Raw genomic sequence first — 97,500 nt, forward strand, 5'->3', positions numbered from 1 at the left:
AGGTAGAGCGTCTGACGAATACCCCCGGGGGTAGAGCACTGGATGGGCTATGGGGACTCACCGTCTTACTGATCCTAACCAAACTCCGAATACCGGGGAGTACTATCAGGCAGACACACGGCGGGTGCTAACGTCCGTCGTGAAAAGGGCAACAACCCTAACCTCCAGCTAAGGTCCCCAAGTCATGGCTAAGTGGGAAAGGATGTGAGGATCCCAAAACAACCAGGATGTTGGCTTAGAAGCAGCCATCATTTAAAGAAAGCGTAACAGCTCACTGGTCTAGTCAAGGGTCTTTGCGCCGAAAATGTAACGGGGCTGAAGCCATGCACCGAAGCTGAGGATTCCTCTTTGAGGAGTGGTAGCGGAGCGTTCCGTAAGCTGATGAAGGGGTACCCGTGAGGGGCCCTGGAGGTATCGGAAGTGCGAATGTTGACATGAGTAACGATAAAGAGGGTGAGAGACCCTCTCGCCGAAAGACCAAGGGTTCCTGCTTAAAGTTAATCTGAGCAGGGTTAGCCGGCCCCTAAGACGAGGCGGACACGCGTAGTCGATGGGAACCACGTTAATATTCGTGGGCCTGGTGGTAGTGACGGATTGCTTAACTTGTTCACACTTATTGGATTGTGTGGGCGGGGACGCGGTTCCAGGAAATAGCTCCACCGTATAGACCGTACCCGAAACCGACACAGGTGGTCAGGTAGAGTATACCAAGGCGCTTGAGAGAACTATGTTGAAGGAACTCGGCAAATTGCACGCGTAACTTCGGAAGAAGCGTGACCCTTATATGCGCAAGCATGTGAGGGTGGCACAGACCAGGGGGTAGCGACTGTTTACCAAAAACACAGGGCTCTGCGAAGTCGCAAGACGACGTATAGGGTCTGACGCCTGCCCGGTGCTGGAAGGTTAAGAGGAGGGGTGCAAGCTCTGAATCGAAGCCCCAGTAAACGGCGGCCGTAACTATAACGGTCCTAAGGTAGCGAAATTCCTTGTCGGGTAAGTTCCGACCTGCACGAATGGCGTAACGACTTCCCCGCTGTCTCCAACATAGACTCAGTGAAATTGAATTCCCCGTGAAGATGCGGGGTTCCTGCGGTCAGACGGAAAGACCCCGTGCACCTTTACTATAGCTTTACACTGGCATTCGTGTCGGCATGTGTAGGATAGGTGGTAGGCTTTGAAGCAGGGACGCCAGTTCTTGTGGAGCCATCCTTGAAATACCACCCTTATCGTCATGGATGTCTAACCGCGGTCCGTTATCCGGATCCGGGACAGTGTATGGTGGGTAGTTTGACTGGGGCGGTCGCCTCCGAAAGAGTAACGGAGGCGCGCGATGGTGGGCTCAGACCGGTCGGAAATCGGTCGTCGAGTGCAATGGCATAAGCCCGCCTGACTGCGAGACTGACAAGTCGAGCAGAGACGAAAGTCGGTCATAGTGATCCGGTGGTCCCGTGTGGAAGGGCCATCGCTCAACGGATAAAAGGTACGCCGGGGATAACAGGCTGATGACCCCCAAGAGTCCATATCGACGGGGTTGTTTGGCACCTCGATGTCGGCTCATCGCATCCTGGGGCTGGAGCAGGTCCCAAGGGTTTGGCTGTTCGCCAATTAAAGCGGTACGTGAGCTGGGTTCAGAACGTCGTGAGACAGTTCGGTCCCTATCTGCCGTGGGTGTAGGAATATTGACAGGATCTGTCCCTAGTACGAGAGGACCGGGATGGACATATCTCTGGTGGACCTGTTGTCCTGCCAAGGGCATAGCAGGGTAGCTATATATGGAATGGATAACCGCTGAAGGCATCTAAGCGGGAAACCAACCTGGAAACGAGTGTTCCCTATCAGAGCCGTGGAAGACGACCACGTTGATAGGCCGGGTGTGGAAGTGCGGCAACGCATGAAGCTTACCGGTACTAATAGCTCGATTGGCTTGATCGTTCCCATTGCCAGTGCTCATCAAACAAGTTTGATGAGGCAATAGGATGTAGGCAGTAGGCAATAGTCGCCTCTGCGTAGCATCCAAGACGTGTTCAAATAAAAAAATCCAGCTTCTCAAAATGTCCATGCATAAGCATGAACAACAGGCCTCCGTATGGGCGGCTGATGTCCCCTTCGAGCGACGAGCGAGAAGGAAAGGCATATCAGCCCAGAAAGAGCAACTTGTTAGTCCATGCGTTCCGCATGGACTAACAAGTTGCGCTTTGCCGACCTGGTGGTTATGGCGGGGTGGCTGCACCCGTTCCCTTTCCGAACACGGCCGTGAAACGCCCCTGCGCCCATGGTACTTCGTCTTAAGACGCGGGAGAGTAGGTCGCTGCCAGGTCTGCCAAACGCAACTCAGGCTAAATCGATGAAATCGATTTATGCCTCCGGGCTAAATTGCCAAGCAATTTATGCCTCCAGGCTAAATCGCTTCAGCGGTTTATACGTCACAAAATCTTCTCGTCACACTCTGAAATACGGCCAAGCCGTGTTACAATAGGCCGCTTAACGCGGCCTTTGTCGCTTCTGAAAACAGATGTTCAAGGTGGGTTAACCCCGAAAAGGTGCCCGCCTAACACGAGACAAATCCTGCGGATTTGCTCGGATGACGCAAGTTGGTAAACCAACTTGCTGTGGTGAGACAAACTCTGCGAGTTTGCTCACGCGCGATAAACCGCTCTGCGGTTTACGCTGGTGACGCGGGGTGGAGCAGCCCGGTAGCTCGTCAGGCTCATAACCTGAAGGCCGCAGGTTCAAATCCTGCCCCCGCAACCAATCCTTTCCAATCACAAAGATTAGATATCCAGCGCGCGAAGCCTCCAGCGTCAATCGCGATGCTAGACCAGCGGGTGCCAGACAAAAGCGGCTGACGCCGGAAAGCGCAATGCTGCCGTAATCCATGAGACGTACCTCTGCCGGCAATCTCTCTCCAGTTGCAAAGGACGTTCTGATGCCTGCCATTCGCATGAAGCAGCTCCCCCATGGAATTGCTGCGCTCATAGTCCCGCTGATTCTGTCGGCATGTGCCTCGCAGATCATGAAGAGCTATATTGGCGCGCCGATCAACAGCGTGATGCTAGACTATGGTCCGCCGGATAATGTCTATGATCTAGGCCCGGGCGCGCGTGCCTATCAATGGCGCAAGCAGAAGACGCAGGTGGTGTCAGGCCAATCCAGCGGCGAAATCCGGGATACGCGTCGCGGCGAACGTTACGAAGTCACCGAAACGCCCGGCTATGTCGAGCATACGGAATGTTTCTACACCTTCTATACTCGAGGCTCCGGTCCCGATTGGTATGTAACCAGTTTTCGCCAACCTTCGCTTGAATGCGAATAAATCCCCTAGCTGTCCAGCGGAAGCCGGATGATTCCGCTGGACAGCTAGGGACCAACTCAATCCCGACCTGGTTCGTCAATTTTGCCCCAGCGCCAACGCCATGGGGCATCGCTTTTCCACCAGGCAACGAAAAGCAGCGATGCCGTCGGGACGATGATCGCTGTGGCGTAGCCGATCGGATGACTATCCGCATTAGGCCCGCCGACGAAGATAAAGGCCATCAGCACCAGCGCATAGATAACAAGCGCCATCCAGCCCTGCCAGCAGCAAGGCCGGCCGACTCCGTAACCATAGGCTTTGACATGGAACCACGGGGCTTGGTTTCTCATGTGGTCGGATCCTCCGGCGGATCAGTCATTGTTCCGCTGCCACCAGGACTGTCCGGCAACTTTAGGGCAACTGCGAGACCGCCGATCGTGCGAAGCGCGATGGCAGCGAATGGTTCGATTGCGTACGGATAACGCGGCTGACTTTCATGATCGAAAGCGGCGAAAGCGCTGATTTGGGGTTCGATCAGCCACCTCCGTCGCTCTCCGTCAGGCCCGCTCTGGCTTGAAAAAAAGCGTGCCGACCTCGGCAGACCGGGCATCAGAAGCGATAGTTCAGGCCGGCCTTGATGACGTGATCGCGCAGATCGGTCTTCGACTTGCCGCTCGATGTCATCGTGGAGACGTCGTTGGTCATGACATAGTTATATTCGATTTTGGCCGACAGACCGCCGCCGAAGCCCTGTTCGACGCCGCCGCCGACAAGATAGCCCTGCTTGCAGCCGCTCGAGGTGGAAACGCCCTTGCCGCCTTCGAATTTCGTCATCGTCAGACCCGCGGTGCCATAGACCAGCGTGCGGTCGAAGGTCAGGCCGGCCTTGGCCTTGGCGGCGCCGCGGAAACGCTCTTCCACCTTGCCGTTCGGTACGTGCAGTTCGTTGTTTCCGAGATAGGAGCCTTCCAGTTCGGCGCCGACGATGCCTGGCCCCACCTGGAAATTGTAGCCGGCTTGCAAGCCACCGGTCAGCCCCTTGCCGCTGGCAAAGGGGTTGAACTTCGGTGAGGCGACGCCGCCATGGGCGCCGAAATAGGCGCCGCTCCACTGAAAGGCCGACTGCCTGTCATAGGCGGAGGCATCAGGGGCCTGATAGGTGGCGAGATCGGCGGCTGATGCATTGTTTGCGGCCGCTATGGCCAGAGCCGCGAACAGGAAAGATTTTACGCTGAGTGACATTGCTAACTCCATACGAAACCCATGCGTCATTATCGACGCTCGCAAGGTCTCTGTTGCGTTGGAGAACCGGACATTGGTTCCTACTGCTCTCCGGGACCGACCGCCTTGGGAACCCGGTCGTATTCAGGAGATGGAGGTCATTTTGCCGGTGAGAATTGCGAGTACATTGCAGGATTGAAAATATTTAGAAATTATCCAGTATTTTTAGATAGTTGCTACTGTTTCCTTAACTATTTGTTAAGGTCTGGCAGTCGGAGCGTCGTTATGGGTATGCAGAACCTTCGTCCGTTGCCTTGACGATGGCGTCTCTACCAATCTCGATCGTGAAGTTCGCTTCCTGACCGATTAGCATCCTTGCGCGCAGTCTACCTGCCCATCCTTCGTTTTAGTCGACTGCTTGCGGCTCCTCATCATGAACGAATTCCAACCACGCCGCGCCGACGGCCGCACCCAGCGACAGCAAGAATGCCAGAAAGACGCAGGCCGTGCGAAACGAGGTCAGACCCATCGCAGCGCCCGTCAGCATGTATTCGACCGGCAGGAATAGCAGAGCGATCGAATAGGAAAGACCCATCACATGGGGTCGGTAGTCGCGTGGCGGCTTTAATTGCAGGATCGCGGCGAAGGCGGGCGAAAGCCAGCCGTTCGCCAATCCGGCGACAAGACCGGCCACCATCATCGTCATCGGCGAAATCTCGATCCATAGAATGCCCATCGAAAGCGCCAGGCCGAGCAGAGCCTTGGAAACGATAGCCGTAGGCGCCGGTAAAGCATGGCGCGATGCGAGATGCAGGTTCATCATGATCGTGCCCGTCGCCGATGCTGCAATGAAGAGCCCGAGCCACGCCACCGATTCGCCCTGCAGGCGCAGGGCGGCCGGCACGATGAAAATCTGCAGCACCATGAAGAAGCCGAGCGCCGCACTTGCGCAAAGAGCGAATGGCAAAGACACGGCTGCAGTGCGGAACCGCCTGCCGGCGCGGAGGATATCGCCAAGCTTCGGCGCCGGCCCCAGCCGGAACCGCGGCAGGCTGAAAGACAGCAGCATCATGGCGATAAAATTGCCGATTGCGATCCACCATGCCGCATCCTTCGGGCCGATGACGGCAATGATGAAAGCGCTGGCGGCAGAAGCCGTCAACAGCAAGAGGCCATCGATCGTATCGTCGATGGAAACTGCGGCGGCTGATGACAGCCTCGAAAGTCGCGCGATTTCCGGCGTCTTCGCCTCGGTGGCGACAGTCGCCGGACCGTCGAGGATCGACCCCGCAAAGCTGAGAAGTAGGAAGGTGCCCGGATGCAGGAAATCCGCCATATAGAGGATCGCGATCATCAGCGACGCCAGCATGCCGATCTTCGCGGAGATGAGCGCGGTGTGGCGCGTGCCCAGCATCTCCGCCACATAGCCGCCAAAGACCATGCCGATCAGAAGAACCATGCCGTTCACGAAAGCGATCAGCGCCATACACACGACGCTGCGGGTGAGATCGTACATGATCCAGGGATAGAGGACGGCTGCAAAGGCGTGGCTGGAATTCAGAGCGACATTGCTCAATTGAAGCCCGACGAAAGGCCATCGCACGCGGCGTTGAAGTTGAAACACGGCTCTTTCCTGACGATCGTTTGCATTGTCAGGTTCGGCGCTCCGCCTTGCGGCAACATTACGGAAATAAAATTAATACGGCTGGCACCGGAGATTGCTGTGGTTGCCGGTACCACCCTCAGCGATCCTGTTTCCGGGGTGCGAAGATCTATTCACAGCGCTGGCCCGTCGCGCGATCGAAGAGATGCAGCGCACTAGCGTCGAAGCCGAGCTTGAACGTCTGTCCTTCGGCAATGGCGGTGCGAGGCGGCAGGCAGGCCATCAGCCGCTGCGAACCCGCCTTCGCGGTCACGATCAGTTCAGGCCCGGTCAATTCCGCCACTTCGCAGACGGCTTCGAGCTTGCCGCCCTCATCGAGATGCAGGGTTTCCGGCCGGATGCCGATGACCACCTCCTGGCCTTGGTTGATCGCCGGTTTCGTCGACGGCATCGGCAGGGTGATCGAGGTGCCGTCGATGCGGAGCGAACCCTGGTCGGCGGTCGCGTTCAAAAGGTTCATCGGCGGCGCACCGACGAAGGTCGCGACGTAAAGTGTTGCCGGATGATTGTAGATTTCGTCCGGCGTGCCGAGCTGCTCGATCCGGCCGTCGCGCATCACGGCGATGCGGGTTGCGAGCGTCATTGCCTCGATCTGGTCGTGCGTCACATAGACCACGGTTGTCTTCAGCATCTGGTGCAGCCGCTTCAGCTCGGTGCGCATCTCCATGCGCAATTTGGCGTCGAGATTGGAGAGGGGTTCATCGAAGAGGAAGATCTCCGGCTTGCGCACCAGCGCCCGGCCGATCGCCACGCGCTGGCGCTGGCCGCCGGAAAGCTGGCTCGGCTTGCGCTCCAAAAGCGGCTCGATCTGCAATAGCTTCGCCGCTTCGCGCACCGCCTTATCACGCTCGGCGGCAGGCACCTTGCGCATTTCCAGGCCAAAGCCGATGTTGCGGTGAACCGAGAGGTTTGGATAGAGCGCGTAGGACTGGAATACCATGGCGATATCCCGATCCTTCGGGTGTACGCCGAGCACGGAGCGATCGCCGATGCGGATATCCCCGCTCGTCGCCTCGGCAAGCCCGGCGATGATGTTCAGAAGCGTGGACTTGCCGCAGCCGGACGAGCCGAGCAGCACCAGGAACTCGCCGCTTTCAAGCGAAATATCGATGCCCTTCAGGGTCTCCACTTCGCCGTAGCTCTTGCGGATGTTCTGGATTTCGAGCGCGCTCATTGAACGGCCTCCTCGGATGCTTGGGCCGGGCCGTAGCTGCGCGGCAGAGTGGAAATGGCGCGGGACGCGACCGCGGTTCCCGCAGAAAGGCAGGCAGCAGTCGGCTCGCCGCGGGCAAGGGCGGCCAGGAAGCTGGCATTGAAGACATCGCCGGCGCCGATCGTATCGACCACCGTGACTTTTGGCGCCGTAGCCGAAACGAGCCTGCCGTCAGCATTGATGGCGATCGCGCCGTCCGGGCCGCGCTTGACGACGAAGATGGCGCCTTGTGGCATCAGCGCGTGGAGCGCGCGAGCGGCTTCGGCCGGATCGTCCATGCCGGCTAAGGTTGTCGTCTCGACCTCGTTCATGAGTGCCACGCCGCAGCGGGAAAGCCAGCGCCGCGTGGCGTCGCAATTCTCTTTAGTCCAGCCGTCCAGCGGCCAGCCTGTGTCGAGCGCGACGGTGATCCGGTGCTTGTCAGCCCAGTCGAACAGGACATCGTAATCCCGCGTGAGATCTTCTGTGAGGAAGGCGCCGCAGAGCAGCGCATAGCCGCCGGCAAGTTTCTCGCCATCGAGAACCGCAAGTACGTCATTGAGATTGAACCTTGGCAGGTGGCCACGCGTCGTGAAGAAGGTGCGCTCCCCATCGGGATGGGTGATGCCGACCGAGAGTGTCGTGCCCTCCGGCCTGACGGGCCACTTGCTGCTGCGTGCGCCGAAGGCTTCGCTGAGCCAGCGTCCGAACTGGTCGCTGCCGACATTGGCCGCGATCTCGTAATCGACGCCGAGGCCCTCCCAGGCGAGCGCGCTGTTGCCCGCCTGGCCGCCGACGCGCAGCTCGTCGTGATCGACGATGATCTCCGTGCCGGCCTTCGGCCATGGTGCCGCCGGCCCGAGGATCAGGTCGATATTGACGTTGCCGATGACTGCAAGCGGCTTCATTCATTCGCTCCGAGTGATCTTGGTGGAGCGCACCGGCGTGCCGGCATTCTCCACTCGCTCGTCGGCAAAGGCGATCATCAGCGACTGAGCGACGGGCAGCATCTGGAAGATGGCGGCAAGGCCACTTTCAGGTTTGAAGCGCAGGGTGATGCAGCCGGGCACCGGCCCATTTTCCGAGCCGTCGAAGACGATGACCGGCGCGCCGGTTTCGAGCGCGGAAACGGCCATGGCCGTCACGAGGCCGGCCGTCGCATCATTGCCACGGAAGAGGATGACGCCGACCAAGGACCCGAGCATTTCCATCGGACCATGGCGCAGCTGGCCACCTTCAAGCGAGAAGCAGGGACGACGGGAAAGTTCGGTGAGACCGAGTGCCAAGGCCTCGGCAACGCCTTGCAGGCGGCGGCCTGAGGTGACGATCGTCGCGACGTTGGCGAGGGCCGCAAGCGCCGGCTTGATATCGAGCGTTTCAGGCGTACGAAGCACGGCGAGCGCAGGCGCTGGATCCTGCCCGAGTGCGGCGAAGATCGCCAGATGCAGCGCGAAGGTGACGGTGAGGCTGCGGGTTGCCGCAAAGGCAAGCTCGGTGCCGCCCGCGCCGACGAGAGAAGGCGCGGTTTTGGCAAGGAAGGAGCTGCCCTCCAACGTCAGGCCGAAAGTCTCCGCGGTGCCGCCCGTCTCATTGAACCAGCGCACGACCTCGGCGCTTTCGCCGGATTGCGAGGTCATGAAGATCGTGCGGCCCTCCAGCGACAGCGGCTGGCCGAGCTGTTCGGAGAGCGGCAGGGCGATCGCATCGATGCCCGCTGCACGATAGAGCGGCTCGACGGCGCGGTTGACGGCATGCGAGCCGCCCATGCCGAGCAGCAGCAGCTTACCGGTACGCTTCAGCGAGACGGCGGCCTTGGCGGCCATATCAGCTGAAGCCTCGAAGGAGGCAAGCGCATCCGCATGCTGGCGAGCCATTTCGCGGTCGATGGCGGCAAGGCCGGCGGGGCGTGTTTTCTCTGCGGTCATGTTCATCCCTTGACGCCGCCATTGGTCAGCCCCGAGATCAGGGCACGTTGCATGACAAGGCCGATCAGCACCGGGGGCAGGGCGGCCAGCACACCGGCAGTCGCGATCAGTCCGTAATCCGAGACACGACCGCCGGCGAGATCCGCTATGGCGACGGTGAGGGTCTTGGCGCGCTGGTCGGAGGTAAAGAGCAGCGCATAGAAGAATTCATCCCAGGCAAGCAGGAAGGCGAAGAGCGCCGAAGTCGCCATCACGGGCATGGCAAGCGGCAGCGTGATGATCTTCAGCGTCTGGAACAGCCCGGCGCCGTCGATCATCGCCGCGGCCTCGATTTCCTTCGGGATGGAATCGAAGCCGGATTTCATCAGCCAGGTCGTGAACGGCGCAAGAATCGTCAGATAGACGAGCGCCAGGCCGAAGACGTTGTTGAGCAGGCCGAGATAGGCAAGCCCCATATAGAGCGGCACGGCGAGCGCCACCGGCGGCAGCATATAGGTGGCGATGACCATGGAGAGCGACCACCCGACGGACGGCGTGCGCGACACGGCCCAGCCGGCGGGAATGGCGAGCGCGATTGCCGCGATGGTCGCCATGCCTGCTACTTCGATGCTGTTGCGCAGCGACGAGGTGAAGGCGGCGCCCTCGCTGTTTTCCAGCGTCGAGAGCAGCACCTTGTAGCGTGAGAAATCTGCCGTCTGCGGCCACCAGCGTAAAGGCTTGGCGGCAAGATCGGCAGCCGGCGAAATGCTCATGATGAAGAGCCAGGCGATCGGCGCCAGGATGACGACGGCGAGCAGGATGGCGCAGATGTAGATGAAGCAGGTGAAAAGCGGGCTCTGGCGTTCCATCAGGTGGCACTCCCTGCGGTCTTACGGACAAGGGCGGCATAGGCCGCGGCAAGCACCGTGACCAGCAGTGTGACGATGAGAGCAAGCGACGCGCCAGACCCCGCCCGCTGGAAGGAGAAGGCTTCCTGGTAGACAAGGATCGACAGCGTGCGCGTGCTGTTTGCCGGGCCGCCGCGGGTCATCACCCAGATGATATCGAAGACCTTGAAGGCCTCGATTGTGCGCAGCACCAGTGCCACCATCAGCGGCCCGACCAAATAGGGGAGGATCACGAAACGGAAACGCTTGAAGGGGCCGGCGCCATCGACCAGCGAGGCGGCGGTGATATCGCGCGGTACCGCCTGCAGGGCGGCGAGAGCAATCAGCGCCACCAGCGGGAAATTCTTCCAGCAGTCGGCAACGATGAGCGCCGTCAGCGCCGTGCCCGGTTCGCCGAGCCAGGAGCGATAGGCGTCGATGAGGCCAAGCTGGGTGAGGGCTGCGTTCAACGCGCCATATTCGGGATTGTAGATCAGCCGCCAGAGCGTCGCGTTGACGACGGTCGGCAGCGCCCAGGGCAGGATCATCAGCGCGCGCAGCACGCCGCGACCCCTAAAATCCTGGTTCAGCAGCAGTGCGGCGAGTACACCGAGCACCATTTCGGCGGCAACGGAGATGATCGCGAACCAGGCCGTGGTGATCAGGGTCCGCTGGAAATTGGAGTTCGCCAGCATCTTCGCATAGTTGTCGATGCCGACGAAATTGCCGCCGGTGCCGACAAGCTTTGCATCGGTGAAAGAAAGGCCGACCGTGTCGACGAGAGGCCAGCCGATGACTGCGATCATCACCACAAGCAGCGGCAGCATCAAAAGCCAGGCGCGAGTTGTCATAGAGGTGCCGGACATGGCAGGCCCCTTCTTTCATTCTTCATGGAGGATCAAGCGAGGCGGGCGGTGACTGGCACCGCCCGGCAAGAGTATCAGAGACCGCTATTGTCGGCAGCAGACTTCAACGCATCTTCCGGAGAAGACTGGCCGAGCAGCGATTCCTGAATCGCCTGCTGCAGTGCGGTCGACAGTTCCTGGTACTTCGGCGTCGTCGGACGCGGATACATGGCGGCGAGGCCGACCTTTGCGGCCGCGATCAGTTCTTCCTGGCCCTTGGTGACGGCCGGATCGCTATAGGACGACGCCCAGATCGGCAGGCTGAGCTTGGCATACTGGTTCTGCGTCGCCTGCGAGGTCATGAAAGTGATGTACTTCCAGGCTTCGTCCGGATGCTTGCTGGCGGACGTGATGCCAAGGCCCATGGAGCCATTGACTGCGGAAGCCTCGCTCTTGCCGGCAACGCCCGGAGCCGGAACGACGCCGACCTTGCCCGCGACTTTGCTGTCCTTCGGGTCGTTGGCCATGTTGTACATGTAGGTCCAGTTCAGCGCAAAGGCGGCGTCGCCGTTTTCGAAGACCTTGCGGACGTCCTCTTCGAGGAATTCCTTCGAGTTCGGGTTGGTGAGGCCGGACTTGTAGCTGGTGACCATGTATTTCAGGGCATCGAGGCCGCCGCCGGTCTGGAAGTCCGGCTTGCCGTCCTTGATGAAGTCGCCCTTATAGGCGCTGACGAGCGTGGCATAGTCGCAGATCGCCGCTTCCGCCTGTGACCAGCTCCAGGCGATAGGTGTCGCGAGAAGACCCTTGTCCTTGATGATCTTCGCCTGTTCGTTCAGCTCGTCCCAAGTCTTCGGCGGCGTCTTGATGCCGGCCTTTTCCAGGATTTCCTTGTTGTAGAACAGGTACTTGGTATCGAGGATCCAGGGCATGCCATAAGACTTGCCCTCATACTGGACCGTCGTCCAGGCGCCCGGCAGCACGCTCTTCTTCGTGTCGTCGGAGATGCGCAAGGAAACGTCGACCAGAACCTTGTTGGTCGCGTATTCGGCAGGCCAGATCACGTCGAAGAGCACGACGTCGTAGCCGCCGCCAGAGCCTTGAGCGAGCACGGTCTTGTCGTGCAGGCCTTCGTAAGGAACGAATTCGAGGTTGACCTTGACGTCCGGATTGGCCTTGGAGAAGGCATCCGTCATGGCGCGCACATCGGCTTCGCTATAGGCAGCCTGCGCCATGAAGAGGGCATTGATCGTGGTTTCGGCAAAGGCGTGCGAGGCGAAGGATACGCCGATCAGCGCTGCGCCGAGCAATGTCTTGTTCAATGATTTCAACATTCCATCCTCCGGTTTTTTTGACAGTCACGCGATTTTTCCAATGGCGGCTGAAGCGTCGCCATCGGTTGTCGAGCAGGCAATTGGCCGGGCTGGCCGCCGAGCATCGATCGGCGCGTCTTGGAACCATAAGGTTCCGGTCTGTTCCCTGATGAAACTCTGTGGTTTCTTTTAAGTCAATTGTCTTGACTAATTTGTTCTTCAATATTCTATTGCTGTCAAGAGGCAAAAACAGATGAATGATATTCGCCCGATCAGGGCTACGAGCGGAACGAACCACGAGGGCACCAGCGCCCATAACCGGCGGGTGATCATCGACGCCCTTAGGCTGAACGGCGCGCTCTCCCGCGCCGACCTGGCACGCGCCACGCGCCTGACGAAACAGACGGTCTCCAACATCATGGAGGAGCTGGAAAACGACGGTCTCGTCACCTCGCGGGAAACGGTGCGCCGCGGCCGCGGCCAGCCCTCGACGCCCTATGGCCTCGTGCCGGAAGGTGCTTTCGCCATCGGCCTGCAAATCGACCGGCACACCACCCGCGCCATCGCCGTCGATCTCGTCGGCAATGTGCTGATCCGCAAGGAAGCGAACCTGCCGGCGGGTGGACCTGTCACCGGGGCGCCTGTCGTCCTGCAGCTCGTGGAGAATGTGCGCAGCGAACTGAAACAACGCGTGGCGCAGGCGGAGAAACGTCTCGTCGGTCTCGGCGTGGCGATGCCAGGTCCCTTCGGCATCGAGCAGGACGATGCCGACAATCCTTGGATGATGGGTGCCTGGCAGCGCTTTCCGCTGCTGGAAACGCTGTCGGCCGGAACCGGCCTCAACGTCACCCTGCAGAACGACGCCGCGGCCTGTGCGACCGCCGAGCGCATGGTCGGGGCCGCGCATGGGCTCGATCACGCCGTCTGCCTCTATGTCGGCTATGGTATCGGTGCCGGGCTGATCCTCGGCGGCGAGCTCTATAGCGGCGCCCATGGCAATGCCGGTGAAATCGGCATGGCGCTGCTGACGGCTGGCGGAAAACAGACCCAGCTTGAGCATCGCGCGTCGCTGGCTTCTCTGTATGATCACCTCGGCGTCGATCCGATGGCGCCGGACCTCTATTCGCTGATAGACAAGCGCGCTGCGGCAGAAGATCCGGATATTCTCGCCTGGATCGAAAGGGCAGCGATCGACCTGCGCTGGAGCGTGCAGCTTATCGAAACCATCTTCGATCCGCAGACGGTGATCCTCTGCGGCGGTGCGCCCATTGCGCTCGCAACGCGGCTGATTGCCGCCATGCAGCCGCTGCTGCCCTCCAATGCCGATCGTCCCGACCGATTGCTGCCGCGCCTGCAGCTCGGCATGACCGACCCTTGGGCTGTAGCGCGCGGTGCGGCGGCGGAGCCGATCGGCCACGCCTTCGATCCGCGTTTCCAGGCGATCTTGAAATCCTGATATTCAGGGGTGTCTCGGGCTGGCGCCGAGGCGCGCAAGCACCTTGTTCGGAATGCCATAGCGCTGAATGACGTCGCGGCCGTTGCGCAGGCCGCAGATCTCGCGATGGATGAACATTCCCCAGACGGCTTGCGCCGCGGTATCCACCAGCCGCTCGTGCTCGACACCCGCCTTGCCCTTGGCTTCGCCCTCCTGCAAGGCGGCAAGCGCCGCTTCCACCTTCATGCCATGATGGCCGAGTGTGCTGGCGCGCTCCGATAGCATCTCATACTCAAGGATGCCGAGCCCGGTGTCTTTGGTTTGCGAAGAATTGAAATTGCGTGGCGGGCGAACCGTCATATCGAGCTCCGCATGCTTGACGATCTGGCTTTCTGCGATTCTACACAATTCCAGCCCATTCCCCAAGCGTGCGCATGGAGGCTGCGTCATCTTGCAGCTGAGGACAGGAACCGGGAAATGCCGGGATTTTCTTGCCCACCGTCCGTTTTCGGGTGGTTGCGAGCGCTCATTTAAGGTCCAATACGGACATAAGCGCTCCATCTGAGGCAATCTCGTCCGATGCCATGAGCGCAATTCAAAGAAAGGATATCGGCATGACCAAAACTCCGAAAAATGCGCAGAAGCAATATATCTATCGGATCGTGAACTCGCCAGTTGGGGCTCTGAAGCTCGTCGGCAGCGATGATGGGCTTGCCGCGATCCTCTGGGACAATGATCGGCCGGGCCGCGTGCCGCTGCTGGTCGTCGCGGAAGACGAGAGCCATCCCGTGCTGTTGGAGACCGAGCGGCAGCTGCGCGAATATTTCGCCGGCGAACGACAGGTTTTCGATCTGCCGCTCGATTTTGCCGGAACGGAGTTCCAGCAGAAGGTATGGCAGGCTCTGCTCGCCATCCCCTTCGGCGAGACGCGCTGCTACAGCCAGATCGCAAGCGAGGTCGGTTCGGCAAAGGCGATCCGCGCCGTCGGCGCCGCCAATGGCCGCAACCCGATCTCGATCATCGCGCCCTGCCATCGCGTGGTGGGATTATCAGGCGATCTCCGGGGATTTGCCGGCGGTCTCGAGCGCAAGGCCTATCTGCTGCGCCTCGAAGGGGCTGATACGAAGACATTCGATTTCGCTGCCTGATCATTTGGCAATTATCAACGACGCATACGCAAAAGGCCCATCCGGTTTCCGGATGGGCCTTTTGCGTCAATAATGCCTTTGAACGTTAGGCCTGCCTCAGCCTTCGAGCCACTTCACCTGCTCCGGCGTCAGCTTGATGTCGAGCGCCGAAAGGCTGTCTTCCAGCTCGGCGATCGTGCGCGGGCCGATCAGCGGTATCACAGGGAAGGGTTGGGCGACGACATAGGCAAGCGCGATGTGGATCGGGTTGCGGCCGAGCTTCTGTGCCAGTTCGATCGCCCTGTCGCGGCGGCCGAAATTGCGGTCGGAATACCAGACGCGCACCAATTCCTCCTCGTCGCGCTTGTCGCGGCCGGCGCGGTCGGTGAAGAAACCGCGGCCCTGGCTCGACCAGGCGAAGTTGGGGATCTGCTTGGCATTGAGCCACGTTTTCCACTCATCGTCGGAGGCAGCGACGCATCCGGCCCAGATCGGATCGAGCATTTCCGCCAGCGAGAAGTTGTTGGAAAGTGCAGCCGGTGCCGTCTTGCCGTTCTTCTGAGCGTAGGCGATTGCCTCATCGAAGCGAGCGCGCGTCCAGTTCGAGCCGCCGAGGATGCCGCGGATGCGGCCGGCCTTCACCTCGGCATCCATCGCATCCACGAACTCGCCGACCGGAACGTCGGTATTGTCGCGGTGCATGAAGTAGATGTCGACATAGTCGGTCTTCAGGCGGTTAAGGGACTGGTCGAGCTGCTTGGCGATCACGTCCGGATAGCAAAGCGGCGAATGCGCGCCCTTGCCGATCAGCACGATCTCCTCGCGCGGCACGTTGCGGCTGGTGTGCCAGTCGCCGAAGATGCTCTCCGTCTTGCCGCCGCCATAGACATAGGCCGTGTCGAAGGCATTGCCGCCGGCTTCATAGAAGGCGTCGAGCGTCAGCGAAGCGGCTGCGAAATTCGGGAAGAACTCGAAGCCGAGCGTGACGAGCGATGCCGGCTTGGAGATGCCGGGAATGCTACGCTTCGGAACGCTGTTGCCCTTGGTGACGGTCGCGCCGGCGATGTTCTTCGTCCGCTTTGCCGCCTTCTCAACACCGTACTCGAGGCCGATCGAAGCGCGCCACTGGTCGAGCACCTTGAGATTGCCGATCGAATCGGCCCAGCTGATGCCGGGATAGGCGAATTCCTTTTGTCCGGCGCGGATGGCATCGCCGGCCGCATCGACTTCGAAGGAATAGAGCCAGCGATCCTCCTTGACCTCGCTCGTCTGGGTTTCGCCGCCCTTGATCACGTTGATCTTGCCGACGCCGCCCTTATGGCCGGAGGCGAACCAGAAGTCGGCAACCTCGATGCGGCCTTCGGAGCCGATGATGCGCAGCGTGTTGTCCTGGTTCGCCATGATCGAGCAGGATACTTCGGCGATGATGTCGTTCGGGAACTTCAGGACGGCGGAAGCCCATTCGTCGACGCCGGTCTGGCCGAGATGGCCGACGCCCGATACCTTTTCGGGATCGAGGAACGGCTTGCCGTCGACCGCGCCGGCGATCAGGCGGGCCATCGACACCGGATAGCCGCCGACATCGAGAATGCCGCCGCCGGCCATGTCATTGGCAAACAGCCGGTGTTCCGGATTGACCTTGCCCATATTGAAGCCGAACGAGGTGCGGATGATGCGCAGATTGCCGATCACGCCGCTCTGGACGAGCTCGATCAGCTTCGCCGTCTGCGGATGGACGCGATACATGAAGGCTTCGCCGGCGAAGACACCGGCTTTCTTGGCCTCGTAGTAGATGGCTTCCGCATCGAAGGCCGAGAGCGCGATCGGCTTTTCGACGAGCACATGCTTGCCGGCGCGGATCGCCTTGATCGCCCATTCGGCATGGCCGGTGTGCGGCGTGGCAATATAGATGGCGTCGATTTCCTTGTCGGCGAGCAGGGCTTCATAGCCATTGACGATGCGCGCGCCCGGGAAACCGTCGCCGAGACCCGGCTTGTCCGGATTGCGGCTGGCGATGGCCACCAGCTTGCCGCTGCGGGAATGGGCGATACCGTCGGCAAAAGTCTGTGCGATCCTGCCGGGGCCGATGATGCCCCAGCGGATTGGTGTCTCAGTGGTCATGGAACGATCCTTTCCTAAATCTGCATGCTGTCTTGGGAGTAAGGGCAGCGCCTACCGCAATCGGTTGCCGGCGCTGTCGAACAGGAATGTCTTGGCGGCCGATAGCGCCACGGTGAGCTTGTCGCGATTGCCCGTGTTGCGGGACTCCTCGCGCTCGATGACGATCTGCTCGCCGCCTTCGACGTTGGCGTAGATGTAGCTGGTATTGCCGAGATGCTCCGCGACGTCGACATCGACAGTCATGTCCACATCGCCGCGTCCGGCATCGAGGAAATGCTCGGGGCGGATGCCGAGCGTCACCGGCTGGCCGACTTCCAATTTTGCCGAGGAAACGGGCAATGTCAGGCGAACGTTGCGCTGACCCTTGAGCACGACGGCGATGCGGCCCTGCTGACTATCCGCGACCTCGGCCTGCAGGAAGTTCATTTTCGGCGAGCCGACGAAGCCGGCGACGAACTGGTTGGCCGGATCATCATAGAGATCGAGCGGCGCGCCCACCTGCTCGATGTTGCCGCCGCGCAGCACGACGATCTTGTCGGCGAGCGTCATGGCTTCCGTCTGGTCGTGCGTGACGTAGATCATCGTCGTGCCGAGCTTCTTGTGAAGGCGGGAGATTTCCACGCGCATCTGCACGCGCAGTTCGGCGTCGAGGTTAGAGAGCGGCTCGTCGAACAGGAATATCTGCGGTTCGCGCACGATGGCGCGGCCGATGGCGACGCGCTGGCGCTGGCCGCCGGAAAGCTGCTTCGGGCGGCGCTGCATGAGCTCTGATATCTGCAGGATCTCGGCCGCCTGCTTGACGCGGCGGTCGGTGTCGGCCTTCGGATTGCCGTTCATACGCAGGCCGAAATTGAGGTTCTGCTCGACGGTCAGGTGCGGATAGAGGGCATAGGACTGGAAGACCATGGCGATACCGCGATCGGCCGGCTCCACATCGTTGACGACGCGGCCGCCGATTTTCAGTTCGCCGCCGGAAATGTCTTCCAGCCCCGCGATCATGCGCAGCAGCGTGGACTTGCCACATCCGGACGGTCCGACGAAGACGACGAATTCGCCATCCTTCACCTCGAGATTGGCGCCGTGGATGATTTCCAGCGAACCGTAGCGTTTGACGATATTGGTAAGAGACAGTTCAGCCATACGGGTCTCCCGGAATTATTTGATTGCGCCGGCGGCAATGCCGGCGATGAAGTGGCGTTGCAGGAGAACGAAGATGATGAGGATCGGCGCCGTCAGCATCACGGCACCGGCCATGATGCCGCCCCAGGAGACCCTGGTGAGGCCGATCAGCGTTCCGAGCGCCACGGGCGCGGTCATCATTCCCGGCCGGGAGTTGATGAGCAGCGGCCAGAGATAATTGTTCCAGGAAGCCAGGAACAGGATGATGGCGAGCGCCGCCATGGTCGGCCTTGCGAGCGGCAAGGCGATGCGCAGGAAGATCTGCCACTCTTTGACGCCCTCGACGCGGGCTGCGTCAAAGAGTTCGCCCGGCATCATCGAGAAGGCCTGGCGCATGAAGAGCACGCCGAGCGAGTTGAAGAGCGGCGGTACGATCAGCGCAACCCACGTGTTCGCCAGCCCGAAATCGCGCGCCACCATGATGAATTGCGGAATGATGACGACGGAGTAGGGCAGCGTGATCGTGCCGAGGATGATGCCGATGACACCCGAACGGCCGGCGAACTGGTAGCGCGCCAGCGCCCATCCGGCCATCGACGTCAGCAACACCGACAGGCAAGTATAGACGACGGCAACGACGATGGAGATCGTCATCGCGCCGACGAAGTTGGTGTCGGCCTGCAGGTTCCGGAAGTTGTCCATGAAGCCGGTCGACGGCGTCAGGACGATGCCGGGGCTGAAAATGCCGTAATCGGGCATGGTCGAGAAGACGAACATCATCCAGATCGGAAACAGCCAGATGATGGCGAGCGGCGCCAGCAGGCCGTGCAAGGCGATCGAGCGGATCAGAGTGGATTTCGACTTTGATTTCATTTCGGTTCGCGCCCCACCCAGAGATTGAGAAGAGAGATGGCCACCGCAAGCGCCGCCATCGTATAGGCGATCGCAGAGGCGTAGCCGAAGTTGGTGGACTGGAAAGCCTGGCGATAGAGCAGCAGGCCGAGCGTTTCCGTGCCGCCGCCTGGGCCTCCTCTATTAGTGATCAGATATGGTTCGGTGAAGAGCTGCATTGTGCCGATGACGGACAGGACCACGCAGAAGAGGATGATCGGCTTCAGGAGCGGCAGGGTAATGTGAATGAACTGCTTGAAGCGGCTGACGCGGTCGAGGGTCGCGGCCTCGTAAACATCCTCGGGGATCGACTGCAGCCCCGAAAGGATGATGATGGCGTTGTAACCCGCCCAGCGCCAGGTGACGGCGATGACGATGAGTACCATTGCGGCATGCGAGTCGGCAAACCACGACACCGGCGCTATGCCCGCGCCGCCGAGCAACTTGTTGATGATGCCGAAGTCGACATTGAACATCAGGCGGAAGACGGCGGCATAGGCCACTTCTCCGACAACCACGGGCGCGAAGAAAGCAAAGCGAAAAATGCCACGCGCCTTCAGCAGCGGCGAATTCAGCAGCACCGCCATGACGGTGGCGAGCGTGATCATGACCGGCACCTGAACGATCAGGATGATCAGCGTATTTTCAAGCGCATTGTAGAATGCCGGATCGCCGAACAGCCGCCCCCAATTGAGCGACAGATTGAAGGTCCAGGGATTAACCCGGGTATTCTGGAACGAAATCAGGAACGAATCGACGATCGGCCAGACCCAGAAAGCGGCGAATACCAGAAGATAGGGTGCAAGGAACGCATAGGCGCTCCGGTTTCGCAACCGCATGAAAGCCTTCTCCTTTAGCGCAGGAAAATGATGCGTGACATCGCATCCCCGCCGCCCCCAAGAGCGTGACGCCGAAAAGTGTAGGCGGTTTTCGGACGACGTCAGGCTCTACTTCTTTGATTCTAGAGCGGCGGGGATGCCGGGCGCGGCTTGGGAGGCACGCCCGGCGGTGTCACTCATTTGGCGATCGGCAGACCCGTCGCCGAAGCGATCTGCTGAGCCGCATCGTCGAGCGCAGCCTTGCCGTTTGGATAGCCGCCGGCGAGATATTTCGTCTGGACAGCCTTGATGACTTCATCGGCGTCGCTGAAATACTGGGTGCCCGGGCTCGGGTGGATTTTCGGCAGAGTGGCGAGAATATCGGCCCAGACCTTTTGCCCGCCCCAATAGGGCTGCGGCTGATTGACGAAGGGATCCTGGACCGCCGTCAGCAGCGACGGCACGAGGCCGAAGGATTTCAGCATCGTCACCTGGCCCTCATTGGTGCCAAGTGTGTATTCGAGGAATTTCCAGGCGGCTTCCTTATGCTTTGATCCGCTGGCGATTGCGAGCGAAGAGCCGCCGAGATTGGCTGCATGCGGGCCGTCGGCCGTCATGCTCGGCATCGGATAGACGCCCCATTTGCCGGCAAGATCCGGCGAGGTGGAGCGGACCGTGCCTTCATACCAGCCGCCATAGAGCTGCGACGCCACCTTGCTTGCCGTGTTCGCCTGGATTTTCTCGTTCCAGTTCGCGGCGCTCATCAGGCCGGCGTCCTTGATCTCCTTCACCTTGTCCAGCGCCTTGACGCAAGCCGGTTGGTTGACGGTGATGCTTTGGCTGTCACCTGAAAAATAACCGCAGCCCTGTTCGTTGGCGAGCATGCGGAACCATTCGGTGTCGCCGTTGAGATCGGCCTGCGTCATGATCACGCCCGGATTGGCGGCGGAGATCTTCTTGCCGGCGGCAATGAAATCATCCCAGGTCTTGATCGTTGCTGGATCGACGCCTGCCTTTTCATACATGTCACGGCGGTAGAACATGGTAACCGGACCGGAATCCCATGGCATCGCATAGGCGGCATCGCCGACTTCAAGCTCGGCGCGCTTGAAATCCGGGAACTGCTTCTTCAGCTCGTCCTTGTAGCCGAGCTTCGTCAGGTCGGTCAGGCAGTCCGGAAAGCGGTTCCAGAAGATCGAAGCCTTGTGGTTTTCGATCGACATGACGTCGGGCAGCCCATCGCCGCCGGCAGCGCAAGCGGCCAGCATCTTGTCGAAAACCCCTGGGTTGCCGATGTCTTGAACCTCGACCTTGATGTCAGGATTTTTCTTGTTGAATCCCTCGACCGTCGACTTCAGCGCCGACGCGGCGATGTTCCAGCTCCATACGGTAATGGTGGTTTGCTCAGCAAAGGCAGATCCGGAAGCAAGCAGGGCAGCAAGTGCCGTTGCTCCAGCAAGTTTTAAACGCATTGAAAATCCTCCCTTTTCAATTGCCGTCCTCAGTAGAACACGCTTAAACTAGCCGCCGGTACGCTTCTGTCTCCTAAAAAGGGAACATCGACTTGGCGAAAAGTAAGGTGGGTCAAAGGGCGGTTTATCAGCCGGGTGCAAGCAGTGTCGAAGGGCTCCCAAACGTCCTGCAGATGTTTCATAACCAGCCGTTGCCGATGGCAAGCCCGCATTGGCACGCACAGGTGGAAGTCAATTACATTGTCCGCGGGACCGTGCACTACCGCATAGGCGATCACGAGCTTACTTTGCGAGCCGGCGAGATCTGTCTCTTCTGGGGTGGTCAACCGCATCAGCTGGACGAACTGTCCGACGATTCGATCTATGCCGGCGCGCATCTGCCGCTCGTCCATTTTTTCCGCCTGCGGCTGCCGCTTGATATCTCCGGCCGCCTCATTCGTGGGCAGGCATTGATAAGCTCGGCGACCGATGCCGCCGATGACGAGAACTTCGCGCGATGGCACCGCTATGTCATGTCCGAAGACGGTGCCAAGGCCGAACATGCCGTCGCGGAACTCCTCCTGCGTCTGGAGCGCATCGCTTTCGAGCCTTATCGCATGGTCCCGGAAAAGCCGGCGAATCCGGTGAATGAACAGGCTCATCCGCAATCCTCGCGCAGTTTGGCGCGCATGTGCGATTTCATCGCCGAAAATTTCCTGCATGACATCGATACGGTCGATATTGCCAAGGCAGCGAATCTCCATCCCAAATACGCCATGAACCTCTTCAAGAAATCGACAGGCATGACGCTGGCGAAATATGTGAGCCTGCTGCGCCTTTCGCGCGCTCAGGCGATGCTGATGCGCGATGGCGCCAATGTGCTGCAGGTGGCCATGGATAGTGGCTTCGGCTCGATCAGCGCCTTCAACAAATCCTTCCGTCACATTGCCGGCATGACGCCTTCCGATTTCCGCCGTGATATGCGCGTGCTCTCGGCGATGAATGTCGAAGCCATCAAGCCTTCGATGCCGCGGCTGCCACAGCAATATCATCGCTAGAGAGACTTGCCGTTGCGCATGATCTCGCGCATTGCTCCTGACCAAATCGAGGGAGGAGGATCTCATGCGACAGTTTTCGGCCTGTATCGAGTGGTTGTTTGCGCGCGATGGCGATGCTTTTGCGGATCGTATCCGTCTGGCACATGCGACAGGACTCGATGCGGTCGAGTTCTGGCACTGGACGAACAAGGATCTGGACGCAATTGCAGCTGCCGTCGCCGAAACCGGCATCGGGGTGTCCGGCATGGTGGCGGAGCCGATGATCGCGCTGACGAATCCGGCAAACAAAGAAATTTGGCTGAAGGGACTGCGGGAGTCCGTTGCTGTCGCCCAACGTCTCGGCGCGCCAGTTCTGATCGCGCAGGCCGGCGATGAACTGGCGGAATTTTCCCGCGCCGAGCAGCGCGCGGCCATCGTCGCTGCCCTTGGCGCCGGTGCTGACCTTCTAGAAGGCTCCGGCGTCCGGCTCGGCCTTGAGCCGCTGAATACGAAGATAGACCATGTCGGTTACTATCTGTCCTCGACGGCGGAGGGCCTTGATATTGTCGACGAGGTCGGCCGTCCGGAAGTGGGTATCGTCTACGATCTCTATCATTCTGCCGTCATGGGCGAGGACACGCAGCGGGTGATCGGCGATCGCATCGACCGCATCGTCCATCTCCATGTTGCCGATCATCCCGGCCGGAACGATCCCGGCACAGGCCATATCGATCTGGCGGAACGGCTGGATTGGCTGTACGCCCAAGGCTATCGCGGCAGGGTGGGCCTGGAATACAAGCCGACGGCACAAGATCCGGCGGCCGTTCGCGCCGTCGTGAAATCGCTCGGCGGTTAGAGCAATTCCAGGAAAAGCGCGTAACGGTTTTCCGTCAGGAATTGCGTAAAAACAAGGAGATAGAGCATTTTCGCGATTCGAAGAAAAGCGAAACGGCTCTAGACCGGCTCCATCATGCCAAAGACGGCGACCAGCGCGATAACGATAATGCCGATCACGATCTCGGAGATACTTCCGAGCCGGAGGGCCAGCAACGCCCCGTCCGGCTTGCGGCCGATCCAGGGAACGAAGACGTAGCGGTTGATGATCGCCAGTACGGTCATGACGGCAACCAGGGCGATCTTGATGGCAAGCAGCGTCTGATAGGGCGAAGACCAGTCCGTCGGCAGGCGTTTCAGGATCAGCAGCGTGCTGACGATGCCGGAGAGAATGACCAGTGCGACTGCAACGTGACCGGCATTGGAGAACCGGCGCAACGCCACTTGCGCTTCCGCCCTGCATTCCGGCCGGCCGAGAAGTTTGAGGATAGGGATCAGCGGCACCAGCGCCCCCAGCCAGCCGCCGCCGGCAAGCACGTGCAGGATATCATTGGCCCGGTGCACCTGCTGCATCCACCCTTCCAGCATCGAAGCGTGCCCGGTCAATGACAGCGAGGCAAGGCCGAGGCCGGCGCCCAGGGCAAGCCCATGGCGGCGCCGGCTCTGTGGCAGCAGCAAGGCGCAAATCATTGCGATGGCCGCCAGCATCTGCGCCTGCCAGGCGACCCCGACCGTGGTCTCGAAAGCCACTTCATGGATCATGCCGGCATCGAGCGCATCGCTCCAGCCATTGCCGATATTCGCCGTCGTCACCGGCAGCGCGGCCAGTGCCGTTAAAACCGCAACCACAACAATCAGCACAAACGGTTTTGCAATCATGCGCCAAACGGTGTCGGCAAGTGCTCTTGGTACGAGGAGAGAAAGATAGGCGCATGCGCCCCATAGAAGCATCAGGGATGCATCATGCAGAAAGCGGCAGAGTTGGAGCGCTGTCGTCGTATCCATCAGGGCTTCACGATAGGTTTACAGTCGCCATGAAGGGGACGTTCCAATTTGAGGCGGCAGACCTCGTGCCGAGGCCCCAACATCTGGGTTTCCAGGGTTGACGGCGGAAGGTCTCGCGCCAGCGTCGGTAGCGCGATAAGATTGCGGATACGCACTGTCAACTTTCTCCATGCATAAAGGTGCCGTTCGGGACGCTTTGCCGCAAGGCGGGTTGGTCCTGCAGGTTCGGTCCTGCTGCCAGAACCGTCACCAGCGATAATTTCCGCCTTACTGGCAAAGAATCGTCGCTTTTGAGTTCTTTTTGCAGACACAGTTGAGGCGTTCCGGGGTGTGCGCTCGAAAGGCAGTTTCATGGCGGCGTCCAGGATACGCGAAAAAGTGACCAATGGCTTCGGCCATCGTCGACGCCGGGAATGGCTCGAACACCTCGACATGCCCACCTACGTCATCGGCGATGTCCATGGGCGTTACGATCTCCTCAGCGCACTCGAGCGCAAGATCTTTGCCGACGCGGCTGGGCTTCCCGGCCGAAAGCTCATCATCATGCTGGGGGATTTCATCGATCGCGGTCCTGCCTCAGCGCAGGTCGTCAGTCGCCTGATGGCGCCGCCGCCGAACGGTTTTGACCGCATCTGCCTGACCGGCAATCACGAGATGGCGATGCTGTCCTACGTTGACGGCGAGATATCGCTTGAGGATTGGGTGGCGCTTGGTGGTGATGCGACACTCGCCTCCTATGGCGTGGATATCCCTCGTCTGCAGCAATTATATCCCAAGCGGAAGAAGCTCGATACGTTTATCCGAAGCTGGCTGCCGGAGGATCACGTCAATTTCCTGCGCCGACTGCCGATCCTGCTGGATACGCCAGAGGTGCTATTCGTCCATGCCGGCATCGATCCGGATCGGTCGATTGCCGATCAGCAGGACGACGACCTCGTCTTCATCCGTTCCCGTTTCTACGACAGCGCACAGCCGCTGCCGAAGCTGATTATCCACGGCCACACGCCGGTCCAGCGGGCCGAAGTCAACGGTCTCAGGCTCGATCTCGATACCGGCGCCTTTTTCAGCGACCGGCTGAGCGCGGCCCGCCTGTGGCAGGGCCGCATTCACATCACCTCGACCTGATAGCTGGCTACAGATTGCCGATGCAGAGATATTTCATTTCCAGATAGTCGTCGGCGCCATGGCGCGAGCCTTCGCGGCCGAGGCCGGATTGCTTGATACCGCCGAAGGGTGCCGTTTCCGACGACATCAGGCCGGTATTGATGCCGACCATGCCATATTCCAGCGCTTCCGCGACGCGCCAGACTTTCTTCAGGTCGCCGGCGAAGAAATAGGCGGCAAGGCCGAATTCCGTATCGTTCGCCTGGGCGATGACATCCTCGACGGTGTCGAAGCGGAAGAGCGGTGCCACCGGGCCGAATGTCTCCTCGCGGGCGACCTTCATGCTACGGTCGACGCCAGTCAGGATCGTCGGCGCGAAGAAGGTGCCGGTGCCCTCGATGCGCTTACCGCCGAGGACGACGCGCGCACCCTTCGAAACAGCATCCCGAACATGGTCTTCGGCCTTTGCGACACCCTGTTCGTCGATGAGCGGCCCAACCGTTACACCCGGCTTGAAGCCGTCACCAACGGAAAGTTCGCCCACCTTGGCGGCGAGCTTGGCGGCAAAGGCGTCATAGACATTGGATTGCACATAGATGCGGTTGGCGCAGACGCAGGTCTGCCCGGCATTGCGATATTTCGAAGCCATGGCGCCTTCGACGGCGGCATCGAGATCGGCGTCGTCGAAAACGATGAAGGGCGCATTGCCGCCGAGCTCGAGGCTGACCTTCTTGATCTGGTCGGCGCACTGGCGCATGAGGATGCGGCCGACTTCCGTCGAGCCCGTGAAGCTGATCTTGCGCACCTTCGCATTACCGCAAAGCTCGCGGCCGATCGCCGGGCCATCGATGCCGACAATGATGTTGAGCACGCCTGGGGGAATGCCTGCCTCCTCGGCAAGCACGGCAAGCGCGATCGCCGTCAGCGGCGTCTGTTCGGCCGGCTTCGAGACCACGGTGCAGCCGACGGCCAGCGCCGGCGCGATCTTGCGGGCGATCATGGCCGCCGGGAAGTTCCAGGGCGTGATCGTGCCGACGACGCCGACCGGCTGCTTGATGACGACCATGCGCTTGTCGTTGGAGGGGGCGGGGATGGTTTCGCCATAGATGCGTTTAGCCTCTTCCGCATACCATTCGACATAGGAAGCGGCGTAGAGAATCTCGCCTCTGGCTTCAGGAAGCGGCTTGCCCATTTCGGCGGTCAGGATTGCCGCCAGCTCATCGGCATTGGCGATCATGAGATCGAACCATTTTCGTAAGATTGCTGCCCGCTCTTTAGCCGGACGGGCGGCCCAGGCGGCCTGGGCGATATAGGCGGCATCGATGGCTGCGGTCGTCTCGGCGGCGCCCATATCGGGCAGCGTCGCGAGCACTTCGCCGGTGGCGGGATTGACGACATCGAATGTTTTCGTTGCCCCGCCAGCCGTCCAGGCGCCGTTGATATAACCGGCGGCGCGCAGGAAGCGCGAGGAGAAAGGCACATGCTTGGTCATTGCCGTTGTAAAGGACATGCTATGCACTCCGACAGGTTTCACCCGGCTGGCCGCGCGGGCGGATGATTAAGAAAATGCTGATGGCGGCGATTAGCGGGCGGCGCTTGCCTCCAGCAGCGATGCCTCGAGAATGTCGAGCGCTTCGCTGAAGACGCCGTCCTGAATGGTGATCGGCGATAGGAAGCGGATGACATTGCCGTAAACACCGCAGGTCAAAAGGATCAGGCCCTTGTCGAGCGCGATCAGCCGCACCTTGTTGGCGAAATCCGCGCTCGGCAGCTTCGTCGTCGCGTCGTTGAATTCAACCGCATTCATGAAGCCGGGGCCGCGGATATCGACGATTTCGGGTACCTTGTCGCGCAGCGATTCCAGTCGCTGTTTCAGGCGCGAGCCGAGCTGATTGGCGCGGTCGCACAGACCCTCGTCGGCGATGACGTCGAGCACGGCATGGGCAGCCGCGATGCCGAGCGGATTGCCGCCATAGGTGCCACCGAGGCCGCCTGGAGCGGGTGCATCCATGATTTCGGCTCGGCCGGTGACGGCGGCGAGCGGAAAGCCGCCGGCAAGGCTCTTTGCCATGGTGACGAGATCGGCCGCCACCTCATGGTGGTCCATCGCAAACATCTTGCCGGTGCGCGCAAAGCCGGTCTGCACCTCGTCGGCGATCAGGAGAATGCCATGCTGGTCGCAAATCTCGCGCAGTGCCTTCATGAAGGCCGCCGGCGCCGGATAGAAGCCGCCTTCGCCCTGCACGGGCTCGAGGATGATCGCGGCCACACGCTGTGGATCGACATCGGCGGCAAACAGCTTCTTCAGTGTCGCCAGCGACTGCTCGACACTGATGCCGTGCAGCGGCACCGGGAAGGGTGCATGGAAAACATCGCCCGGCATCGGGCCGAAGCCTATCTTATAGGGTGCGACCTTGCCGGTCAGCGCCATGCCCATGAAAGTACGGCCGTGGAAGCCGCCACCAAAGGCGATGATGGCGGAGCGGCCGGTGGCGGCGCGGGCGATCTTGACGGCATTTTCGACCGCTTCGGCACCCGTCGTCACGAAGATCGTCTTCTTGGCGAAATCGCCGGGAACGATCGCGTTCAGCCGCTCGGCCAGATGCACATAGCTCTCATAGGGTACGACCTGATGGCAGGTATGCGTAAAGCGGTCGAGCTGTTCCTTGACGGCGGCAATCACGCGGGGATGGCGATGGCCTGTATTCACCACCGCAATGCCGGAGGCAAAATCGATATAGCGATGCCCTTCCTTATCCCAGATTTCCGCATTTTCGGCACGGTCGGCATAGATCTGCGTCGTCATGCCGACGCCGCGGGAAATGGCGGCGTTCTTCCGCTCGGTCAAGGTCATTGCAGTGGCTCCCACAAGGTGTTTTCGAATTATCTTGCAGAAGTTCTGCAAGTTATTTACAAAACTCCTACATTTTTCCTGTAGGATTTCAAGCGGGATTTTGTGAGGGAGACAAGAATGAGCCGAAGGCTGGCAGGAGGTTGCCGCTTTCCTTTAAGGCGCGCTAAGTCGCACAATCCGTGCTAAACGGATCGAAAAACGATAATCAGGGATCTTGGCGAATGAGCAGCATCGAGCCGGAGCGATATCCAGTGCGCTATAAGGTGGCGGAAGCGGCGCGTCTTGCCGGCGTGTCGGCCTCCACGCTGCGGCTATGGGAAAGCCAGGGGCTTGTGGTTCCCCCCCGCTCCGAGACCGGGCACCGGCAGTACAGCGCCGAGGATGTGGCGCGACTGAAGCGTATTGCATGGTTCCGCGCCGAACGTGGCCTCAATCCTGCGGCGATTCGCGAAGCGCTCGAGACGGAGGAAGGTGGTGCCGCCGGATTGGAAAATGGCGAGCAACCGGCCTCCTCCGATATCGGCCGCCGGCTCCGGTCGCTGCGCCATGCCGCCGGCAAGACGCTGGAGCAGGTCGCCGCCGACATGGGCATAACCTCCTCGACGCTCTCGACCCTGGAACGCACCTCGCAAGGCGTCAGTTTCAAGACCCTGCATGATCTGGCTGATTATTATGGCACGACGGTATCGCGCCTGTCCGGCGAGGAGCGGGAGGATGCTTCCGCACTCGTTCGATCCGGCGAATGGCGTGCCTGGCCGGCAACGACGCCGGGCGTCACTGTCCAGCTTCTCGCCGAAGGACGGACGATGATGGACTGCCATCGCTTCGTGCTCGCACCTGGTGCGACCAGCGAGGGTGCCTATCGCCACGAGGGCGAGGAGTTCATCCATGTGCTCGCCGGTCACCTGGAGCTGGTGCTCGACAGCGATCAGTTCTTCGATCTCCTGCCGGGCGATTCCCTTTATTTTGAAAGCCGCCGCTATCATTCCTGGCGCAACCGTCATGACGGTGAGACCATACTGCTCTGGATCAACACGCCGCCGACATTTTGAGCGGTGCCGGTATGGTTCTCATCCTCTCCGTTCTATAGAACGGATGAAAAGCGAATTCAGAACGACAGAGCCGGGAGAATCTCATGGCTGCCACCATCCGTTATCACGAAGGCGATATTTCCACTGAGGATACCGCCCGCTACACCGGCGCGATAGCCATCGATACCGAAACTCTCGGCCTCGTTCCACGCCGTGACCGACTTTGCCTCGTGCAGCTTTCGCCCGGCGACGGCACGGCTGACATTATCCGCATTGCGGCTGGCCAGACGCAGGCCCCCAATCTCGTCGCCATGTTGGCCGACCCGACGCATCAGAAGATTTTTCACTATGGTCGCTTCGACATCGCCGTGCTGTTTCACACCTTCGGCGTCACCACGACACCCGTCTTCTGCACCAAGATCGCCTCGCGCCTCTGCCGCACCTATACCGACCGTCACGGCCTGAAGGACAATCTCAAGGAGATGCTCGAGGTAGATATCTCCAAGGCGCAGCAATCGTCCGACTGGGCGGCGGAAACGCTGTCCCCGGCGCAGCTCGAATATGCCGCCTCCGACGTGCTTTATCTGCATGCGCTGCGCGAGAAGCTGACGCAACGCCTGCTGCGCGATGGCCGTATGGACTATGCGGACGACTGTTTCGCCTTTCTGCCGACGCGCGCCAAGCTCGACCTCCTTGGCTGGGAAGAGGCGGATATCTTCGCGCATAGCTGATTGCTTCGCTTTCAGCGCGAAATCCAGGAGGCCGGTGTCGCGGAAGTGGCATTGGCCCTTTTATTTAGGGATCTGTTAAGGACTCGACTGCTATTCTGCGGATGATTTCCAGTTCTGCGCGTTCGCGCCTCGCCAATTCGGTCATCCGGCGCTAGGAAATCCACAGGCCGCATGAGCGGACCTCGATTGAACCTGCTTCCCGCTTCCATCGTCGTCTTGCCAGACAAAGGAGCATGTCATGTTGCTTCCCGTTGGTGCCGTGTCCGCTGTGGGTGTGTCCGTTGAGAAGCCGATTGTCGCGACGGCCGAGACCTCCGGGCTTCAGACGACGGCAACGCCGCTCGCCGTGCTGTCGAGCACCGTCAACGCCAGCGTCGAGGGCAAGTTGAACATGCTGCTGGTCGCGGCCCGCGAACGCATGCTCGACAGTCTGCTTTCCGCGATCGATGCCGCCAGCAAGGTGGTCAATGTTTCCCGTGAGCCGGGTGAGAGCAATACCGCCTATGCGCAACGGGTTGCCGCCGCAATCCGCAGTCTGACGCCGCCGCAACTCGCTGCCGCGCAGCAGCGAATGGATGCGCAGATGAGGACGCCGGTATCCTTGCCGCTTCTGGCAGCGGCATTGCAGGATCCGGAAAGCCCGCAGGCGGTGCAGCTGGCTCTCAGCCTGGAGCAGGCGTCGGTCACCGAGCCGGACGCGGTCCTGAAGGCGGTCGTCAATTCCTATGGGCAGAATGCCGGCAAAGTGGAAACGCCAACTGCGCAGGGACCGACATCGGCTCCGTTGCAGAAAGCGGCTGATTTGGCTGCTCTCGCGACGGCGCTTGCAGCTGCCGCAGAAGAACCGGCCTCCGCTATGCCCGCATCTGCGCCTGCGGCCGCCACGCCACCGCCGGCTCAGCCTGCTGCACAGCCGGCACCTGCGGCGCAGCCGAGGCTACAATCTGGCATGTCCGTACAATCTCAAGCCGCGCCGGCTGTTGCTCAGACGGCCCAGGCGCAGACGGTTGCGCAAAACGCTACCGTCGCCGCCCCGCAATCCGCGCCTGCCAGTAGCGGTGCCGCTGCCCCTGCGGCCGTCACTGTCCAGCCTTCCGCGCTCGCTTCTCTTGTCGATGATCTGACCGCGAGCGTGCTGCTGACGGCGATCGCCGCCGAAGCCGAACTCCCGACTGAAGTCGCGCTGATCCGGTCGCCGCTCGCGCCGCCGCCGGTGCCGCGCGATATCCAGCAGATAGAAGCCGACATCAAACAGGGCCTGCAGGTCGTCATTAGCGCGCCCGCGATGGCGACCGGTTCCGATCTTCTTCAGATCATCAACAATCCCTCTTCTTCCGCAGAAAAGATCATCGCCCAAGCGCTGACCGGCAATGCTGCTGCGCAAGGCTCATCCGCGCAGCCGCCGACCGTCAATGAAGGCCTCAAGAGCTCGGTCGCGGCGGCGGCCATGCCGGTATCATCGACGGAAGGACCCGAGGCATCCGACGCTCTTGCTCTCGCTTCCGGCAAGCCGACGTTGCAGACGTCGCCTGTAACGCTGATGGCGGGGTATGAGGCTGCGGAACAGACGGCAATGTCGGCGCCCCTGCCGCTCGGCGTTCCCTTCGTCGTGGCGAATTATCTGCCGGCAGACGCCCCCGCCAAGAACGGCGAATCGAAATTGCTCAATCGCGTCGATCCCGTCGGCGATGAGGAGGGTGGACAAGCTCAGGACGAGGAGAGCCGGCAAGGTCAGGATGAAGAGCACGCCGATGCGGAGGAAGCATCGGCAAAGTCAGAGGGCGAGGCATCTGACGAAGCGGAAGCTGGCCCGGCCTCCGCGAGGGATGATAGCGTCAGGCCGGAGCTCGTTGCCTTGCCGCAGCCTCTGCGCGACCCTCTGCACGACCACGCCTTCGATTTCTACCGGCGCATGGTGGCCTGGGAATAGATAGCTCGCAACCGACAGGCGGCAGGTACCACTGCATGACGGACAAAGAAAAACCCGCCGGGTCGCTCCGGCGGGTCTTTTGTTTCCAGGCGTCTACCGAAGATTATTCGGCGTTGCGGTTCTTCAGAGCCGCACCCAGGATGTCGCCGAGCGAAGCGCCCGAGTCGGACGAACCGAACTGAGCAACGGCTTCCTTCTCTTCTGCGATTTCCAGAGCCTTGATGGACAGCATGATCTTGCGGTCCTTCTTGGAGAAGTTGGTGACGCGAGCGTCGACAACCTGACCAACCGAGAAACGCTCAGGGCGCTGCTCGTCACGGTCACGCGACAGATCGGCGCGGCGGATGAACGAGGTGATGTCTTCGTGGTTGACGAGCTTCACTTCGATGCCGCCGTCGTTGACTGCGATGACTTCGCAGGAAACGACTGCATTCTTGCGCAGGTCGCCGGAAGCGGCTGCGTCGCCGACTGCGTCCTTGCCGAGCTGCTTGATGCCGAGTGAGATGCGTTCCTTCTCGACGTCAACGTCGAGAACGACAGCCTTGACGACGTCACCCTTGTTGTACTCTTCGATAACCTGCTCGCCCGGACGGTTCCAGTCGAGGTCGGAGAGGTGAACCATGCCGTCCACATCGCCGTCGAGGCCGATGAACAGGCCGAATTCGGTCTTGTTCTTGACTTCGCCTTCGACTTCGGTGCCAGCCGGATGGTTGCGGGCGAATGCTGCCCACGGGTTTTCCAGCGTCTGCTTCAGGCCGAGAGAGATACGACGCTTGGTCGGATCGACTTCGAGAACGACGACTTCGACTTCCTGGCTCGTGGACAGGATCTTGCCGGGGTGAACGTTCTTCTTGGTCCAGGACATTTCCGAGATGTGGATGAGGCCTTCGATGCCCGGCTCCAGCTCGACGAACGCACCGTAGTCGGTGATGTTCGTGACGGTACCGGAGATCTTCTTGCCTTCCGGATACTTGGCCTGGATGCCATCCCACGGATCGCTCTCGAGCTGCTTCATGCCGAGCGAGATGCGGTGGGTTTCCTGGTTGATGCGGATGATCTGTACCTTGACCTGCTGGCCGATGGACAGGATTTCCGACGGATGGTTCACACGGCGCCATGCCATGTCGGTGACGTGCAGCAGGCCGTCGATGCCGCCGAGGTCAACGAACGCACCGTAATCGGTGATGTTCTTGACGACGCCGTCAACAACCTGGCCTTCTTCGAGGTTCTGAACGATTTCAGAACGCTGCTCGGCACGGGACTCTTCCAGAACCGTACGACGCGAAACGACGATGTTGCCGCGGCGCTTGTCCATCTTGAGGATTTCGAAGGGCTGCGGGTTGTGCATCAGCGGGGTAACGTCGCGGATCGGACGGATGTCGACCTGCGAACGCGGCAGGAAGGCGATGGCGCCATCCAGATCGACGGTGAAGCCGCCCTTGACCTGGTTGAAGATGACGCCTTCGACGCGCTCGCCAGCTTCGAACTTGACTTCGAGCTTGATCCAGCTTTCTTCGCGGCGAGCCTTTTCGCGCGACAGAACGGCTTCGCCAAGCGCGTTTTCGATACGCTCGACGTAGACTTCGACTTCATCGCCAACCTTGAGCGTGCCGTCCTTGGCGCGTGCACCGAATTCCTTCAGCGCGATGCGGCCTTCGACCTTGAGGCCGACGTCTACAACGGCGACATCCTTTTCGATGGCGGTGATGATGCCCTTGGTGACGTAGCCTTCAGCCAGATCGTTCTTGGCAAAGGATTCTTCGAGAAGGGCCGCGAAATCTTCGCGAGAGGGGGAAGTTACAGACATAAAATCTCCTGGCGTGTCCCGATCATGCAATCTGGACACTGATGCGCCGGTGGTTCGCGTTGAACAGGCCTGACCCCAGTCCGCCTCCCTTCGGGAAGCTATCCGGCGCTTGGACGGAATGTCAGGCTATCTTGAAATCGGCGGTTTCCGGCGCGAGGCGCGCGAAAGCCGCTCATATTTTCAGGCATTTCGGCTTAGAGCGGCGTCGATGATCGATTTCGCCGTCTGAAACGCCGCTTCTATACTCATTTCTGAGGTATCTAGCAAGTGCGCGTCTTCAGCTGGTTTCAAAGGGCTGTCGGTGCGTCCCATATCGCGCTCGTCGCGCCGTTTCACATCCTCGAAAATGGCGTCGTAATCGGCGCTGCCGCCGGCTTCGACGATTTCTTCGTAGCGCCGCTTCGCCCGCACTTCGGCCGAGGCCGTCACATAGAGTTTTACCGGTGCGCCCGGGCAGACGACGGTGCCGATATCGCGGCCGTCGAGCACGGCGCCGGGCGTCTTTTCGGCAAAACGGCGCTGCGCCTCGACCAGCGCCCGGCGCACGGCCGGCATGACGGCGATCTTTGAGGCGGCCTCGCCGATCTCATGTCGGGACAAAACGGCCCGGTCGAGCCCGGCGAGATCGACCTTGCGCGCCATGCCTTCGGCAATCGCTTCGTCGTCGAGCGGAAGTCCGGCATCGAGCAGCGCTTTGGCCGTGGCGCGATAGGTGAGGCCGGTGTCGAGATGATGATAGCCATAGGCTTCGGCGATCCGGCGTGCCAGAGTTCCCTTGCCGGCGGCCGCTGGTCCGTCGATGGCGATGATCATGTCTTTTCCGTCCCTAGCCGGTCTCTCATTGTTTGCTGTAGCGACGCACCAGTTCGGCCATTTCCGCCGCCGCCGTGCGATCGATCGCCGAAAGGCCTTCGGCAAGGCCCTGTCGGTCTGCCAGCGGCCGGTTCTGGCTCACCTTCCATTTGCCGTCAATCGTCTCGATCTCGATTTCGATGCCGACGATGCCTTTCATCTGGGCTGCGATGAATTCCGGCAGCGCTCCTTCCACGGTCTACGGCTCAGTGCGCCTGGGCCTCGGCGTGCCTGGGCCATTGCATTTTCCAGGTGAGCATCTCCTCGACGGCCTCCCGCTTCGTAGAGCCCTTTGGTAAAGGCCCGCCGACCACTATACTAAAACCCTACGCAAAGCGGCGTGAACTTTAGCTTTGACAGAAACGGCCGCAACGATTAAGGGGACCGGCTGATATTTCCCTTAAAACGCCGGCTTCCCCGGCATTGCCGAATTTTCATTCGGCCATTCATGAGGCTTTGACAGTGGCGAAAGCGGAACTTGGAACAAAACGTACCGACCCCGATACCGGCAAGAAGTTCTATGACCTGAACCGGGATCCGGTGGTCTCGCCCTATACCGGCAAGTCCTGGCCCTTGTCCTTCTTCGAAGAAACCTCCGCTTCCAAGGAAGTTCCGGAAGAGGACGAAGTGGCCGAAGTCGATACCGAAAACACGGAAGTCGAACTGGTATCGCTCGAAGATGCCGACGAGGCTGCAAGCGGCGACGACATTCCGGATATCGGCGATGACGATGTCGAAATCGGCGACGATGACGACGATACCTTCCTCGAAGCCGACGAAGATGAAGACGATGACGACATGAGCGACATCATCGGCGTCACCGGCGACGAAGACGACGTCTGATCTGAAAGACGATCGGCCCGGTGAAAGAAAAAATTTCCCGGGCCGAATTTTTCGGCTTGCTATCTGTGAAAACCACAAGTAATAAGCCGCCACCCCGACGGGCGAAGCGCTCGGAAGGGACCCAGGGCCGGTAAAACGGCACCATCTTGATGGGGCTATAGCTCAGCTGGGAGAGCGCTTGCATGGCATGCAAGAGGTCAGCGGTTCGATCCCGCTTAGCTCCACCAGCCTTCGCTCTCCGAGCTTCGGCTCGGCAAGCCAGTAGACGAAGGCTGTCGCGCTGAAGTTACGCAGTAACGAAAGCGGACTTTCTCCAAGCGGACTCAATGAACTAAACTGGAAGATAGTTTTGTACAACTGGTCGATAATGTATCGGTTGTGTCAACGTTGCTATTAGCTATCATGCGGTGCATGAAGTACGTCTATATCCTTCAAAGCCATGATTTTCCTGATCGTTACTATATCGGCGTGACTGGAGACTTGAAAGCTCGCCTGGCGAAGCACAATGCCAGAGAAGTGCCTCATACATCGAAGTATGCGCCGTGGTCGGTCAAAACCTACATCGGCTTTTCCGATGAGGCGCAGGCGTTCGCATTTGAAAAATATCTCAAATCCGGATCGGGTCGCGCCTTTGCCAGGAAGAGATTGTAACTGCGCTTTGGAGAGACGCCCTCCGTTGCAAACCGGCGCTATAATCCTCCGCATCCCCCCAACTTCATGCTAACCTCCAATCCTCGTAACCCACCCCGAATCGCCCATGACCAGACAGCGCCGCCGTCGTCTTATCAAGACCCGCCGTACCGTGACGGGGTTTCTGCTCGTTGCCTCGATCGCCTTTCTGGCTGGGATGACCGATGCCGTCGGCTTGATGCTGACGGGGAATTTCGTGTCCTTCATGACCGGCAATACGACACGGGCGGCGATTGCCCTCGGAATGGGCGAGTTCGGCCATGCGGCTGTGCTGTTCTCGGCCATCCTGACATTCATCATCGGCAACGCGCTCGGGATCGTCGTCGCCCATGCGGCGGATCGGCGGGCTTTCGTGGTGCTTGCCTGCGTCAGCGTCCTTCTGGCCGCTGCCGCGGGCTTTGCGGAGCCGTCGCTGGTTCTGGTGCAGTTCTATCTGGTGGTTCTTGCCATGGGCATGGTCAATGCCACGGTCGAGCATATCGAAGGCCTGCCGATCGGCCTCACCTATGTTACCGGGGCGCTGTCGCGCTTCGGGCGTGGTCTTGGCCGTTTCCTGCTGGGGGATCGGGATTTTCTCTGGACGGTGCAGATCGTGCCCTGGAGCGGCATGATCTCAGGCGCCATTATCGGAGCTCTCCTCGCCCGCGCCTTTGGCGCACACGCGCTCTGGCTGGTGTCGATGGTCGCGCTTGTCCTGGCGCTGTCGACGCTTTTCATCCCCCGTCCGCTGCAGCGTCGCTTCAATCAGCGCTTCGCGGCGTCGCCGCCGCTGGCACGGAGGGCGAAATAGCCACATTGCAGTGCACAAAAATCTGCTAGGGAGTAAAGCGAATCGTTTTGCCGACAAGCGTAAGGATGTGCCGTGTTCGTTTTTTCGAAACTTGTCTGGATCTTCGGTCAGCCGCTGTCGCTGGCCTTCTTGTTTGTCCTGTTGGCATTCATCGCCGCACTGCTGCGCTGGCGAGCAACCGTCATCACCTCGGCGTTTCTGTCGGCGCTGATCCTGTTTGTCTCGCTTTATACGACGGCCGGCGCTTATGTCGTTCAAACGCTCGAAGAGCGCTTTCCGCATCCTGCCGCCGATCCCGCCGATCTCAAATGCATGATCGTTCTCGGCGGCGCCACGCAGAACGAGGTGACGACGGTCCGAGGCGGCTACGAACTCGATTCGGCCGGCGATCGCCTGATTGAAGCGCTGCGTCTCGCGCAGAAATACCCGCAGGCGCGCATCGTGATCTCGGGCGGCGACGGCTCGATCGGTGGCACCTATGAGGGCGATGCCGTGATTTCCGAGCGCTTCTTCACCGCGCTCGGCATTCCGACAAGCCGTATGGTCGAGGACAAGACCTCGCGCACCACCTTCGAGAATGCCGTCAATACGAAGGAGCTGCTGGTGCAGAACGGTCTTTCGGATTGCCTGCTCATCACTTCGGGCTTCCACATGCCGCGCTCGATGGGCCTTTTCCGCAAGCAGGGCATCAATGTCGCGCCCTGGCCGGTCGACTATCGCAGCACCGGCAAGGAAAGCCTCGGCTTCGATTTCACACAGCCCTCGCGCAATGCGCAACTGCTGGCGACCGGATTGCGTGAATGGGTCGGTCTGGTCGGCTACTACGCCGCCGGCCGCACCTCAGCACTCTACCCCGGACCGTACGACGTGTCCGGACCGTAACCACCTGTCTGGGCCGTAACAAACGGTCCGTCCTTTGTTGAAATTGCTTATTTCTTCGAGATCGTGACGAATTTGGTGCCGCGCACCCTGACGGTGATTTCGCAGACCACCTCGCCGTCCTTGCGGTCGCAGAAGCGCGGATGCATCTTCATCACCAGAACCATATTGCCGAAGCGCTGGATGAAATCATAGCCGTAGATCTTCGCCGTGGCGATCATCAGGTAACCGCCTTCGGCCACCTGGACATAGAAATTGTAAGGGCAGCCTTCGTCCGTGCAGTAGGGTCCCTTTTCGCCCTTGCAGGTGATCTCGCCTTCATTGATGACGATATCCATCAGCTTGTCGTTGTTGATGTCCTGCTGGGTGGCGAATTTGTCGCCGAAGCCCACCTGGCCGTCGCAGCTCTTGGTGAAGTGGTCCTTTTCGAAGGCCACGGGGTCCTGCAGGATCGATTGCTGCGCCTCCGCCACGGCGGGCATGACCACGAGAGCGAAGAGGTTGAGGATTACGATCAGCAGGGATTTCACGGGGGATTCCTTTTCGAAGCGCCGTTACGGTCGCGATAACAGCCGCAGCCGCTGCGACATCTTTGCACGCGCCTGCTTGCGCGGCCCTTGCCGTCGTGATTCATTTCGGAAAAATCGCGGGCGTTCCGCTGGAGTTTTCGATGTCGCTTCTCTCATTTCTTGATTATGCCGGCGTCGCCCTTTTTGCCGCAACCGGCGCGCTCGCGGCCTCGCGCAAGCAGCTCGATCTGATCGGCTTCCTGTTCCTGGCGGCCGTCACCGGCATCGGCGGCGGCACGCTGCGCGATATCGTCCTCGGCCGCGTGCCGGTCTTCTGGGTGCTGAACCCGACCTATATCATCATCTGCGCCGTGGTCGGCGTCCTGGTCTTCTTCACCGCGCATCTCTTCGAATCGCGCTATCGGCTGCTCATCTGGCTCGATGCGGTGGGGCTGTCGGCCTATTGCGTGATGGGGGCAGCCAAGGGCATGGCGGCGACGGGTTCGCCCACCGTCGCCATCGTCACCGGTGCGCTGACGGCGACCTTCGGCGGCATTTTACGTGATCTATTGGCAAACGAACCTTCGGTGCTGCTGCGTCCGGAAATCTATGTGACCGCTTCGCTCGTCGGCGCCGGCGTCTTCACCGCCGCCAATGCGACGATGCTGCCGCTTTATGCCTCCGCGGGGCTGGGCGTGATTGCGGCCTTTGCGGTGCGCGGCGGCGCGCTCTGGTTCGGCTGGACCTTTCCGACCTATCACCATAAGCCAGGCCGGCATCCGGACGATGTGATGTAGTGGGGAGTGGGAGGCAATAGGAATTAGGCAGTAGGCAATAGTGGAAGTCTGGAAGACAATTCTACTGCCTACTGCCTACTGCCTACTGCCTACTGCCTACTGCCTACTGCCTACTGCCTACTGCCTACTGTTATCGCTTGCGGCGCAGGCGGATCACCACGTCGACATGGGCGATTTCCATGCCCTGCGGCGGCTCGGGCAGATTGTCGATCGTCAGGTTACTGATCGGAATATCCAGCACCTCGTTGTGGCCTTCCACGAAAAAGTGATGGTGATCGGAGACATTGGTGTCGAAATAGGTCTTGGTGCTTTCGACGGCGAGCACGCGGATCATGCCGGCTTCGGTAAATTGATGCAGCGTGTTGTAGACGGTGGCAAGCGAAACCGGAACGCCGGCGGCAACGGCTTCCTCGTGAAGCTCTTCCACGGTCAGATGGCGGTCACCCTTGGCGAAAAGGAGGTCTCCCAGTGCGATCCGCTGCCTAGTCGGCCTTAGGCCCACATTACGCAGCCTGGTTTCGATCGCGATTTCGGCATGTTCTGCCATCCAGGGACTCCAGATTCCTGATCTCTATAATTCTTTACTAAGCCATATAACTTTTGCCTTGATTGCTTTCAATAGTTTCCGTGGGGTGGGAAGGTGCTCAAAAGCCGCAAAAAACGGGCTTTTGCCGCATTTGGCTCTGGTAGCGGCTCTGGCGTTCCTGTATGCGACCACCACATAATGGCTAGTGCCTTCGATCGAACGGATGAATGAGCGTCCAATGCTTTCGCTTCATTTTCTGTCCATCTTGCACTAAAGCTTCACATCCATCGGCATTCATGCGGGGGAAACGGAATTTTTATGACGACGAGACAATCCAGCTTCAATTATGAGGAAATCCTGTCCTGTGGCCGCGGCGAGCTGTTCGGCCCGGGCAATGCACAGCTTCCCCTGCCGCCGATGCTGATGGTCCATCGCATTACAGATATTTCCGAAACGGGCGGGGCCTTCGACAAAGGCTATATCCGCGCCGAATACGACGTGCGCCCCGATGATTGGTACTTTCCCTGCCATTTTGCCGGTAACCCGATCATGCCGGGCTGCCTCGGCCTCGACGGCATGTGGCAGCTGACCGGCTTCTTCCTCGGCTGGCTAGGCGAGCCCGGTCGCGGCATGGCGCTTTCGACAGGCGAAGTGAAGTTCAAGGGCATGGTTCGTCCGGACACGAAGCTTCTCGAATACGGCATCGACTTCAAGCGCGTCATGCGCGGCCGCCTCGTCCTTGGCACCGCCGACGGCTGGCTGAAGGCCGATGGCGAGACCATCTATCAGGCGACGGACCTGCGCGTGGGCCTGTCCAAGGACAAGGTTGCCTGAACCGCGGCATCGCCGCCTCCACAAAGACAGATGTTTTAGAAAAGGTCATCGACATGAGACGGGTAGTTGTTACGGGTCTGGGTATTGTCTCTTCGATTGGAAACAATGCTCAAGAAGTGACCGCCTCGCTGCGCGACGCCAAATCCGGCATTTCCTTCTCTCCTGATTTCGCCGAGCATGGCTTCAAGTGCCAGGTCTGGGGCGCACCGAAGATCGATACGACCGACCTGGTGGATCGCCGCGCCATGCGCTTCCTGTCGCAGGGCGGTGCGTGGAACCACGTCGCCATGAAGCAGGCGATCGCCGACAGCGGCCTCGAGGAAGGCGATATCACCAACGAGCGCACCGGCATCATCATGGGCTCTGGCGGCCCCTCGACCCGCACGCTGATCGAGGCGGCCGACATCACCCGCAAGAACAACAGCCCGAAGCGCATCGGCCCCTTCGCGGTGCCGAAGTCGATGTCGTCGACCGCCTCGGCAACGCTTGCGACCTGGTTCAAGATCCACGGCGTCAACTACTCCATCTCGTCCGCCTGCTCGACCTCGGCGCACTGCATCGGCAATGCCGCCGAAATGATCCAATGGGGCAAGCAGGACGTCATGTTCGCCGGCGGTCACGAGGATCTCGACTGGACCATGTCGAACCTCTTCGACGCCATGGGCGCCATGTCCTCCGACTTCAACGAAAACCATCCTGAAACCGCCTCGCGCGCCTATGACGCCAAGCGTGACGGCTTCGTCATCGCCGGCGGCGCCGGCGTGCTGGTTCTGGAGGAGCTGGAGCATGCCAAGGCTCGCGGCGCCAAGATCTATGCCGAAATCGTCGGCTACGGCGCCACCTCCGATGGCTATGACATGGTTGCACCGTCGGGCGAAGGTGCCGTGCGCTGCATGCGCCAGGCGCTCGCCACGGTGAAGGGCGATATCGACTACATCAACACCCACGGCACCTCGACGCCGGTGGGCGACAGCAAGGAAATCGGCGCGATTCGCGAAGTCTTCGGCGACAAGATCCCGCCAGTCCAGTCAACCAAGTCGCTGACGGGCCATTCGCTCGGCGCGGCGGGCGTGCAGGAATCGATCTATTCGATCCTGATGATGCAGGAGCGCTTCATCGGCGAAAGCGCCCATATCACCGAACTCGATCCGGAATTCGAAGGCGTGCCGGTCGTGCGCAAGCGTATCGACAATGCCAAGTTCGATATCGCTCTTTCGAACTCTTTCGGCTTCGGCGGCACCAACGCCACGCTCGTATTCCAGCGCTACAACGGATAAGGCAATGACGGGAATTATGCAGGGTAAGCGCGGCCTCATCATGGGCGTCGCAAACAATCATTCGATTGCCTGGGGTATTTCAAAGGCGCTGGCAGCCGAAGGCGCGGAACTGGCTTTCACCTTTCAGGGCGAAGCTCTCGGCAAGCGTGTCAAGCCGCTGGCGGCCGAAGTCGGCTCGGATTTCATCCTGCCGTGCGATGTCGAGGATCTCGCTTCGGTCGATGCCACCTTCTCGGCGATCAGGGAACGCTGGGGCAAGCTGGATTTCATCGTCCACGCCATCGGCTTTTCCGACAAGAACGAGCTGAAGGGGCTTTATGCCGATACCACGCGGGAGAATTTCACCCGCACCATGGTGATTTCCTGCTTCTCTTTCACCGAGGTCGCCAAGCGTGCCGCCGAACTGATGACGGAAGGCGGCAGCATGCTGACGCTGACCTATAACGGTTCGACGCGCGTGATCCCGAACTACAACGTCATGGGCGTCGCCAAGGCGGCCCTCGAGGCTTCCGTCCGCTATCTCGCGGCGGACTACGGCCCGCGCGGCATTCGCGTCAACGCCGTCTCCGCCGGCCCGATCCGTACGCTTGCCGGGGCCGGCATTTCCGATGCCCGCGCCATTCTCTCGTGGAACCAACGCAACGCGCCGCTGCGCAAGTCCGTCACCATCGACCAGGTCGGCTCGTCGTCGCTCTATCTCCTGTCGGATCTTTCGGCCGGCGTGACCGGCGAAATCCACTTCGTCGATGCCGGCTACAACATCACCTCTATGCCGACCTTGGAAACGCTGTCGAGCGCGGATACGGAATAAGCTCCCGATCTCAGTCGTGTCCTCCCGGTTTTGCCGGGAGGATCGAATTTCCGGATATCCTTCCAGAGGATTCCCGATGACGTCTAACGACGCAGAACTTTTGGCATCGACTGATCGCCTCGTCCTCCGCCGCTTTGTGCCTGAGGATTTTGTCGCCTACAGCGCCTATCGCTCCCTGCCGGAAATCTATCGCTTTCTTTACCGCGATCCTCCCTCGCCCGAAGAGATGAGGGAGCGTTTCGATACCAGCCTGAACTCCCCTTTCTCCGAAGATGGGGATACTCTGCGCTGCGCTGTCATTCGGCGGGAGGATGGTGCTTTGGTGGGTGACGTCAGCCTGACATTCGCAAATAAGGCCGCACTTCAGGCCGAGCTCGGCTATACCTCCAACCCAGCCTATGCCAGAAAGGGCTATGCTACCGAGGCGGCGGAAGCCATGATTACCCTCAGTTTTGAAAAATTCGGCTTTCGCAGGATCTTTGCACGGCTGGATGCGAAAAATGCCGGATCCATTGGGGTTGTTGAACGCCTCGGTCTGCGCCGCGAGGCCCTTTTGATCGAAAGCGATCGCTTCAATGGCATATGGGGCGACGAATGTGTCTATGCCGTGCTGAGCCGCGAATGGGCCGCAAGAGCGCCGAATCGGGCGCGTTAACCGCCATTCAATAAGATTTTACGAAAATTTTAGGTTAATTCTATCTTGCCGGGGATGGCCCGTTACGGCTGGCCGGAATTCCGATACAAGGCAGGCAATCAACAGTATTTCCTGCATGTCCATCGGTATTCACCAGCCATTTACGGGAACCCCAGCCGTGAACACCATAACTGTTGCCAGTTCCAAGCCGCTCGATCCACCGGACGAGGCGGCACCGCTCGAAGCCGCCGCCACCCCAAGGACATTGGGACCGGATCTATTGCGGGCGCTTGCCATTCTCCTCGTCATGCTCGTGCATCTGCCGGTGGAAGCGACACCGCTGCCGCTCGCCGGCATCAGGCCCTACGGCTGGATCGGCGTCGACATCTTCTTTGTGCTCAGCGGCTATCTCATCGGAACTCAGTTGATGGCGGAAGCCGCGCGCCGCCGCGCCGTCGACTTCAAGGCCTTCTATCTGCGCCGGGCGTTCCGTATATTGCCGGCTTTTCTGCTCGTGCTTGCCGTCTATACATTCTTCCCGTCCCTGCGCGATGCGCCAACGATGCAGCCTGCCTGGCGGTTCCTGACCTTCACGGTCAATTTCGGGCTTGACCCTCGTTTGGGCAGCGCATTCACCGAAGCCTGGTCGTTGAGCGTCGAGGAGCATTTCTATCTCGTTCTGCCGGTTCTCGTCGTCCTGCTCAAGCGGCGAGCGACGGCCGGTCTCGTCGCCCTTCTGGTCGCAACGATCGTGATCGTCGGCATCGGCCTGAGGTTTGCGCTCTGGCAGAGCAATGTCGGCCCGATTGCCGAAATGCAAATCTACAGGGAGGCCTTCGCCGTCTATCTCAGGGACGTCTACTACCCGACATATAACCGGTTGGACGGACTGACCTTCGGCGTCGTTCTGGCGGCGATCCGGCTGTTCAAGCCGTTGCTGTGGGAACGGTACATGCCGCCCCACATCGCGCTCGCTATCGGCGGCACGCTCGTGATGGCGGCGCTCGTGATCTTTTCCGTCCGCGGGCCGCTCGCCGAAGCCAATCTGCCGCTGGTGTTTCAGCCTCTTGCAGGTGCGGTCGTCGGCTTTCCGTTGTTCTCGGCGGGCGTGGCGTTTATTCTCGGCGCGTTGCTGGACCTGCAGCCAAGGATCGGGCGCTGGCACCTTCCAGCCATATCAGGCGTCGCGACGCTCTCCTACAGCCTCTACCTCACCCATAAGGGCATCTACCATCTCGACCAGATGGTGTTCGGCAAGGACAATCTTCAGGGGCTGTCAGGCTTCGTCATCTATCTGGCCACCTGCTTCATCGTGGCGGCGACGCTCTGGTTTCTCGTCGAAAGGAACTTCCTGCTCCTGCGGGATCATCTGATGCCCCGCGCACGTCGCGCCGACGAAGCCTGATCCATAAAAGAAAGGCGGCCATCTGACCGCCATCCTTCCTTACTTCTTTGCCCAAAGCACCTTATAGCGGGCATTGCGGCAGGTCTCGCCGAACTCCTTGAAGTGTTCCGCCAGCACCGGCTCGTAGGGCAGGCCGCGATTGGCGACCAGCATCAGCCGCCCGCCGCCACGCAGCGCCGAGGCGGCTGTCTTGATCATCGCCTGGCCGAGCGAAGGCTCGGCGGCGTGGCCCTCGTGGAAGGGCGGGTTCATGATGATCAGGTCGTATTTGTCCTTGACCGGCTCGCTTGCCAGATCGTGCCAGAAGAAGCGCTGGGCGACCTTCGGGCAGTGCGAGAGCAGATTGGCGCGTGCGGCCTCCAGAGCGCCGTAATGGGCCTCGTAGAGGTCGATGCGCTCGATCCTCGGTGATTTCGTTGCGAGCTCGACCGAGAGATAGCCCCAGCCGGCGCCGAAATCGGCGGCATCGCCGGCAAAATCGGTCGGGAGGCGCGAGGCGAGCAGTTCGGAGCCGGCATCGACACGGTCATGGGAAAACATGCCGGGCGCCGTGGTGAAGCTGTCGTCGACCAGTGTCGCCGGCTTCGAGAGCTGCGCCGTCAACAGCTTGATATCGGCAGGACGCGCAAACCAGAAGGCCACGCCATGATATTTGGGCATGTGCTCGATTTCGAGCCCGAAGGCCTCGACGCGCTTGCGCAGCGGCTGAATGCCGTCTTCCTTGCCGCCGGCAACGACGATGAGGCCGCCTTCCTTAACGCGTGCCAGCGCTTCGGCGATATGATCCTCGTTCTCGCCCTTGTGCTTGCCGCAGAGCACCAGGGCGCCGTCGTAGCCTTCACCCTCGATCTCCGGCGTCACGTTGATGCGTTGCGCCTGCAGCTGGCGATAGAAGGGGCGGAAGCCTTGGACGGCCGAAAGCTCGGCAGCAAATCCCTCCGGCAGCGCAAAGCCCGCCTCGGCGCCGAGAAACAGGATCCGCTCGCCCTCGCCGGGTGCGTCGACAGTGCCGGAGGCAAAGGGATGGAACAGGGTCTTCAGGGCATCGCGGCTCATGGGCGTGGTCTCGTTATTGTTTCATCGGTTGGGCCTGCGGGCAGATGTCTGTCCTTGTGCTTGCCCCTTACCCTAGCCCTCTCCCCGTTGGGACGGGGAGAGGGGACGACGGAGCAAGACAACATGCCTCTTAGAGAGGAGGTCGTTATCGAGCACTGTCAAATTCCCTCTCCCCGCAATGCGGGGAGAGGGCTAGGGTGAGGGGCTGGGCACGCAGTTTCAGCGAAAGTGTACGGCGGCATTCAACATAAAAAGGGCGCGGAAGAGATCCCGCGCCCCGGAACTTGGATGAAGGCGCAGCTTATTCGGCCGCGTCGTCCTTCTTCTTGTCGGCAGCGATTTCCTGGCCGGTGGCCTGATCGACGACCTTCATGGACAGGCGAACCTTGCCGCGCTCGTCGAAGCCGAGCAGCTTGACCCAGACCTTGTCGCCTTCCTTGACGACGTCCTGCGTCTTGGCAACGCGCTCGGAAGCGAGCTGCGAGATGTGCACGAGGCCGTCGCGGGCGCCGAAGAAGTTGACGAAGGCGCCGAAGTCGGCGGTCTTGACAACAGTACCTTCGTAGATCTGGCCGACTTCCGGCTCGGCGACGATCGAGTGGATCCACTTGCGGGCCGCTTCGATTTCCTTGCCGGAGGACGAGGCGATCTTGACGGTGCCGTCGTCTTCGATGTTGATCTTTGCGCCGGTCTTTTCGACGATTTCGCGGATGACCTTGCCGCCGGAGCCGATGACTTCGCGGATCTTGTCGACCGGGATGTTCATGACTTCGATGCGCGGAGCGAATTCGCCGAGCTGGCCGCGGCTCTCGGTGATGGCCTTGGACATTTCGCCGAGGATGTGGGCACGACCGCCCTGTGCCTGGCCGAGAGCGACCTTCATGATCTCTTCGGTGATGCCGGCGATCTTGATGTCCATCTGCAGCGAGGTAATGCCGTCGGCGGTGCCGGCGACCTTGAAGTCCATGTCGCCGAGGTGATCTTCGTCACCGAGAATGTCGGAGAGAACGGCGAAGCGATCGCCTTCCAGGATCAGACCCATGGCGATGCCGGCAACCGGCTTCGCCAGCGGCACGCCGGCATCCATCAGAGCGAGCGAGGTGCCGCAAACCGTTGCCATCGAGGACGAGCCGTTGGACTCGGTGATCTCGGAAACGACGCGCAGCGTGTAGGGGAACTGTTCCGCCGACGGCAGCATCGGGCGGATAGCGCGCCATGCGAGCTTGCCGTGACCGATTTCGCGACGACCCGGGGAACCCATGCGGCCGGTTTCGCCAACCGAGTAGGGAGGGAAGTTGTAATGGAGCAGGAAGCGCTCCTTGTACATGCCGGTCAGGCTGTCGACATACTGTTCGTCTTCGCCGGTGCCGAGCGTGGCGACGACGATTGCCTGCGTTTCACCGCGGGTAAACAGCGCCGAACCGTGCGTGCGCGGCAGCAGGCCGACTTCTGAAACGATCGGGCGAACGGTCGACAGGTCGCGGCCGTCGATGCGGCTCGACGTGTCGAGGATGTTCCAGCGAACGATCTTCGCCTGCAGGTGCTTGAAGATGGCGCCGACTTCTTCGGCGGTGTACTTGGCTTCGCCTTCCTCCGGCAGGAAGTGTGCCTTCACCTTCGCCTTGACGGCGTCGACGGCAGCGTAGCGATCGGCCTTCTGAGTGATCTTGTAGGCGTTGCGCAGTTCGGCTTCAGCGAGACCGAGCATTTCCTTCTCGAGCTCGGAATAATCTTCCGGCTGGAAGTCGCGCGGTTCCTTGGCGGCGACTTCGGCGAGCTTGATGATCGCGTCGATGACGGGCTGGAAGCCACGATGACCGAACATGACGGCGCCGAGCATGACGTCCTCAGGCAGTTCCTTGGCTTCGGATTCAACCATCAGAACGGCGTCCTGCGTCCCGGCGACGACGAGGTCGAGGCTCGATTCGTCCATCTCGTCGAGATGCGGGTTGAGCACGTATTCGCCATTGATGTAGCCGACGCGAGCGCCGCCGACCGGGCCCATGAAGGGAACGCCCGAGAGCGTCAGGGCAGCCGAGGTTGCGACCATCGACAGGATGTCCGGATTGTTTTCGAGGTCATGCTGGATGACCGTGACGACGACCTGCGTGTCGTTCTTGTAGCCTTCCGGGAAGAGCGGGCGGATCGGGCGGTCGATCAGGCGCGAAACGAGCGTTTCGTTTTCGCTCGGACGACCCTCGCGCTTGAAGTAGCCACCGGGGATCTTGCCGGCTGCGTAGGTCTTTTCCTGGTAGTTGACGGTGAGCGGGAAGAAGTCCTGACCCGGCTTCGGCGCCTTGGCGGAAACGACGGTCGCAAGCACCACGGTCTCGCCGTAGGTGGCGACAACGGCGCCGTCAGCCTGACGGGCGATCTTGCCGGTTTCGAGCTTCAGCGGGCGGCCTGCCCACTCGATTTCGACGGTATGGATATCGAACATATCTTGTCCTTGCATGATGCGGGAAAAGGCGCCGTCGCCGACGAATTCGGCAGGGCACATCTTCGACCGCACGAAGTGTGACGCATCACGGGCAAGACAACGAGAGGCTTTCTAAATCAGGCCGAAGCGCTAGGCTTCGGCTGAAAGCATCCGGCAATCCTGCCCCATGACAGGTCAACGGTTGTTGTTGGCAGCACCGGCCCATCCGGCCTGCCGGCAGTTTCGCGTCGCACCGGCATAAGGCGCGAGGGAAACTGGTCTCAAGGGTTCATACCCTTCATAAGCATCCGGCGGACGTTCAGGTGAACGCCCGCCGGAAATTCCGTTAGCGGCGGATACCGAGGCTGGTGATCAGCTTGGTATAACGGCCTTCGTCCTTCTTCTTGAGGTAGTCAAGAAGCGAGCGCCGGCTGGAAACCATCGTCAGGAGGCCACGACGGGAGTGGTTGTCCTTCTTGTGGTCCTTGAAGTGTTCCGTGAGGTTGTTGATGCGCTCGGTCAGGATCGCAACCTGGACTTCCGGAGAACCGGTGTCGCCTTCGACGGTAGCGTATTCCTTGATCAGCGCAGCCTTGCGCTCAGCAGTGATCGACATCAGATGGTCCTTTCTATGAGAGGAGATTGAAGTCGCCAAACGCCGGGATGTCGTCCAGCATTGGCCGCGAATGCAATCAGGCATGCCTGATGCTGGCGCTGCCTATAAACCAATTGAGCGCCAATTGAAAGAGGGTTCTCCCTGGGCGCCTTTTAGCGCCCCGCCATGGCGTCCCGGATCATGGCATTGTAGCCTTCGGGATCCTGCAGCATGGCGAAATGGCTGGCATCCTTCAGAATGACAAGTTTGGCGCCCGGGATCTCCTTCGCCATCATCTCGGTATGGTCCAGCTTCACCGCTTCGTCATGGTCGCCGATGGCAAGCGTCACGGGCACCGTGATCTTTCCAAGGTCGGCTGCGGTCCATGCCGGCTGCGTCGCCCACATCTGCGAGATCTGGTTGACGAAAGCCTCATATTCGTTCGGGGTCGGCGACAGCTTTTTGTAGTATTCGCCGGCGACGTTAATGTAATCGTTGAAAGTCTTGTTGCTCATGACGTCGGGCTTCACGCCGTCGGTCGTGACATTGGCGGCTTGCGCGATCACGCGCGTCAGCTTTTCGGGATATTTCATCGCCATATCGATGCCGATGATGCCGCCGTCAGACCATCCGACCAACGTCACCTTGCCGACCTTCAGATAGTCGAGCAGCGCGACATAATCCGAAGTCATCAGATCGTAGCCGAAGGGTTTCTCGCTGCGCGTCGAACGGCCATGCCCGCGGCTGTCGGCGACGATGACGAGATGATCTCTCGCGAAATCGGCGACCTGAGCGCCCCAGACGTCGGCATTCCCGAGGCCGCCATGGATGAAGAGAATCGGGTCGCCCGCGCCATATTCGGCATAATACATCTTGATGTCGTTGACATCGGCCATGCCGCTCGCCTTCGGCTGCGGCATTGGCGGAAATGGCGGCAGACCGGCCCACCGCTCGGCGGATTGGGCGTTCGTAACTGTCAGGAACAGGGAAAGGAATGCAAGTATTCCGAATGCAACTCTGCGCATGTTTGCCCCCTTTGGACGGGCCATGATGGCCCGTCGGGGAACATATCGCATCGCCATTGCCCGCAATAGCCGCTATTTCCGGTTGATTGAGGTCAGCCGAACACGCGCTTGGGGCGGAATTCGCCCTGGCCGATCTCGCCGATGGCGATCAGCTTGCCGCGGGCCGTGGCATAGGCCTCGGTCTCGGCAACCGGCGCATCGCGACCGCGCACCAGGATCGGGTTGCCCATCTTCAGGCGGTGCGCCTGGTCGTCGCTGATGATGAGATGCGGCAGCGAAGACAGCGCTTCCGCCGTATCGATCAGTAGTGCGTCGAGGGCTGCGAGCCGCTCGTCCGCATCCTCGATCTCCTCCAGCGCCACGAGATCGGCAAGCGGCACCATCGCCTCCTCGGCAAAGGGCGCGACGAAGCTGCGGCGCAGGCCGGAAATATGGCCGTAGCAGCCGAGATCGCGGCCGAAATCGCGGGCGAGAGCGCGCACATAGGTGCCCTTGCCGCATTCGACTTCGAAATGCGCCGTATTGGCATCCGGGCAGGCAAGCAGCGTCAGGCGGAAAATCTCGACTTCGCGCGAGGGGATCTCGACCGTCTCGCCTTCGCGGGCGAGGTCATAGGCGCGCTCGCCTGATATTTTGATGGCGGAGAACTGCGGCGGAATCTGGTTGATGACGCCGGTATAGTTCGGCAGCAGCGCGCGAATATCCTCTTCGCTCGGACGCTTGTCGGAGGTGGCGGTTACTGCGCCCTCCAGGTCGTCGGAAGCGCGTTCCTCGCCCCAGGTCACGGTGAATTCATAGATCTTGCGGCCATCCATGACGTAGGGAACCGTCTTCGTGGCGTCGCCGAGCGCGATTGGTAACATGCCGGAGGCGAGCGGATCGAGCGTGCCGGCATGGCCGGCCTTCTGGGCCTTGAACAGCCACTTGATCTTGGAAACGGCTTCGGTCGAGCCAAAATCAATCGGCTTGTCGAGGATGAGCCAGCCCGAAATCGGACGGCCCTTGGGCTTGCGTGGCTTGGACATTCTCTGTCTCTGTTATTGATCTTGGTCGTTGTCGTCGTCGAGATCGCGGCTGACCTCGGGCGAGCGCAGAAGCGCGTCGATCTTCTTGTAATTGTCGAAGCTCGTATCGTTGCGGAAGCGAACTTCCGGCATGTACTTCATCTGGCGCAGTTGCGGGCCGAGGCGGCCGCGGATGTATTTCGCATGGCGGTTCAGCGCTTCGATGACGGCGCCGTGGTCGGAAACGCCGAGCGGCGTCACGAAGGCCGTCGCGATCTTCAGATCGGGCGACATGCGTACTTCGGAAATGGAGATCACGGTGCGCTCGATCAGGTCGTCGCGCACTTCGCCGCGCTGCAGAACCTGCGTGATCGCTGAGCGCACCTGCTCGCCGACGCGAAGCATGCGCTGCGACGGCGCGGAGGAAGTTGGTTTGGTCATGGTTGTTCCGTTAGCAGCGTCCCATTGGACGCGATAAAGGGGGTCAAATGACTCGATCCGGGCCAAAGGTCAAGGCTGGACAGGGTTTGCGGCCTGCCAGAAGCCGAGAATCCTTGCGAAAGCGGCATCCTGCGCCCGCTGATCGGAAAAGGCGGAGGCAGGAATATAGGTAACGAAGGATTCGAGATCGAACTCGATCCGCCCCTCGGCGCGGCTGATATTGATGATTTCGCTCCAGCCGAACCAGATCCTGGTATCCGTCGACGCCCAGGACGCACCCTGAGCATTGGCCGTCGCGGTGATCCTGACACCGGGGCGAATGCGCGAGCGCATCACCGCCCGTCGCCGCCGCATTGCCCAGCGATAGTAGACCAGAATGAGCGCGTAGATCATGAGGGAAGGCACGAGCCATATAATAGCAAGCTCGGCTTCGTGGATGGAAGGCGATAGTCCGAAGATGGGGACATAGACATAGCGTCTTAGCAAATAGAAGAGAACCGGCAGGCCAACGCCGACGGCGATCGCCGATATGAAGAACCATGCCACCTCGTTCTGGACTTTTTGCGGGCTGCGGCGCGCCACGCGCCTGCCCGCCCTCAGCATTACCGCGACCTGCTCGTCCGGCTGGCGAATGAAGGAAACGGAGATTGAATGTTCGTCCTCAGATCCTATCGTCATATCGGTTGTGCATCCCCGTTCGGTAGCATCCAATGAAAAACCGCCGGTTTTGGCCGGCGGTTTTGATATCTCGCAAATCGAAGGATCGCTTACAGCGTGCGGGTGATGTGCTCGACGCGGAAGCACTCGATCGTGTCGCCGGCGCGGATGTCTTCGTAGTTCTCGAAGGCCATGCCGCATTCCTGGCCGACATTGACTTCCGACACTTCGTCCTTGAAGCGCTTGAGGGTCTTGAGCTTGCCTTCGTGGATGACGACGTTGTCGCGCACCAGGCGGACGCCGACGCCACGCTCGACCTTGCCTTCGGTGACGCGGCAACCCGCGACCTTGCCGACCTTCGTGATGTTGAACACCTCGAGGATCTCGGCATTGCCGAGGAAGGTTTCGCGGCGCTCCGGAGAGAGCAGGCCCGACATCGCCGCCTTCACGTCATCCACCAGGTCGTAGATGATGTTGTAGTAGCGGATCTCGATGCCCTGACGCTCGGCGAACTGACGTGCCTGCGCGTTGGCGCGGACGTTGAAGCCGATGATCGCCGCATTGGAGGCTTCCGCCAGCGAGACGTCCGACTCGGTGATGCCGCCTGCGCCCGAATGGACGATGCGGGCACGAACTTCGTCGGTGCCGAGCTTGTCGAGAGCGCCGGCAATGGCTTCGATCGAGCCCTGCACATCGCCCTTGATGACCAGCGGGAATTCCTTCACGCCGACCGTCTGAAGCTGGGTCATCATCTGCTCGAGCGAACCGCGCTGGCCGGACAGGCGGGCAGCCGCCTTGTCGCGGGTGAGGCGCTGGCGATATTCCGAAATCTCGCGGGCGCGGCTTTCGCTTTCGACGACGGCGAACTTGTCGCCGGCCTGCGGTGCGCCGGAAAGGCCGAGCAGTTCGACCGGCATGGCCGGGCCTGCTTCCTTCACATGCTCACCCTTGTCGTTGACGAGCGCACGAACGCGGCCCCACTGATCGCCGGCAACGACGATCTGGCCGGGACGCAGCGTACCCTTCTGCACGAGCACGGTGGCGACGGAGCCGCGGCCGCGGTCGAGCTGGGCTTCGATAACAGTGCCTTCGGCCGTGCGGTTCGGATTGGCCTTGAGGTCAAGGATTTCCGCCTGCAGCAGGATGGCTTCGAGCAGCTTGTCGAGGTTGGTTCGGTTCTTCGCGGAGACTTCCACGTCGAGCACTTCACCGCCCATCGATTCGACGAAGACTTCGTGCTGCAGCAGTTCCGTGCGGACCTTCTGCGGGTTGGCCTCGTGCTTGTCGATCTTGTTGATCGCCACGATGATCGGAACACCCGCCGCCTTGGCGTGGTTGATCGATTCGATCGTCTGCGGCATCACGCTGTCGTCGGCTGCCACGACCAGGATCGCGATATCGGTCGCCTGGGCACCGCGAGCACGCATCGCCGTGAAGGCGGCGTGGCCGGGGGTGTCGATGAAGGTGATCTTCTGACCGTTCTGCTCGACCTGATAGGCACCGATATGCTGGGTGATGCCACCCGCTTCGCCGGCGACCACGTTCGCATGACGGATGGCGTCAAGCAGCGAGGTCTTGCCGTGGTCGACGTGGCCCATGATGGTAACGACGGGCGGACGGGAAACCAGTTCGCCTTCCTCGTCGGCAACATTGAAGATGCCCTGTTCGACGTCGGATTCCGAAACGCGCTTGACCGTGTGGCCGAATTCGCCGGCGATGAGTTCGGCCAGATCGGCGTCGATGACGTCGCCCGGCTTCATCATCTGACCTTCCTTCATCAGGTACTTGATGACGTCGACGGCGCGTTCGGACATGCGCTGCGACAGTTCCTGAATGGTGATGGTCTCGGGCAGCACGACTTCACGCGAGATCTTCTCGCGCGTTTCCTGCATCTGGCTGCGCCGGAACTTTTCCTGGCGGCGGCGCATGGCCGAAAGTGACCGGCCGCGGGCATTGCCGTCTTCGTCGACATTGGCAGTGGTGACCGTCAACTTGCCGCGGCGGCGCTCGTCCTCGGTCTTCGGACGCGTGGTAACAGGCTTTGCCGGTTCCGGGCGTACGATTTTGCCGCGTGCCGGAGCGCCTCGGGGCGGGCCGCGATCGCTCTCTTCTTCATTGACGCGACGGCGGTTGGCCGGTGCCTCGCCGGCAGGAGCGCCAGGGCGTGCCGGCTGAGGAGCCGCATCCGGACGACGTGCAACGACGGGAGCAGCAGGCGCCTGGACTGCCGGCTTCGGCGCTTCCACCGGTGCGGGTGTCTCGACCTTGGCTTCGGCGGCGCGTGCGGCCTCTTCGGCGGCGCGACGGACAGCTTCAGCCTGTTCGGCGATGCGGCGTGCCTCTTCTTCCTGAGCGCGGCGTGCTTCTTCCTCGGCACGGCGCACGGCGTCGGCAGCGTCGCGAACCTGGGCTTCGGCGAGCGCACGGCGGCGAGCATCCATTTCGCCGGCCGATAGATGGTTCAAGACCACCGGTCGCGACGAACGCTCCTGCTGCGGGCGCTGCTGACTACCCTGGTTGGGCTGTCCCGGCCGCTGTTGCTGGCCACCAGGCTGATGAATGCGCGGAGCCGGCTGCGGCGGGCGCGGCGGCTGCGGCGTCGGTTCGGCGACGCGCGTCACCGAGGGCGCGGCGGTCGCTACCGGCGTGATTGGCTTTTCGTCTTCAGGACGTAGCGGGCGGCGCTTACGGGTCTCAACCACGACCGCCTTGGTGCGACCGCGGCCCATGTCCTGGCGCACGGTGCCCTGGTTTACGCCTGATGGCTTCAGGGTGAGAGTCTTCTTACCTGAAACATTCAGCGTCTTGTCGTCTTGATTGTCGGTCATTCCGTTCCTGTTCCTTCGGACAGGGCACGGAAACGTCCGTCAGACCCTGTCGTTCAATGCATGTACCTTAATGAAGCGTCCGGCAAAGGCCGGTGACCGCGTCATTGTTTTCGCCGGCCAGCGCCGCCCGTTGCCCGGGACTGACCGCCGTTGCGGTACCGTTCGAGCAGGTTTGCGCGCTTCACTACACCCTCACCCGCCTGCCCTGCAAGCGCTGCGGCATGGATAAAAGCATTCTGGCCCATCAGTTCTTCCATCTCCGCTTCCGTAAAGACACGGAAGGAAGGTATTTCCTTTTCGGTTTCCATACCGAGATGCCAGGCTTTTCGTGCCTGGTCGATCTTGCGGACGCCATCGGCGGCGGCGGCGATCGCATGAAACACGGCAATTGCCGAGCCGTTGCGAACGGCGCCATCAACCTTCGATGAACCGCTGACGAACCGGCCCGCCTTGCGAGCCATGTGCATCATCCCGGCCAGTTGCGCCAAGAGAAGGCGGTCGACGACGGCACCGAGATCTGCCGGTGCCGTCACTTCCGCCTTCAAAGCGCGGGAAAACAGTTTCTTCGCCACTGCCTTGTCCACCAGTGCCCGGTCTATCTTAACCCAGCAGCCGCGTCCCGGCAGTTGCCGCTTCAGATCGGGAACGACAGTTCCGTCCGGAGCGGCTACGAAGCGGATCAATTCGTCGGGTGATCCGCTTTCGCGTGTTACGATGCACATGCGGCCATTTGCGTCGTTACCGCCGAGATCATTGTCCTCGGTCGGTGCGCTAGGCCCCTCGGTGATCGTCATGCTTGTTGCTCGGTTTCGTCCTCCGCGACCTCTTCGGTCTCAGCGGCGAGATCGGCTTCGGTGATCCAGCCGGCCAGCAGGCGAGCCTGCACGACCATCTGTTCGGCTTCGACGCGCGAGACTTCGAGCTTGGAGAACAGGCCTTCGAACTTCTTCGTTTCGCCGTTCTTGCGTTCGCTCCAGCCGACGAGGTCGTCGGCGGCGCAGCCAGCGAAGTCCTCGATCGTCTTGATGCCGTCCTCACCGAGGGCGACCATCATCTGTGCGGTCATGCCGTTGATCTCGCGCAGCTCGTCGGAAACGCCGAGCGCCTTGCGCTTCTCGTCCATCTCGGCTTCGAGCTTCTCGAGATATTCGCGGGCGCGGGTCTGGATTTCCTGCGCGGTATCTTCGTCGAAACCGTCGATCGAGGAGATTTCGTCGAGATCTACGTAAGCCAGTTCCTCAACGGCGGCAAAGCCTTCCGAGGCCAGAACCTGACCGACCATTTCGTCGACGTCGAGCGCGTCCATGAAGAGGTTGGTGCGTTCGTTGAATTCCTTCTGACGGCGTTCCGATTCCTCGGCTTCCGTCATGATGTCGATATCCCAGCCGGTCAGCTGCGATGCGAGGCGGACGTTCTGGCCGCGGCGGCCGATGGCAAGCGAAAGCTGCTCGTCCGGCACTACGACTTCGATGCGCTCTGCATCTTCGTCGAGAACGACCTTGGCGACTTCGGCCGGCTGCAGCGCGTTGACGACGAAGTTCGCCGGCTCGCTGGACCAGGGAATGATGTCGATCTTTTCACCCTGCAGTTCACCGACGACGGCCTGAACGCGCGAACCGCGCATACCGACGCAGGCGCCGACCGGATCGATCGACGAGTCGTTCGAGATGACGGCGATCTTGGCGCGCGAACCCGGATCGCGGGCAACCGACTTCACCTGGATGATGCCGTCGTAGATTTCCGGAACTTCCATGGTGAAGAGCTTGACCATGAACTGCGGATGCGTGCGCGACAGGAAGATCTGCGGGCCGCGCTGTTCGCGGCGGACGTCGTAGACATAGGCGCGAACGCGATCGCCGTAGCGGAAGTTTTCGCGCGGGATCATTTCGTCGCGGCGGATGATGCCTTCGCCACGGCCGAGATCGACGATGACGTTGCCGTATTCGACGCGCTTGACCGTGCCGTTGACGATTTCGCCGACGCGATCCTTGAATTCGTCGAACTGGCGGTCACGCTCGGCTTCGCGCACCTTCTGCACGATGACCTGCTTGGCCGACTGGGCGGCGATGCGGCCGAAATCCATCGGCGGCAGCGGATCGGCGATGAAATCGCCAAGGGCTGCGTCCGGATTGCGGTCGCGGGCCAGCTCCAGCGGGATCTGCGTGGAATAGTCCTCGGCCTTCTCGACCACTTCGAGCAGACGCTGCAGGCGGATTTCACCCGTCTTCGGGTTGATGTCGGCGCGGATATTCGATTCCGTGCCGTAACGCGAGCGCGCGGCCTTCTGGATCGCATCCGCCATTGCGGCAAGCACGATCTCGCGGTCGATGACCTTTTCGCGCGCCACTGCATCTGCGATCTGCAGAAGTTCTAGCCGGTTCGCACTGACTGCCATTGTTCTTAGTCTCCGTCTTCCTGCCTTCAGGTTTCCCGTTCCGTCAGGCGGTTCGTTGATCGGTTATTCTTCGTCGTCGTCCGCTTCGTTCTGGTTCGCTGCCTCGGCTTTCGCCAGCTTGTCGGCGCGCAGCGCGTCGCGGATGAGATCGTCCGTCAGGATCAGCTTGGCCTCGGCCAGGGTGCTGAACGGAATGGTTACCTTCTGTTCCTCGCCGCGGGTCGCTTCATCGCGTTCGATCGTGAAGCCATCGGCATCGACGGCGACGATCTTGCCGCGGAAACGCTTGCGGTTATCGACGAGGATCGACGTTTCGCACTTGACGATGTGGCCGATCCAGCGCTGGAAATCCGACTTTCGCACCATCGGGCGGTCGATGCCCGGCGAAGACACTTCGAGATGATACGCCTTATCGATCGGATCTTCCACATCCAGGACCGGAGAAATGGCCGTGGAGACCTCTTCGCAGTCCTCGACGGTCATGGTGCCGTCGTTGCGCTCGGTCATGACCTGCAGCGTCAGGCCGTTCAGATTGAGGAGACGCACGCGCACCAGACGGAAGCCCATGCCCACAAGGACGGGCTCGATGATGGCGGCGACGCGCTGATCAAGGCCGGTTTCGACGATCAGCCGAGGTTCATTGGTATTGTCTGCGTTTGTCACGTCCGACAAGCATTCACTCCGCATTGTTCATGCATTGGGAGATCGCGCTAATAAAAAAGAGCGGGTCCTTGCGGCCCACTCTTCATCACACGATCAAGAATTTGATGCGGATATAAGCCTCTTTCCGGCAAATTGCAAGGCATTCGCGCCGAAAGGCGTTTCCGCAGCTATTTCAGCACGCCAAGCATGGAACTGTCCGGATAGCAGGTGGGCTTCATGCTGCTCTTTTCCTGCCACTGGCCGATCGAGCGCCGGGTCTTATAGCCGGGCAGGCCGTCGGTACCGCCGACATCGTAGCCCTTGCGCTCCAGAGCCTTCTGCATGTTTGCGACGTCGGAGCGCAGCATCTTGCCGACATCGCCCCATTTTTCCTGGAAGGCCCCGCTGCCATTGGCGATGCGGTCGGCTAGATTGCCGATATAGAGGCCGTATAGGTCGGAATTGTTGTATTCCTTGATGGCGTAGAAGTTCGGCGTGACGATGAATTCCGGCCCGTCGCGGCCGGCCGGCACCAGCATCATGCCACTCGCCCGCATTTCGTCGGATGGAAATGACTTGCCGGAAACCCGCTGAATGCCGAGCGAGGCCCATTGCGAAATCGGCTTGGCGAGATCGGGCCCTTCCTGGGCGCAGGAGACATTTTGCGGGATAGTGACTTCATAGCCCCAGCCGCGCCCACGCTGCCAGCCTTTCTGAACCATATAGTTGGCGATGGATGCCAGCGTGTCCGGCACGGAAGTCCAGATGTTGCGATGGCCGTCGCCATCGAAATCGACGGCATATTTCAGATAGTTGGTCGGCATGAATTGCGGCTGGCCGAGCGCGCCGGCCCAGGAGCCCTTGAACTGATCGGGCGTGACGTCGCCATGCTCGAGGATGCGCAGTCCAGCGATCAGCTCGTTGCGGAACATGTCCTTGCGTGTCGACATGAATGCCTTGGTCGCCAGGACCTGTATTGCCGAATTCGGCAGCTTGGCGGCGCCGAAGCCGGTTTCGCGGCCCCAGATGGCCAGCAGGATCGGTCCGGGTACGCCATAGGTCTTCTCGATCCGCTGCAGCACCGGCCCATATTGCGAGGCGAGGCTCCGACCGGTTGCGGCCAGTTTCTGCAGCCGTCCCTCATTGAAATAGGGGGCGGGAGAGGAGAATTCGGCCTGTGTCTGCGCTTGTTGCTTCGGTTTCGGGAAGCCCGGCGGCTCGAGATCGGGCAGATCCCAGTTCAGCGTCACGCCGGCGAAAGCGGCCTGGAAGGTCTTTTCCGAAATTCCGGCCTTTCGCGCCTCCGGCCAGAGATCCTTCTGGATCCAGACCTGAAACTGCGCTTCGACATCGGCTTTCGAGGCGGCGAGCGCGGGGAGGGGAAGGAGGGCGAGGAGGAGGATGAGCAGCCGCAGAATATGTCGGAAGATACCCCCCTCTGTCCCTTTCGGGACATCTCCCCCACGAGTGGGGAGATTGCTGGCGGTGAGTTTCGCGTCACATCGAAGGTCTGAAGTTGCTGCGATTGCAGTATTAAATTGCTTGGCGAAGACGGCGCCACGGGCTACCAATCTCCCCCCTTGTGGGGGAGATGTCACGAAGTGACAGAGGGGGGTATGTACACTCCTCATACGCAGTCCTTTATGTCTTCGCGAAAGTAATCGCCTCAAATCGCCGTCCGCGCCCTCAGCGCCGCCGCAAGCGTGCCCTCGTCGAGATAATCGAGCTCGCCGCCGACAGGCACGCCATGGGCAAGGCGAGTGATCTTGACCTCGAGGCCATCGAGCTGATCGGTTATATAGTGTGCTGTGGTTTGCCCCTCGACCGTCGCATTGACGGCGATGATGATTTCGCGGACACCGCCTTCGCCGACGCGCGCGATCAGCCCGCGAATATTGAGATCGTCAGGCCCGACGCCATCAAGCGGCGACAGAACTCCGCCGAGAACGTGATAGGCGGCGTTCATCGCGCCCGATCGTTCCAGCGCCCATAGGTCGGAGACATCCTCGACGACGATAATGACGGATTGGTCGCGCCGATCGTCGGTGCAGACGGTGCAGGGGTCGACGGTATCGACATTGCCGCAGCGCGAGCAGATCTTCACCTTGTCATAGGCATCGCCCATGGCATGGGACAGTGGCCCGAGCAGCTGGTCCTTTTTCTTGATGAGATACAGCGCCGCGCGGCGCGCCGAGCGCGGCCCGAGGCCCGGCACTTTCGCCAGGAGCTGGATGAGTTTTTCGATTTCGGGGCCGGTGACTCGCTTTGCCATGGGAGGCTTTTAGCTCATATGCTCAAGGAACGGAATCTCGGAAGGAACGGTTGACCGATGAAAATTCTGGCCGTGTGCCGCGGTGCTCCTGAAATGCTGCCGGGCAAGAAAGCGAAGACCGGCATCAACAAGCATGCCGTCAACGGTGCCGTCATGATCGACGAGCTGGGGCTGCTCGGTGACGCCATCTGCAATCGCAAGCATCATGGCGGCCGCGATCAGGCGGTTTATGTCGAAGGTTCGGTGACGCTGAACTGGTGGGCAAGCGAGCTTGGACGATCGCTGGAGCCGGGCACTTTCGGTGAAAATCTCATCATCGAAGGCCTGGACAATCGCGAGATCGCCGTCGGCGATCAATTCATAGCCGGCGATCTTGTTCTGGAAGTAACCTCGGCGCGTATTCCCTGTTCCACCTTCGCAGCGAAGATGGGCGATCCGCAATTCGTCAAGCGCTATATCCGGGCCGGACGCCCCGGCATCTACTGCCGCGTTCTTGCGGGTGGCACGGTGAGTGCTGACATGGCGGTCACCTATCTGCCTTATGCCGGCGCGAGGGTGACGATGCCGGAAATGATGGCGACCTTCGGCAGGCGATTGTCGCCGCAAGATCGGGCGCGCTATCTGGCGGCGCCTATCCATTATAAGCTGCGGGCGTTCATCGAAAGCGACGCAGCGGCCTGAAATCACCGCATGGCAATCGCGACGGCCGCGCCTGCCATGGTGCCGGCGCTGGCCCGATTGGCGATGCGCACAGCCCGGCGGCTCTTGAGGAAGGTTCTGGCTTTGGCCGCCAGCATTGCCCAGGAGAGATCGATGACGACGAGCACCGCAAACATCGTCGCGACCAGCTCGGCCCAGCCCGAAACCGTCACGCCATGCAGATCGATGATCGAGGGCAGCAGCGCCACGTAAAACACCATGATCTTCGGATTGCCCATGGTGACCGTGAAGCCGGCGAGGAAGAGTCGTATGGCCGATTGCTCGTCCGGCAATTCTTCTCCTGCCGTGTCGGAGGAGGCAAACCACATCTTCCAGGCAAGATAGAGGAGATAGGCAACGCCAAGCCATTTGATGACCACGAAGGCGAGATGGAAGGTTTCGGCAATGGTTGCAAGTCCGGCAACGGCGCAGGTGAGCCAGATCGCCTCGCCAAGCCACATGCCGGAGAGGAAGGGCAGCACGTTGCGCGCGCCCTTCGTCAGCACGCGCGCCACCAGTGCCGCGATGTTCGGTCCCGGCGATCCCGCTGCAATGAACAAGGCACCGGCAAAAACAAGCAGCGTCGATAGGCTCATCGCATTCCCTCCGGTCAGGCAGGCCAGACGGTGTCTGGAAGAGGAGGCAGAAATAGCATTCCGGTGCGGCTTTTCCAAATGCCGGATTTATGTTCAGCCAAGCTCGGCGCGAAAACGCCCGAAGATTGCCTTGCCTTCCGGCCAGTCACCCAATCCGGATGCCGCATTGATATGCCCGCGTGGCCCGACATCGACGAAGGCGCTGCCCCAGCTTTCGGCGCTGCGACACGCATGGTCGAAGGGGCCGAACGGATCGTCGGTGCTGGCGACTAGCAGGGACGGAAAGGGCAGCCGCTGCCGTGGCGGATTGGCAAAGCTGCCGGCCTCGGCAAGATAGATTTCGCCCGTAGGGTCGGGCGCGGCCACCAGGAACGCGCCAAGGATCGCCGTCTTCTTCACAGGAGCCCAATGGGCGATCAGCTGGCAGGCAAGGCTGTGCGCAATCAGGATCGGCGGCGTTTTGGAGCGCGAGATTTCCCGTTCGAGCGCGGCAATCCAATCCGAAAGGATCGGTCTGTCCCAGCTCGATGGCTGGAAGCGTCGCATAGCCGGATCGTCCCGTTCCCACAATGTCTGCCAGTGACTTTCACCCGAGCCGCCAAGCCCCGGCAGCGTGATGATATCGCTCATCTCTATCCTTTCTCCATAGTTTCTCATGGAGAAAAACTCGCATGCCGGGATGCCGATTGACATTACAATCCATCGGGTAAAACTTATCCAAGCCGATGAATTGAAGGTGAGCAATGGATACAATCGAAAGAGGCCTGGATCCGACCGATCTATCGATCATCGAAATCCTGCAGCAGGATGGGCGAATCTCGGTATCGGAGCTCGGCCGTCGTGTCGGCCTGTCGCAGCCGGCGGCATCGGAGCGGCTGAAGCGCCTGGAGGAGCGTGGTGTGATTGCCGGCTACCGTGCGATGGTCGATCCCGCCGCCGTCGGGCTCGGCATGATGGCGGTCATCCGTCTCAGAACCACGCATGAGCATATCCGGCCTTATCTGAAGCAATTTTCCGAAATGCCCGAAATTATCGAGGTCCTGAGGCTGACGGGCGAGGATTGCTTCCTGCTCAAGGTTCTCGTGCCGACACCATCAGACCTTGAAACCATCGTCGATTCCATTGCCCGCCATGGCGCAGTGACAACGTCGCTGGTGCTGCGAAACGAACCCATAAAGGTGATCGGCCGCGATCTCATTCGCAAGGCGGCCGCCCGCTGAAAGAAATGTCTCGCCTCAGAACGGCAGCTTGAAGCCGGGCGGGATCGGCAAACCGGCGGTCAATTCGCGCGTCTTTTCGGCTGATATCGCCTCGGCTTTTTCCTGGGCATCCTTGTTGGCAGCGACGATCAGGTCTTCGAGAATCTCGACATCGTCTTCCTTGAAGAGCGAGGGGTCGATCTTGAGGCCTAGCATCAGGCCCTTGCCGTTGACGGTAACGGTGACGAGGCCACCGCCGGCCTTGCCTTCGACGCGAATGTCGGCGATCTCCGACTGCATCTTCTCCATCTTCGCCTGCATTTCCTTCACTTTGCCCATCATGCCCATGATGTCGCGCATCGCCTTTGATCCTTCTTCTGCAAGTCTCTGTTTGAGCGACAGGATATGTCGTCATGGTCGTCAACCGCTTCAAGCCGAAGCGGTTCCGCCTGCACTCATCCTAGCCTTAGAATTCGATGTCGTCGCCGGGTAGAATATCGCCATCGACGGATTCGGCGATTGCCGGCGGAGCAGCGGCTTCATCCTCTTCGTCCGTCTCGGGAGCCCGCACCCGCACGTCGATAATCTTCGCGCCCGGAAATTGTGCCAGGATCGCCGCGACATCGGGGTCTTGCCGCGCATCGGCGACCCGCTGCTTCTGGGCGTTCGCCTCGGCCTCGACAAGCGTCGGCTGGCCTTCCTCGCGGCTGAGGCTGACGATCCAGTGGATGCCGGTCCATTCCTTCAGCTTGACGGCAAGCTCGTTCAGCAGTGTGCCCGGCGCGCCCGGCGTTAAGCTGACATCAAGCCTTCCTGGCTCCAGCTTGACCGGGCGCACGAAGGTGCGCACCAACGCCTTCAGCTTAGGATCGCGCTTCTGGCTGGCAAGTTCGGCAATGTCGGCCATCGAATTGACAGGCACCAGCGGCTTCGGCGCTTCGGCGGGCTTCTGCTCGATGCGTCCGATAGGTTGCGAATCCGGCTGTGTATTCGGCACGGCGCGCAGCATGGCGACCGGTGCGGAAGGCGCGGGGCGTGGCGCCGGCGTTTCGACGGCACGGGCCACGGTGTTGCCCTGATAGGACACAGCGCCGCCACCATTGCCGCCGCTTGAAGAGGGCGACGGACGAGCGCCGCCATTCCCGTCAGAAAATTCGGCAAGCCTGCGCGCGGCATCTTCCGGTGCCGGTAGATGCGCGGCATGCGCGAGCCGGATCAGCACCATTTCGGCGGCGCCGGCGGTGCGCGAGGCGTTCTCCGTCTCGGCAATGCCCTTGAGAAGCATCTGCCAGATGCGGGAAAGTGCGGTAACCGCAACCCCTTGCGCGAATTCCGCCGCTTTCGTGCGCTCGACTTCGCTGAGCGACGGATCGTCGGCGGCATCGGGCACATATTTGAGGCGGGTCACGAGATGGGTGAAATCGGCAAGGTCGGTGAGCACGACGACAGGATTGGCGCCGGCCTCGTACTGGCTGTTGAATTCGGCAAGGGCTGCCGAAACATCGCCTTTGACGACATGGCCGAAGAGATCGACGATGCGGGCGCGGTCGGCAAGCCCGAGCATGGCGCGCACCGCGTCGGCGGCAACGAAGCCGCTGCCATGGGCGATCGCCTGATCAAGCAGCGACAGGCCGTCGCGTGCCGAGCCTTCGGCGGCGCGGGCGATCATGGCGAGTGCTTCCGGCTCGGCCTCGATGCCTTCCTTGCCGGCAATGGTGGTGAACAGCCCGACGAGATCGGAAGCGCTGATGCGGCGCAGATCGAATCGCTGACAGCGCGACAGCACCGTGATTGGAACTTTACGGATTTCCGTCGTGGCGAAGATGAACTTCACATGCTCGGGCGGCTCTTCGAGCGTCTTCAGGAGCCCGTTGAACGCCGCCGTCGACAGCATGTGCACTTCGTCGATGATATAGACCTTGTAGCGAGCCGAGACCGGGCGGTAGCGCACCTGCTCGATGATCTCCCTTATATCGTCGATACCGGTATGCGAGGCGGCGTCCATCTCGATGACGTCGACATGCCGGCCTTCCATGATCGCCTGGCAATGGTCGCCGGGCTCGCGCAGGTCGATGGTGGGCCGATCGATGTCAGCGGTCTTGTAGTTGAGGGCGCGTGCCAAGATGCGGGCGGTCGTGGTCTTGCCGACGCCGCGCACGCCGGTCAGCATATAGGCCTGGGCGATGCGGCCGGTCTCGAACGCGTTGGTCAGCGTTCGAACCATCGGCTCCTGGCCGACCATCAGATCCGTGAAGTACTTGGGTCTGTATTTGCGGGCCAGCACCCGGTAACCGGTGCCGGTCGAAGCGGCATCTTTTGCTTGTCGCTCGGTGTCGCTCATCGCCCTGCTTGTTGCCCGGAAAGCCGGGTCTTGCTTTCGGAAAGGGTGGGAGGCTGGCACGAATGACCCGTGCCGGGCTCGTTAGGGCTGCTTCCTTCCGGACCTGACCCGGTTGGCGAGTGGCTCGTCCACCACCAACCTCCCGGATGCACATATCGGCAATATCGTCATCAAAAGCAAGCCAAGGTCAAAAAAAACTGCTAAACATTTGATAAAACAATGGAGGATGCCCCTTTGAAGGAGTTTACGCTCGACGATCGTCTTGCGAATGACAGCGTTTCCGTCACCATAACTGGCCTTTGCGACGTCAGGCTGATGAAGGATCGCCGCTGGCCGTGGCTCGTGTTGATCCCGCGCCGGCCCGACAAATCGGAAGTTTTCGAGCTGACGCCCCTCGATCGGATCTTGCTGACCTTCGAAACGGATAAGGTCGCAAGCGTCCTGAAGACGGTGACGGGGGCAACAAAAATCAATGTCGGGGCACTTGGAAATATCGTCCGCCAGCTGCATGTTCATGTCATCGCGCGGTTCGAAGGTGATGCCAATTGGCCGGGTCCCGTCTGGGGCTATGGCAAGGCGGAACCCTATTCGGACGAAGACATGAACAGCCTCATAGCCAAGTTGCGGGAAACGCTTTCACAATGAGCCATTCCATCTTTTCCTCGGATGCCCCGCATCCGGAAGCCAGCAGTCTCACCGCTTTTGCGGAAAACCAGCTCAACCGGGATGCCGAGCATCGCGACGAGGAATCGATCAAGCAGGCGCTTGCCAAGGAAGGCACGCACATCCTGGCCTTCGCCCAGGACCGGCTTGTCTTGAAGCATGATGGCCAGGTGCTCGACCCTCTGTTTGCGCGCTACGAGTTGAAGGATCTCGATCCGAATTGGGATGAGGCCGTGTTGCTCGGCTACCGCAAGACCGGCGAGCCTCGGCTTGCCGTGCCCGTACGTGTCAATCCAGACGAGCTTGCCAGCCAGTACAAGCCGGCTGACATGCGCTCGCTGTGGCGCGATCTTCTGCTGGAAGGCGAAATCCTCGGCGAAGCCGCGCAGGGCATGAGCCTCCTCCGCTGGAATGGCGACAATCGCTTCTGCGGTCGGTGCGGCTCGGTCATGGAAAGCCGGATCGGCGGCTACAAGCGGGTTTGCACGGCCTGCGAACACGTGATCTTCCCGCGCACCGATCCGGTCGTCATCATGCTCGGCATCGACGAGGAAAGGAATCGCTGTCTGCTTGGCCGCAGCCATCATTTCGCGCCGGGCATGTATTCCTGTCTCGCCGGTTTCGTCGAACCGGGCGAAACCATCGAGAATGCGGTGCGCCGCGAAACGCTCGAGGAATCCGGTATTCATATCGGCCGCGTACGCTATCACGCCTCGCAGCCCTGGCCGATGCCGCATTCCCTCATGATCGGCTGCTATGCTGAAGCCAAGTCGATGGAAATCCATATGGATGAGGCCGAGCTCGAGGATTGCCGCTGGTTTACGCCGGAAGAGACGCTTGCCATGCTCGACCGCGTCTCGGCATCCGGGAATACCTCTCCGCCCAAGGGCACCATCGCCCATCGCCTGATGCGCGACTGGGTGGAATGGAAGCGCTAGGACTATCCTCCATGGCCCGCTCCGAACGCTTGTTGACGCTGTTGCAGACGCTGCGGCGCTATCGCCGTCCGGTGAGCGGCGCCGTTCTGGCGGAGGAAACCGGCGTCAGCCTGCGCACGCTCTATCGCGATATCGCCAGCCTGCAGTCGCAGGGCGCCATGATCGAGGGCGAACCGGGGATCGGCTATGTCCTGAAGCCCGGCTTCATGCTGCCGCCGATGATGTTCTCGCAGGATGAGATCGAAGCGCTGGTGCTGGGATCGCGATGGGTGGCGCGTGCAACCGACGCCCGCCTGGCGGCGGCCGGAACCGACGCTCTCGCCAAGATCGCTGCCGTTCTGCCTCCGGAGATGCGGGAGGCCATCGATCAGGCCGCCGTGGTCGTCGGCACGCGCCGCATCACCGAAGACAAGGCCGATCTTTCCCTGATGCGCAAGGCGATCCAGACGGAACGCATGGTGCAACTGACTTATGGCGACGTGAACGGCGCCATCTCGACCCGCCGCATCTGGCCCTTCGCGCTCGGCTATTTCGACAATTCCCGTATCATCATGGCCTGGTGTGAGCTGCGCCAGGATTTCCGCCATTTCCGCGCCGACCGCATCGTTGATTTCGCGGTACTCGAGGCGCGCTACCCACGCCGCCGCGTCGCCCTCGCACGAGAATGGCAGGAGCGCGAGGGCCTGGCTCACAATTAATCTCGAAGCGTAACGCTACTGCCAGAAACTGTCAGTAGGGGCGGCTATAATGGGTCCATTCAATCAGGAAGGAGGACCGATCATGGCAGGCAACGTTTCCATCATTTCGCAACATGTGCATCGCGGTGGCATCGAGGCGCTTAAAGGCAAGCATCAGTCATGGCCGGCTCGTCTCTCTGAGGTCGCGCTCGGCTATTTCAGCCGTCGCTGGAATCGCCTTGATATCGAGGAAGTGCCTGATTCCGTGAAGCGGGATCTTGGCTTTCTCGACGGTTGTGAGCCGTATCGAGAGGAAGATCGGATGCGCTGAGGCAGTCGGCGGGAGTTCGTCGTGGCCCTCGCGATAACAACCTTCGCATAATCAAAGATCAGAGCGCAAGACGCTGATCCAAAGGGTGCAATACGCTTTGGAACCGCGTCTCAGCACGCATTCAACCAGGCAATGACACAGTCACTCTCGGCGAACTTTGCTCCGTTCGCCGGTTCCTATCCGCATGCCCTTAAATTCACCCAAACGAGAGGACCATTCAAATGACCAACCCGAACCTCATCATTTTCTACGTCAAGGATCCCAGCGAAAGCACGCCGTTTTACCGCGATCTCTTCGGCCGTGAGCCGGCCTTCGCGTCACCGAACTTCGTGGCCTTCGCGCTCGACAACGGCCTGAGCCTCGGCCTCTGGCGCCGTAGCAGCGTCGAGCCGCAACCCTCCGCCATCGGCAATCGCGGCGAATTGGGTTTCATGGTCGAGGGCGCCGGCGCCGTTGAGCAGCATTACAGGGATTGGAAGGCACGCGGCCTGCCGATCGCGCAGGAGCTGACGACCATGGATTTCGGCCCGACCTTCGTCGTGCTCGATCCCGATGGCCACCGTCTGCGCGTTTGTGAGCCGGATAAATAAGTGTCGCGCGAATGGCTTGCCCCTCACCCTAGCCCTCTCCCCGCTTGCGGGGAGAGGGGACGACCTCAGGCTCTCGCCAAGCCCAATGATGGAAGGTAGGCTGCAGGTGCGTCTATGCCCTTCTCCCCGCAGGCGGGGAGAAGGTGGCCGACAGGCCGGATGAGGGGCTAGCGGCGACTGCCGGAGATCGTTTCATCAAAGTGGTTTGTCATGCAGTCATGCCAATCGTCTAAGTTGACTTCCAACATTTGCAAAAGAAACTGATCGATGTACCCAAACCGACGCGAGGATCAATTGCTCCATCATATTTCGTTCGGTGTCTCCGATATCGAGAAAGCCGCCGCCTTCTACGACGCAGCATTCGCACCGCTCGCCTATGTCAGGGTTTGGGAAGACTTGACCGCCGGCGATCCCGACCAGGCGATCGGATATGGCCCGGCGGGCGGTGGCGACAAGTTCGCCATCAAATTGCGTGGCAAGGAAGCGCGGGCACCCGGCTCCGGTTTTCATTTGGCCTTTGCCGCGCCAAACCGGGAAGCCGTCCTCTCATTTTACGAGGCCGCACTCGCTCATGGTGGCACGGACAACGGGCCGCCAGGCCTCCGGCCGCATTACGGCCCGGATTATTTCGCGGCCTTCGTCATCGATCCGGATGGGCATCGAATCGAGGTCGTAACCAAGGCGTCGCCATAACCGCTTTCTAAAGTTCGCCGCGTGTCGGGTGCCCCTTGTAGACGCCGAGGATCCGGACCTTTTCGGAGAAGAAGCGCAGTTCTTCCAGCGCGCGGCGCACATGCGCATCGGCGGGATGGCCCTCGATATCGGCATAGAATTGCGTTGCGACAAAACGGCCGCCGAGCTGATAGCTTTCAAGCTTCGTCATGTTGATGCCATTGGTGGCGAAGCCGCCGAGCGCCTTGTAGAGCGCGGCGGGAATGTTGCGGACGTTGAAGACGAAAGTGGTGACGATCTTTTCGTCCGCCGCGCTGCGTGCTGCCCAGTCTTCGTCGCGCGACAGGATGACGAAACGCGTCATGTTATTTTCGGTGTCTTCGACATTCTCGGCGATGATCTCCAGCCCGTAGAGATCGGCCGCAAGCCGCGGCGCCAGTGCCGCCATGCTGCGGTCGCCGGTTTCCTTGATCAGCTTGGCAGCCCCCGCCGTATCGCCGGCAATGACCGGTTTCCAGCCATTGGCGCGCACGATGTTGCGGCATTGCCCGAGCGCATGGATATGGCTGTGGACCGTGCGGATCTCTTCCTTCTTGACACCGGGCAGCACCATCAGCTGAAAGCGGATCGGCATGAAATATTCGCCGACGATATGCAGGCGCGATTCCGGCAGCAGATGATGGATGTCGGCGACGCGGCCGGCGATCGTGTTTTCGATCGGGATCATGCCGAGATCGGCATCGCCGTTCTCGATGGCGGTGAGGGCATCCTCGAAGGTCTGGCAGGGCAGCGGCTCCATGGTCGGGAACATGTCACGGCTGGCCATATCGGAATTGGCGCCGTACTCGCCCTGGAAAGAGATCTTGTTGGTCTTGGTAATCATTGGGACTGCCCTTGGGGGAACGCCGTTAGAGAGCGGCGGCGGAGAGGATGCGTCTGGCCTTTTCGAGGTCGGCGGGAGTATCGACACCGAGCGGGACCGTGTCAACGATCTCGACATCGATGCGCATGCCGGCTTCGAGCGCCCGCAGCTGCTCGAGTGATTCGCGCAGTTCCAGCGTCGACGGGCCGAGGCTCACGAATTTCGCGAGTGCAGCACGGCGGTAAGCATAGAGACCGATATGGTGATAGAGCGGCCCCTTGCCGTAGGGCGCTGTTGCACGCGTGAAATACAGCGCGCGCAGGCGATTTTCGGAAATCGGCGAGCCGATGACCTTGACGACGCTCGGCAGGGTCTTTTCCTCCTCGTCCTTGATCTCGACGGTCAGTGTGGCGATGTCGACGGCCGGATTTTCCAGCGGGCGCAGCGAGGCACGGATGGTCTCGGGATCAATGGTGGGCAGGTCGCCCTGCACGTTGACGACGATTTCGGCCCGGCCCTGCGGATCGACGGCCTGCAGCGCCTCGTAGATGCGGTCCGAGCCCGATTGATGGTCGGTGCGCGTCATGACGACCTCGAAGCCGGCATTGGCGACTGCGGCATAGGTATCCTCATGGTCGACGGCGACGACGATGCGACCGATCGCCGCCTCGCGCGCGCGCCTGGCAACCTGTACGATCATCGGCAGACCGCAAATATCCGCGAGCGGCTTGCCCGGCAGGCGCGTGGAGGCCATGCGGGCGGGAATGAGGACCAGCGTCTTGTCTAAATTTGAATCAGTCATTGTTGGGCCTTCTATTCCCGAGGGAAAAGTGTCAAAACGTCTCACGGTGGAGACCGTTTACAGAGTTGCAAGAAACAGCCAAAAGACATAGGTTTCGCGCGAATTCAAGATGGGCCAGCGGAGGATGCTGGCGGCGAGGGGAGCATAGCAGATGAATTCATCCTACGTGAACATGGGTGTCGGGGCGCTTTTGGCCACGCTGTTCGTGTTGAAGTCCGTGTCGCTCGCGTCAGGATTTATTTTCCATTCAGAGGCGCCGGAAAAGCCCGGTTTTACCATCGTCGCGACCGAGGAACCGGCTGCGGGCGGCGACAAGGGCGCGGCTGCCAAGCCGGATACGCCGATCGCTCAGCTTCTGCAGAAGGCTGATGCCAAGGTCGGCGAAACGATCTTCAAGAAGTGTCAGGCCTGTCATTCCGGAGAAAAGGGTGGTCCGAACAAGGTTGGTCCCGATCTCTGGGGTATTGTCGACCGCCCGGTCGCCGAGCACGAGGGCTTCGCCTATTCGTCCGGCATGAAGGATTTTTCCAAGGGCGGTACGGAAAAGTGGACCTATGACCACCTCTATCACTTCCTGGCCGCGCCAAAGAAATTCGTCGCCGGAACGGCAATGGGCTTTGCCGGCCTGCCGAAGGAAGAGGATCGCGCCAACGTGATCGCCTATCTGCGCACGCTTGCCGATACCCAGGTGCCGCTGCCGGACCCGAACGCACCGGCCGCCACGAACTAACACAAGCCACAAACGTGATTGAAAAACGCGGCCGTCAGGCCGCGTTTTTGTGTGGCTCGCTCAGATTGAATGCCGGCGGGAGCGCGTCCGCTGATCGAGGTCGAATACCTTCAACCCGTCCTCGGCGCTTGGCGGTATGCGCCAATCCTCGGCGACCAGCGCCTTGCGGGCATCGCGCAAGCCGGCCTCCCAATGCTCGTGCATGGACAGCGCCGAAAACTCGTAATCCTTCGAATGCGACCGGAATTGCTTGTTGCGGTAGATCAGGTGGATGATGGTGACGCCGTAATCGGAGCAATGCTGCTCCAGCTTCTTGATCTCCGGATCGGCTTTAGCCTCTTCGGGAAGGCGGGCATAGAGCTCCGATATTGCGCGCCGCAGGCGATGGCGTTCCAGAAAGAGATCTGTGTTGAGCCGGGTGCGGCTCGAATAGGTGATGTCCTTGCGCCGCTCCTCGACCTCTTCCAGATCCTGCGGCAGCGGCCCGACGGCGCTGAAGAGATCGACCTGAAAGACGACCGTATCGATATCGGCGCCATTGCGCAGCACGTAGCTGAGCGGTGTGTTCGAGACGAGGCCACCGTCCCAGTAGTGCTCGTTGCCGATCTTGACCGCTGGAAAACCCGGCGGCAACGCGCCGCTCGCCATCACGTGCTCGGGTCCGATCTTGATCTCCTTGTTGTCGAAAAAGGCAAAATTGCCGGTGCGCACATTGACGGCGCCGAGGCTCAAACGCACCGGGCCATGGTTGATTCGGTCGAAATCGACGTGATCGAGCAGCGTCTGGCGCAATTGCTCGGTATCGTAGACACTGGTCGCGCCCGCCGAGCCGCGCGTCTGGAACCATGCCGGGAGCTGCCACGGGGAAAAGAAGCCGGGCACGCCGAAGGTCGATACCCACCAGCTGCTGACCGAGCGATAGAAAGGGTTGGTCTCGCGGCGATCTTCCATCAGTAGATCGACGGGGAGATGCACGGTCACATTGTTCCAAAAGGAGCTCAGCGCCTTGAGCCGTTCGCCGGGCACGTTGCCGGCCATGATCGAGGCATTGATCGCGCCGATCGAGATGCCTGCGATCCAGTCCGGCTCGATATTCTGTTCTCTAAGCGCCTGAAAGGCACCCGCCTGATAGGAGCCGAGCGCGCCGCCGCCTTGGAGCACGAAGACCTTCTGCGCATAGGCTGACGCGGGATTGGTGAGCGGAGCTGCAATATTCATGTGCCATCCTTTGCTGCGCACTGGGTGGGAAGGCCGGGATGCGCAAAATATATGACCATTTTCCTGCCTGCTTCTCCGAAAGCGGAGAGATGCCGTTACGATCGGCGGGTTTCGGCCTCGGTTATCCGAGCAGATAGGCCCAGAGCGATACCGAGAATGCGCCGAGCGCTGTCGTCAAGGTAATCGTCGAGGCCGCGAGACTGTGGCCCACGCCGAAGCGATTGGCAATCAGCCAGGCGTTCACACCTGTAGGAACAGCGGCCGTGAGAACGAGTGCGGCCCGCCATTCCGGGCTCAGGCCGAGAAGAAGTCCGGCAGCCAGCACGCAGGCCGGCAGCAGAAAAAGCTTGAAGGCGGCAATGACGCTGGTGACGCCGAGATTGCCCGACAGCCCATATTGACGCAGCGCCATTCCGAGCGAGATCAGCGCAGCTGGGCCGGCGATGTTGGCGATGTTGTCGACGACCGTGCCAAGCGTTGCGGGGATGGGAAGGCCGGTCATGTGGACGATAAGACCGCAGAAAAGCCCGATGACGAGCGGATTGCGCAGGAGATTGCTGCCGACCTGACGCAGCAACTCGCCGGTGCTGCGGCCGGCGCCGGCATTCTCCTTGCGCTCGGCCTGCTCCATCAGCAGCGTGCCTGCGATCATCATCGTTGGGAGATGCACGGCGATCAGGATCGACATCGCCATGACGCCGTCAGGCCCTACCGTGCGCCCGACCAGCGGAAGGCCGATGAAGATCGTATTGGCAAACGCCGAGGAAACACCGGCGAGCACGCCGATGCGCGCATCCCGCCCGAAGAGCCGCGTTGCGACGATATGGCCGGCAGTCCAGGTGATGGCGACGCCGGAGAAATAGGCGATCCACAATCGAAACGGCGAAGCACCACGAAAATCCGCTTCGGCAATGGTCCGGAACAGCAGGAGCGGCACCGCGACCTTGAAGACGAACTCGCTCATGGCCTCACCGACATCGGTTTTCAGCAAACCCGTGCGCACAATGACCCAGCCGACGAGAATGAGCAGGAAGACGGGAAGAACGTCTATGAGGATTTCGGACACGCGGGTATGAAGCTCGTGATTTCGAGGAATTGGACCCGAAACTTGTAGCAGCTTGCCCGGGGCTGGAAACCCGCAAAACAAAAAAAGCGGGCTTGGCCCGCTCTTGTCGATCTCGCCCCGGTGAGGAGGTCCCCCCGGTGCACATGCCGCCAGTTCATCCGTGGTCGGCCCGCGTACCGGTGAGGCGGAAGGCATCATTCCTTCCCAAACTGGCTCGGAAGTCTTTCGAGCTTCCCATCCCAGTCGCGTGATAAGCATTTAAAGATAGAAAGTGACAGGCAAATGACTGATTGCAAGCAAGTTGGCCGCGTTGGCGCGGATTTTTCTTTAAAACTTCAGAAAAACCGATAATACCGGATACCGGCTATCACCAGGATCCGGGACCCTCCTATAGATGACTCGCTTCGATGTACTGACCGTCGGCAATGCTATCGTCGACATTATCGCCCGTTGCGACGATCAGTTTCTGATCGAAAACAACATCACCAAAGCCGCGATGAACCTCATAGACGCCGAGCGCGCGGAGCTTCTCTATTCGCGCATGGGCCCGGCTCTGGAAGCCTCCGGCGGAAGCGCCGGCAACACGGCGGCCGGTGTCGCGAATTTCGGCGGCAAGGCTGCCTATTTCGGCAAGGTTGCCGAAGACCAGCTCGGCCAGATCTTCGCCCATGATATCCGCGCCCAGGGCGTTCATTACGAAACCAAGGCGAAGGGCACCTTCCCTCCAACAGCCCGTTCGATGATCTTCGTCACCGAGGATGGCGAGCGCTCCATGAACACCTATCTCGGCGCCTGCGTCGAGCTGGGTCCCGAGGATGTCGAGGAAGACGTCGTTGCCGATGCAAAGGTAACCTATTTCGAGGGCTATCTCTGGGATCCGCCACGCGCCAAGGAAGCGATCCGCGAATGCGCCCGCATTGCTCATACCAATGGCCGGGAAATGTCGATGACGCTCTCCGACAGCTTCTGTGTCGGCCGCTACCGCCATGAGTTCCTCGACCTCATGCGCTCCGGCACCGTCGATATCGTCTTCGCCAATCGTGACGAAGCCCTCTCGCTCTACGAGACCGACGACTTTGAAAAGGCGCTGACTCTGATCGCAGCCGATTGCAAGATCGCCGCCGTGACGACGGGCAAGGATGGCGCCGTCGTCGTGCGCGGCAATGAGCGCTATGTCGTCGATGCCCATCCGATCGAGGAGCGTGTCGACACGACCGGTGCAGGCGATCTTTTCGCTGCGGGCTTCCTCTTCGGCTACACGCAGGGCCGTGGTCTGGAAGACTGCGCCAAGCTCGGCAATCTCGCGGCTGCCATCGTCATCGAGCAGATCGGCCCGCGGCCGATGCGGTCGCTGTCGGAAGCCGCCAAGGAATTCGGGCTTCTCTGACTGAGCCTGTCCCTGTCAGCAATCATCGAAGCCGCCTTCGGCAGATCGCAGGGGCGGCTTTGCTATAAAGTGCCGAAGCAAGCTCATCACCGAAAGAGCGTTACGGTTCCCGCCTCATAGAGGATGAGGATGCCGAGCGCGATCAGCACGAAGGGCACGACCCTGTGCCCATGTCGCCTGATCGGTGCGCCGAGCTTCGGATGATTGACGAGAGAATGTGCCGAGCCCAGCCAGACTGCCGTCAGCACTGCGAAGATGCAGCCGATGGCCAAAACCTCATAGGCGGAGCGCGTCGCAAAGAGAGGCGTATAGACGCTGATATTGTCGCCGCCATTGGCGATCGTTACCAAGGCGATCGCCACGATGTTTCCATGTCCTGCCGAGGCCTTGGCGTGATCTTGCGGATTGTCGCCGGCCTCCCCGCCGTTCCAGAGCTCCCATAGCCTGCTGAGGCCGAAATAGATCGGCGCAAGGCCGAGCAGGCCGATATAGGCGGCGGGAATGACGAGAGCGAGCAATGAGGCAATGGCGCTGACGCCGTAAAGAACGCCGATACCGAGATATTGGCCTATGATGATCTGCCTCAATCGGAACTTCGGATCGGCAAAGAAGCCGAGAAGCACGAAAATATCGTCTATGTTCGTCGATGTGAACGTAACGATTGCCACGCCAAGAACGCCGAGCACATACGCCAAGATAACCGGTCTCCGTTTTTCATACCGGATACATCATTGTGCCGGAAAGTCGCACCATCGCCTATGTGTGAAAAGCCAAGGAGTGCGTTACTTGAAGGCCTCGCCGGGATAGGCACCCCAGATTTCCGATTGCGCCACCCAGCCTTCGGTGCCGTCGGCGGTAACGAGGCACCAGTCGCCCGTGCACTCCTTGACACTCATCATCACGCCGGGCTGAAGCTTGGCGATGACGGCGGCGGATGGCTGGGATTCGCGGCGCATGTTGACGAAGACGGCCTTGCCCTTGCCTTTCATCCAGGGTGCGGCGATCGCCGAGCGCTGGCCCGACAGCAGCGACTGGTTGACCCAGCCCTCGGTGCCGTCGGCATCGCGTACACGCCGCCAATTATCGTATTCCTGAATGATTTCGACCGGCAGGCCCTGCTTGAGATAAAGCCATGATACGGCGTAATCCGCGCTCGGCCCGATGCGCAGGTTGACCCGCTTCGATTTCAGCGTGACGAAGCGCGGCAGCGGCAAGCCGCTCGGCCCTTTGGCGGCCTGGGCGACGGCAATATCGGCCGACACAGCGGCCATCATCAGGCCGATTGCGAAAATGGCGCAGGACTTCAAGACATTGCCATGCATGGGAGTTCCGTTCGTTCGTCATGACAAAGGCGCCATTCCGGCGACCTTTCGCTCCGGTGAGCGGCAAATCCTCGGATCGCGTCAGCGAGTTTTGTTTGTCTTCGCCTGCGGGTCTGGTAGAAATGCCCGGAACGGGAAAATTATCCTGCTTCTTGGTTAAGAACATCTGAACAAGGCATCGCCGCTCGCCATGACGACGAAGAAAAAACCGAAGGTCTACGTCACGCGCAAACTGCCTGACGCGGTGGAGACGCGCATGCGCGAACTCTTCGATGCCGAGCTCAACATCGATGATCGCCCGCGCACCAAGGATGAGCTTATCCAGGCCGTCCGCTCGGCAGACGTGCTGGTGCCGACTGTCACCGACCGCATCGATGCCGAGATCATCGATGAAGCCGGCCCGCAGATGAAGCTGATCGCCAGCTTCTCAAACGGCACGGATCATATCGATGTGGAGGCAGCCGCCCGCCGCGGCATCACAGTCACCAATACGCCCAATGTGTTGACCGAAGACACCGCCGATATGACCATGGCGCTCATCCTCGCTGTGCCGCGGCGACTGGCGGAAGGTGCGCGCGTGCTGACCGACAACCCCGGCGAATGGGCCGGATGGTCGCCCACCTGGATGCTCGGCCGCCGCATCCACGGCAAGCGCATCGGCATCGTCGGCATGGGGCGGATCGGCACGGCCGTTGCCCGCCGCGCCAAGGCTTTCGGTCTGTCGATCCATTATCACAATCGCAAGCGCGTCAATCCGGCGACTGAGGACGAGCTGGAGGCGACCTATTGGGACAGCCTCGACCAGATGCTCGCCCGCGTCGATATCGTCTCGGTCAATTGCCCGTCGACGCCGGCCACCTATCATCTGATCTCGGCCCGCCGCCTGGCGCTGCTGCAGCCGACGAGCTACATCGTCAACACGGCGCGCGGCGATGTTATCGACGAAGCGGCGCTGATCAAGATCCTGCGCGAGGGCAAGATCGCCGGCGCCGGCCTCGACGTGTTCGAGAACGAACCATCAGTCAATCCGAAGTTGGTGAAGCTCGCCAATGAGGGCAAGGTGGTGATCCTGCCGCATATGAGTTCGGCCACGCTGGAGGGCCGAATCGACATGGGCGACAAGGTCATCATCAACATCCGCACCTTCATCGACGGCCATCGCCCACCCAATCGTGTGCTGCCCTTTCGATGACGGAAGCATGCTGATTCGCCCGCTGAAACGGGGCTGAATACCCGGCTGCAAATTTGATCTCACTTCCCTCTCGCCGGTCATGTCCATGTCACAAAGCCGGCCCAGAGGTGACCACAACACAAATCAGGAAGGGCGGAAATCATGGCGCGCGCGCTGCCGCATGAGCGGATTCAATATGTGGTCGAGGGCGGCTTCAAGCTGTCGGGAGAGATCGAACCGAGCGGCAACAAGAATGCCGCATTGCCGATCATCGCCGCATCGCTTCTGACCGATCAGCGCGTCGAGCTCAGCAACGTGCCGCGCATTCGCGATGTCGAGGCGCTGGTGGAGCTGATCCAGTCCGTCGGCGCCAAGGTGCGCTGGCTCGGCCGCAACGAGCTTGAAATCGAGGCGCGCGAGCTTCGCCCCGCGAATCTCGATCCCGATCTCTGCGCCCGCATCCGCGCTTCCATCCTGCTCGCTGGCCCGATGCTGGCACGCTGCGGCGAGATCACCCTGCCGCCGCCCGGCGGCGACGTTATCGGCCGCCGGCGCGTCGATACGCATTTCCTGGCGCTGGAACAGCTCGGCGCGAGGATCGAGGTCAACAGCGTCTACAGCTTCCGCACGGAAGGGCTGCGCGGCGCCGATGTCTTTCTCGACGAACCCTCCGTGACGGCGACAGAAAATGCGCTTTGCGCCGCGGTTTTCGCTGAGGGAACGACGATCTTGCGCAATTGCGCTTCCGAGCCGCATGTCCAGGATCTCGCGCGGTTCCTGATTGCCATGGGCGCGCGGATCGAGGGTGTCGGCACGAATATGATGACCATCCACGGCGGCCAGCGGCTCGGCGGTGCATCGCATCGCATCGGCCCTGATCACAATGAGGTCGGCTCCCTGATCGGCCTTGCCGCCGTCACCGGCTCGGAAATCACCATCCGCCGCGCTGGCGTCGAGCATCTGCGCTCCACGCTGATGACCTTCGAGCGTTTGGGCATACGCTGCCAGATCGACGGCGATGATCTCATCATCCGCTCCGGTCAGGAGATGAAGATCCAGCCCGATTTCGGCGGCCATATACCGAAGATCGAGGATCAGCCCTGGCCTGCCTTCCCGGCCGACACCATGTCGATCGCCATCGTCACCGCCTCGCAATGCGATGGCGTCGTGCTGATGTTCGAGAAAATGTTCGAAAGCCGCATGTTCTTCGTCGACAAGCTGATCGCCATGGGCGCCCGCATCGTGCTGTGCGATCCGCATCGCGCCATCGTCGCCGGCCCGTCCAAGCTGCGCGCCGCCCAGCTCGAAAGCCCGGACATTCGCGCCGGCATGGCGATGCTGATCGCAGCCATGTGCGCCGAAGGAACGAGCGTCATCAACAATGCCCAGCAGATCGAGCGTGGCTATGAGCGCATCGAGGAGCGGTTGAATGCCATGGGTGCGCGCATTACCCGCATTCCGCCGCGGGAAGCGTGACGGCTCCGTCCACCGGCTGAGGATGCGCTAGGCAATCGGCTTGCGCATCTCGATCGATGTCGTCCGATCGAAACCGGCATGGCGATTTTCGGCCGTCTTCTGAAAGCCCCAGGCGGCGAAGGTAGCATGGTTGTCGACCAGCTCGATCCGCGTTTCCAGCCGCAAGCTCTTGAGCCCAAGCTCTCGCGCCGTTGTCTCAGCCATGCGCAGCAGCAGCTTGCCGATACCTTTACCCTGCGCTGCCGGCAGCACGGCAAGCTTGCCGACGTAAAGGCTTTCCACTTCCGGTCGGCAGAAAATGCAGCCGACCGGTTGCTCACCATCGAGTGCGGCATAAGCGATCTCGCTAAGTGCCTTCGCTTTCAGCGTTTCGGATGTCAGCGCCAGCGCCGAAGAGGGCGGAATAATGCGTCCGTTCATATAGGCAAAGGACGACAGGATGAGATCCAGCAACACATCCCACCGATCGAAGCCGTCAGCGAGGCGACGAAGCGCAATATCGCTCATTCGGCAGCAACCCGGGCGCGTTTGCAGCGATACCGTACGGTTTCGAAGCGTGAGGAAAGCCCATCATAGAGCAGCAGGCGGCCGATCAGCGGCTCGCCGATGCCTGTGATAAGCTTGATCGCCTCCATCGCCATGAGCGTGCCGATGACGCCTGTCAGGGCGCCGATGATTCCCGCCTCCGCGCAGCTCGGAATCAGGCTCTCCGGCGGTGGTGCCGGGAAGAGATCGCGATAGCGCGGATTGAGGTTGCCATCCGCGTCGCTTTCGTAAGGCTTCAACGTCGTCACGGACCCGTCGAATCTTCCGACAGCGCCGGTCACCAGCGGCAAGAGTGCTGCTTCGGTCGCATCGGCAGCCGCATAGCGCGTGTCGAAATTGTCGGAGCCGTCGATGACGAGATCGAAGCCGGGAAGGTGCCGCGTGGCGGTATCGGCGCTGAACCGCTCCTCGAAGCGGATGACGCGAACATGCGGGTTCAGCCGCGCGATGGCGTCTGCAGCGCTCTGCGTCTTCATTTCGCCGATCGTGCCGGTATCGTGAATCACTTGGCGTTGCAGGTTGGACAGCGAAACGCGGTCGTCATCGGCAATGCCGAGCGTACCGACACCGGCGGCGGCGAGATATTGCAGCACCGGCGCACCAAGTCCGCCGGCGCCGATGACAAGCACGCGGGCCGCCTTCAATTTTTGCTGGCCGGCACCGCCGACCTCCGGCAGGAGGATATGGCGGTGATAGCGGGCGATTTCGTCTGAGGTCAAAGGATCCATGTGCTGGAGTTTAGCACAATCGCGGTGAAGGAGGCGCTAGAGCCGGATGATTTTAGGTCTATTCGACCTAAAATCTGAATCCGGCTCTACAATCAAATAAGTAGAGCATGATGTCGTCCGAAAACCGCTCACACTTTTCGGCATCATGCTCTAAGATTTCGTAATGCCGCCTTGCGCCACGGTAAAGAATTGCGCGCGCTCGCCGAGCGCCGAGAACATCGACCTGTCGGTACCAGTCATGAAGGCTTGGCCGCCGAGGCCGTCGATGAGATCAAAGAGGGCTGCCCGCCGCCCCTCGTCGAGATGTGCAGCGATCTCGTCCAGTAGCAGGATCGGCGCATAGCCTGTAAGATTGCCGACGAGCCGCGCATGAGCAAGGATGAGCCCGACGAGCAGGGCCTTCTGCTCGCCGGTGGAGCAGCGTTCTGCCTCCATGTCCTTTTCGCGATGGCGTACGAGAAGATCGGCCCGGTGCGGCCCATCCAGCGTGCGGCCGGCAGCGGCGTCACGGTAACGCCCCTCGCGCAGCATATCGGCATAGGCATCTTCGAGATCGACGGCCGGCCTATCGAACTGTCCGTCGAGGAAGCCGGAAAGCGCGAGCGCTGCCGAGGGGAACGGCGTCGTTTCGCGGGTTTCGGCAATCAGCCGCGAGAGGAGGCCGAGCATTTCCTGCCGCGCGATCGCCATGGCGATGCCGAGGCTCGCCATCTGCTCCTCGATGCCGCCAAGCCAGGATGGATCGAACCGGTTTTCGGATAAAAGCTTGTTGCGGCTGCGCATGGCGCGCTCGAAATCGCTGGCGCGGCGGCCATGAGCGGGATCGAGCGACAGCACCAGCCGGTCGAGAAAGCGGCGACGCTCCGAGGAGCCGCCGGTGAACAGGCCATCCATCGCCGGCGTCAGCCAGAGAACGCGCAAATGATCGGTCAGCTCGTCGACAGTCTTGGCCGGCGTGCCGTTGATTCGAAGCCGGCGGGCGGTCGATTCGTCCACCGTGTCGATGCCGGTACCGATCTGGACGCTACCGTCCATGCCTTCGAGCTCGGCAAAAATGGAAAATCCGCCTGGCGCATTGACCCGGGTGACGTCGGTATAGGCGGCGCGGCGCAGGCCCCGGCCGGGCGAAAGCAGCGACACGGCTTCCATGAGATTGGTCTTGCCCGCGCCATTGTCGCCGGTCAGCACCGCATGCCGCACGTCAAGCGTCAGCGCCGCTGCCGCATAGTTGCGGAAGTCGGTCAGCTTGAGGCGCGAGATGAAAACCTTGTTCGGCATAGATCCCTAGGATTCGCAATCGATGGCCGAGGGGTATGCCGAACCCCGCACGAGTGCAAGGTTTTTGCCTGTCGTCAGCGATGTCAATCGAACGAAGCACCGTCGAGGGCGACCCCCGTCCTTCGACAGGCTCAGGATGAGGGTGGAGCGAATCTCGCGCCCAAATCAAAGAAATTGAAATGCCGAAGGTTAGTCCTCTCGGTGAAGAGGCCCGCGGGCCCGTCTCGAACCACGAGGACGGGTGATTCGCGTGTTCAAAATAAAATCCAGCCGAACCATCGCCCGGATTCATGTGAAACAATCTGAATTCCCGCAGAAGTTGGCGCCGGCACGTAGTGCTACCTATATCGCTATGCTTCGGAGACTTTTTGGGCGAAGGGGCATCAATTGGAATTTGTAGAAGCACTGCTTGCAAAAGCGAGCCGCGACTGGACGCGAGTGAAGACAGGCGAATCGGGAGATCTTGTCTATCGGCGCGAAGATGGCCGTGCCTATGCGAAAATAGCAGCCTCAGCCCGATCGGCAGACCTTGCCGGCGAGCGCGACCGGCTGCTTTGGCTGCAGGGCAAAGGCATTGCCGTGCCTGAGGTCATCGACTGGCGCGAGACGGAGGACGGTGCGTGCTTGATCATGACGGCGATCGCCGGTGTACCGGCCACCGATCTGGACGGAGAGACGCTGCTGAAAGCCTGGTCCTCGATGGCGCAGCAGCTGAAAGTTCTTCACGAGCTGCCCGCAGATCAATGCCCCTTTGATCGCAGCCTGTCGCTGATGTTCGCAAAGGCGGCGGATGTAGTTGCGCGAGATGTAGTGAACCCGGATTTTCTGCCGCCGGAGGATCAGGATAGGCCCGCCCGCGACCTGCTTGATCGCGTCGAGCGCGATCTGCCCGTCCGGCTGGATCAGGAGGCCATCGACAGGGTTCTCTGCCATGGCGATGCCTGCATGCCCAACTTTATGGTCGATCCGCATAGCCTGCAATGTACCGGGCTGATCGATCTCGGCCGTGTCGGCAAGGCCGATCGCTATGTTGATTTCACGCTCATGATTGCCAATGCCGAGGAAAACTGGACCGCGCCAGAGCAAGGCGAACGGGCTTTTTCAATTCTGTTTGAGACAATGGAAATCAAGAAGCCGGATCGCGAGCGTCTCGCCTTCTATCTCCGGCTCGATCCGCTAACCTGGGGCTGATTCGTGATTGCCAAAACTAGCCCTCATGGCGAAGAGGCCCATCGGGCCGTCTCGAACCACGAGGGCGGCTGATTCGCGTCCCCAACAAAAAATCCGGCCGAATCATCGGCCGGATTGATGTGAAACACTTCTGATTCGCGAATCAGTCGCTGAACGTATCGAAGAAATCCTTCATGCGGGCGAAGAAGCCCGTCGATTCGGGATTGTTGTCCTTCGAAGAGATCTGCTCGAATTCCTGCAGCAGTTCGCGCTGGCGCTTGGTGAGCTTCTGCGGCGTTTCGATCTGGATCTGGATGTAGAGATCGCCGACCTGGCTGGAGCGCAGCACTGGCATTCCCTTGCCCTTCAGGCGGAACTGCTTGCCGACCTGCGTTCCCTCGGGAACGCTGACGCGCGATTTCGTACCATCGAGCGTCGCCACATCGAAGGTGCCGCCAAGCGCTGCCGTCGTCATCGAGATCGGCACGGCGCAATAGAGATCTGCGCCATCCCGCTGGAAGAACTCATGCGGCTTGACGGAGAGGAAGATGTAAAGGTCGCCGGAAGGACCGCCTCGAAGACCCGCTTCGCCTTCGCCCTGCAGGCGAATGCGCGTGCCGTCTTCGATGCCGGCCGGAATGTTCACGGAGAGCGAGCGCTCTTCAGTCACACGGCCCTGGCCATGACATTTGGTGCAGGGATCGGGAATGATCTGGCCGCGGCCATGACAGGTCGGGCAGGTGCGTTCGACGGAGAAGAAGCCCTGCGCGGCGCGAACGCGGCCGGAACCCTGGCAGGTGCCGCAGGTCTTTGGCTGCGTGCCTGGCTTGGCCCCCGAGCCGGAACAGACGTCGCAGGTGATCGAGGTCGGAACGCGGATCTGCGCGGTCTTGCCGCTGAAAGCTTCCTCGAGCGAGATTTCCATATTGTAGCGAAGATCGGCGCCGCGCTCGCGGCCACCGGACGAGCGTCCGCGAGCGCGTCCGCCACCCATCATCTCGCCGAAAATATCTTCGAAAATATCGGAGAAGCCGCCGCCGCCGAAACCGGCTCCGAAGCCGCCACCGCCGCCCATGCCACCATGCTCGAAGGCTGCATGGCCGTAGCGGTCATAGGCTGCGCGCTTTTGCGGGTCCTTGAGCGTTTCGTAGGCTTCGTTGATTTCCTTGAACTTCCGCTCGGCGTTGCTGTCGTCCGGATTCTTATCCGGATGAAATTGCATCGCCAGCTTGCGAAAGGCGCTCTTCAGCTCTTTCTCGTCCGCTGTTTTTGAGACGCCCAATGTCTCGTAAAAATCCGCTTTTGCCATTAAGGACTAGACCCCGGAAATGGATTTCCGGCTGCCCCGAAGGCAGCCGGATTTAAGTCTCCTAGAACCTTTCGGTTCGTGCTTATGCAGACCGCTTATGGTCGCCTTCGTCCTTGATTTCCTCGTAGTCGGCATCGACGACATCGTCCTTGCCGCCTGCTGCCGAGGCGTCGCCGGAACCGGCTTCCGCTTGCTGCGATTCATAGATCGCCTGGCCGAGCTTCATGGAAACTTCCATAAGCGTCTGGGTCTTGGCCTTGATGTCTTCGGCATCCGGTTCGGAAGCTTCGGTTGCCGCCTTCAGCGCTGCAATCGCATCGGAAATCGCGGTGCGATCGGCTTCGGTGACCTTGTCGCCGTAATCCTTCAGCGACTTCTCGCTGGAGTGGATCAGGCTTTCAGCCTGGTTCTTGGCTTCGACACCTTCGCGGCGCTTCTTGTCTTCGGCAGCATGGGCTTCGGCATCCTTGACCATCTTCTCGATGTCGGCGTCGGAAAGACCGCCGGAAGCCTGGATGCGGATCTGCTGTTCCTTGCCGGTGCCCTTATCCTTGGCCGAAACCTGGACGATGCCGTTGGCGTCGATATCGAAGGTGACTTCGATCTGCGGAACACCGCGCGGTGCCGGCGGCAGGCCGACGAGGTCGAACTGGCCGAGCAGCTTGTTGTCTGCAGCCATTTCGCGCTCGCCCTGCGAAACACGGATGGTCACGGCCGACTGGTTGTCGTCGGCGGTCGAGAAGGTCTGGGACTTCTTCGTCGGGATCGTCGTGTTGCGTTCGATCAGACGGGTGAAGACGCCGCCCAGCGTTTCGATGCCGAGAGACAGCGGGGTCACGTCGAGGAGCAGAACGTCCTTGACATCGCCCTGCAGAACGCCGGCCTGGATAGCGGCGCCGAGCGCGACGACTTCATCCGGGTTGACGCCCTTGTGCGGCTCCTTGCCGAACAGCTGCTTGACGACTTCCTGTACCTTCGGCATGCGGCTCATGCCGCCGACGAGAACGACTTCGTCGATCTCGGCAGCCGTAACGCCGGCATCCTTGAGGGCTGCCTTGCACGGAGCGATGGTGCGCTGGACGAGATCGTCGACCAGGCTTTCCAGCTTGGCGCGGGTCAGCTTCAGCGTCAGGTGCTTCGGGCCGGTAGCGTCCGCCGTAATGAAGGGCAGGTTGATTTCGGTCTGCTGTGCGGACGAAAGTTCGATCTTGGCCTTTTCGGCAGCTTCCTTGAGGCGCTGCAGAGCAAGCTTGTCGCCCTTGAGATCGATGCCGTTGTCCTTCTTGAACTCGGCGACGAGATATTCGACGAGGCGCATGTCGAAGTCTTCACCGCCGAGGAAGGTATCGCCGTTGGTCGACTTCACTTCGAAGACGCCGTCGCCGATTTCCAGGATGGAGATATCGAAGGTGCCGCCGCCAAGGTCGTAAACGGCGATGGTCTTGCCGTCCTTCTTGTCGAGGCCGTAAGCAAGGGCTGCAGCCGTCGGCTCGTTGATGATGCGCAGGACTTCAAGACCGGCGATCTTGCCGGCATCCTTGGTTGCCTGGCGCTGCGCGTCGTTGAAGTATGCGGGAACGGTGATGACGGCCTTTTCGACCTTTTCGCCGAGGTAGGATTCGGCGGTTTCCTTCATCTTCTGAAGGATCATTGCGGAAATCTGTGCGGGCGAATAGCCCTTGCCGTTGGCTTCTACCCAGGCGTCGCCATTGTCGCCCCGAACGATGTTGAAGGGAACAAGGTGCTTGTCCTTCTCGACCGTCGGATCTTCGTAGCGGCGGCCGATGAGGCGCTTGACAGCGAAGAGGGTGTTTGTGGGGTTGGTGACAGCCTGGCGCTTGGCCGGCTGGCCGACGAGACGTTCACCATCGTCGGTGAAGGCAACCATGGAGGGGGTCGTCCGGGCGCCTTCGGCATTTTCGATCACTTTTGCGTCTTTACCGTCCATGACGGCGACGCAGGAATTTGTCGTTCCAAGGTCGATACCAATTACTTTTGCCATGTCATTCTCTCCTTGAAGCAAGCTATCGGAACCCCTGTCAGGCATTCCATTGACAGCCCCTTACGGGATGGTCTTGAGGATTGCGCAGCCATGACTGCGGTGATGCCGCGTATATAAGTAGCGGTTTTACTGACTGCAAGGCAGGAAATGGCCCGAAATCCAGCAAAACAAATGGTTTGTCGCTCAAATTCCACATGGTCCCATATGCGCCGGGGACCTCAGGAATTGACGCGACCGCGTATCAGAGCAGCCTTGCTGCGGCCATGCAAGCGTCTACTGCATAATTCTCTAAATCCGGATCGATTTAAGAATAAAATTCTGCAGCAGGTCCAAAGTGCCGCAGCGACCTTGGCGCCCCTGTATGACGCACGGTGCTGTGGGGTGCGAAATTGCGATTTTATCGGCCCAGGATGACATCGAGCAGCGACGAGCGGTGCGGCCGCGCCGTGACGACCGGAGCGCCGCCATCGCCGACATCGGCGGGCGGTATATCGCCGTCATATCGATTGGAGCTGTAAGGGTTGGCGTCGTCGGCCAGATTTGCCGGCGGCAGGTCCTGCGGGTCGTCGTTCGCGGAGGCCTGGTTGACAACCTGCGGCTGGGTCGGCTGTTGCGACGGCCTTTGCTGCAAGGCTGGCTGTTGCATAGGCTGCCCGCCATTGGCGACGCCGGAGATGATGTTGCCGATGGTGGTCGGCTGGTCGCCGTTCGGTCCTGCCTGCGCCATCGGCAGGCCGTTGTCGATGATCTGGCCGCCGCCGAAGATCGGCGTCGGCGCGATGCCCTTGTGGGCGGCGACCATGAATTCCTTCCACGCCTTTGCCGGCAGACCGCCGCCCGTCACCTTGCGCATCGACTTGCCGTCGTCATTGCCGAACCAGACGCCTGTGGTCAGGTGGCTGGTGAAGCCGACGAACAGCGCGTCGCGGAAGGATTGCGTCGTGCCCGACTTGCCGGCCGCCTGCCAGCCTGGAATGCGTGCTGTCTTGCCGGTGCCGTTAGTGATGACGCCGGCCATCATGGCGTTCATGTTCGTAACAATATCCGGGTTGAGCACGCGCTCCGGATTGTCTGTATTGGCGTGGTACAGCACCTTGCCGGAGGCGGTCGTTACCTTGGTGACGACATGTGGCGCCACTTTGTAGCCGCCGTTCATGAAGGTGGCATAAGCGGAGGTCAGCTCCAGCAGCGACACTTCGGACGTGCCGAGCGCGATCGAGGCATTGGCCTGCAGATCCGATTCGATGCCGAGCCTGCGGGCGACCTTGATGACCTGATCCGGCCCGACTTCGGCGACCAGCTGCGCGGCAACGGTGTTCAGCGAATGCGCGATCGCGGTGGCAAGCGTGACAGGGCCGCTATAGCGCTGTTCATAATTTTCAGGCGCCCAGTTGCCGATCTTGACCGGCATGTCGTTGCGGATGGAATTGGGTGTCAGGCCCATCTCAAGCGCTGCGGTATAGACGAACGGCTTGAAAGCGGAGCCCGGCTGGCGCTTGGCGGTGACCGCGCGATTGAACTGGCTCTGTGCATAGTCGCGGCCGCCAACGAGAGCACGGACGGCGCCTGTCGCGTCGACGGAAACCAGTGAGGCCTGCGATGCGTTCAGCTTCTTGCCTTCCTTTTCGAGCACATCGCTGAGTGCCTTCTCTGCCTTCTCCTCCAGCGACATGTCGAGCGTGGTGTCCACGATCAGGTCTTCCTTGACATCGCCGCCGATCAGCTTCGGTAGCTGGTCCATGACCATGTCGGCGACGTAATTCTCGGCGCCGCTCCAGTAGCTCTTCGATCGTGTCGGCGGCTGGGACATCGCCGTCTTGGTATCGGCCTCGGTGATGAAGCCTTGATCCTGCATCGCCTGCAGCACCAGTTGCGCGCGCGCCTCGGCGGCGGCAGGATCGCGGGCGGGCGACAGCCGCGAGGGAGCCTTGACCAGGCCGGCGAGCATGGCGGCCTCGCCGAGATTGACGTCCTTGGCCGATTTATTGAAGTAGCGCCGCGAGGCGGCCTCGACGCCATAGGCGTTGGAGCCGAAATAGACGCGGTTCAGGTACATCGTCAGGATCTGATCCTTGGTGTACTTGTGCTCCAGCCACAGCGCCAGCAGTACTTCCTGCACTTTGCGTTCCAGCGTGCGGTCCGGCGACAGGAAGAGGTTCTTGGCGAGCTGCTGCGTCAGCGTCGAGCCGCCCTGAACGGCATGTCCCGTCACGATATTCGTCACCACCGCGCGGCCAAGGCCGATCGGATCGAAGCCGAAATGCGAGTAGAAGCGCCGATCCTCGATCGCGACGATAGCCTCGGGAATATAGGGCGACATCTCGCTCAGCGATACGGCCTCGCCGCCCGTGGTACCGCGATTGGCGATCAGGGTTCCGTCGAGACCGTTGATCTTGACGTTCGGCGGCCGTTCAGGGATGGACCAGGTGCTGGCGCTCGGCATGCGCGAGCCGTAGTAGGCGACGAGCCCAGCAAGGCCGATACCGGCCCAGAGGCAGAGTACAAGACCCCAGTAGATCGTCGAACGGATGAAGCCGAAAAAGCCGCGCCGCGGCCGCGCACGGCGTGCCGGTTTGCGGCGGCTGCGGCGAGGCTTTTCGACCACGGGCTCATCCTCGTCGTCTTCGTCGGGCTCCGGCTCTTCGTAGTATGTTTTGGAAGAAGACGAATATTTCTTGGCCGAACGCCTGTTGCCGATGATGCGCTCGCCGGCATTGAATCCGTCCTCGATGCGTTCCCGGCCGCTGGAAAAGGATGGTTCTATCCTCTGGCTTGATTTCTTCTTATCTGCCATTGCCGGCCGGTCGTACCTCGGTGCCCTTGTATTCCATGCCTTCTATCAGGCTGATCGCAGCGGCGGTAGCGCGCTTCGAGCCAATGGGCGATCGAGGTAAAGCAACCCGCCTTGGTTCGGCCTCTCCTGAAGACATCAAATCCCGCCTGAAGTGTAAATGCGGCGATTTAAGGAGGGATTAAGAACATTCCGCCCCGCAACGGCGGCGATCTCTCCCTGCGACCGGCGGGCGCGCAAGGAACTTTTTGCCACCCTGAGCATTATCCTCTCATAAAAACAAAGAGGGCGAGCACATGACTTCATTACTGAAGATAGAGAAAATTGAAGAGAGCAAGCTGCGGGAGGTCTGGAGCGTCGAGGATTTCGTCCGACGCCACCGGATTTGCAAGGAGGAGGAAGCCCGGCTGAAAAAGCTGTTCGGCGACTTCGCAACGAAGCAGGAATTGCTCTCCAACGCGCAGCGGCCGCCCCAATTCCGTTGAAATAAAGTGGTTGGCCGGTGCGATGTTCATCGTGAGCCGCTGCGATCGAACGGATCGCAGCGGAGGAGGCTGAGCCAATGTGGAAACGTTTCGAACTGTGGCTGGTGGACCAGATCGACCGGATATTCGGCCTCGAGCGGCTTGCGCGCCGTGCCGGCTTTTCTCCGGATGAGGCGAGGCGGATCGCACGTGAAAAGTAGCTTTCCTGAGGCTTGATGTATCTGCGGCCGCCGGTGTTTCCTTGCAATTTGGGAATACTATACGCACTCGTATCGAATGAGGCTGCGTCGATACTTCACGTACAACAAGCAATCTTCCATATTTTCGAATGCTCTGAACAAGGTTATAGTATTGTCATGTGGCCGTCTCCATCGACGGCTCCAAGCAATTGGTAGCGCGTGAGGAGGAGTGTTCATGCGACACATCAAATGGAGCAATCCGATCGAGGTCGGTTTTGCTCAAGATAGGTTCCAAGTCGTGACAGGCCCTTCCGAGGCCCTTAGCTGCATGGCCAATCTATGGCCCGACCGCCGCGGCCCCCTCTATGTGGCGGCTCGAAGCCTTTGCCGGGCTGCCATTGACGGCCGCAAGTCTGCCGAAGAAGCGCGCGAGATGTTCATTTCGGCGACTCGGGAAGCGCGTCTAAAGATGCATTGAAGCATACCGCTGCCATCGGATTAACTGTCCAAACCTTGCGAACCGGCGAGAGCGCGGCAGAAGTCGAGAGTTTTGGGCGCGTGCTCTTCCGTGAAATCATCTCCTGAGTGAAGCTCCCGCATGGGGGTGCATTCTTCTGGGAGGGCAATGCACTTCACCAAAAAGGCCGGCGACTTTCAAAGTCGCCGGCCTTTTAGCTTTTCAGGTGGTCGCAGGGCCGGCCGTCAGCGGTTCGAGCCTCTCACGGACATCCGGCAGTTGGGCTCCGACGCGGGGCATGGATCCCTGTGGTTAGGGCTATAAGGTCCCGGGTCGCTTGCATTCGGCCGAGGATTGTTCTGTGGCTGCTGCGGCTGTGGTTGCGGTTGAGCCTGCTGCGGTTCCGGGCGCGGGCGGTTGTCCGGGCGATTATTGTCCGGGCGGTTGTTGTCGCGCTGGCGGTCCGGCCGGTTACCCCAATCCCGGTTGTCGTCCGGGCGCTGTCTGCCCCAGTCGCGATTGCCGTCGCGTTGTCTGTCCCAATCGCGGTTACGATCACGATCGGGCCGGCGATCCCAGTTGCGATCCTGTCCGTCATTCCAGTCGCGATTGCGATCAGGGCGGCGGTCCCAGTGGCCATCCTGATCATCATTCCAGCCGGAGCCGCGGTCCCAGCCCGGAGAATTGCGGCGGTCCCAGCCGCTGTCGGGCCGCCGATCGCCCCAGCCAGGGCCGCGGCGCCAGCGATCGCGATCGCGGTAGAAGTCGCGGCCGCGGTAATAGCGACCCCAATAATCGTCGAAATTGAACACCACTGTCGGAATACCGAGCGGCCGGTAATATTGCCGGTCGACATAAATGCGGCGCGACTGATAGGTCGCCTGGATATAACGGCCTGCAACCCAGCCACGGCCACCGTAGAAGGAGACGTCGCACCACGGCGTATCATTGAGGCAGCCATTGATCTGAAGGGGCACACCGACCGGGATCATCGTGACAGCCGGATAGGCGGTGCTTGGGCCTGACCGCATGTTGACGTTTGCCGTGGCAAAGCCTTCCGCCGCTTCCGCAATGGCTGGCAGCGCCATGAGCGCTGTCAGTAGACTCGCCGCGAGAACCTTGAATTTCATAAATCACTCTCCCTTTCGCGCACTTGGCCGCCCCGGCGCTTGTTCACAGTCACGCGCCTACCCCGGCGCTCTTTGGTAACACTAACCAACTTCGGCAAGATAAAGGTTTCTCCATGCAAGGGATCTGATAGGAATCCCAAGTGCCTCCTCAATCTGTGCATGTGTTGTAGAAGCATTTGCATGAATACAGCTTGAACGCGCCAGTTCGAACCGAAAAGGCGTTAAGGTTTTCGATAAAGGCTGCCGGGCTGCTTTAGAAGGTTTCTGGCAGAAACAACAAAGCGGCCTTGAAATTGCCACCTTGCCCTCTCATATACGCTTCAGTCATGCAGCCGATGGGCGCTGGCGCGCTGGAAAGCGAGCCGTTTCGTCCGTTAATATCATGAAAGTGGCGTTAACTCTTCGTTGACCTTTCATGATCAATCTGGCTGCAGTTCCGCCCTTGCCTTTGACCACGGATGTACTGGCACTGATGTGAAGGCGGATGGCGAAAGGCCGGGTCATTCCGGCCTTTTTGTTTTTGGCGATGGCGTGTTCTTGCGGAAGCGGAGCGCGCCATTTTCATTTTAGCCATCTCCATGCGCCCAAAAGAAAAACCGCCACAGATCCCTGCGGCGGTTTTCAAGTTCGAGCGGTAAGGCTCTGGTACGGCCTAGGCCATAGGCTTACATCGCCTTCTTGGCAGCAACCTTGATGGCCTCGGCCTTGGCTCTGGTCGGTCCAGCGGCCGCGATCGCCTTATCGGCCGGCACGTAGCCCGCGCCGATGTTGACGTTCAGCGAGATGTAGTCGAGAGCGCTCTGCTGGACAGCCTGCGCCAGGCTCTGCTGGGCTGAGGTCACGTTGCGCTGGGCATCGAGAACGTCGAGCAGCGAGGATGCGCCGTCCTTGTAGCTTGCCGTCGAGAGCTGCAGGGCTTCCTGGTAGGACTTGACCTGAGCCTGCAACGCAGCGACCGTCTGTGCGTCGCGGCTGACGGCCGAGAGCGCGTTTTCAACGTCTTCGATCGCCGAGCGTACCGTCGACTGCCAGGCGAGATAGTTCTCGCGGCTTGTCGATTCAGCGCTCTTGACGCCGGCACGCAGGGCGCCGCCGTCGAAGATCGGCAGGTTCAGCGATGGGCCGAACGACCAGGTGGTCAGGCCGCCGCTCGCTGCCGATGTATGGACATAGGTCGGCGAAATCGAGCCGCTGAGGGTGATCGACGGGAAGAGCTTGGCTTCCGCCACGCCGATCTGGGCCGTCGAGGCAGCAAGCTGACGCTCTGCAACGCGAATATCAGGACGGTTGCGGATGAGGTCGGCCGGAACACCGGTGCGGACGCTGCCGCGGAAGATCGGCTGCCTGCCGCCGCCCTGCATTTGCGCGATAATCGTCGACGAAGGAACGTTGAGCAGCGTCGCGATGTGGTGCACTTGCTGGCGATAGCTGATTTCATAACCGGGCACCAGCGCCAGCGTCTGGTTGACGAGGCCCTCGGCCTGGACCACGTCGAGGCGGGAAGCCGCACCGGCTTCGAGCTGGAACTTGGTCAGAGAAAGCGTATCGCGCCGCGACTTCAGGTTTTCCTGCGCGATCGAGATGAGCCTCTGGTAATAGCGGGCATTGACATAGCTGTTGGCGAGATCCTGCAGATATGTCAGGCGTGCAACGTCGACACTGGAATAGGCGGCGTCGACCGAAGCATTGGCGCTTTCCGTAGCGCGGCGATACTGACCCCAGAGGTCGAGCAGCCAGGAAGCCGAAGCGGTTCCCGTCGTCGTATTCCGCCGTCCAGCCGACGAAGAAACCCGCGAGCCACCCTTTTGACCGCTGGTCGTGTTGTCGCCTAACACGGTGAGGCTCGGGAGACCGCCTGCACCTGCTGTGACGACGGCAGCTTCCGCCTGGTTGATGCGTTCCAGCGACTGCTGGATGGTCAAGTTCTGGGCAAGTCCCTGTGCGGCGAAGGCATTCAGCTTGGTGTCGCCGAAAGCGGTCCACCATTGCGAGCCGGCGATATCGCCGTTCGCCTTCGTACCACCCTCCGAGAATTTGGCCGGGAGAGGCATTTCCGGTGGCTTATGGTCTGGGCCGCTGACGCAACCTGCCAAAACAAGCAGCAGGGCGGGGGCGGCAGTACGAATGGAAACCATCACTTTGTCCCACAATTCAATTTACTGATCAGTGTTTTTCGGGATCGGCTTGACCCCATATGCCGGCGCTCCAGTCTTACGCAACACAAACAACGACCCGAAGCGGTCGGCGACAATCTAGCAACGAGTTTTGCAATAGCACAGTGGCTTTTACGAATTCTCGGCAGCGAACATATGTGGGATCGGGCGAAATATCAGCTTGTCGGTAAAAAAAATCTAAAGTGTTGCAAAAAACATACCCTTGCATCCACAATCAAGGGATGTGAATGGCGCAAAACTCCATCTCCACCGCAACTTACGGGAAGTTGCAGCGTGCCGATTCAGCGAAACGACCGTTCAAACGGTCTCCTAAGGGAAATAGCGGACGAGGCTTGCGCGAACCCGGTCAAGCGGCGTTGCGCCGCGATCATCGGGCACGAAAGTTATGCCGGTGATCGCTTCATAGGCGCGTATATAGACCTTGGACGTCTCCTCGACCAACTCCCGTGGAATTTCGGGGATCTCGTCCTTATAGGGATCGCAGCGCTCCGTGACCCAGGCCCGCACGAAATCCTTGTCGAAGCTTTCGGGGCGCACACCGTTCTTGAAGCGGTCCTCGTAGCTGTCGGCCAGCCAATAGCGGCTGCTGTCGGGCGTGTGGATTTCGTCGGCAAGGATGATGGTGCCGTTTTCATCGGTCCCGAACTCATATTTGGTATCGACGAGGATCAGCCCCCGCTTGCGGGCGATTTCCTGTCCGCGCGCGAACAGGGCAAAAGCATAATTCGTCAGCGTCTGCCACTGCTGCTGTGTCAGAAGCCCGCCCTCGACGATCTGCTTCGGCGTCAGAGGCTCGTCATGACCGCCGTCGAATTCCTTGCTCGTCGGGGTAATGATCGGCTGCGGCAGGATCTGGTTGTCGCGCATGCCATCCGGCAGGGTGATGCCGTACATCTCGCGCTGACCCTTCTTGTAGAGCGTCAGGATCGAGGTCCCGGTGGTGCCGGCGAGATAGCCGCGAACGACGACCTCGACAGGCAGGATATTCAGCCGCTTGCCGACCACCACGTTCGGGTCGGGATAGTCGATCACGTGGTTGGGGCAGATGTCACGTGTCTGCTCGAACCAGTAGCGGGCGGTCTGTGTCAGCACCTGGCCCTTATAGGGAATGCAGGTGAGGATGCGGTCGAACGCGCTCAACCGGTCGGTGCTGATGATGATGCGGCTGCCGTCGGGCAGATCGTAATTTTCGCGCACCTTGCCGCGATAGTAGTTGGGCAATTCCGGAAAATAGGCTTCGGAGAGAGTTCGCAACGCGTCCACCAACAGGCTCGTGCATCCGCCCGACGGATGCTTCTTGAGCGGACCCTTAGCGTATTGCGGCCGGAAGCGGAACGGTTTTCACATATATAATATGCAATTTGCCTTCCATCGCATGGCCGCAACAGCAAAATGCGGTCAGCTCGGCCGACGCCAGCCGCTTCCGCTCCATTCGAGAAGAGGTGTCGAAAACACGCCGATGATTTTCTCGCTCCAGCGCTTGGCGCCTAGATCGACACGATCCCGCCAGCGTTCGGATTGCAGCATCGCCGCGCCGATCACCACGGGCTCGATGCCGCAGGACGTTAAAAGAGAAAGACCTGCAACGATCGAGGCGCCGCTGGAGATCACATCGTCGATCAGCGCGACGCGCTTTCCTTCCAGCAGCGGCAGCATGCGCGGGTCTATATAAAGACGCTTCTCCTGGTTTGGCGTGGTGATGGAGGAGAGCGGGACCGAAAGCTCCTCGCGGTACCAGAATTTACGCGATGTTCCGAGCGGCACGTAGCGCGTATGGCCGAGTGCGCGGGCCACTGCCGCCGCCAGCGTCAGGCCGAGTGTGGGCAATCCGGCAATGACATCGATATCATACGCTGCCATTCGCTTCGCAAGCGTCTCCGCAAGAGCGTCCAACACGATGAAGCTTGCCTGATTGACAATCAACGACGCCAGCGCATGTTCGCCGTCGGCGAGCACGCGGATCGGCAGCCGCAATTGCCGCCCGTCCGGCAGCTCGGCCACGTGGAAATCCGCACGCTCCGCCATTGGATCGAAGGTGCCCGGCGCATCCAGCTCCTGCCAGAAGTCATGAGGTTGCATCGCGCTCAGCCTTCTATCGATTGACTTTCATTCCGGCGCGCCGGTGCAGGCTCAGGATTTCGGCCTCGGTCAAGGCGCGCACGCCGCCCTTCGGCAAATCGCCAAGCGCGATGTCGCCAAAGGCAACGCGCACCAGCCGCAGGCATTCGATGCCAAGCGCCTCCAGCATGCGACGGATCTGGCGATTACGCCCTTCCTTCAGCTCCACCTCGATCCAGCTGTTGCGGTCGCCGCTGCGCAGCAGCCGGACCGAGCTCGCGGTCAGGAGTTCACCATCGTCGACGATGCCACGCTCCATGCGTGCCAGCTGTTCCAGGTCCATGATGCGGTCGACCTGCACATGATAGGCCTTGCCGACATGGCTGACGGGGTCGAGCAGGGCCTGCGCCAATACCGTGTTGTTGGTGAAGAGCAGCAATCCCTCGCTCGCCTTGTCAAGGCGGCCGACGGGCGCGAGGTGGCGGGCATCGATCTCCCTCAGGCAATCATAAACGGTCGGCCGTCCTTCGGGATCGTCGCGCGTCGTCACCAGCCCGCGCGGCTTGTTCAGCATGAAATAGAGCTTCTTTTCGGCTGATATCTCGATGCCGTCGACCGCGAACTTCGAATGCTCCAGATCGACCCAGATGGCAGGATCGGAGATCAGGCGGCCGTCCACGGTCACGCGGCCGGCGACGATCAACGCTTCCGCCTGCGTGCGCGAGCAATAGCCAAGCTTCGAAAGCGCCCGTGGCAAGGTCACACGCTTGCCTTCCGGCTCTGGGGTGCGCCTTGTCGCTTTGCCGGATCTCTGCGGTGATTGCCTTTGGCTCAACCGTCCTGCCTCATGAGCATGTTTCCCTGGCCCGACATTGCCGTCGGTGAAGGTCAATCCTTTCGCACGGCGGCGAGCAGGACGCAAACCCGCATTGTCGAAAAGGATCGGCGGTTTGGAAAAGCAGACAGGGCTCGCATTTCGTGGATGCGAGCCCTGTCGCGGGCCGGAGCGGGCGATGGGGTCGGGTAGGCGGCAATGAAGCTGCCGACATTCGCTCCGGAGGGATCCGGCTGCGGAGAAACTGCATCGCTTCTTTTGCTGGGATTTTTCAAAAGAAGGGAAATTTGTTACAGTTTGTAACGTCGGTCGTTTCCCTGTTGCCAAAACAGCCTCTCGCCCCGCATGGAAGAGCCATGGTTTCCGCATCGCTGCTTCTGGTCGAAGACGACCGCGAGATTAGGGCGCTCCTGGAGGAGTTCCTGAGCCGTGAAGGTTTTGCCGTACAGGCCGCCGACAGCGCCGCGGCTATGGATCGCATTCTATCCAAGGGCTTCCCCGATCTGATCATCCTCGATCTGATGCTGCCGGGTGAAGATGGTCTCTCCGCATGCCGGCGCATCCGCACCCGCAGCAAGGTGCCTATCCTGATGCTGACGGCGAAAACCGAAGATATCGATCGCATTCTCGGCCTCGAAATGGGCGCCGATGACTATCTCGGCAAGCCTTTCAACCCGCGCGAGCTCCTGGCACGCATCCGCGCCATTCTCCGCCGCTCCGGTCCGGAGCGGCCGGAAGATGCCGGCATTCCATCACGGCGCAAAAGCTTCGCCGGATTGATCGTCGATCTCGACGGCCGGGTGATCGAGATGGATGGCGAGCGTGTCGTGCATCTGACGACCGCCGAGTTCGATCTGCTCGTCTGCTTCCTCGAAAGACCGCGCCGCGTGCTGTCGCGCGAGCAATTGCTCGACTGGACGCGCGGCCGTGGCGCCGATCCTTTCGATCGGACGATCGATGTTACGGTCTCCCGCCTGCGCACCAAGCTTGGCCATTGCCTGCCTGATGGCGCTCAGATCATCACCACGGTGCGCAATGCCGGCTATCTCCTTACAAGGGACGTGAAGGATGTCTGAACCATGCTGAAACTCGGTCTGGTCGCCCGCATCATCATGATTGTGGCCGTGGCGCTGTTCATCATTCAGCTTGCGGCCTTTGCGGCCGCACAGCTGAAGCCGGATACGCCGTTCAATCCGGAGCGGTCGCCCGCCAAACAGGTGAAGACTGCGATCCGTCTTCTCGATGCCATTCCGCCCGAGGCGCAGCAGGCGGCCGTGCGGGCACTGAATGCTAATGGCCTGGCGATCCACCTGGCCGATCCGCCGGCCATGGGCCAAACGGGGGAGGCGTCCAATCTGACGCTTACCGAGAAGCTCGCCCGCGAATTTGCCGCGATCGCGCTCGGCAACCGCTATTTTAACATGCGGTCGCTTTCCGAAAAGCCACGGGGCTGGTTTTCCGTCGGTGCGTCGGACAGGATCGTGGAGGTGTCGATCGGCGTTGCCGGCGGCAAGATCGCCGTCTTCAATCTGCCCGAAACGCCGACGGTGCGATTGAACGGTATTCCCATCGGCCTCATTGGCGGCATCCTCGGCATACTGGTCGCCGTGATCGCCATTGCCGCCGTCGCGCGGGAAACCCGGCCCCTGACGCGCCTGTCGCGAACCGTCAACTCGATCGGCAATGGTCTGCAGCCGGTTCATATTCCCGAAAGAGGCGCCTGCGAGTTGCGTCTGTTGATCAAGGCGATCAATGCCATGCAGTTGCGCATCGCCGCGCTCGTCAGCAACCGCACCCTCATTCTCGGAGCGATCTCGCACGATCT

At 60.8% G+C, this 97,500-nt stretch carries 93 protein-coding genes, 2 tRNA genes, 2 rRNA genes, 1 other RNA gene and 1 pseudogene (2 of these 99 running past the window's edge); 41 read left to right on the forward strand and 58 right to left on the reverse strand.

What is annotated here, in order from left to right; genetic code table 11:
- The 4 genes from RTCIAT899_RS00325 to RTCIAT899_RS00340 form a co-directional block, all read left to right on the forward strand.
- Positions 1 to 1,932, forward strand: a 23S ribosomal RNA gene (locus RTCIAT899_RS00325) (it extends 962 nt beyond the left edge of the window).
- Positions 1,933 to 2,202: 270 nt separating this feature from the next.
- Positions 2,203 to 2,317, forward strand: a 5S ribosomal RNA gene (gene rrf, locus RTCIAT899_RS00330).
- Between the two features lie 357 nt (positions 2,318 to 2,674).
- Positions 2,675 to 2,751: transfer RNA gene (locus RTCIAT899_RS00335), tRNA-Met, on the forward strand.
- Positions 2,752 to 2,926: 175 nt separating this feature from the next.
- Positions 2,927 to 3,313 carry a hypothetical protein gene (locus RTCIAT899_RS00340; RefSeq protein WP_051043245.1) on the forward strand — a complete coding sequence of 129 codons (387 nt, stop codon included), beginning with the start codon at positions 2,927 to 2,929 and terminating at the stop codon, positions 3,311 to 3,313.
- Between the two features lie 56 nt (positions 3,314 to 3,369).
- Here the strand turns inward: RTCIAT899_RS00340 and RTCIAT899_RS00345 are convergent, their stop codons facing one another.
- The 9 genes from RTCIAT899_RS00345 to RTCIAT899_RS00390 form a co-directional block, all read right to left on the reverse strand.
- Complete coding sequence (locus tag RTCIAT899_RS00345; RefSeq protein WP_041677141.1) at positions 3,370 to 3,642, reverse strand: hypothetical protein; 273 nt, start codon at positions 3,640 to 3,642, stop codon at positions 3,370 to 3,372.
- 259 nt (positions 3,643 to 3,901) lie between these two features.
- Positions 3,902 to 4,534 (reverse strand): outer membrane protein, encoded by a 633-nt coding sequence (locus RTCIAT899_RS00355; RefSeq protein WP_015338229.1) that lies wholly within the window; start codon positions 4,532 to 4,534, stop codon positions 3,902 to 3,904.
- 385 nt (positions 4,535 to 4,919) lie between these two features.
- Complete coding sequence (locus RTCIAT899_RS00360) at positions 4,920 to 6,137, reverse strand: MFS transporter (RefSeq protein WP_015338230.1); 1,218 nt, start codon at positions 6,135 to 6,137, stop codon at positions 4,920 to 4,922.
- A 148-nt stretch (positions 6,138 to 6,285) separates the two neighbouring features.
- On the reverse strand, positions 6,286 to 7,350 hold the full coding sequence (locus RTCIAT899_RS00365; protein ID WP_015338231.1) for an ABC transporter ATP-binding protein: 1,065 nt from the start codon (positions 7,348 to 7,350) through the stop codon (positions 6,286 to 6,288).
- Positions 7,347 to 8,276: a PfkB family carbohydrate kinase gene (locus RTCIAT899_RS00370; protein ID WP_015338232.1), complete on the reverse strand. Its 930-nt coding sequence runs from the start codon at positions 8,274 to 8,276 to the stop codon at positions 7,347 to 7,349. The genes RTCIAT899_RS00365 and RTCIAT899_RS00370 overlap by 4 nt, the downstream gene beginning before the upstream one ends.
- Positions 8,277 to 9,299 carry an SIS domain-containing protein gene (locus tag RTCIAT899_RS00375; RefSeq protein ID WP_015338233.1) on the reverse strand — a complete coding sequence of 341 codons (1,023 nt, stop codon included), beginning with the start codon at positions 9,297 to 9,299 and terminating at the stop codon, positions 8,277 to 8,279.
- Entirely contained in the window at positions 9,296 to 10,141 is an 846-nt protein-coding gene (locus RTCIAT899_RS00380; RefSeq protein ID WP_015338234.1) for a carbohydrate ABC transporter permease, read from the reverse strand. Before RTCIAT899_RS00380 ends, RTCIAT899_RS00375 begins: the two co-directional genes overlap by 4 nt.
- Positions 10,141 to 11,025, reverse strand: a complete 885-nt coding sequence (locus RTCIAT899_RS00385; RefSeq protein ID WP_015338235.1) for a carbohydrate ABC transporter permease — start codon at positions 11,023 to 11,025, stop codon at positions 10,141 to 10,143. The genes RTCIAT899_RS00380 and RTCIAT899_RS00385 overlap by 1 nt, the downstream gene beginning before the upstream one ends.
- A gap of 74 nt (positions 11,026 to 11,099) precedes the next feature.
- Complete coding sequence (locus RTCIAT899_RS00390) at positions 11,100 to 12,338, reverse strand: extracellular solute-binding protein (protein ID WP_015338236.1); 1,239 nt, start codon at positions 12,336 to 12,338, stop codon at positions 11,100 to 11,102.
- Positions 12,339 to 12,570: 232 nt separating this feature from the next.
- Here RTCIAT899_RS00390 and RTCIAT899_RS00395 point away from each other — a divergent pair, with 232 nt between their 5' ends.
- Positions 12,571 to 13,773, forward strand: coding sequence for an ROK family transcriptional regulator (locus RTCIAT899_RS00395; protein ID WP_015338237.1), 1,203 nt, complete (start codon positions 12,571 to 12,573; stop codon positions 13,771 to 13,773).
- 3 nt (positions 13,774 to 13,776) lie between these two features.
- Here the strand turns inward: RTCIAT899_RS00395 and RTCIAT899_RS00400 are convergent, their stop codons facing one another.
- A complete protein-coding gene (locus tag RTCIAT899_RS00400; RefSeq protein ID WP_041677752.1) occupies positions 13,777 to 14,112 on the reverse strand; it encodes a DUF6665 family protein in 336 nt (111 codons plus the stop codon).
- Between the two features lie 254 nt (positions 14,113 to 14,366).
- Here RTCIAT899_RS00400 and RTCIAT899_RS00405 point away from each other — a divergent pair, with 254 nt between their 5' ends.
- Positions 14,367 to 14,900 carry a methylated-DNA--[protein]-cysteine S-methyltransferase gene (locus RTCIAT899_RS00405; RefSeq protein ID WP_015338239.1) on the forward strand — a complete coding sequence of 178 codons (534 nt, stop codon included), beginning with the start codon at positions 14,367 to 14,369 and terminating at the stop codon, positions 14,898 to 14,900.
- 96 nt (positions 14,901 to 14,996) lie between these two features.
- On the opposite strand, the gene RTCIAT899_RS00410 is transcribed toward RTCIAT899_RS00405, so the two are convergent.
- The 5 genes from RTCIAT899_RS00410 to RTCIAT899_RS00430 form a co-directional block, all read right to left on the reverse strand.
- Entirely contained in the window at positions 14,997 to 17,000 is a 2,004-nt protein-coding gene (locus RTCIAT899_RS00410; RefSeq protein WP_015338240.1) for an aldo/keto reductase, read from the reverse strand.
- 51 nt (positions 17,001 to 17,051) lie between these two features.
- Positions 17,052 to 18,140, reverse strand: a complete 1,089-nt coding sequence (locus RTCIAT899_RS00415) for an ABC transporter ATP-binding protein (protein WP_015338241.1) — start codon at positions 18,138 to 18,140, stop codon at positions 17,052 to 17,054.
- A gap of 15 nt (positions 18,141 to 18,155) precedes the next feature.
- Positions 18,156 to 18,992 (reverse strand): carbohydrate ABC transporter permease, encoded by an 837-nt coding sequence (locus tag RTCIAT899_RS00420; protein ID WP_015338242.1) that lies wholly within the window; start codon positions 18,990 to 18,992, stop codon positions 18,156 to 18,158.
- On the reverse strand, positions 18,989 to 19,849 hold the full coding sequence (locus tag RTCIAT899_RS00425; RefSeq protein ID WP_015338243.1) for a carbohydrate ABC transporter permease: 861 nt from the start codon (positions 19,847 to 19,849) through the stop codon (positions 18,989 to 18,991). The genes RTCIAT899_RS00420 and RTCIAT899_RS00425 overlap by 4 nt, the downstream gene beginning before the upstream one ends.
- A gap of 176 nt (positions 19,850 to 20,025) precedes the next feature.
- The gene (locus RTCIAT899_RS00430; RefSeq protein ID WP_015338244.1) at positions 20,026 to 21,300 is read right to left on the reverse strand and encodes an ABC transporter substrate-binding protein; all 1,275 of its coding nucleotides are present in this window, start codon (positions 21,298 to 21,300) and stop codon (positions 20,026 to 20,028) included.
- A gap of 86 nt (positions 21,301 to 21,386) precedes the next feature.
- Here RTCIAT899_RS00430 and RTCIAT899_RS00435 point away from each other — a divergent pair, with 86 nt between their 5' ends.
- Both RTCIAT899_RS00435 and RTCIAT899_RS00440 read left to right on the forward strand, forming a co-directional pair.
- Positions 21,387 to 22,337 (forward strand): helix-turn-helix domain-containing protein, encoded by a 951-nt coding sequence (locus tag RTCIAT899_RS00435; protein WP_051043171.1) that lies wholly within the window; start codon positions 21,387 to 21,389, stop codon positions 22,335 to 22,337.
- Positions 22,338 to 22,401: 64 nt separating this feature from the next.
- A complete protein-coding gene (locus RTCIAT899_RS00440) occupies positions 22,402 to 23,172 on the forward strand; it encodes a TIM barrel protein (protein WP_015338246.1) in 771 nt (256 codons plus the stop codon).
- Between the two features lie 98 nt (positions 23,173 to 23,270).
- On the opposite strand, the gene copD is transcribed toward RTCIAT899_RS00440, so the two are convergent.
- Positions 23,271 to 24,155 (reverse strand): copper homeostasis membrane protein CopD, encoded by an 885-nt coding sequence (copD, locus tag RTCIAT899_RS00445; protein ID WP_015338247.1) that lies wholly within the window; start codon positions 24,153 to 24,155, stop codon positions 23,271 to 23,273.
- 351 nt (positions 24,156 to 24,506) lie between these two features.
- On the opposite strand from copD, the gene RTCIAT899_RS00450 reads away from it, so the two are divergent.
- A complete protein-coding gene (locus tag RTCIAT899_RS00450; protein ID WP_041677144.1) occupies positions 24,507 to 25,280 on the forward strand; it encodes a metallophosphoesterase in 774 nt (257 codons plus the stop codon).
- 7 nt (positions 25,281 to 25,287) lie between these two features.
- On the opposite strand, the gene RTCIAT899_RS00455 is transcribed toward RTCIAT899_RS00450, so the two are convergent.
- Both RTCIAT899_RS00455 and RTCIAT899_RS00460 read right to left on the reverse strand, forming a co-directional pair.
- Complete coding sequence (locus tag RTCIAT899_RS00455; protein ID WP_015338249.1) at positions 25,288 to 26,769, reverse strand: NAD-dependent succinate-semialdehyde dehydrogenase; 1,482 nt, start codon at positions 26,767 to 26,769, stop codon at positions 25,288 to 25,290.
- A gap of 72 nt (positions 26,770 to 26,841) precedes the next feature.
- The gene (locus RTCIAT899_RS00460; protein ID WP_041677145.1) at positions 26,842 to 28,113 is read right to left on the reverse strand and encodes a 4-aminobutyrate--2-oxoglutarate transaminase; all 1,272 of its coding nucleotides are present in this window, start codon (positions 28,111 to 28,113) and stop codon (positions 26,842 to 26,844) included.
- Positions 28,114 to 28,334: 221 nt separating this feature from the next.
- Between RTCIAT899_RS00460 and RTCIAT899_RS00465 the strand changes: the two genes are divergently transcribed.
- From RTCIAT899_RS00465 to RTCIAT899_RS00475, 3 genes are all read left to right on the forward strand, one after another.
- Positions 28,335 to 29,165: a MerR family transcriptional regulator gene (locus RTCIAT899_RS00465; protein WP_041677146.1), complete on the forward strand. Its 831-nt coding sequence runs from the start codon at positions 28,335 to 28,337 to the stop codon at positions 29,163 to 29,165.
- A gap of 83 nt (positions 29,166 to 29,248) precedes the next feature.
- Positions 29,249 to 29,875, forward strand: coding sequence for a ribonuclease D (locus RTCIAT899_RS00470; protein WP_015338252.1), 627 nt, complete (start codon positions 29,249 to 29,251; stop codon positions 29,873 to 29,875).
- 238 nt (positions 29,876 to 30,113) lie between these two features.
- A complete protein-coding gene (locus RTCIAT899_RS00475; RefSeq protein WP_015338253.1) occupies positions 30,114 to 31,805 on the forward strand; it encodes a hypothetical protein in 1,692 nt (563 codons plus the stop codon).
- Positions 31,806 to 31,908: 103 nt separating this feature from the next.
- Here the strand turns inward: RTCIAT899_RS00475 and rpsA are convergent, their stop codons facing one another.
- From rpsA to RTCIAT899_RS00490, 3 genes and pseudogenes are all read right to left on the reverse strand, one after another.
- On the reverse strand, positions 31,909 to 33,612 hold the full coding sequence (gene rpsA / locus RTCIAT899_RS00480) for a 30S ribosomal protein S1 (RefSeq protein ID WP_015338254.1): 1,704 nt from the start codon (positions 33,610 to 33,612) through the stop codon (positions 31,909 to 31,911).
- Positions 33,613 to 33,792: 180 nt separating this feature from the next.
- Complete coding sequence (gene cmk / locus RTCIAT899_RS00485; protein ID WP_015338255.1) at positions 33,793 to 34,425, reverse strand: (d)CMP kinase; 633 nt, start codon at positions 34,423 to 34,425, stop codon at positions 33,793 to 33,795.
- A gap of 25 nt (positions 34,426 to 34,450) precedes the next feature.
- Positions 34,451 to 34,660 (reverse strand): annotated as a pseudogene (locus RTCIAT899_RS00490) (FMN-binding negative transcriptional regulator); the annotation flags it as partial.
- 266 nt (positions 34,661 to 34,926) lie between these two features.
- Here RTCIAT899_RS00490 and RTCIAT899_RS00495 point away from each other — a divergent pair.
- The 5 genes from RTCIAT899_RS00495 (at position 34,927) to RTCIAT899_RS00515 (ending at position 37,669) form a co-directional block, all read left to right on the forward strand.
- Entirely contained in the window at positions 34,927 to 35,307 is a 381-nt protein-coding gene (locus RTCIAT899_RS00495) for a TIGR02300 family protein (protein ID WP_015338257.1), read from the forward strand.
- A gap of 151 nt (positions 35,308 to 35,458) precedes the next feature.
- Positions 35,459 to 35,534 (forward strand) — tRNA-Ala (locus RTCIAT899_RS00500).
- Between the two features lie 184 nt (positions 35,535 to 35,718).
- Positions 35,719 to 35,958 carry a GIY-YIG nuclease family protein gene (locus RTCIAT899_RS00505; RefSeq protein WP_015338258.1) on the forward strand — a complete coding sequence of 80 codons (240 nt, stop codon included), beginning with the start codon at positions 35,719 to 35,721 and terminating at the stop codon, positions 35,956 to 35,958.
- A 106-nt stretch (positions 35,959 to 36,064) separates the two neighbouring features.
- On the forward strand, positions 36,065 to 36,787 hold the full coding sequence (locus RTCIAT899_RS00510) for a YoaK family protein (RefSeq protein WP_015338259.1): 723 nt from the start codon (positions 36,065 to 36,067) through the stop codon (positions 36,785 to 36,787).
- Positions 36,788 to 36,859: 72 nt separating this feature from the next.
- Positions 36,860 to 37,669 (forward strand): YdcF family protein, encoded by an 810-nt coding sequence (locus tag RTCIAT899_RS00515; protein WP_015338260.1) that lies wholly within the window; start codon positions 36,860 to 36,862, stop codon positions 37,667 to 37,669.
- A gap of 47 nt (positions 37,670 to 37,716) precedes the next feature.
- Here the strand turns inward: RTCIAT899_RS00515 and RTCIAT899_RS00520 are convergent, their stop codons facing one another.
- On the reverse strand, positions 37,717 to 38,196 hold the full coding sequence (locus RTCIAT899_RS00520) for a hypothetical protein (protein ID WP_015338261.1): 480 nt from the start codon (positions 38,194 to 38,196) through the stop codon (positions 37,717 to 37,719).
- 140 nt (positions 38,197 to 38,336) lie between these two features.
- Between RTCIAT899_RS00520 and RTCIAT899_RS00525 the strand changes: the two genes are divergently transcribed.
- Complete coding sequence (locus RTCIAT899_RS00525) at positions 38,337 to 38,972, forward strand: trimeric intracellular cation channel family protein (RefSeq protein WP_041677753.1); 636 nt, start codon at positions 38,337 to 38,339, stop codon at positions 38,970 to 38,972.
- 130 nt (positions 38,973 to 39,102) lie between these two features.
- Here RTCIAT899_RS00525 and irrA read toward each other — a convergent pair whose 3' ends face one another.
- On the reverse strand, positions 39,103 to 39,519 hold the full coding sequence (irrA, locus tag RTCIAT899_RS00530) for an iron response transcriptional regulator IrrA (RefSeq protein ID WP_015338263.1): 417 nt from the start codon (positions 39,517 to 39,519) through the stop codon (positions 39,103 to 39,105).
- A 297-nt stretch (positions 39,520 to 39,816) separates the two neighbouring features.
- Between irrA and fabA the strand changes: the two genes are divergently transcribed.
- From fabA to RTCIAT899_RS00555, 5 genes are all read left to right on the forward strand, one after another.
- On the forward strand, positions 39,817 to 40,332 hold the full coding sequence (fabA, locus tag RTCIAT899_RS00535; protein WP_015338264.1) for a 3-hydroxyacyl-[acyl-carrier-protein] dehydratase FabA: 516 nt from the start codon (positions 39,817 to 39,819) through the stop codon (positions 40,330 to 40,332).
- 53 nt (positions 40,333 to 40,385) lie between these two features.
- Positions 40,386 to 41,609, forward strand: coding sequence for a beta-ketoacyl-ACP synthase I (gene fabB / locus RTCIAT899_RS00540; RefSeq protein ID WP_015338265.1), 1,224 nt, complete (start codon positions 40,386 to 40,388; stop codon positions 41,607 to 41,609).
- A gap of 4 nt (positions 41,610 to 41,613) precedes the next feature.
- Positions 41,614 to 42,420 (forward strand): enoyl-ACP reductase FabI, encoded by an 807-nt coding sequence (fabI, locus tag RTCIAT899_RS00545; RefSeq protein ID WP_015338266.1) that lies wholly within the window; start codon positions 41,614 to 41,616, stop codon positions 42,418 to 42,420.
- Positions 42,421 to 42,496: 76 nt separating this feature from the next.
- Positions 42,497 to 43,075, forward strand: a complete 579-nt coding sequence (locus RTCIAT899_RS00550) for a GNAT family N-acetyltransferase (protein WP_015338267.1) — start codon at positions 42,497 to 42,499, stop codon at positions 43,073 to 43,075.
- 157 nt (positions 43,076 to 43,232) lie between these two features.
- On the forward strand, positions 43,233 to 44,459 hold the full coding sequence (locus tag RTCIAT899_RS00555; RefSeq protein ID WP_015338268.1) for an acyltransferase family protein: 1,227 nt from the start codon (positions 43,233 to 43,235) through the stop codon (positions 44,457 to 44,459).
- Between the two features lie 39 nt (positions 44,460 to 44,498).
- Here RTCIAT899_RS00555 and RTCIAT899_RS00560 read toward each other — a convergent pair whose 3' ends face one another.
- The 13 genes from RTCIAT899_RS00560 to recR form a co-directional block, all read right to left on the reverse strand.
- The gene (locus RTCIAT899_RS00560; RefSeq protein WP_015338269.1) at positions 44,499 to 45,515 is read right to left on the reverse strand and encodes a class I SAM-dependent methyltransferase; all 1,017 of its coding nucleotides are present in this window, start codon (positions 45,513 to 45,515) and stop codon (positions 44,499 to 44,501) included.
- A 301-nt stretch (positions 45,516 to 45,816) separates the two neighbouring features.
- The gene (gene pnp / locus RTCIAT899_RS00565; RefSeq protein ID WP_041677755.1) at positions 45,817 to 47,955 is read right to left on the reverse strand and encodes a polyribonucleotide nucleotidyltransferase; all 2,139 of its coding nucleotides are present in this window, start codon (positions 47,953 to 47,955) and stop codon (positions 45,817 to 45,819) included.
- 325 nt (positions 47,956 to 48,280) lie between these two features.
- Complete coding sequence (gene rpsO, locus RTCIAT899_RS00570; RefSeq protein ID WP_015338271.1) at positions 48,281 to 48,550, reverse strand: 30S ribosomal protein S15; 270 nt, start codon at positions 48,548 to 48,550, stop codon at positions 48,281 to 48,283.
- Between the two features lie 152 nt (positions 48,551 to 48,702).
- Positions 48,703 to 49,554, reverse strand: coding sequence for an alpha/beta fold hydrolase (locus tag RTCIAT899_RS00575; RefSeq protein WP_041677756.1), 852 nt, complete (start codon positions 49,552 to 49,554; stop codon positions 48,703 to 48,705).
- 92 nt (positions 49,555 to 49,646) lie between these two features.
- Entirely contained in the window at positions 49,647 to 50,579 is a 933-nt protein-coding gene (truB, locus tag RTCIAT899_RS00580) for a tRNA pseudouridine(55) synthase TruB (protein WP_015338273.1), read from the reverse strand.
- 12 nt (positions 50,580 to 50,591) lie between these two features.
- Positions 50,592 to 50,999: a 30S ribosome-binding factor RbfA gene (gene rbfA / locus RTCIAT899_RS00585; RefSeq protein ID WP_041677147.1), complete on the reverse strand. Its 408-nt coding sequence runs from the start codon at positions 50,997 to 50,999 to the stop codon at positions 50,592 to 50,594.
- 69 nt (positions 51,000 to 51,068) lie between these two features.
- A complete protein-coding gene (locus tag RTCIAT899_RS00590; protein ID WP_015338275.1) occupies positions 51,069 to 51,677 on the reverse strand; it encodes a hypothetical protein in 609 nt (202 codons plus the stop codon).
- Positions 51,678 to 51,766: 89 nt separating this feature from the next.
- A complete protein-coding gene (gene infB / locus RTCIAT899_RS00595) occupies positions 51,767 to 54,484 on the reverse strand; it encodes a translation initiation factor IF-2 (protein WP_015338276.1) in 2,718 nt (905 codons plus the stop codon).
- A 101-nt stretch (positions 54,485 to 54,585) separates the two neighbouring features.
- Positions 54,586 to 55,278, reverse strand: a complete 693-nt coding sequence (locus tag RTCIAT899_RS00600; RefSeq protein WP_015338277.1) for an RNA-binding protein — start codon at positions 55,276 to 55,278, stop codon at positions 54,586 to 54,588.
- Positions 55,275 to 56,879, reverse strand: a complete 1,605-nt coding sequence (gene nusA, locus RTCIAT899_RS00605) for a transcription termination factor NusA (protein ID WP_015338278.1) — start codon at positions 56,877 to 56,879, stop codon at positions 55,275 to 55,277. Before nusA ends, RTCIAT899_RS00600 begins: the two co-directional genes overlap by 4 nt.
- 63 nt (positions 56,880 to 56,942) lie before the next feature.
- Positions 56,943 to 57,551, reverse strand: a complete 609-nt coding sequence (gene rimP / locus RTCIAT899_RS00610; RefSeq protein WP_015338279.1) for a ribosome maturation factor RimP — start codon at positions 57,549 to 57,551, stop codon at positions 56,943 to 56,945.
- Positions 57,552 to 57,709: 158 nt separating this feature from the next.
- Positions 57,710 to 59,092 carry a lytic murein transglycosylase gene (locus RTCIAT899_RS00615; protein ID WP_015338280.1) on the reverse strand — a complete coding sequence of 461 codons (1,383 nt, stop codon included), beginning with the start codon at positions 59,090 to 59,092 and terminating at the stop codon, positions 57,710 to 57,712.
- A gap of 95 nt (positions 59,093 to 59,187) precedes the next feature.
- Positions 59,188 to 59,793, reverse strand: a complete 606-nt coding sequence (gene recR / locus RTCIAT899_RS00620) for a recombination mediator RecR (RefSeq protein ID WP_015338281.1) — start codon at positions 59,791 to 59,793, stop codon at positions 59,188 to 59,190.
- A 57-nt stretch (positions 59,794 to 59,850) separates the two neighbouring features.
- On the opposite strand from recR, the gene RTCIAT899_RS00625 reads away from it, so the two are divergent.
- The gene (locus RTCIAT899_RS00625; RefSeq protein ID WP_015338282.1) at positions 59,851 to 60,474 is read left to right on the forward strand and encodes an MOSC domain-containing protein; all 624 of its coding nucleotides are present in this window, start codon (positions 59,851 to 59,853) and stop codon (positions 60,472 to 60,474) included.
- A 2-nt stretch (positions 60,475 to 60,476) separates the two neighbouring features.
- Here RTCIAT899_RS00625 and RTCIAT899_RS00630 read toward each other — a convergent pair whose 3' ends face one another.
- On the reverse strand, positions 60,477 to 61,088 hold the full coding sequence (locus tag RTCIAT899_RS00630) for a LysE family translocator (protein ID WP_015338283.1): 612 nt from the start codon (positions 61,086 to 61,088) through the stop codon (positions 60,477 to 60,479).
- A 93-nt stretch (positions 61,089 to 61,181) separates the two neighbouring features.
- The gene (locus RTCIAT899_RS00635) at positions 61,182 to 61,718 is read right to left on the reverse strand and encodes an RBBP9/YdeN family alpha/beta hydrolase (RefSeq protein WP_015338284.1); all 537 of its coding nucleotides are present in this window, start codon (positions 61,716 to 61,718) and stop codon (positions 61,182 to 61,184) included.
- Positions 61,719 to 61,831: 113 nt separating this feature from the next.
- Between RTCIAT899_RS00635 and RTCIAT899_RS00640 the strand changes: the two genes are divergently transcribed.
- The gene (locus RTCIAT899_RS00640; protein WP_015338285.1) at positions 61,832 to 62,308 is read left to right on the forward strand and encodes an Lrp/AsnC family transcriptional regulator; all 477 of its coding nucleotides are present in this window, start codon (positions 61,832 to 61,834) and stop codon (positions 62,306 to 62,308) included.
- Positions 62,309 to 62,323: 15 nt separating this feature from the next.
- Here RTCIAT899_RS00640 and RTCIAT899_RS00645 read toward each other — a convergent pair whose 3' ends face one another.
- From RTCIAT899_RS00645 to ffs, 3 genes are all read right to left on the reverse strand, one after another.
- Positions 62,324 to 62,647 (reverse strand): YbaB/EbfC family nucleoid-associated protein, encoded by a 324-nt coding sequence (locus tag RTCIAT899_RS00645; RefSeq protein WP_015338286.1) that lies wholly within the window; start codon positions 62,645 to 62,647, stop codon positions 62,324 to 62,326.
- 106 nt (positions 62,648 to 62,753) lie between these two features.
- The gene (locus tag RTCIAT899_RS00650; protein WP_015338287.1) at positions 62,754 to 64,628 is read right to left on the reverse strand and encodes a DNA polymerase III subunit gamma/tau; all 1,875 of its coding nucleotides are present in this window, start codon (positions 64,626 to 64,628) and stop codon (positions 62,754 to 62,756) included.
- A 45-nt stretch (positions 64,629 to 64,673) separates the two neighbouring features.
- Positions 64,674 to 64,771: signal recognition particle sRNA small type (ffs, locus tag RTCIAT899_RS31795), an RNA gene on the reverse strand.
- 91 nt (positions 64,772 to 64,862) lie between these two features.
- Between ffs and RTCIAT899_RS00655 the strand changes: the two genes are divergently transcribed.
- The 6 genes from RTCIAT899_RS00655 to RTCIAT899_RS00680 all read left to right on the forward strand — a co-directional run bounded on the left by RTCIAT899_RS00655 (position 64,863) and on the right by RTCIAT899_RS00680 (position 68,520).
- Complete coding sequence (locus RTCIAT899_RS00655) at positions 64,863 to 65,273, forward strand: HIT family protein (RefSeq protein WP_081598397.1); 411 nt, start codon at positions 64,863 to 64,865, stop codon at positions 65,271 to 65,273.
- On the forward strand, positions 65,270 to 66,229 hold the full coding sequence (nudC, locus tag RTCIAT899_RS00660) for an NAD(+) diphosphatase (protein WP_015338289.1): 960 nt from the start codon (positions 65,270 to 65,272) through the stop codon (positions 66,227 to 66,229). The genes RTCIAT899_RS00655 and nudC overlap by 4 nt, the downstream gene beginning before the upstream one ends.
- 11 nt (positions 66,230 to 66,240) lie before the next feature.
- A complete protein-coding gene (locus RTCIAT899_RS00665; RefSeq protein WP_015338290.1) occupies positions 66,241 to 66,927 on the forward strand; it encodes a helix-turn-helix transcriptional regulator in 687 nt (228 codons plus the stop codon).
- A gap of 82 nt (positions 66,928 to 67,009) precedes the next feature.
- Positions 67,010 to 67,237 carry a hypothetical protein gene (locus RTCIAT899_RS33655; protein WP_015338291.1) on the forward strand — a complete coding sequence of 76 codons (228 nt, stop codon included), beginning with the start codon at positions 67,010 to 67,012 and terminating at the stop codon, positions 67,235 to 67,237.
- Positions 67,238 to 67,458: 221 nt separating this feature from the next.
- On the forward strand, positions 67,459 to 67,827 hold the full coding sequence (locus RTCIAT899_RS00675; protein WP_015338292.1) for a VOC family protein: 369 nt from the start codon (positions 67,459 to 67,461) through the stop codon (positions 67,825 to 67,827).
- Between the two features lie 294 nt (positions 67,828 to 68,121).
- On the forward strand, positions 68,122 to 68,520 hold the full coding sequence (locus RTCIAT899_RS00680; protein ID WP_015338293.1) for a VOC family protein: 399 nt from the start codon (positions 68,122 to 68,124) through the stop codon (positions 68,518 to 68,520).
- 7 nt (positions 68,521 to 68,527) lie between these two features.
- Here RTCIAT899_RS00680 and RTCIAT899_RS00685 read toward each other — a convergent pair whose 3' ends face one another.
- Positions 68,528 to 69,382: a prephenate dehydratase gene (locus tag RTCIAT899_RS00685; protein WP_015338294.1), complete on the reverse strand. Its 855-nt coding sequence runs from the start codon at positions 69,380 to 69,382 to the stop codon at positions 68,528 to 68,530.
- 25 nt (positions 69,383 to 69,407) lie between these two features.
- Positions 69,408 to 70,163, reverse strand: a complete 756-nt coding sequence (locus RTCIAT899_RS00690; protein WP_015338295.1) for a 3-deoxy-manno-octulosonate cytidylyltransferase — start codon at positions 70,161 to 70,163, stop codon at positions 69,408 to 69,410.
- A gap of 151 nt (positions 70,164 to 70,314) precedes the next feature.
- Between RTCIAT899_RS00690 and RTCIAT899_RS00695 the strand changes: the two genes are divergently transcribed.
- Positions 70,315 to 70,893, forward strand: a complete 579-nt coding sequence (locus tag RTCIAT899_RS00695; RefSeq protein WP_015338296.1) for a c-type cytochrome — start codon at positions 70,315 to 70,317, stop codon at positions 70,891 to 70,893.
- 60 nt (positions 70,894 to 70,953) lie between these two features.
- Here the strand turns inward: RTCIAT899_RS00695 and RTCIAT899_RS00700 are convergent, their stop codons facing one another.
- Entirely contained in the window at positions 70,954 to 72,111 is a 1,158-nt protein-coding gene (locus tag RTCIAT899_RS00700; RefSeq protein ID WP_015338297.1) for a patatin-like phospholipase family protein, read from the reverse strand.
- Positions 72,112 to 72,232: 121 nt separating this feature from the next.
- Entirely contained in the window at positions 72,233 to 73,177 is a 945-nt protein-coding gene (locus tag RTCIAT899_RS00705; protein WP_015338298.1) for an AEC family transporter, read from the reverse strand.
- 394 nt (positions 73,178 to 73,571) lie between these two features.
- Between RTCIAT899_RS00705 and RTCIAT899_RS00710 the strand changes: the two genes are divergently transcribed.
- Positions 73,572 to 74,564 carry an adenosine kinase gene (locus tag RTCIAT899_RS00710; RefSeq protein ID WP_015338299.1) on the forward strand — a complete coding sequence of 331 codons (993 nt, stop codon included), beginning with the start codon at positions 73,572 to 73,574 and terminating at the stop codon, positions 74,562 to 74,564.
- Positions 74,565 to 74,650: 86 nt separating this feature from the next.
- Here RTCIAT899_RS00710 and RTCIAT899_RS00715 read toward each other — a convergent pair whose 3' ends face one another.
- A complete protein-coding gene (locus RTCIAT899_RS00715) occupies positions 74,651 to 75,250 on the reverse strand; it encodes a cadmium resistance transporter (protein WP_244441452.1) in 600 nt (199 codons plus the stop codon).
- Positions 75,251 to 75,346: 96 nt separating this feature from the next.
- Positions 75,347 to 75,886, reverse strand: coding sequence for an SH3 domain-containing protein (locus RTCIAT899_RS00720; protein WP_015338301.1), 540 nt, complete (start codon positions 75,884 to 75,886; stop codon positions 75,347 to 75,349).
- A gap of 190 nt (positions 75,887 to 76,076) precedes the next feature.
- Here RTCIAT899_RS00720 and RTCIAT899_RS00725 point away from each other — a divergent pair, with 190 nt between their 5' ends.
- Together RTCIAT899_RS00725 and murA are read left to right on the forward strand one after the other, a co-directional pair.
- On the forward strand, positions 76,077 to 77,078 hold the full coding sequence (locus RTCIAT899_RS00725) for a 2-hydroxyacid dehydrogenase (RefSeq protein ID WP_015338302.1): 1,002 nt from the start codon (positions 76,077 to 76,079) through the stop codon (positions 77,076 to 77,078).
- Positions 77,079 to 77,219: 141 nt separating this feature from the next.
- Complete coding sequence (gene murA / locus RTCIAT899_RS00730; RefSeq protein ID WP_015338303.1) at positions 77,220 to 78,533, forward strand: UDP-N-acetylglucosamine 1-carboxyvinyltransferase; 1,314 nt, start codon at positions 77,220 to 77,222, stop codon at positions 78,531 to 78,533.
- A 27-nt stretch (positions 78,534 to 78,560) separates the two neighbouring features.
- On the opposite strand, the gene RTCIAT899_RS00735 is transcribed toward murA, so the two are convergent.
- The 3 genes from RTCIAT899_RS00735 to recF all read right to left on the reverse strand — a co-directional run bounded on the left by RTCIAT899_RS00735 (position 78,561) and on the right by recF (position 81,085).
- Entirely contained in the window at positions 78,561 to 79,040 is a 480-nt protein-coding gene (locus tag RTCIAT899_RS00735; protein WP_015338304.1) for a GNAT family N-acetyltransferase, read from the reverse strand.
- Positions 79,037 to 79,807, reverse strand: coding sequence for a molybdopterin-synthase adenylyltransferase MoeB (locus RTCIAT899_RS00740; RefSeq protein WP_015338305.1), 771 nt, complete (start codon positions 79,805 to 79,807; stop codon positions 79,037 to 79,039). Before RTCIAT899_RS00740 ends, RTCIAT899_RS00735 begins: the two co-directional genes overlap by 4 nt.
- 150 nt (positions 79,808 to 79,957) lie before the next feature.
- Positions 79,958 to 81,085, reverse strand: coding sequence for a DNA replication/repair protein RecF (recF, locus tag RTCIAT899_RS00745; protein WP_015338306.1), 1,128 nt, complete (start codon positions 81,083 to 81,085; stop codon positions 79,958 to 79,960).
- 387 nt (positions 81,086 to 81,472) lie between these two features.
- On the opposite strand from recF, the gene RTCIAT899_RS00750 reads away from it, so the two are divergent.
- Positions 81,473 to 82,276: an APH(3'') family aminoglycoside O-phosphotransferase gene (locus tag RTCIAT899_RS00750; protein WP_015338307.1), complete on the forward strand. Its 804-nt coding sequence runs from the start codon at positions 81,473 to 81,475 to the stop codon at positions 82,274 to 82,276.
- Between the two features lie 142 nt (positions 82,277 to 82,418).
- On the opposite strand, the gene dnaJ is transcribed toward RTCIAT899_RS00750, so the two are convergent.
- From dnaJ to RTCIAT899_RS00765, 3 genes are all read right to left on the reverse strand, one after another.
- Positions 82,419 to 83,564, reverse strand: coding sequence for a molecular chaperone DnaJ (dnaJ, locus tag RTCIAT899_RS00755; protein ID WP_015338308.1), 1,146 nt, complete (start codon positions 83,562 to 83,564; stop codon positions 82,419 to 82,421).
- An 82-nt stretch (positions 83,565 to 83,646) separates the two neighbouring features.
- Positions 83,647 to 85,566, reverse strand: a complete 1,920-nt coding sequence (dnaK, locus tag RTCIAT899_RS00760; RefSeq protein ID WP_015338309.1) for a molecular chaperone DnaK — start codon at positions 85,564 to 85,566, stop codon at positions 83,647 to 83,649.
- Between the two features lie 397 nt (positions 85,567 to 85,963).
- A complete protein-coding gene (locus RTCIAT899_RS00765; RefSeq protein ID WP_015338310.1) occupies positions 85,964 to 88,360 on the reverse strand; it encodes a transglycosylase domain-containing protein in 2,397 nt (798 codons plus the stop codon).
- A 293-nt stretch (positions 88,361 to 88,653) separates the two neighbouring features.
- On the opposite strand from RTCIAT899_RS00765, the gene RTCIAT899_RS31800 reads away from it, so the two are divergent.
- The 3 genes from RTCIAT899_RS31800 to RTCIAT899_RS00775 all read left to right on the forward strand — a co-directional run bounded on the left by RTCIAT899_RS31800 (position 88,654) and on the right by RTCIAT899_RS00775 (position 89,499).
- Positions 88,654 to 88,842 (forward strand): hypothetical protein, encoded by a 189-nt coding sequence (locus tag RTCIAT899_RS31800; protein ID WP_015338311.1) that lies wholly within the window; start codon positions 88,654 to 88,656, stop codon positions 88,840 to 88,842.
- A gap of 77 nt (positions 88,843 to 88,919) precedes the next feature.
- Positions 88,920 to 89,042, forward strand: a complete 123-nt coding sequence (locus RTCIAT899_RS34365) for a hypothetical protein (protein ID WP_257714005.1) — start codon at positions 88,920 to 88,922, stop codon at positions 89,040 to 89,042.
- Positions 89,043 to 89,256: 214 nt separating this feature from the next.
- On the forward strand, positions 89,257 to 89,499 hold the full coding sequence (locus tag RTCIAT899_RS00775; protein ID WP_015338312.1) for a DUF982 domain-containing protein: 243 nt from the start codon (positions 89,257 to 89,259) through the stop codon (positions 89,497 to 89,499).
- Between the two features lie 224 nt (positions 89,500 to 89,723).
- On the opposite strand, the gene RTCIAT899_RS00780 is transcribed toward RTCIAT899_RS00775, so the two are convergent.
- The 5 genes from RTCIAT899_RS00780 to RTCIAT899_RS00800 form a co-directional block, all read right to left on the reverse strand.
- Positions 89,724 to 90,608 (reverse strand): SH3 domain-containing protein, encoded by an 885-nt coding sequence (locus tag RTCIAT899_RS00780; protein ID WP_015338313.1) that lies wholly within the window; start codon positions 90,606 to 90,608, stop codon positions 89,724 to 89,726.
- A gap of 665 nt (positions 90,609 to 91,273) precedes the next feature.
- Complete coding sequence (locus RTCIAT899_RS00785; protein ID WP_015338314.1) at positions 91,274 to 92,743, reverse strand: efflux transporter outer membrane subunit; 1,470 nt, start codon at positions 92,741 to 92,743, stop codon at positions 91,274 to 91,276.
- A gap of 348 nt (positions 92,744 to 93,091) precedes the next feature.
- Complete coding sequence (locus RTCIAT899_RS00790; RefSeq protein ID WP_041677758.1) at positions 93,092 to 94,036, reverse strand: phosphoribosylaminoimidazolesuccinocarboxamide synthase; 945 nt, start codon at positions 94,034 to 94,036, stop codon at positions 93,092 to 93,094.
- Positions 94,037 to 94,180: 144 nt separating this feature from the next.
- Positions 94,181 to 94,861 carry a phosphoribosyltransferase gene (locus RTCIAT899_RS00795; RefSeq protein WP_015338316.1) on the reverse strand — a complete coding sequence of 227 codons (681 nt, stop codon included), beginning with the start codon at positions 94,859 to 94,861 and terminating at the stop codon, positions 94,181 to 94,183.
- A gap of 13 nt (positions 94,862 to 94,874) precedes the next feature.
- Complete coding sequence (locus RTCIAT899_RS00800) at positions 94,875 to 95,675, reverse strand: pseudouridine synthase (RefSeq protein ID WP_041677150.1); 801 nt, start codon at positions 95,673 to 95,675, stop codon at positions 94,875 to 94,877.
- A 356-nt stretch (positions 95,676 to 96,031) separates the two neighbouring features.
- Here RTCIAT899_RS00800 and RTCIAT899_RS00805 point away from each other — a divergent pair, with 356 nt between their 5' ends.
- Both RTCIAT899_RS00805 and RTCIAT899_RS00810 read left to right on the forward strand, forming a co-directional pair.
- Positions 96,032 to 96,751 (forward strand): response regulator, encoded by a 720-nt coding sequence (locus RTCIAT899_RS00805; protein ID WP_015338318.1) that lies wholly within the window; start codon positions 96,032 to 96,034, stop codon positions 96,749 to 96,751.
- A gap of 3 nt (positions 96,752 to 96,754) precedes the next feature.
- Positions 96,755 to 97,500 carry the 5' portion of an ATP-binding protein gene (locus RTCIAT899_RS00810; RefSeq protein ID WP_015338319.1) on the forward strand. The gene runs 607 nt beyond the window's last position, so 746 of the gene's 1,353 nt are visible here — the first part of the coding sequence; it begins with the start codon at positions 96,755 to 96,757; its stop codon lies off the right edge, out of view.

This window comes from Rhizobium tropici CIAT 899 (assembly GCF_000330885.1).
Classification (GTDB): Bacteria; Pseudomonadota; Alphaproteobacteria; order Rhizobiales; family Rhizobiaceae; genus Rhizobium; species Rhizobium tropici.

What these genes read in the sequence shown, in the direction of transcription:
- RTCIAT899_RS00635 (WP_015338284.1), bottom strand. Translation starts at nt 61,718, where the DNA reads ATGAGCGATATCATCACGCTGCCGGGGCTTGGCGGCTCGGGTGAAAGT.
- RTCIAT899_RS00695 (WP_015338296.1), top strand. Translation starts at nt 70,315, where the DNA reads ATGAATTCATCCTACGTGAACATGGGTGTCGGGGCGCTTTTGGCCACG.
- RTCIAT899_RS00425 (WP_015338243.1), bottom strand. Translation starts at nt 19,849, where the DNA reads ATGCGGTTGCGAAACCGGAGCGCCTATGCGTTCCTTGCACCCTATCTT.
- RTCIAT899_RS00560 (WP_015338269.1), bottom strand. Translation starts at nt 45,515, where the DNA reads ATGAGCCGCGATGCCCTGAAGACCCTGTTCCATCCCTTTGCCTCCGGC.
- RTCIAT899_RS00740 (WP_015338305.1), bottom strand. Translation starts at nt 79,807, where the DNA reads ATGGATCCTTTGACCTCAGACGAAATCGCCCGCTATCACCGCCATATC.
- RTCIAT899_RS00550 (WP_015338267.1), top strand. Translation starts at nt 42,497, where the DNA reads ATGACGTCTAACGACGCAGAACTTTTGGCATCGACTGATCGCCTCGTC.
- RTCIAT899_RS00675 (WP_015338292.1), top strand. Translation starts at nt 67,459, where the DNA reads ATGACCAACCCGAACCTCATCATTTTCTACGTCAAGGATCCCAGCGAA.
- RTCIAT899_RS00575 (WP_041677756.1), bottom strand. Translation starts at nt 49,554, where the DNA reads ATGCGCAGAGTTGCATTCGGAATACTTGCATTCCTTTCCCTGTTCCTG.
- dnaK (WP_015338309.1), bottom strand. Translation starts at nt 85,566, where the DNA reads ATGGCAAAAGTAATTGGTATCGACCTTGGAACGACAAATTCCTGCGTC.
- RTCIAT899_RS00450 (WP_041677144.1), top strand. Translation starts at nt 24,507, where the DNA reads ATGGCGGCGTCCAGGATACGCGAAAAAGTGACCAATGGCTTCGGCCAT.
- RTCIAT899_RS00380 (WP_015338234.1), bottom strand. Translation starts at nt 10,141, where the DNA reads ATGGAACGCCAGAGCCCGCTTTTCACCTGCTTCATCTACATCTGCGCC.
- RTCIAT899_RS00365 (WP_015338231.1), bottom strand. Translation starts at nt 7,350, where the DNA reads ATGAGCGCGCTCGAAATCCAGAACATCCGCAAGAGCTACGGCGAAGTG.
- RTCIAT899_RS00370 (WP_015338232.1), bottom strand. Translation starts at nt 8,276, where the DNA reads ATGAAGCCGCTTGCAGTCATCGGCAACGTCAATATCGACCTGATCCTC.
- RTCIAT899_RS00780 (WP_015338313.1), bottom strand. Translation starts at nt 90,608, where the DNA reads ATGAAATTCAAGGTTCTCGCGGCGAGTCTACTGACAGCGCTCATGGCG.
- RTCIAT899_RS00700 (WP_015338297.1), bottom strand. Translation starts at nt 72,111, where the DNA reads ATGAATATTGCAGCTCCGCTCACCAATCCCGCGTCAGCCTATGCGCAG.
- RTCIAT899_RS00405 (WP_015338239.1), top strand. Translation starts at nt 14,367, where the DNA reads ATGACCAAAACTCCGAAAAATGCGCAGAAGCAATATATCTATCGGATC.
- murA (WP_015338303.1), top strand. Translation starts at nt 77,220, where the DNA reads ATGGCGCGCGCGCTGCCGCATGAGCGGATTCAATATGTGGTCGAGGGC.
- RTCIAT899_RS00725 (WP_015338302.1), top strand. Translation starts at nt 76,077, where the DNA reads ATGACGACGAAGAAAAAACCGAAGGTCTACGTCACGCGCAAACTGCCT.
- RTCIAT899_RS00785 (WP_015338314.1), bottom strand. Translation starts at nt 92,743, where the DNA reads ATGGTTTCCATTCGTACTGCCGCCCCCGCCCTGCTGCTTGTTTTGGCA.
- RTCIAT899_RS00510 (WP_015338259.1), top strand. Translation starts at nt 36,065, where the DNA reads ATGACCAGACAGCGCCGCCGTCGTCTTATCAAGACCCGCCGTACCGTG.
- RTCIAT899_RS34365 (WP_257714005.1), top strand. Translation starts at nt 88,920, where the DNA reads ATGTGGAAACGTTTCGAACTGTGGCTGGTGGACCAGATCGACCGGATA.
- recR (WP_015338281.1), bottom strand. Translation starts at nt 59,793, where the DNA reads ATGGCAAAGCGAGTCACCGGCCCCGAAATCGAAAAACTCATCCAGCTC.
- RTCIAT899_RS00440 (WP_015338246.1), top strand. Translation starts at nt 22,402, where the DNA reads ATGCGACAGTTTTCGGCCTGTATCGAGTGGTTGTTTGCGCGCGATGGC.
- RTCIAT899_RS00470 (WP_015338252.1), top strand. Translation starts at nt 29,249, where the DNA reads ATGGCTGCCACCATCCGTTATCACGAAGGCGATATTTCCACTGAGGAT.
- RTCIAT899_RS00355 (WP_015338229.1), bottom strand. Translation starts at nt 4,534, where the DNA reads ATGTCACTCAGCGTAAAATCTTTCCTGTTCGCGGCTCTGGCCATAGCG.
- RTCIAT899_RS00685 (WP_015338294.1), bottom strand. Translation starts at nt 69,382, where the DNA reads ATGATTACCAAGACCAACAAGATCTCTTTCCAGGGCGAGTACGGCGCC.
- RTCIAT899_RS00505 (WP_015338258.1), top strand. Translation starts at nt 35,719, where the DNA reads ATGAAGTACGTCTATATCCTTCAAAGCCATGATTTTCCTGATCGTTAC.
- RTCIAT899_RS00735 (WP_015338304.1), bottom strand. Translation starts at nt 79,040, where the DNA reads ATGAGCGATATTGCGCTTCGTCGCCTCGCTGACGGCTTCGATCGGTGG.
- RTCIAT899_RS00395 (WP_015338237.1), top strand. Translation starts at nt 12,571, where the DNA reads ATGAATGATATTCGCCCGATCAGGGCTACGAGCGGAACGAACCACGAG.
- pnp (WP_041677755.1), bottom strand. Translation starts at nt 47,955, where the DNA reads ATGTTCGATATCCATACCGTCGAAATCGAGTGGGCAGGCCGCCCGCTG.
- RTCIAT899_RS33655 (WP_015338291.1), top strand. Translation starts at nt 67,010, where the DNA reads ATGGCAGGCAACGTTTCCATCATTTCGCAACATGTGCATCGCGGTGGC.
- RTCIAT899_RS00415 (WP_015338241.1), bottom strand. Translation starts at nt 18,140, where the DNA reads ATGGCTGAACTGTCTCTTACCAATATCGTCAAACGCTACGGTTCGCTG.
- rbfA (WP_041677147.1), bottom strand. Translation starts at nt 50,999, where the DNA reads ATGACCAAACCAACTTCCTCCGCGCCGTCGCAGCGCATGCTTCGCGTC.
- recF (WP_015338306.1), bottom strand. Translation starts at nt 81,085, where the DNA reads ATGCCGAACAAGGTTTTCATCTCGCGCCTCAAGCTGACCGACTTCCGC.
- RTCIAT899_RS00640 (WP_015338285.1), top strand. Translation starts at nt 61,832, where the DNA reads ATGGATACAATCGAAAGAGGCCTGGATCCGACCGATCTATCGATCATC.
- nusA (WP_015338278.1), bottom strand. Translation starts at nt 56,879, where the DNA reads ATGGCAGTCAGTGCGAACCGGCTAGAACTTCTGCAGATCGCAGATGCA.
- RTCIAT899_RS00455 (WP_015338249.1), bottom strand. Translation starts at nt 26,769, where the DNA reads ATGTCCTTTACAACGGCAATGACCAAGCATGTGCCTTTCTCCTCGCGC.
- truB (WP_015338273.1), bottom strand. Translation starts at nt 50,579, where the DNA reads ATGTCCAAGCCACGCAAGCCCAAGGGCCGTCCGATTTCGGGCTGGCTC.
- RTCIAT899_RS00420 (WP_015338242.1), bottom strand. Translation starts at nt 18,992, where the DNA reads ATGAAATCAAAGTCGAAATCCACTCTGATCCGCTCGATCGCCTTGCAC.
- RTCIAT899_RS00775 (WP_015338312.1), top strand. Translation starts at nt 89,257, where the DNA reads ATGCGACACATCAAATGGAGCAATCCGATCGAGGTCGGTTTTGCTCAA.
- RTCIAT899_RS00795 (WP_015338316.1), bottom strand. Translation starts at nt 94,861, where the DNA reads ATGCAACCTCATGACTTCTGGCAGGAGCTGGATGCGCCGGGCACCTTC.
- RTCIAT899_RS00645 (WP_015338286.1), bottom strand. Translation starts at nt 62,647, where the DNA reads ATGCGCGACATCATGGGCATGATGGGCAAAGTGAAGGAAATGCAGGCG.
- rpsO (WP_015338271.1), bottom strand. Translation starts at nt 48,550, where the DNA reads ATGTCGATCACTGCTGAGCGCAAGGCTGCGCTGATCAAGGAATACGCT.
- fabA (WP_015338264.1), top strand. Translation starts at nt 39,817, where the DNA reads ATGACGACGAGACAATCCAGCTTCAATTATGAGGAAATCCTGTCCTGT.
- infB (WP_015338276.1), bottom strand. Translation starts at nt 54,484, where the DNA reads ATGACCGACAATCAAGACGACAAGACGCTGAATGTTTCAGGTAAGAAG.
- cmk (WP_015338255.1), bottom strand. Translation starts at nt 34,425, where the DNA reads ATGATCATCGCCATCGACGGACCAGCGGCCGCCGGCAAGGGAACTCTG.
- RTCIAT899_RS00720 (WP_015338301.1), bottom strand. Translation starts at nt 75,886, where the DNA reads ATGCATGGCAATGTCTTGAAGTCCTGCGCCATTTTCGCAATCGGCCTG.
- RTCIAT899_RS00525 (WP_041677753.1), top strand. Translation starts at nt 38,337, where the DNA reads ATGTCGCTTCTCTCATTTCTTGATTATGCCGGCGTCGCCCTTTTTGCC.
- RTCIAT899_RS00410 (WP_015338240.1), bottom strand. Translation starts at nt 17,000, where the DNA reads ATGACCACTGAGACACCAATCCGCTGGGGCATCATCGGCCCCGGCAGG.
- RTCIAT899_RS00765 (WP_015338310.1), bottom strand. Translation starts at nt 88,360, where the DNA reads ATGGCAGATAAGAAGAAATCAAGCCAGAGGATAGAACCATCCTTTTCC.
- copD (WP_015338247.1), bottom strand. Translation starts at nt 24,155, where the DNA reads ATGGATACGACGACAGCGCTCCAACTCTGCCGCTTTCTGCATGATGCA.
- RTCIAT899_RS00460 (WP_041677145.1), bottom strand. Translation starts at nt 28,113, where the DNA reads ATGACCTTGACCGAGCGGAAGAACGCCGCCATTTCCCGCGGCGTCGGC.
- rpsA (WP_015338254.1), bottom strand. Translation starts at nt 33,612, where the DNA reads ATGTCTGTAACTTCCCCCTCTCGCGAAGATTTCGCGGCCCTTCTCGAA.
- irrA (WP_015338263.1), bottom strand. Translation starts at nt 39,519, where the DNA reads ATGGCAGAACATGCCGAAATCGCGATCGAAACCAGGCTGCGTAATGTG.
- RTCIAT899_RS00465 (WP_041677146.1), top strand. Translation starts at nt 28,335, where the DNA reads ATGAGCAGCATCGAGCCGGAGCGATATCCAGTGCGCTATAAGGTGGCG.
- fabB (WP_015338265.1), top strand. Translation starts at nt 40,386, where the DNA reads ATGAGACGGGTAGTTGTTACGGGTCTGGGTATTGTCTCTTCGATTGGA.
- RTCIAT899_RS00400 (WP_041677752.1), bottom strand. Translation starts at nt 14,112, where the DNA reads ATGACGGTTCGCCCGCCACGCAATTTCAATTCTTCGCAAACCAAAGAC.
- RTCIAT899_RS00590 (WP_015338275.1), bottom strand. Translation starts at nt 51,677, where the DNA reads ATGACGATAGGATCTGAGGACGAACATTCAATCTCCGTTTCCTTCATT.
- RTCIAT899_RS00650 (WP_015338287.1), bottom strand. Translation starts at nt 64,628, where the DNA reads ATGAGCGACACCGAGCGACAAGCAAAAGATGCCGCTTCGACCGGCACC.
- RTCIAT899_RS00710 (WP_015338299.1), top strand. Translation starts at nt 73,572, where the DNA reads ATGACTCGCTTCGATGTACTGACCGTCGGCAATGCTATCGTCGACATT.
- RTCIAT899_RS00475 (WP_015338253.1), top strand. Translation starts at nt 30,114, where the DNA reads ATGTTGCTTCCCGTTGGTGCCGTGTCCGCTGTGGGTGTGTCCGTTGAG.
- RTCIAT899_RS00630 (WP_015338283.1), bottom strand. Translation starts at nt 61,088, where the DNA reads ATGAGCCTATCGACGCTGCTTGTTTTTGCCGGTGCCTTGTTCATTGCA.
- RTCIAT899_RS00385 (WP_015338235.1), bottom strand. Translation starts at nt 11,025, where the DNA reads ATGTCCGGCACCTCTATGACAACTCGCGCCTGGCTTTTGATGCTGCCG.
- nudC (WP_015338289.1), top strand. Translation starts at nt 65,270, where the DNA reads ATGAGCCATTCCATCTTTTCCTCGGATGCCCCGCATCCGGAAGCCAGC.
- RTCIAT899_RS00390 (WP_015338236.1), bottom strand. Translation starts at nt 12,338, where the DNA reads ATGTTGAAATCATTGAACAAGACATTGCTCGGCGCAGCGCTGATCGGC.
- RTCIAT899_RS00690 (WP_015338295.1), bottom strand. Translation starts at nt 70,163, where the DNA reads ATGACTGATTCAAATTTAGACAAGACGCTGGTCCTCATTCCCGCCCGC.
- RTCIAT899_RS00345 (WP_041677141.1), bottom strand. Translation starts at nt 3,642, where the DNA reads ATGAGAAACCAAGCCCCGTGGTTCCATGTCAAAGCCTATGGTTACGGA.
- RTCIAT899_RS00665 (WP_015338290.1), top strand. Translation starts at nt 66,241, where the DNA reads ATGGCCCGCTCCGAACGCTTGTTGACGCTGTTGCAGACGCTGCGGCGC.
- RTCIAT899_RS00430 (WP_015338244.1), bottom strand. Translation starts at nt 21,300, where the DNA reads ATGCGTTTAAAACTTGCTGGAGCAACGGCACTTGCTGCCCTGCTTGCT.
- dnaJ (WP_015338308.1), bottom strand. Translation starts at nt 83,564, where the DNA reads ATGGCAAAAGCGGATTTTTACGAGACATTGGGCGTCTCAAAAACAGCG.
- RTCIAT899_RS00625 (WP_015338282.1), top strand. Translation starts at nt 59,851, where the DNA reads ATGAAAATTCTGGCCGTGTGCCGCGGTGCTCCTGAAATGCTGCCGGGC.
- RTCIAT899_RS00805 (WP_015338318.1), top strand. Translation starts at nt 96,032, where the DNA reads ATGGTTTCCGCATCGCTGCTTCTGGTCGAAGACGACCGCGAGATTAGG.
- RTCIAT899_RS00340 (WP_051043245.1), top strand. Translation starts at nt 2,927, where the DNA reads ATGCCTGCCATTCGCATGAAGCAGCTCCCCCATGGAATTGCTGCGCTC.
- RTCIAT899_RS00375 (WP_015338233.1), bottom strand. Translation starts at nt 9,299, where the DNA reads ATGAACATGACCGCAGAGAAAACACGCCCCGCCGGCCTTGCCGCCATC.
- RTCIAT899_RS00600 (WP_015338277.1), bottom strand. Translation starts at nt 55,278, where the DNA reads ATGACGATCACCGAGGGGCCTAGCGCACCGACCGAGGACAATGATCTC.
- RTCIAT899_RS31800 (WP_015338311.1), top strand. Translation starts at nt 88,654, where the DNA reads ATGACTTCATTACTGAAGATAGAGAAAATTGAAGAGAGCAAGCTGCGG.
- fabI (WP_015338266.1), top strand. Translation starts at nt 41,614, where the DNA reads ATGACGGGAATTATGCAGGGTAAGCGCGGCCTCATCATGGGCGTCGCA.